At 52.4% G+C, this 95904-nt stretch carries 80 protein-coding genes and 1 tRNA gene; 45 read left to right on the forward strand and 36 right to left on the reverse strand.

The window, feature by feature from the left end; translation table 11 throughout:
• Positions 1-130: 130 nt before the first annotated feature.
• The 5 genes from LQZ21_RS03520 to lon all read left to right on the forward strand — a co-directional run bounded on the left by LQZ21_RS03520 (position 131) and on the right by lon (position 6266).
• Positions 131-211, forward strand: a tRNA-Leu gene (locus LQZ21_RS03520).
• Positions 212-484: 273 nt separating this feature from the next.
• Positions 485-1852: a trigger factor gene (gene tig / locus LQZ21_RS03525; protein ID WP_411042783.1), complete on the forward strand. Its 1368-nt coding sequence runs from the start codon at positions 485-487 to the stop codon at positions 1850-1852.
• A gap of 10 nt (positions 1853-1862) precedes the next feature.
• A complete protein-coding gene (clpP, locus tag LQZ21_RS03530; RefSeq protein ID WP_411042863.1) occupies positions 1863-2477 on the forward strand; it encodes an ATP-dependent Clp endopeptidase proteolytic subunit ClpP in 615 nt (204 codons plus the stop codon).
• Positions 2461-3714: an ATP-dependent Clp protease ATP-binding subunit ClpX gene (gene clpX, locus LQZ21_RS03535; protein WP_411042784.1), complete on the forward strand. Its 1254-nt coding sequence runs from the start codon at positions 2461-2463 to the stop codon at positions 3712-3714. The genes clpP and clpX overlap by 17 nt, the downstream gene beginning before the upstream one ends.
• The gene (lon, locus tag LQZ21_RS03540) at positions 3711-6266 is read left to right on the forward strand and encodes an endopeptidase La (RefSeq protein ID WP_411042785.1); all 2556 of its coding nucleotides are present in this window, start codon (positions 3711-3713) and stop codon (positions 6264-6266) included. The genes clpX and lon overlap by 4 nt, the downstream gene beginning before the upstream one ends.
• Here the strand turns inward: lon and LQZ21_RS03545 are convergent.
• Positions 6260-7396 carry a glycosyltransferase family 4 protein gene (locus LQZ21_RS03545; RefSeq protein WP_411042786.1) on the reverse strand — a complete coding sequence of 379 codons (1137 nt, stop codon included), beginning with the start codon at positions 7394-7396 and terminating at the stop codon, positions 6260-6262. The two genes, lon and LQZ21_RS03545, sit on opposite strands and share 7 nt — an antisense overlap.
• 349 nt (positions 7397-7745) lie before the next feature.
• Between LQZ21_RS03545 and nrdR the strand changes: the two genes are divergently transcribed.
• The 5 genes from nrdR to mutL all read left to right on the forward strand — a co-directional run bounded on the left by nrdR (position 7746) and on the right by mutL (position 13005).
• Positions 7746-8207: a transcriptional regulator NrdR gene (nrdR, locus tag LQZ21_RS03550; RefSeq protein WP_411042787.1), complete on the forward strand. Its 462-nt coding sequence runs from the start codon at positions 7746-7748 to the stop codon at positions 8205-8207.
• A gap of 2 nt (positions 8208-8209) precedes the next feature.
• Positions 8210-10291 (forward strand): ribonucleoside triphosphate reductase, encoded by a 2082-nt coding sequence (locus LQZ21_RS03555; RefSeq protein WP_411042788.1) that lies wholly within the window; start codon positions 8210-8212, stop codon positions 10289-10291.
• An 89-nt stretch (positions 10292-10380) separates the two neighbouring features.
• Positions 10381-10935 (forward strand): glutaredoxin family protein, encoded by a 555-nt coding sequence (locus tag LQZ21_RS03560; RefSeq protein WP_411042789.1) that lies wholly within the window; start codon positions 10381-10383, stop codon positions 10933-10935.
• 25 nt (positions 10936-10960) lie between these two features.
• Positions 10961-11197: an exodeoxyribonuclease VII small subunit gene (gene xseB, locus LQZ21_RS03565; RefSeq protein WP_411042790.1), complete on the forward strand. Its 237-nt coding sequence runs from the start codon at positions 10961-10963 to the stop codon at positions 11195-11197.
• A 2-nt stretch (positions 11198-11199) separates the two neighbouring features.
• Positions 11200-13005: a DNA mismatch repair endonuclease MutL gene (mutL, locus tag LQZ21_RS03570; protein ID WP_411042791.1), complete on the forward strand. Its 1806-nt coding sequence runs from the start codon at positions 11200-11202 to the stop codon at positions 13003-13005.
• Positions 13006-13042: 37 nt separating this feature from the next.
• On the opposite strand, the gene LQZ21_RS03575 is transcribed toward mutL, so the two are convergent.
• From LQZ21_RS03575 to LQZ21_RS03615, 9 genes are all read right to left on the reverse strand, one after another.
• Positions 13043-13735 (reverse strand): energy-coupling factor ABC transporter ATP-binding protein, encoded by a 693-nt coding sequence (locus LQZ21_RS03575; RefSeq protein WP_411042792.1) that lies wholly within the window; start codon positions 13733-13735, stop codon positions 13043-13045.
• 38 nt (positions 13736-13773) lie between these two features.
• The gene (gene cbiQ, locus LQZ21_RS03580; protein WP_411042793.1) at positions 13774-14580 is read right to left on the reverse strand and encodes a cobalt ECF transporter T component CbiQ; all 807 of its coding nucleotides are present in this window, start codon (positions 14578-14580) and stop codon (positions 13774-13776) included.
• On the reverse strand, positions 14570-15580 hold the full coding sequence (locus LQZ21_RS03585) for an energy-coupling factor ABC transporter permease (protein ID WP_411042794.1): 1011 nt from the start codon (positions 15578-15580) through the stop codon (positions 14570-14572). The genes cbiQ and LQZ21_RS03585 overlap by 11 nt, the downstream gene beginning before the upstream one ends.
• Before the next feature lie 308 nt (positions 15581-15888).
• The gene (locus LQZ21_RS03590; RefSeq protein WP_411042795.1) at positions 15889-17439 is read right to left on the reverse strand and encodes a response regulator; all 1551 of its coding nucleotides are present in this window, start codon (positions 17437-17439) and stop codon (positions 15889-15891) included.
• The gene (locus LQZ21_RS03595; protein ID WP_411042796.1) at positions 17417-18901 is read right to left on the reverse strand and encodes a sensor histidine kinase; all 1485 of its coding nucleotides are present in this window, start codon (positions 18899-18901) and stop codon (positions 17417-17419) included. Before LQZ21_RS03595 ends, LQZ21_RS03590 begins: the two co-directional genes overlap by 23 nt.
• 48 nt (positions 18902-18949) lie before the next feature.
• Positions 18950-19978 (reverse strand): uroporphyrinogen decarboxylase family protein, encoded by a 1029-nt coding sequence (locus LQZ21_RS03600; RefSeq protein WP_411042797.1) that lies wholly within the window; start codon positions 19976-19978, stop codon positions 18950-18952.
• A 111-nt stretch (positions 19979-20089) separates the two neighbouring features.
• The gene (locus tag LQZ21_RS03605) at positions 20090-21079 is read right to left on the reverse strand and encodes a substrate-binding domain-containing protein (protein WP_411042798.1); all 990 of its coding nucleotides are present in this window, start codon (positions 21077-21079) and stop codon (positions 20090-20092) included.
• A gap of 97 nt (positions 21080-21176) precedes the next feature.
• Entirely contained in the window at positions 21177-22712 is a 1536-nt protein-coding gene (locus LQZ21_RS03610) for a sugar ABC transporter ATP-binding protein (protein WP_411042799.1), read from the reverse strand.
• Positions 22713-22722: 10 nt separating this feature from the next.
• Positions 22723-23685, reverse strand: a complete 963-nt coding sequence (locus tag LQZ21_RS03615; RefSeq protein WP_411042800.1) for an ABC transporter permease — start codon at positions 23683-23685, stop codon at positions 22723-22725.
• A gap of 418 nt (positions 23686-24103) precedes the next feature.
• Here LQZ21_RS03615 and LQZ21_RS03620 point away from each other — a divergent pair, with 418 nt between their 5' ends.
• The 8 genes from LQZ21_RS03620 (at position 24104) to LQZ21_RS03655 (ending at position 33588) form a co-directional block, all read left to right on the forward strand.
• Positions 24104-25075, forward strand: a complete 972-nt coding sequence (locus LQZ21_RS03620; protein WP_411042801.1) for an ABC transporter permease — start codon at positions 24104-24106, stop codon at positions 25073-25075.
• A gap of 31 nt (positions 25076-25106) precedes the next feature.
• Positions 25107-26627: a sugar ABC transporter ATP-binding protein gene (locus tag LQZ21_RS03625; RefSeq protein WP_411042802.1), complete on the forward strand. Its 1521-nt coding sequence runs from the start codon at positions 25107-25109 to the stop codon at positions 26625-26627.
• Positions 26628-26691: 64 nt separating this feature from the next.
• On the forward strand, positions 26692-27690 hold the full coding sequence (locus tag LQZ21_RS03630) for a substrate-binding domain-containing protein (protein WP_411042803.1): 999 nt from the start codon (positions 26692-26694) through the stop codon (positions 27688-27690).
• A gap of 138 nt (positions 27691-27828) precedes the next feature.
• Positions 27829-29103 (forward strand): Gfo/Idh/MocA family protein, encoded by a 1275-nt coding sequence (locus tag LQZ21_RS03635; protein ID WP_411042804.1) that lies wholly within the window; start codon positions 27829-27831, stop codon positions 29101-29103.
• A gap of 45 nt (positions 29104-29148) precedes the next feature.
• Complete coding sequence (locus LQZ21_RS03640; protein WP_411042805.1) at positions 29149-30138, forward strand: sugar ABC transporter substrate-binding protein; 990 nt, start codon at positions 29149-29151, stop codon at positions 30136-30138.
• Positions 30139-30265: 127 nt separating this feature from the next.
• On the forward strand, positions 30266-31753 hold the full coding sequence (locus LQZ21_RS03645; RefSeq protein ID WP_411042864.1) for a sugar ABC transporter ATP-binding protein: 1488 nt from the start codon (positions 30266-30268) through the stop codon (positions 31751-31753).
• Between the two features lie 63 nt (positions 31754-31816).
• On the forward strand, positions 31817-32737 hold the full coding sequence (locus LQZ21_RS03650; protein WP_411042806.1) for an ABC transporter permease: 921 nt from the start codon (positions 31817-31819) through the stop codon (positions 32735-32737).
• Positions 32738-33075: 338 nt separating this feature from the next.
• On the forward strand, positions 33076-33588 hold the full coding sequence (locus LQZ21_RS03655) for an ROK family protein (protein ID WP_411042807.1): 513 nt from the start codon (positions 33076-33078) through the stop codon (positions 33586-33588).
• Between the two features lie 141 nt (positions 33589-33729).
• Here LQZ21_RS03655 and LQZ21_RS03660 read toward each other — a convergent pair whose 3' ends face one another.
• Positions 33730-34473, reverse strand: coding sequence for a hypothetical protein (locus LQZ21_RS03660; protein WP_411042808.1), 744 nt, complete (start codon positions 34471-34473; stop codon positions 33730-33732).
• A gap of 259 nt (positions 34474-34732) precedes the next feature.
• Here LQZ21_RS03660 and LQZ21_RS03665 point away from each other — a divergent pair, with 259 nt between their 5' ends.
• Positions 34733-34936, forward strand: coding sequence for a hypothetical protein (locus tag LQZ21_RS03665; protein ID WP_411042809.1), 204 nt, complete (start codon positions 34733-34735; stop codon positions 34934-34936).
• A 245-nt stretch (positions 34937-35181) separates the two neighbouring features.
• Here LQZ21_RS03665 and aat read toward each other — a convergent pair whose 3' ends face one another.
• The 7 genes from aat to dnaE all read right to left on the reverse strand — a co-directional run bounded on the left by aat (position 35182) and on the right by dnaE (position 46431).
• On the reverse strand, positions 35182-35979 hold the full coding sequence (aat, locus tag LQZ21_RS03670; protein ID WP_411042810.1) for a leucyl/phenylalanyl-tRNA--protein transferase: 798 nt from the start codon (positions 35977-35979) through the stop codon (positions 35182-35184).
• Between the two features lie 22 nt (positions 35980-36001).
• The gene (clpA, locus tag LQZ21_RS03675) at positions 36002-38494 is read right to left on the reverse strand and encodes an ATP-dependent Clp protease ATP-binding subunit ClpA (RefSeq protein WP_411042811.1); all 2493 of its coding nucleotides are present in this window, start codon (positions 38492-38494) and stop codon (positions 36002-36004) included.
• 55 nt (positions 38495-38549) lie between these two features.
• Positions 38550-38861 carry an ATP-dependent Clp protease adaptor ClpS gene (locus tag LQZ21_RS03680; protein WP_411042812.1) on the reverse strand — a complete coding sequence of 104 codons (312 nt, stop codon included), beginning with the start codon at positions 38859-38861 and terminating at the stop codon, positions 38550-38552.
• Positions 38862-39115: 254 nt separating this feature from the next.
• On the reverse strand, positions 39116-39835 hold the full coding sequence (locus LQZ21_RS03685; protein ID WP_411042813.1) for a methionine ABC transporter ATP-binding protein: 720 nt from the start codon (positions 39833-39835) through the stop codon (positions 39116-39118).
• Between the two features lie 262 nt (positions 39836-40097).
• Positions 40098-42242, reverse strand: coding sequence for an ATP-dependent DNA helicase RecG (recG, locus tag LQZ21_RS03690; RefSeq protein ID WP_411042814.1), 2145 nt, complete (start codon positions 42240-42242; stop codon positions 40098-40100).
• 9 nt (positions 42243-42251) lie between these two features.
• Complete coding sequence (locus LQZ21_RS03695) at positions 42252-42851, reverse strand: YggT family protein (protein ID WP_411042815.1); 600 nt, start codon at positions 42849-42851, stop codon at positions 42252-42254.
• Between the two features lie 67 nt (positions 42852-42918).
• On the reverse strand, positions 42919-46431 hold the full coding sequence (dnaE, locus tag LQZ21_RS03700; RefSeq protein WP_411042816.1) for a DNA polymerase III subunit alpha: 3513 nt from the start codon (positions 46429-46431) through the stop codon (positions 42919-42921).
• Positions 46432-46586: 155 nt separating this feature from the next.
• Between dnaE and LQZ21_RS03705 the strand changes: the two genes are divergently transcribed.
• From LQZ21_RS03705 to LQZ21_RS03735, 7 genes are all read left to right on the forward strand, one after another.
• A complete protein-coding gene (locus LQZ21_RS03705) occupies positions 46587-47123 on the forward strand; it encodes a V4R domain-containing protein (RefSeq protein WP_411042817.1) in 537 nt (178 codons plus the stop codon).
• A gap of 11 nt (positions 47124-47134) precedes the next feature.
• Complete coding sequence (locus LQZ21_RS03710; protein WP_411042818.1) at positions 47135-48133, forward strand: GGDEF domain-containing protein; 999 nt, start codon at positions 47135-47137, stop codon at positions 48131-48133.
• A gap of 50 nt (positions 48134-48183) precedes the next feature.
• Positions 48184-48552, forward strand: a complete 369-nt coding sequence (locus LQZ21_RS03715; RefSeq protein WP_411042819.1) for a response regulator — start codon at positions 48184-48186, stop codon at positions 48550-48552.
• A gap of 101 nt (positions 48553-48653) precedes the next feature.
• Positions 48654-49130, forward strand: a complete 477-nt coding sequence (locus tag LQZ21_RS03720; RefSeq protein WP_411042820.1) for a chemotaxis protein CheX — start codon at positions 48654-48656, stop codon at positions 49128-49130.
• A 3-nt stretch (positions 49131-49133) separates the two neighbouring features.
• Complete coding sequence (locus tag LQZ21_RS03725) at positions 49134-51128, forward strand: ATP-binding protein (RefSeq protein ID WP_411042821.1); 1995 nt, start codon at positions 49134-49136, stop codon at positions 51126-51128.
• Between the two features lie 39 nt (positions 51129-51167).
• Positions 51168-51878 carry a hypothetical protein gene (locus tag LQZ21_RS03730; protein WP_411042822.1) on the forward strand — a complete coding sequence of 237 codons (711 nt, stop codon included), beginning with the start codon at positions 51168-51170 and terminating at the stop codon, positions 51876-51878.
• Between the two features lie 86 nt (positions 51879-51964).
• Positions 51965-52351 carry a DUF6941 family protein gene (locus LQZ21_RS03735; protein WP_411042823.1) on the forward strand — a complete coding sequence of 129 codons (387 nt, stop codon included), beginning with the start codon at positions 51965-51967 and terminating at the stop codon, positions 52349-52351.
• Positions 52352-52360: 9 nt separating this feature from the next.
• Here LQZ21_RS03735 and aroC read toward each other — a convergent pair whose 3' ends face one another.
• Positions 52361-53479, reverse strand: a complete 1119-nt coding sequence (aroC, locus tag LQZ21_RS03740) for a chorismate synthase (protein ID WP_411042824.1) — start codon at positions 53477-53479, stop codon at positions 52361-52363.
• An 8-nt stretch (positions 53480-53487) separates the two neighbouring features.
• Positions 53488-54447: a carbohydrate kinase family protein gene (locus tag LQZ21_RS03745; protein WP_411042825.1), complete on the reverse strand. Its 960-nt coding sequence runs from the start codon at positions 54445-54447 to the stop codon at positions 53488-53490.
• A gap of 121 nt (positions 54448-54568) precedes the next feature.
• On the opposite strand from LQZ21_RS03745, the gene LQZ21_RS03750 reads away from it, so the two are divergent.
• Positions 54569-54991 (forward strand): DUF3842 family protein, encoded by a 423-nt coding sequence (locus tag LQZ21_RS03750; protein WP_411042826.1) that lies wholly within the window; start codon positions 54569-54571, stop codon positions 54989-54991.
• 33 nt (positions 54992-55024) lie between these two features.
• On the opposite strand, the gene LQZ21_RS03755 is transcribed toward LQZ21_RS03750, so the two are convergent.
• Positions 55025-55834: a ZIP family metal transporter gene (locus LQZ21_RS03755; RefSeq protein ID WP_411042827.1), complete on the reverse strand. Its 810-nt coding sequence runs from the start codon at positions 55832-55834 to the stop codon at positions 55025-55027.
• A 96-nt stretch (positions 55835-55930) separates the two neighbouring features.
• On the opposite strand from LQZ21_RS03755, the gene LQZ21_RS03760 reads away from it, so the two are divergent.
• The 3 genes from LQZ21_RS03760 to LQZ21_RS03770 all read left to right on the forward strand — a co-directional run bounded on the left by LQZ21_RS03760 (position 55931) and on the right by LQZ21_RS03770 (position 59078).
• Complete coding sequence (locus LQZ21_RS03760) at positions 55931-56926, forward strand: C-terminal binding protein (RefSeq protein ID WP_411042829.1); 996 nt, start codon at positions 55931-55933, stop codon at positions 56924-56926.
• Positions 56927-56990: 64 nt separating this feature from the next.
• Complete coding sequence (gene corA, locus LQZ21_RS03765) at positions 56991-58046, forward strand: magnesium/cobalt transporter CorA (protein ID WP_411042830.1); 1056 nt, start codon at positions 56991-56993, stop codon at positions 58044-58046.
• A 9-nt stretch (positions 58047-58055) separates the two neighbouring features.
• Positions 58056-59078: an L-threonylcarbamoyladenylate synthase gene (locus tag LQZ21_RS03770; RefSeq protein WP_411042831.1), complete on the forward strand. Its 1023-nt coding sequence runs from the start codon at positions 58056-58058 to the stop codon at positions 59076-59078.
• A 78-nt stretch (positions 59079-59156) separates the two neighbouring features.
• On the opposite strand, the gene LQZ21_RS03775 is transcribed toward LQZ21_RS03770, so the two are convergent.
• Positions 59157-59978, reverse strand: coding sequence for an HAD-IIA family hydrolase (locus LQZ21_RS03775; RefSeq protein ID WP_411042832.1), 822 nt, complete (start codon positions 59976-59978; stop codon positions 59157-59159).
• Positions 59979-60072: 94 nt separating this feature from the next.
• Between LQZ21_RS03775 and LQZ21_RS03780 the strand changes: the two genes are divergently transcribed.
• From LQZ21_RS03780 to asnS, 7 genes are all read left to right on the forward strand, one after another.
• Entirely contained in the window at positions 60073-60510 is a 438-nt protein-coding gene (locus LQZ21_RS03780) for a bacteriohemerythrin (RefSeq protein WP_411042833.1), read from the forward strand.
• A gap of 62 nt (positions 60511-60572) precedes the next feature.
• Positions 60573-62534 (forward strand): 3-deoxy-7-phosphoheptulonate synthase, encoded by a 1962-nt coding sequence (aroF, locus tag LQZ21_RS03785; protein ID WP_411042834.1) that lies wholly within the window; start codon positions 60573-60575, stop codon positions 62532-62534.
• A 52-nt stretch (positions 62535-62586) separates the two neighbouring features.
• Positions 62587-63828 carry a Zn-dependent hydrolase gene (locus tag LQZ21_RS03790; protein WP_411042835.1) on the forward strand — a complete coding sequence of 414 codons (1242 nt, stop codon included), beginning with the start codon at positions 62587-62589 and terminating at the stop codon, positions 63826-63828.
• A gap of 231 nt (positions 63829-64059) precedes the next feature.
• Positions 64060-65721: an amidohydrolase gene (locus LQZ21_RS03795; protein WP_411042836.1), complete on the forward strand. Its 1662-nt coding sequence runs from the start codon at positions 64060-64062 to the stop codon at positions 65719-65721.
• Positions 65722-65825: 104 nt separating this feature from the next.
• The gene (locus LQZ21_RS03800) at positions 65826-66062 is read left to right on the forward strand and encodes a DUF3311 domain-containing protein (protein ID WP_411042837.1); all 237 of its coding nucleotides are present in this window, start codon (positions 65826-65828) and stop codon (positions 66060-66062) included.
• A gap of 9 nt (positions 66063-66071) precedes the next feature.
• Positions 66072-67553 (forward strand): sodium:solute symporter family protein, encoded by a 1482-nt coding sequence (locus LQZ21_RS03805; protein WP_411042838.1) that lies wholly within the window; start codon positions 66072-66074, stop codon positions 67551-67553.
• Positions 67554-67687: 134 nt separating this feature from the next.
• A complete protein-coding gene (asnS, locus tag LQZ21_RS03810) occupies positions 67688-69085 on the forward strand; it encodes an asparagine--tRNA ligase (RefSeq protein ID WP_411042839.1) in 1398 nt (465 codons plus the stop codon).
• A gap of 78 nt (positions 69086-69163) precedes the next feature.
• Here asnS and cysK read toward each other — a convergent pair whose 3' ends face one another.
• The 7 genes from cysK to LQZ21_RS03845 all read right to left on the reverse strand — a co-directional run bounded on the left by cysK (position 69164) and on the right by LQZ21_RS03845 (position 77727).
• The gene (gene cysK, locus LQZ21_RS03815; RefSeq protein WP_411042840.1) at positions 69164-70084 is read right to left on the reverse strand and encodes a cysteine synthase A; all 921 of its coding nucleotides are present in this window, start codon (positions 70082-70084) and stop codon (positions 69164-69166) included.
• Between the two features lie 181 nt (positions 70085-70265).
• On the reverse strand, positions 70266-71972 hold the full coding sequence (locus tag LQZ21_RS03820) for an AMP-dependent synthetase/ligase (RefSeq protein WP_411042841.1): 1707 nt from the start codon (positions 71970-71972) through the stop codon (positions 70266-70268).
• Positions 71973-72053: 81 nt separating this feature from the next.
• A complete protein-coding gene (locus LQZ21_RS03825) occupies positions 72054-73376 on the reverse strand; it encodes an alpha-L-fucosidase (protein ID WP_411042842.1) in 1323 nt (440 codons plus the stop codon).
• Between the two features lie 18 nt (positions 73377-73394).
• Positions 73395-74303 (reverse strand): carbohydrate ABC transporter permease, encoded by a 909-nt coding sequence (locus LQZ21_RS03830; protein ID WP_411042843.1) that lies wholly within the window; start codon positions 74301-74303, stop codon positions 73395-73397.
• A gap of 10 nt (positions 74304-74313) precedes the next feature.
• Entirely contained in the window at positions 74314-75234 is a 921-nt protein-coding gene (locus LQZ21_RS03835) for an ABC transporter permease (RefSeq protein ID WP_411042844.1), read from the reverse strand.
• 2 nt (positions 75235-75236) lie between these two features.
• A complete protein-coding gene (locus tag LQZ21_RS03840) occupies positions 75237-76916 on the reverse strand; it encodes an extracellular solute-binding protein (protein ID WP_411042845.1) in 1680 nt (559 codons plus the stop codon).
• 184 nt (positions 76917-77100) lie between these two features.
• Positions 77101-77727, reverse strand: coding sequence for a PH domain-containing protein (locus LQZ21_RS03845; protein WP_411042846.1), 627 nt, complete (start codon positions 77725-77727; stop codon positions 77101-77103).
• A gap of 423 nt (positions 77728-78150) precedes the next feature.
• Between LQZ21_RS03845 and LQZ21_RS03850 the strand changes: the two genes are divergently transcribed.
• The 6 genes from LQZ21_RS03850 to LQZ21_RS03875 all read left to right on the forward strand — a co-directional run bounded on the left by LQZ21_RS03850 (position 78151) and on the right by LQZ21_RS03875 (position 84144).
• Positions 78151-78876, forward strand: coding sequence for a hypothetical protein (locus tag LQZ21_RS03850; RefSeq protein ID WP_411042847.1), 726 nt, complete (start codon positions 78151-78153; stop codon positions 78874-78876).
• A 194-nt stretch (positions 78877-79070) separates the two neighbouring features.
• Positions 79071-79583 (forward strand): NADH-quinone oxidoreductase subunit NuoE family protein, encoded by a 513-nt coding sequence (locus tag LQZ21_RS03855; RefSeq protein ID WP_411042848.1) that lies wholly within the window; start codon positions 79071-79073, stop codon positions 79581-79583.
• 51 nt (positions 79584-79634) lie between these two features.
• Positions 79635-80195: an ATP-binding protein gene (locus LQZ21_RS03860; protein ID WP_411042849.1), complete on the forward strand. Its 561-nt coding sequence runs from the start codon at positions 79635-79637 to the stop codon at positions 80193-80195.
• A gap of 4 nt (positions 80196-80199) precedes the next feature.
• Entirely contained in the window at positions 80200-80589 is a 390-nt protein-coding gene (locus LQZ21_RS03865; protein WP_411042850.1) for a (2Fe-2S) ferredoxin domain-containing protein, read from the forward strand.
• 11 nt (positions 80590-80600) lie between these two features.
• Positions 80601-82385: an NADH-ubiquinone oxidoreductase-F iron-sulfur binding region domain-containing protein gene (locus LQZ21_RS03870; protein WP_411042851.1), complete on the forward strand. Its 1785-nt coding sequence runs from the start codon at positions 80601-80603 to the stop codon at positions 82383-82385.
• Between the two features lie 10 nt (positions 82386-82395).
• A complete protein-coding gene (locus LQZ21_RS03875; protein WP_411042852.1) occupies positions 82396-84144 on the forward strand; it encodes an NADH-dependent [FeFe] hydrogenase, group A6 in 1749 nt (582 codons plus the stop codon).
• A gap of 108 nt (positions 84145-84252) precedes the next feature.
• On the opposite strand, the gene LQZ21_RS03880 is transcribed toward LQZ21_RS03875, so the two are convergent.
• A complete protein-coding gene (locus LQZ21_RS03880; RefSeq protein WP_411042853.1) occupies positions 84253-84861 on the reverse strand; it encodes a DUF4398 domain-containing protein in 609 nt (202 codons plus the stop codon).
• A gap of 174 nt (positions 84862-85035) precedes the next feature.
• Here LQZ21_RS03880 and LQZ21_RS03885 point away from each other — a divergent pair, with 174 nt between their 5' ends.
• Positions 85036-87297, forward strand: a complete 2262-nt coding sequence (locus LQZ21_RS03885; RefSeq protein WP_411042854.1) for a hypothetical protein — start codon at positions 85036-85038, stop codon at positions 87295-87297.
• Between the two features lie 27 nt (positions 87298-87324).
• On the opposite strand, the gene LQZ21_RS03890 is transcribed toward LQZ21_RS03885, so the two are convergent.
• The gene (locus LQZ21_RS03890; protein WP_411042855.1) at positions 87325-87696 is read right to left on the reverse strand and encodes a hypothetical protein; all 372 of its coding nucleotides are present in this window, start codon (positions 87694-87696) and stop codon (positions 87325-87327) included.
• 406 nt (positions 87697-88102) lie between these two features.
• A complete protein-coding gene (locus LQZ21_RS03895; RefSeq protein WP_411042856.1) occupies positions 88103-89863 on the reverse strand; it encodes an ABC transporter ATP-binding protein in 1761 nt (586 codons plus the stop codon).
• Positions 89864-90002: 139 nt separating this feature from the next.
• Here LQZ21_RS03895 and LQZ21_RS03900 point away from each other — a divergent pair, with 139 nt between their 5' ends.
• Positions 90003-90476: a flavodoxin family protein gene (locus LQZ21_RS03900; protein WP_411042857.1), complete on the forward strand. Its 474-nt coding sequence runs from the start codon at positions 90003-90005 to the stop codon at positions 90474-90476.
• Here LQZ21_RS03900 and LQZ21_RS03905 read toward each other — a convergent pair.
• The 4 genes from LQZ21_RS03905 to LQZ21_RS03920 form a co-directional block, all read right to left on the reverse strand.
• On the reverse strand, positions 90463-92412 hold the full coding sequence (locus tag LQZ21_RS03905; RefSeq protein WP_411042858.1) for a glutaminase domain-containing protein: 1950 nt from the start codon (positions 92410-92412) through the stop codon (positions 90463-90465). The two genes, LQZ21_RS03900 and LQZ21_RS03905, sit on opposite strands and share 14 nt — an antisense overlap.
• A gap of 112 nt (positions 92413-92524) precedes the next feature.
• Positions 92525-93358, reverse strand: coding sequence for a carbohydrate ABC transporter permease (locus LQZ21_RS03910; RefSeq protein WP_411042859.1), 834 nt, complete (start codon positions 93356-93358; stop codon positions 92525-92527).
• Positions 93359-93360: 2 nt separating this feature from the next.
• Positions 93361-94254 (reverse strand): carbohydrate ABC transporter permease, encoded by an 894-nt coding sequence (locus LQZ21_RS03915; RefSeq protein WP_411042860.1) that lies wholly within the window; start codon positions 94252-94254, stop codon positions 93361-93363.
• Between the two features lie 62 nt (positions 94255-94316).
• Positions 94317-95660, reverse strand: coding sequence for a type 2 periplasmic-binding domain-containing protein (locus tag LQZ21_RS03920; protein WP_411042861.1), 1344 nt, complete (start codon positions 95658-95660; stop codon positions 94317-94319).
• Between the last annotated feature and the right edge of the window lie 244 nt (positions 95661-95904).

A 95904-nucleotide genomic window follows, 5' to 3' on the forward strand; every position in this document is an offset into this window, starting at 1 on the left:
TCCCTTTCCCCCTGAACCTTGACAGAGCTATTTTAATTACATAAACTCGTAATAATAGTGGGTCTGCTCTTATCTTAGGACGGTTGGTTAAATTTGTCCTTTGACGGGGGCCAAGGGGGCTTATAAAAGCGCGAGAGTGGTGAAACTGGTAGACACGCCAGACTTAGGATCTGGTGCCTTCGGCATAAGGGTTCAAGTCCCTTCTCTCGCAGGGGCTTTACTATCGCCGGGAGCCTGCGGAGGCCAAATCCCTTCTCTGGTAAGGGGCGTAAAAAAGTAATAAACATCCCCGCCTTCAGGCGGGATATCTTGTAAACGCCTGTGCGAGGTTCGTTTGCAAGTAATTTGCTTATCTATGAAGGCTTTTCCGAAACCAACCGGATTTTTGAAAGGCTTTGGTTTAAAGAAATGGCGTTTTTAGGCCGGTTTAAATTAGGATTATTTTCCAAAGATTAGTATATTTTAAAGGAACAAGAGGAAAATCGTGGCCGTAACTAAAGAAGTAACCCCCCTGGAACATTCCAGTCTTAAACTAACCGTCACCGTTGATAAGGAAGATGTCCGTTCCCAATACGATGCGTTGGTATCCGATTACCGCAAATCCTTACGCATTCCGGGCTTTCGCCCGGGAAAGGCCCCGCGGGACGTATTGGAGCGGAAATTGGGGGATGCCCTGAAGGGGGAAGCCCTGGGCCGAATCATAGAAAAATCCATCGCTGATATTTTTGAGGACGAGGATTTCCCCAAAGAAAACCGGCCCCTCCCCTACTCCTCTCCCCTATTATCGGATGAACCTTCCCTGAATTTGGACACGGATTTGGTTTTTTCCATAACCTATGATGTTTTTCCTAAAATAACCCTAGGGACCTGGAAGGGTCTGGAGCTTGAAATTCCCCAGGTCAGCCTCACCGAGGAGGATCTTAACCGGGAATTAGACGTCATCCGGGAACGGAATGCCATTGTTTTTGATAAAGATGATGATGCCCCGGCGCTAAAGAACGATGTGGTCACGGTCAATTATTCGGAACTTTCCGATACCGGGGAACCCCTGCCGGAAACAGCCCGGGAAGACTTTGTTTTTACCCTGGGTTCGGGATATAATCTCTTTAAGTTTGACGATGAGATTTTGGGGATGAAAAAAGGTGAAACCAGGGACATTGAGAAAACCTATCCCGATGATTTTGACAATGATGAATTGGCGGGAAAACACAAAAAAATCCGGGTAACCCTTACGGCCCTTAAAGAGAAAAAACTCCCCGATTTGGACGACGATCTTGCCCAGGATGTGGATGAAAAATTCGAGACCCTGGAGGACCTTAAAACCAATGTCAGGGAGCGGTTGACCTGGAATATGGAAAAATGGCTCCGGGGAATTAAAGTAAACAAACTCCTGGAAAAGATCATGGAAACCACCCCCGTGGATCTGCCCGAATCCATGATCCGTCTTGAGCTTGATTCTCGATGGCGGAATTTAGCCCGCCGTTACAATATCCCCCCGGAGGAACTGGAAAAAAGGATGGCCCGTTCCGGCCAGAGTAACGAAACCATCCGGGATGGATGGCGGCCCGAGGTCGTAAAGGCCCTCCACAGCAGACTTATTGTGGATACCTTGGGAGAGAATCTGGGTATTACGGTTTCCGATGAAGAAGTAGAAAAGGAATATGAAACCATCGCCGCGGAAACGAATGCTTCGATGGAAGATATAAAAAAGTATTATACCCAGGAAAATATGCTGGAGTATTTAAAGGAAGAGATTAAAGATCAGAAGCTCTACGATTACCTTTTTAAGGAAAATAAATTTACCCCCGGCCCCGAGAAACATTATCTGGACCTGGTGAGTAATAATGGTTAATATGGGTATCATGAAAGAAAATATGAATAACCTTGTTCCGATAGTGGTTGAACAAACCGGAATGGGGGAACGGTCCTATGATATTTACTCCCGGCTTCTCAAGGATAGAATCGTTTTTTTGGATGGAGAAATCAACGATATCACCGCGGATCTGGTGGTGGCCCAGCTCCTTTTTCTGGATGGACAGGATACGGAAAAGGATATCAACCTCTATATTAATTCCCCGGGGGGCTCCGTTACGGCCGGGCTGGCGATATACGATACCATGCAATACGTAAAGTCCGATGTGCAAACCATATGCCTGGGACAAGCGGCCAGTATGGGGGCCTTGATCCTGACCGCGGGGGCCGCGGGAAAACGGCTGGTCCTGCCCTCATCCCGGGTACTCATCCACCAGCCCTGGGGGGGAGCCCAGGGGCAGGCAAGGGATATCGGTATCCAGGCCCAGGAAATTTTAAGGCTCAAAAAGCTTACGATTGAATATTTTGCAAAACATACGGGTAAAGAAATAACCCAAATTGCCGTAGATATGGAAAGAGACTTTTATATGGCCGCGGTGGATGCGGTGGCTTACGGTGTGGCAGATCGGGTATTAACGAGGGAAAAATATGGCACGACTTCGTAATGGTTCCGGAGGATATGAGCGATCCTGCTCTTTTTGCGGGAAAAGCGCCGATATGGCCAGGCGTCTTATTGCCGGGCCTAATGATGTGTTTATCTGTGATGAATGTGTGGAAGTATGCCGGAAGATCCTCTCCGAAGAGGATCATGATCTTTCCACCCAGTTTACCGGTGATATCCCCACCCCCAAGGAGATAAAAAACTACCTGGATCTTTTTATCATAGGCCAGGATAACGCCAAAAAAGCCCTTTCCGTGGCGGTGTATAACCACTATAAACGGATCGCAAACCCCGCCAAGGACCCCGATGATGTGGAAATAGAAAAATCCAATGTCCTTCTCATCGGCCCCACGGGCACGGGAAAAACCCTGCTGGCAAAAACCCTGGCAAAAAAGCTCAAGGTGCCCTTTGCCATTGTGGATGCCACCACCCTGACCGAAGCGGGATATGTGGGGGAAGACGTAGAGAACATCCTCCTCAAACTTATCCAAAATGCCGGGGGCAATATCGCCGCCGCGGAACGGGGCATCGTATATATCGATGAAATTGATAAGATAGCCCGGAAGGGGGAAAACGTTTCCATAACCCGGGATGTTTCCGGGGAGGGGGTCCAGCAGGCCCTCCTTAAGATCATAGAGGGGACCATCGCCTCGGTGCCCCCCCAGGGAGGACGTAAGCACCCAAATCAGGAGATGATCCGGATCGATACCACGGACATCCTCTTTATATGCGGCGGGGCCTTTGTGGGGCTGGATAAATTTATCGAACAACGGGTGGTCCAGCATCCCATGGGATTCGGAACGGATGTCAAAATAAAATCCGAACGGAACCTGAAGGAACTCTATGATTCCCTCCATCCCGACGATCTGATCCATTTTGGGATGATCCCCGAATTTATCGGCCGGCTCCCCATCACGGTGAGCCTGGAAGAGCTAAAAAGGGAAGACCTCCGGCGGATCATCACCGAACCCCGGAATGCCATTGTAAAACAATACCAGGCATCCCTAGCCATAGACGATGTAAAGCTGGAATTTACCGAAGGGGCCATCAACGCCATCGCCGATACGGCGATCAAACAAAAAACCGGCGCCCGGGGCTTACGGGCCATTGTTGAGCGGCTTATGACGGATATCATGTTTGAAATTCCCTCCATGGAAGGGGGAAAACGGGTAGTGATTACCCAGGATGTGGTAGAAAAGTCGGATCCGCCCGAGATTCATCCGCTTCAAAAAAGCGCATGAAGCTTCTTTCGGCTCTTAAAAATTCGAATCCGCCGGAAGAATTTCCCCTGCTCCCCCTGCGGGAATTGGTTTTATTTCCCCATACCATGCTCCCGGTGTTCATCACCTATAAAACGGGGATCGCCGCGGTGGAAGAAGCCCTGAAACGGGATCACCGGCTGTTTGCGGTATGCCTCAAGGGTTCCGCCGAGACCGGGGAAACCTACCCGGTCGGTACCGTGGTCAGGATAGTACAACACCTTAGACTCCCGGATAATACCTTCCGGGTGGTTCTGCAGGGGGAATACCGGGCGAATATAAGCTCGGTGCAAAAATTCAACGCCCATGGCATGGTACGGCTTGAACCGATAAGGTCCCTGTCTTCCGGAGAACTGCCTGATTCTGAAATGCTCGCTTTGATCCGGACGGTTCAGAAATCTTTTGTCCAATATGCGGAGCTCTCCAAAAAAATAAATACGGAAACCATCGCGGCGGTGGAAAAAATCGAAAATCCCGAACGCCTCGGAAATCTTGTCGCCCATGCGGTTGCCGTAAAGGTGGAACGGAAAATTGAGCTTTTACGCATCGCCGACACCACGGAACGCCTGGAAGCGATCCTGGACACCCTGGAATTAGAAAACGAGATCTTTGGAATTCAGAAAAATATCAATGGGAAAGTGAAAAGCCGCATGGAAAAAACCCAGCGGGAATATATACTCCACGAACAACTGAAAGAAATCAATAAAGAACTGGGAAAAAAGGACGAGGAAGAGGATGAATTCGCCGAGTTGGAACGTTCTATTGAAGAACGGCATCCCCCGGAAGAGGTACTGTTTAAGGCCAGAAAGGAAATCACCCGGCTTCGTAAGCTCCAGCCCCTATCCCCGGAAGCGGGGGTCCTTCGGGGGTATCTGGAATGGATATCGGATCTCCCCTGGGAAGCATCCAGCGTTGATTCCGGAAACCTTACGGAGGCGGAGCGGATCCTCAACGAGGATCACTTTGATATGCACAAAGCCAAAGAACGGATCCTGGAATATATCGCGGTCCGCTGCCTGATCGCTTCTTCCGGGGAGGGGGACCCCGGCAATTCCCAAATCCGGGGCCCTATTCTCTGTTTTGTCGGTCCCCCGGGAACGGGGAAAACCAGCCTGGGTAAATCCGTGGCCCGGGCATTGGGCCGATCCTTTGTCCGGATCTCCCTGGGGGGGGTACGGGACGAAGCGGAGATCCGGGGACACCGGAAAACCTATGTGGGATCCCTGCCGGGCAAGATCCTTCAGTCCATGCGGAAGGCGGGGACCATAAATCCGGTATTTTTGCTGGACGAGATCGACAAACTCTCCAGCGATTTCCGGGGAGATCCCGCTTCCGCCCTGCTGGAAGTCCTGGACCCGGAACAAAACAGGACCTTTACGGATCACTACTTGGAAGTTCCCTATGATCTCTCCAAGGTCTTGTTTATCACCACCGCCAACTCCCTCCACCAGATCCCCTACCCGCTGCTGGATAGAATGGAAATTATTGAAATCCCCGGTTATGGGGAACGGGAAAAACTCGCCATAGCCCAGCAATTTCTCGTCCCCAAGGAGTTGAAAGAAAACGGCTTGGAGCAGGCGTCGATTAGTTTTAAAGACGAGGCGGTCCTTGAAATAATCCGGCATTGGACCATGGAATCCGGGGTCCGAGGCCTGGAACGGGAAATTGCCCGCTGTGTCCGGCGTATTGCCCGGAAGGCGGTGGAGAAGGAGTACGGAAAAAAAAGCGAACGGCCCATACACTCATTTAAAAAAATCATCCGTCCTGAGGATTTGGAAAAACTCCTGGACCGGCGGAAATATAAAAAAGATGTGGTTTTTAAGGAAGCCCGGGTAGGGGTCTCCTACGGCCTTGCCTGGACCGAAACCGGCGGGACCATGCTGCCGGTGGAAACCGTCAAATTTGAGGGAACCGGGGAGCTTTTTATCACCGGAAACCTGGGGGACGTGATGAAGGAAAGCGCCCGGATAGCCCTTTCCTACCTGCGGAGCGCCCAGGACCGGTATAAATTTACCGTAGCCGACGTGGGAAAAACCGATTTTCATCTCCATGTTCCCGAGGGGGCCATCCCCAAAGACGGGCCCTCGGCGGGGATAACCCTGGCGGCTTCCCTGCTTTCCACCCTTTGCGGGATACCCCCCAAGCCGGGCATTGCCATGACCGGGGAGCTCACCCTGACCGGAAGGATCCTTCCCATCGGCGGGCTCAAGGAAAAACTCCTTGCGGCCAACCGGAACGGCATGGAACGGGTACTGCTCCCGGCGGATAACCGGGACGAATGGGCGGAACTGGACAAGGACCTGCGAACCTCGGTGGCGGTGGATTTTGTGGAAACCGCCGATGAAGCCCTGGAGTTGCTTTTTGAAGGGGGAATACGGCGGACGCCCCGGCCCAAATCCGCCGCCCCGAAACTTCCCAAAATCTCCAAGCCTAATCCGCAAAAAACAAGCGGATTACGGCCAAAACAGACCAAAAACGACCGGACCGGGGCGGCCCCGCAAAAACTTCCGCGGAAGATGCGAAGCCCCTACTGAGCCACGATCTCCTGGATTATGGCCAGGGTCCGTTCGGCACAACGATCCCAGGAAAAGGACTGCACCCGTTCAAGCCCCAGGGCACGACATTCCCGGTAAATTTCCCGGTTGGTGGAAAGGGTCACCATCCTATCCGCCATATCTTCCGCGCTTCGGGGATCAAAATAAAGGGCGGCGTGGTCCGCCGCTTCCGGCAGGGAGGCTGCCCGGGCGCAGGCCACCGGCACCCCCGAGGCCATGGCTTCCAATACCCCCATACCAAACCCCTCGTACATCGAGGGGAACACCACCATATCCGCCCCGGCGTAGAGCGCCGGCAGGTTCTGCACCGGGAAATAACCGGTAAAAAAGATATCTTTTTTATAGACAGAATTAGCCGCCGCTTCCTTTACCTTATCCGCCCCATGGCGGTCGGTGCCAGCCAGAACCAGACGGTGGGGATACCGGGTCCGCTCTTTAAAAATACCAAAGGCCTCGATCAGCCGGATATGATTTTTCACGGGATGGTCGATCCGGGAGACAAAAAGTATATAGGGGCGGCGGAAACTAAAGGGTTGAATCAGTACCACACTTTCCTCATTCCGGGGCCGGGGATAAAAGGCAGTGAGGTCTACCCCGTTGGGGATCACCTCTATCCGGGATTCCTTAACCCTGACCAGATCTATCAGTTCCTGCTTTACGAATTGGCTGACCGCGATGATACGATCCAGCTTCCGTAAGGAATTGGGCAGCACCACCCGGAGGATCGCCCCTAGATGTTTCCTGGTTTTCCGGGTTCCCCAATAGGCCTCCATATCGTGAACCGTTCCTATGGACGGAAAGGATGAACGGGAGGAAAGCTGCCGGTGGGCGGCGGGGAAAAAACACCCGTCATATCCCCGGGTTTCGGCGAATTTCTGATATTTAAACATGTGCCACAGGGAATTGGCGGTACTTCCATTGATAGAACACCGGGGGATAAATTCCATATCCGGGGCGACCTCACTGTAGGCGAAACGGTCAAAAGCCCACCCGAACAGTTCATACCTATCACCCGAGGGAGGTATCCTCTTTAATAACTGGGTCAAATAAACGCCCACCCCGGATTTACCACCGTTACAGGCGAAGGTATCAATACCTATCTTCATCATGAACCTCCGGCAGAATTTGACCCCCTTATAAGACGAACAACATATCAGGAGGAGAAACCCCAAACAAGTAGGTGGTTACGACCCGATCCTGGGGAGGAAGTTCCCCGTAAAAAATATCCCAAGGCTGTTTCAAAACTTCAATTTTGAAACGCGGGGTTATTATACCATATTATTCGGTATTATTATACCGTATCCTTTCGATTAAAATCTCCGGTTTTTTGTTTTTTTTTAAATTTTTCTCTTTTTTTACCCTTATCCCTCTTGAGACACAAGGTATAGCGTGATATAATGCGTATACTAAAATAAAGCACTATATCTGGTGTCTGTTTTTTTATAATTGAGGAGACCCGTGCGCTGCCCCCATTGTGGTAATTATGATGATAAGGTTATTGAGTCCCGGACCCTGGCAAACGGTGAGGCCATCCGCCGCCGCCGGGAGTGTAACGGCTGCGGGTATCGTTTTACCAGTTACGAACGGATCGAAGATAAACAATTTATGGTAGTCAAACGGGACGGCCGGCGGGAGCCCTTTGACCGGAAAAAGATCGAACGGGGGGTGGAACGGGCCCTGGAAAAACGGCCGGTTTCCCAAATGAATATCGAAAGCCTGGTCAATGAAATTGAAGATTCCGCAGCTATCCTGGGGAAGGGAAGCCGTGAAATTGATGCCTCGGTCATAGGAAATTTGGTTCTGGAAAAGTTGAGTACCCTGGATAAGGTGGCGTATATCCGGTTTGCTTCGGTTTACCGGCATTTTACTGATCTGGACGAATTTGTTCGGGAAATACAAAAAATGGGAGGGGGATCCTGATTATGTTGAAAAACGTGGTGAAGCGTTCGGGGGAGTTGGAGGTTTATGATAAAAAGAAGATCCATAACGCCATAGCCAAGGCTTTTGCCGCGGTGGGCATAAAAAATGCCGAGGAGGCCGAAAAAACAGTGCAGGGCATCACCGCCCGGGTCGAAGAGCTGATCCAGGATATGATGACCACCAGGCACCCCCATTCTATTCCCGCCATAGAAGAGATCCAGGATCTGGTGGAAACCGCCCTGATCGAGGCCCGGGAAACCGCCGCGGCCAAGGCCTATATCCTGTACCGGGCCAGGCATGAGGCCCTGCGGGATGCGAAAAAACTCATGTTGGATATCGATTCCACCATGGACGGTTATTTAAAACAGGAGGATTGGCGGGTAAACGAGAACGCCAATGTCAATTATTCCCTGGGGGGCTTGATCCTCCACAATTCCGGGAGCATTACCGCTAATTATTGGCTCAAAAACATCTATCCCGAGGAGATTGCCCAGGCCCACCGGAACGGGGATTTTCATATCCACGATCTTTCCATGTTTTCCGGGTATTGCGCGGGCTGGTCCCTCCGGCAGCTTATCGCCGACGGCCTGGGGGGGGTGCCGGACAAGATCAGCTCCAAACCGGCGAAACACCTCTCCACCCTGATGCAGCAGGCGGTGAACTTCCTGGGTTGCCTCCAGAATGAGTGGGCCGGAGCCCAGGCCTTCAGTTCCTTTGATACCTATATAGCTCCCTTTGTCAAGGCGGACCATTTAAGCGATAAGGAGATCAAACAGTGCCTCCAAAGCTTTGTTTTTGGAGTGAATACCCCCAGCCGCTGGGGAAGTCAGGCCCCCTTTACCAATATAACCCTGGACTGGACCGTCCCCGCGGACCTCAAGGACAAAAAGGCCGTGGTGGGGGGGCGGGAAACCGACTTTACCTATGGGGACTGTAAGGATGAGATGGATAGGGTAAACCGGCTTTTTATCGAGCTCATGCTGGAAGGGGACGCCGAAGGCCGGGGGTTCCAGTACCCCATCCCCACCTATAATATCACCGCGGATTTTGACTGGGAAAGCGATAACGTCCGTTCCCTCTTTGAAATGACCGCCCGGTATGGGACCCCCTATTTTCAGAATTTCGTCAATTCCGACCTTGATCCCGGGGATGTCCGGTCCATGTGCTGCCGTTTGCAGCTTGACAAGCGGGAACTGCGGAAACGGGGGGGCGGCCTCTTTGGATCCGATGAACTTACCGGTTCCGTGGGGGTGGTTACCATTAACCTCCCCCGGATTGGCTACCTGGCCAAGGACAAAAAGGACCTTTACCGCCGCCTCCAGGACCTTATGATCCTGGCCAAGGACAGCCTCATCATCAAACGGAAGGTGGTGACCCGTCTCCTGAACAGCGGCCTTTTCCCCTATACCAAACGGTATCTTAACAATCTGGATAACCATTTTAACACCATCGGCCTGGTGGGGATGAACGAATGCATCCTTAATTTTTTGGGGAGTAACGTAACCATAGCCACCGAAAAGGGAAGGTCCTTTGCCCTGGAGGTTTTGACCTTTATGCGGGAAAAACTCGCGGATTTTCAGGAGGAAACCGGGGAACTTTTTAATCTGGAAGCCACCCCGGCGGAGTCTACCTCCTACCGCCTGGCAAAACACGATAGACAGCAATATCCCCGGATCATTACCGCCGGTTCGGCCGGGGGCGGGGAACCCTACTACACCAATTCGACCCAGCTCCCGGTAACCCAGACCGAGGATATCTTCGATGCCCTGGACCTCCAGGAAGCGCTTCAAACCGCCTATACCGGGGGAACCGTGTTCCACGCCTTTCTGGGAGAAGCCATTGAAGACTGGCGTACCTGTCGGGATCTGGTCAAGGCCATGGCCTATAATTACCGGATCCCCTATTTTACCATTTCCCCTACTTTTTCCGTATGTCCCATCCACGGGTACCTTCAGGGAGAGCATTTTCACTGTCCCCGGTGTAAGGAAGAACAAGAGGAGGAACTGAAAAAACAGATCATTGCATTGGAACAAGAACGGGCCTTAGTCGTAGCGGCCTTGGAAACCGCCGGGGTGGGGGCTTAGAATCGGGGAGATTTTTTTAAACCATGGCGGATCATCGGATTATGAAACCGCTTTGGGATAAACAAAATAGATTGGTTTAGGAGTAATACATGAGAAACCTTGAGGACATTGACAAGGATTTGGCCGCGGCGAGGGAGGCCCTTTCCCATACGGAGGGGACGACCGCGGAAGTGTACAGCCGTATTGTCGGTTATTACCGGTCGGTACGAAACTGGAACAAGGGGAAACGGGAAGAATACGGGGAACGGCGGCTTTACAAAGTAAGCCCCGGGGAAACGGTTCTTCCCGCCACCCGGACGGCAGGGGATCCCCCGGAGGTCAAGACCAACCGGTCTGCCCAGGGGGAAGTCCGGGCGGGAACCGAAGGGCGGGTGCTGCTCTTTGTGCGTCCCGCCTGCCCCGCTTGTCCTTCCGCCAAAGAGGCGGCCCGACGGCTGGGCATGCCGGTGGATTATATCAACGCCGATACCGAAGAGGGGCTTGCCGAAGCGGTAAGACGCCAGGTACAATCCACTCCAACGGCGATCCTGCTTTCCAAGGATGGGAAAGAGGTGAGCCGTGCCTGGGACCCGGGGGCTATCGCTTCTTTTAGTAAATTAGCCCTGCCGAACGAAGCGGCCTATCAAGAGGCGGCTTCCATGTAGGACTGGTTCCGGCACCGGAGGAAGGATGAAAAATTTTGAGGAACGGCTTGAAAAACTGGAATCGCTGGGTGAAAAGATCCGGAAGCCCGAAATCCCCCTAGACGATGCCCTTAAAGCCTTTGAGGAGGGGATAAAATTGGCCCGCTCCCTGGAAAAAGACCTGGAACGGGTGGAAAGCCGTATCGAGATCCTCATGAATAGCCCTGAAGCGCGGCCTGAGGAGAATCCCGAATTGGGTCTTTTTGATGACGAAGGTTCATGAGGATGGATACCCTTACGAAGTCCCGGATCCAGATCCTTCCTCCGGAGGAAGCCCGGAAGATAGCCGCCGGGGAAGTGGTGAACCGGCCGGCAGCCCTGGTCAGGGAATTTATCGATAATGCCCTGGACGCGGGAAGCACCCTGGTGGAGTTGGTTATCGACGAGGGGGGCATACGCCGAACCGAAGTAATCGACAACGGGGGGGGCATGACCCGGGAAGATCTGGAACTGTGTTGGTATACCCATGCCACCAGCAAAATCCGTTCCCTGGACGACCTGAATACTTCCGAAACTCTGGGTTTCCGGGGGGAAGCCTTGGCGGCGGCGGCGGCGGTGACCCGTTTGGAGATCCTCACCAGTATCGACGGCCGGGAGGCCTGGGAGCTTGTGGTGGGCCCGGGAAACACAACACCCCCCCGGATAACCCAGACCCGGCGGGCCCAGGGAACCAATGTCCGGACCCTGGGACTTTTTGATACCATTCCCGCCCGGAAACGCTTTTTAAAGCGGGCGGGGAGCGAAGCAAACCTCTGCCGCCAGGCTTTAATCGATAAAGCCCTGGCCTTTTATGGGGTTTCCTTTCGTTTTATCCAGGACGGAAAGCTCAAGCTGTTTCTTCCCGCTGTTACCAGCCGAAAGGAACGGTTTGCCCAGGCCCTTTTGACCGGTACCGAGGGACTTTTTCTGTATGAGATCCCCATTGGGGGATCTGGATTTTCCGTAACCGTGGTGGCGGGGGGGCCCGAATTATACCGGACCGACCGCCGGCAGCAATACGTCTTTGCCAACGGCCGGCGGATCCAGGATTATTCCCTGCTTCAGGCCCTGGAATACGGCCTTCAGGGATGGTTTCCCAATGGAACCCATCCCATAGGGGGAATATATGTGAGCATAGATCCGGCCCTGGCGGATTTTAACATCCATCCCGCCAAACAAGAGGTGCGGTTTGTCGATGCCGGGGCCATACACCACGCGATTACCCAGGCGCTGCGGGATTTCAGCCGTCACCGGAATATGGCGGGAACGGAAAAATTCTTCGATGGGGAAAATAAGCTCTGGGATGAGCTTGACGAAGGCAAAAAAACAGATTACCCCCCAGGGGAAGGAGACGCGTTTTCCCGGTCCTCGGCGCTGGCCCTGGAAGCCTTGTTGGAAACCCCCCGGTCCTTTGCGCCGCTCCCGGGCCGGAGCCCTCCGGAAGGGGAGCCGCCCCTCTTCACCGGGGAATACGCCCCTCCCTACGGGGAGCTTGGATCGGATGGGGAACCGGCCCCCCGGTTGTTGGGAAGGGCCTTCGGCCTCTTCCTGCTCGTAGAATGGAAGGACCGGCTTTTTATCATCGATCAACATGCCGCCCACGAGCGGCTCCTCTATAACCGCTTTATGGCCGAGGCCATACCAAAACAGGAACTTTTGGTGCCCCTCCCCTTTACGACCGAAAGTGAGGAGGATGACCGGTTCCTCTCCCGCCGGAGGGAAGATCTGGCTAAACTCGGTATAATCATTACCGGAGGGGAAGCCGGGCTCTGGTATATCGAAGCCCTGCCGGTTAACTGGCGTCTGGGGGATGCCGAAACCGTTAAGGAAATCTTAAAGCTTAAAACCGCGGGAGAAGATATGACCGAACGATGGGCGGCCACCCTTACCTGCCACGGGGCAATAAAAGACGGGGATTACCTGGACGACACCGCGGCCCTGGCCCTGGCGAAGGCCGTTTTAAAGCTCCCCCTGCCCCGCTGTCCCCACGGCAGACCCATCTGGACCGAACTGAGCCGGGAAGACCTCTTCCGGGCGGTCCGGCGTCTCTAGCAGCTTGTCGTACTTCGTTATTGATGAGATTGGGTTCCTACAAAAAAACTTCTTCTAAAAGCCCGCTATTTTTAAGTATATCCGCTGCCCTGCCCTGATCCAGGATCCTGCCTTCCCGGAGGAGGATCACCCGATCACAGGCTTCCGCCGCGAAACTGAGGTCATGGGTGGCCACCAGCTTGGTATGGGGAAGGGAGGCCATAACCCGGATCAGGTTCCGCCGGGCCTTGGGGTCGAGGAACACCGTGGGTTCGTCAAAGAGCATTACCGAGGGATTCATGGTCAATACCGAGGCGATGGCGGCTATGCGTTTTTCACCCCCCGAGAGTTTTAAGGGGGACCGTTCCTTAAGGCCGCTTATGCCCAGTTTTTCCAGGACCTCCTCTACCCGGCGGCGGACCTCGTCCTCACCCATGCCCATATTGCGGGGACCAAAGGCCAGATCCTCGTATATGGTGGGCATAAAAAGCTGATCCTCGGGGTTCTGGAACACCAGGGCCGCCCGGCAGCGCAGTTCATCCATGGGGGATAGCCGGTCTTTTTTGAAAGGCCGGGCCTTTTCCGCAAGACCGGCCTTTATAGTGATACCGTCCAGGGTAAATTCCCCGGACAAGAGGGGCAATACTCCCGCCAGGATCAAGAGCAGGCTTGTCTTGCCCGCGCCGTTGGCCCCCACCAGGGCGATCCTTTCCCCCGGGGCCGCCTCAAAACTCACGTCCCGGATCCCCACGGTACCGTCGGAGTAAGCCGCCGTTACCTGCCGTAAGCTTATAATGATACTAACCTGCCCAGGCAGGAGCCTAAAAAGAGGGGAATATCCACCATCCTGAAAAGAAGGGAACCGCCGCACACCAGGGCAAGGAAGATCCCATCCCCAAGGCAGAGGGGCCGGGGATGTTTTACGGAAAACCGGAGGGAATAACCCCGGCACTTCATGGCAGCATAAACCCGTTCCGCCCGGTCGGCGCTGCGGAGAAAAAGGAAACCCACAAAACTCCCCATATGGGACATCCGGATACCCCGGGCCCTGCCGCTCCGCATGGTATAGGCTAAAACCATGGAAGCCCCTTCAGAAAGAAGGACCGGAATATACCGGTAGAGAATTTCCAGGAGGGTGATAAAAACCGGGGCCACATAAAAAGACCGTAGTTGGCCCGAAAGCTGGGTAAAGGGGGTTACGGCCACCAGGATCAGCACGGCCATCACACAAAGACCGGTCCGCAGGATCAGGGTAAACAGGGAAATCAACCCGTAACTGAGGGGGATACCGGCGATCACCAGGGCGGTACTACCCTCAAAAAAAAGATTGGACAAACCCGCAAAAAGACAAAACGGCAGGGCTATGGCGCCGCGTTTTAAAACCAGCCCCAGGGGAATTCCCGCCAGGGCCAGGGTGATGCTGGGATAAAAGAGAAAAGGCAGCAGGCGGCCGAAACTGTACCGGTCAAAGGAGATGACCGTCACCAAAAAAAACATGGTGGCGATCATCTTGACCCCCGGATGCAACCGGTGGAGGAGGCTATTCCCCGAGGACAATTGTTCCAGGGAATAAAGCGCCCCTATGTTACGCAGCATTTCCCGAATGACGGAGTTTTAGGCGATAAATGATGAAACCCGCCGCCCCCGCAAGGAGGCAGGTTAGGACCGCCCCCACAATGCCCGCCACGGCGGTCCCCGCAACGGAACCATCCTCCTCGGCGCCGGGAAAATTGTAGTCCGGCATAAAAGCGGTGGCCTCCTGAATGGCCTCTGCCTGCCGGAAGACCGGGCCCTCCGCCTCCAGCTCCGCGGTACCGGCGGTTTTTTCCATGGCCCATTCAAGCCCGTCGGGGTAAGCGGAGGCAAAAATCGAGAGGATCCCCCCCACAAGAAGGGTGATAAGCCCCAGAAGCAGGACCACCTTTTTTACCGGCACGGTTTTTGCCAGGGGAATCCGCTGTTCACTGCTCTCCAGGATCTCCGGCCGCATCTTGTACACAAAATTGAGGACCAGGGCGGTCACTATTCCCTCCACCACGCCAATGGCCAGGTGGATGGGCAGCATAAGCAAAACAAAGGTGGAAAAGGGCAAAGCGGTGATCCCTGAAAAGAGGGTTTGCACCACCACCCCAAAGGCCCCAAGCTCAAGGCCCACCACCACCGAAACCAGGGCCGCACCGCCAATCCGGAACACGGAAAAACCCTTTCGCAGTATCGGCTTAAAGAGCAAGGGGTATACGACAAAACAGGGGATAACGCCCATATTAAAGATATTACAACCCAGGGCTAAAAGCCCTCCGTCGGCAAAAAACAAGGCCTGGATTATCAGGACCGCGGCAATGGTCAACAGGGCGGGAAAGGGCCCCAAAAGACCCGCCAACAGGATACCCCCGCCGATATGACCGCTGGAACCGGTGGCGGGAATGGTGAAATTGATCATCTGGGCGGCAAAAACAAAGGCCCCGGTCACCGCCATGACGGGTACTTTTTTCTCCCCCAACTCGTTTTTGATTTTTGCCGTAGAATACGCGATGGAACCCGCCGCAGCGGTCCACATGACTCCCCCAACCAGGGGCGAAATCAACGCATCAGCCATATGCATACCAATACCTCCAAAAAATAAAATACCAGCCTACTTGTATGCCGCTGTGGCAGCATTAAATACCTTCGTGGTATTCATTCTCGGAGTTACCATAACCGGGGCTTGACCCTAAACCAAAACCGTCTTCATGACAGCGTATTTAAAGTACCCATTATGGAACAGAGATAGTATAAATCTACCGGCGGATAATGTCAATGTAATAATTTAGCCGGGGTGTCAACAACCAATAGAAATGTCACCTAGGGGAGGTAACTCCCCGATTCTACCCGGCCCCTTGCATTACCGTCACCCTTACGTCCCCATTAAATAGAGGCATTACGGTACTCGCCGGGGGTTACCCCAACGTATTTCTTGAATATTTTTACGAAGTAGTTTTGGCTGTTAAATCCTACCTGAAAACAGGTTTCCTTGGAGCTGTAATTTTGAATAAGCAGCCGTTTTGCCGCCTCGATCCGTTCTTCCGCGATTAGTTCCGTACAGGTTTTGCCGGTATACTTGCGAAAAAGTTTGCTCAAATAGTAGGGAGAGACATTTATCTCATTGGCGATGCTTCCCAGGGAAATTTCCTTTTGGTAGTTGGTTTTAATGTACATCACGGCCCTGTCAACAAAGTAGTTTTTGTTTTGATCCCGCGTCTCGTGGATCAAACGGAAAAGCCGCTTTACATGGGAGAGCAGGCACATCTCCAGATGCCTGGGTTCATCGGCTTTGAGTATACCGGCGTCTTCGTCTGTCCGTAGTTCCGTTACCGGCAGGGCCTTCTTTAGTTCCTGCTCCAGAAGGATGATCAGTTTATAGGCTTCTTCCCGGGCAGCGTAAAATTCATTTCCCGACATTAACGCAAGGCATATTTCCCCGGCCAGTTTTTCCAGCTGATCTTCCCTGTTATCCAATATGTTCCGTACAAAGAGGCTTACCCATATCGCAAGCTTTCCTCCGCCGTTTGCGGGGTTTTCCGGAATTCCGTCGGAATAAAACATAACGGCCCTGTCGTACCTCTTTATGCGCTGCTGCTCTTCTTCCGCGTGCTGTAAGGCAATTCTTGCCTGCCTGTAGGCGGTGGACCAGTTGTTTCCCCCTGCCACAAGTTCACTGACGCCGATATAAAAATCCTTGTAGTTGTTTTCCAAATATGTCAGGGTAATCCGGCAAAGTTCTTCGAGGCTGTCATTCTCCGCCCCGCTTTCCATCAAAAAATAAATAATCGACTGGTTGTTAAAAAAACCGCTTAACGCCCTTTGGCCGGTATTTTCCAAAAAGCTTTTTATCGATACATGGGGATGATTTGCGCCAGTACGGAGGGAAATGACAAGACACACGCCGGAACTGTTTTCATACCCCAAAAAGGCAAGCAGCTTACGCTGGGCTTCACTCTGGCCGCCCGAAACCACCGAATATATAAAATCGCTTTCTATCAGGGGACGTATGCTTTCCATGCGGTTAAGTAGATTCGTTGCGGCGGTACTTGCCTCGTAACGGCTTTCCTTCCGGGAAACGCTTGAGGAAATTGCCGCCCTCAGCGATTCAAGGCGGATCGGTTTTAGCAGGTAATCCTCTACCCCAAGCTGTATGGCCCGCTGAGCAAATTCAAAGTTGTCATGGGAAGATATGATGATAAAGGTAGTTTCAGGCGAGAAGGACTGAATCTCAGCAATTACGTCCAGTCCGTTCTTGCCCGGTAGCCCAACATCGACCAGCACAAGATCGGGTTTTTTGGAATAGGCCTGGGAAACCGCCTCAAATCCGTTACCGGATTCCCCTGTTATGGACAATTCAGGAAAATTGCCGCGTAACATCATGACCAGGGCCTGGCGTTCGATATACTCGTCTTCAACAACCATTACTGTGTACATGAGAAGTACTGCCTCCCGGAAGCCTGGGTATTTCGTCACACGCTATGGAAATTGAAACAAGGGTACCTACGTCTTCGGTGCTTTCCACATGGAATGTCGCGGAACTGCCGTACAGCATTTCTATCCGCTTTTTTGCGTTGAGGATGCCTATGTGTATGCGGGAAGCGGAATTTTCCAAAGGATAGGAATCGCCGTTTAAGAGTTCCTCCAGTTTTTCGCCGGACATCCCCCTGCCGTTATCTTCTACGGCAAGGCAGAGCAGGTTGTTTTTTCTACTTGCCGATACGGCTACCACAGCGCCGTTCAGTATTTCGTTCACGCCGTGAAGTACCGCGTTTTCTATCAGGGGCTGCAGCATCATTCCCGGGAGCATCACATTCGGAAGGCCGTCATCGATTTTAAGTTCAAAACTGATACGATCCCCAAAACGCAGCCGCTGGATATGCAGGTAATTACGGACACATTCAAGCTCTTCGTAAAGGGTAGACATGCGGTTTGATTTGTCCATGCTGTAGCGCAGAAGATCCGTGGTTATATCCATTAATTCGGCCGCCTGATTCGCATGTTCCATCGCGGCGATTCGGGATATCATACCCAGGGTGTTGAACAAAAAATGGGGATTCATCTGATCCTGCAGTATCTTGAGTTCCGAGCCGATAAGCAGTTCGTTCATCCTAAGATTCTCATTTTCCGCTTCAAGAAGCTGCTGGCGCAGCTGGGCGTTGGTCTCGATATTCTGAATGTTTGCCCGTATCGAATCTGCCATATCATCAAAGGCTTCGCCCAAAATTGCGAATTCCGGACCCGAATCTTTTACTTCGCTCAGATCGTATTCACCTTCTTTTATCTTCCGGATATTGCTTACGATACAGTTAATCGGACGGGTTACCCAGCGGGAAGAGTTAACGGAAAAAACCAGGGCGGCAAGGAAAATACATGCTACAATAACCGAGACGACAAGGTTAAGGCGCCACCAGGAATTCCGCAGGATAAGCTGCCGGACCTTTGTATAGTTAACCAGATAACTGTAGTATTCCCGCTGGGTACCGTCGGTCAGCTCAAAAAGGTAGATAAGGTACTGATAATTTACGGTATTGCCAAGGCGGATATTGCTGCCACGTTTGATTTCCTCAAAACGTTCATTGCAGCTTTCCACCATGTTGTTGAGTATTTTGAAACGGAACCATAAATCGCCGTCGTCAACCAGTTTCATAATCGTATTGAGGCTTCCGGCGGCGGCGTTCATCGAAGAGTAATACCGGCTTAAATCCTCGACGGTCATGTTGTAAAAGTAATTCTGCGCGTTACTCCGGGATTCCCGCATCTGCGTATAGAACATGCTCAGTTCCCGGTAGAGGTCGGCCATCCTGTTGTACTCGCGGGAAAAACTGCCGCTGCTGAAATAACAGATACCGGCGATCATGCCTACCATGATGACCAGAATCACGGTGTAAAGCATCATTTTGGATCCGATACTTTTATTACCCAATTCCGGCCGCCCCCTCGTCTATTATAATGGATAGAGGCGGGCAGTTTCAACAAATGTCCGTATAAGTTCCTCGGGCGCCCCCTTGGGGATTGCACATCCGGCGCCCAGTACAATGCCCCGACCCCGGAAATAATCCAGTACCTCGCCGGTTTTTTTCCGCATCAATTCCGGCGTACCGAAATAGAACACCCCGGAAGGATCTATGGGACCGAACACAACGGATCTGTTTTTCATCACCCGCGCGGCGTTTTCAATGTTGGTTTTATAGTCTATCTCAACTCCCGCATAACCTATGGCGGCCACATCATCAATAATGCGATCAAGGTTTCCGCAGATATGGCAGATCGTACCGGCATTCATCTTTGCCAATTCCTGATGTAGTTTTTTATGGAAGGGCAGGGAGTATTTCAGAAACAATTCTGGACTTATCACATCGGGACCGCAGGAGGAATCCCCAAAACTGGTAATATCGGCCCCCGCTTCAAGCATCATGCGGTGGTATTCCAGATGTACATCGAGGGCCCTGTCGATGAGGAGGATTATTTTTTCTTCCAGTTCATCGTCCAGCAAATCGGCCAGAAAATTTTCCATGCCGTAACTCAGCATGGCAAGACTGAAGGCCATTTGATCGCAGTTTCCCCGGATAAACAATTCGCCTCCCGCCTCTTTCTTCATAATTGCAACCGCCTCAAGCTGTATCTTGATGCGGTCGTATGTATGCAGTTTTTCAGGGGTCACCATTTCCATGAGCCCGTCGATATTATCCGATGCGGGGCCTTTAACCCGGGGCGTACCATCCTCGGGAAAATCTATGGGAACTCCGACGGCCCCCGCTTCCATGCAGGTATCAACATCGAGGAGTATGCCGTCGAGGCCGTACTTCCGGGCGAATTTAAGGTGGGAATCGGCCATATTCCTGGCGCTGTTCCGGTACTCCGTCATGGTAAAACCCGCTTCGGCAGCGGCGGGCATAAAACTGTGAAGCATGAGCGGAACCTTATCCGCACAGCCTCCTTTGAGCGTTGTATTGATCCGTTCATATCCGGTCATAATATTCTCCATACCTCCGTCGACTTTCGTAAATCCTGTGCCGGTCGGAATAAATGCGGTTCAGACGAATCGGATCCGCCTGAACCGCAGCCCTGTTTGATCCGTTAGGTATTATAGATCTTTCTTCACCTTAAGAGCATCGGCATAATTGTTGACATTCTTATTGGTTACCAAAATGGTACCCGCGTCGTTTGATACCTGGGCGGGTTTCTTACCCTGGGTAATATGCTGATAGAGCCAGTAAGTCGCCTGATAACCATAATTCCAGAAAGAGGTAACGATGGTTCCGTCAAGATCGTTGTTGCGAAGAAGGTCCAGGGTTTCGTCAATATCATCAACGGCGTAAATCAGAACCTTGCGGCGGATTCCCTTTTCTCTCGCTACCGTCGCACAGGCGGGACCCGCTTCAGCCGCAAGATTGATCGCCACGTTGATCTCTGGATACGCGTTAAAGGTCCGTTCCCATTCGGTAACCGCCTGTATCTTTTCGGACTTGCTTTCGGAAATATTGACCTGCTTATAACCGCCGGGGTGCTTTTTAAATGCTTCTTCTATGTCGTTGATCTGACGATGGGCAACTTCATAGACCAGGTTTGATACCTGAAAGGAAACATTGAGCGGCGTATTGGGGCCCAGCCGTTCCAGAACATCCGTGTAAAGAGCCTGGGCCTGAACTTTGGTTTCTTTGCCGAAAAAGGCCAGGCGTTGAGCATCGGGAATATCGCTGTCCACTACCAGGACGGGAATGCCCGCCGCAATCGCATTTTGTACCGGTTCCGCGGGAACTATTCCCTGAGTGATAATGGCGTCTGCCTTCTGGGCAATCGCGGTGTCCACCAGTTTTGCCATTTCCTCCGGAGAAATACCCTGAGGTCCTACCCAATCGCCTTGGATGCCTAATTCCTGGCAGGCGGCGTCAAAGCCGTTCTTGGCGATAAGCCAAACCGGATGCGCGAGCAGGGGCGATACATACACGAAGTGCATCTTGTCCGATTTTTGGGCTTCCCCCTGGGCTCCTCCCCGGGCAAACGCGGATGTGACTATGCCGCACAGCATAACGAGGGCGAGAAGCACAACAAGAAGTTTTTTTACTTTTGTCATTTTTATCCTCCTACGATAACTATTATTATATGCGTCCGCATGGCCGCACAGTAAAGCCAAAGGGGGAAACATATGGCTAAGGGTTTAACCCTTCAGTCTATGTGTTGGACGCCGCACGAATAATGCTTACTTCGTCGGCCGTTTCCCTGTCCAGTTCCGCCTGAACCATGCCTTTGCCCAGCACCACAAAGCGGTCGCAGATGGCGGTTAATTCCGCGATTTCGCTGGATATTACCACCACGGAGACTCCGCTTTTTGCAAGCTGCAGGATGATCTTGTATATCTCCGACTTGGTACCTACATCAATTCCCCGGGTCGGCTCATCGAGGAAGATAACGTCAAGGCCGCACATGAGCCACTTGGCAAGAATTACTTTCTGTTGGTTACCCCCCGACAGATTGGTGATCTGCGTGGACAACCCCGGAGCCTTTACGCTGAGCCTGTCAAAATACTCTCCGGCGATGGCGTACTCTTTCTTTTTGTCCAGCAGCAATCCCCTTACCAGTTTATGCAGAATGGTAATGGTCATATTTTCGCAGACGTTCATCGTACCGATAAAGCCGTCTTTTTTCCGGTCCTCAGTCATGAGTCCTATGCCGTGCCGTTTGGCGTCTATGGGTTCCCTTATTTGAATCGGCTTTCCGTTTTTGATTATCCTGCCCTCCGTATGGGGGATGACGCCGAAGATAGCCCCCAAAAGTTCCGAGCGGCCAGACCCAACAAGGCCGCCGAGTCCCAGAATCTCCCCCTTCCGTAGGGTGAAACTTACATCAGAAATAATGTTTTTCCCGTTTGCGTACGGGTGGGGCACCCGGAAGTTTTCCACCCGCAGCACCTCTTCCCCAATCTCGTGGGTCATGTCAGGATACATCATATCCAGACGGCGGCCTATTATATCCTCGATGATCCGTTTACTGTCGTAACCCACGCCCCGTTCCCAAACGCTGATGTGCCTTCCGTCGCGCATCACCTCGATGCGATCACAGAGATCAAATACCTCGTCCAGTTTGTGCGAAATATAGAGGCAGGCTATGCCCTCGTCCCTGAGTCGGCGCAGAATGTCCAAAAGGTTTTTTGTTTCTCCCTCGGTAAGCATTGATGTCGGTTCGTCGAGGATCAGTATTTTCGGATTCCGTACCAGGGCCCGCGCTATACATACGATCTGCTGCATGGAAGGGGAAAGGCTGCGTACCGTCATGGTAACGTCGATGTTGGAATTAAGGCGCTTCATCACCTCCTCGGCAGAAATTTCCAGGGTCTTCCAGTCTATAAGGCCAAAGCGCGTTTTAGGAGTACAGCCTAGGAGTATATTCTCGGCTACCGAAAGATCAAGTTCCAGGTTAAGTTCCTGGTATATCATCCCGATGCCGTTGCGCTGGGAATCGAGCGGGGAGGCAAAGCGGCAGGCCGCTCCTTCCAGGACAACCTCTCCTTCGTATTCTGCTGCCGGATAGACACCGCTCAAAATTTTCATAAGGGTAGATTTTCCCGCGCCGTTTTCCCCCAATACGCCCATAATCTCGTTTGGGAAAAGGTCCAGGGATACTTCCCTCAGCGCCACGGTTCCCATGAATTTTTTCGTTACCCTGCGTATCGAAAGGATGGCGTTCTTTTCGGCCTGATTGGAATGCATCGTTACCGCCTCACCTACCAACATTCTTTAAAGCCTGGCGCATAATCAGGTTCCGTTTGTACTTGTCAAGGAGGACCGCCAGTATCAGCATCGTACCCACCACAAGGTTCTGCCAGTACACGGATATATGCATCAGCGTAAGGGAATTGGTCAGCATCTCCATGAAAAATGCGCCCAGGACGGAGCCGATAATGGTGCCTATTCCGCCGAAAGTCGAGGTGCCGCCGATGATAGCCGCGCAGATTACGGTAAGCTCATATCCGCTGCCCGCGGCGGCTTCCGCCGAACCGAGCCGCGCCGACATGAAGATCCCCGCAGTAGCCGCCAGGGTAGAAGTAACGATGTATACCCACAGTTCTGTCTTCTTAGTACGGATGCCGGATATACGGGCTGCTTCTCTGTTTCCGCCAAGCGCGTAAATACTGCGGCCAAATTCCGTATTGGAGAGAACGATGTGCCCTATCACGGCGGCGAAGAGGGCAAAAATAACAACCATAGGAATTCCCAAGGGCCGGATTTTTTCAATCGCGGTAATATTTGCCGGGAGAGGATAGATGGGTACGCCCTTGGTAAGGACCTGCACCAGCCCTTTCGCGGCGTATTGCATACCCAGTGTTACTATCAGGGGCGGTATGCCGGTTTTGACAACGATAGAACCGTTTATAAGACCGATAAGCATACCCATGGCCATACCCAAAAGAACCGCCAGGAAAGAGGGAAGTCCGGCGCGACAGGCCATTCCAGTAATAACGCCGCCAAGGGCCAGGACTGAACCCACGGAAAGATCCAGGCCGCCAGTGATAAGGATAAAAGTCATTCCTACTACGGTGATAAGGGGAAACCCCGCTGAACGCAGGATGTTAAACTGGTTTGCACCTGAAATAAAGGTTGGATTAATGATGGATACAAAGCTCATGTACAGGACAAGCATGATAATGATGCTGCTTTCCTGACGTTGAATAAAACGTCCCATGGTAATAATATGCCGTTTCCTGACGGGTTGACTATTCATAGTGATCTTATAGTAAATGGAGACAGGGAAATAACGCAACCGAAATGTTTATAAAAATATTGCAAATAATAGTAAAATTTTGCCACCCTTCGTATTATCAAGTTGCCGATGGAACGATTTTGTCATTCAGAACAAAATTGTTCCCGTTTGATAGCATTACATAAAAAAGAACTGTTAAAAAAAGCTTGACAAGTAAAAAAAACGGGGGTATCATCAAACCGAATTCTTACGGAAAGTGTAAGAAGTATTTGCGACAGAAGACGAACTGTAGTAGTTTCGATGAATTCCGGGGTCAGATCGGTCAAAGGGCAAGATATCGATGCGGGGAACATAAACAGGGGAAAAATATTCCGGCATAAAGCAGTTAAAAGGTGGTGGCATGAAAGGAATTGGGAAATTTATAAAACGTTTCTTTATCATGCAGGAGAGCGGCGTTCTTATTCTGACGGTACTGTTTATAATCATTGTCGCAACACGGAACAAGGTATTCCTCTCTCAGGCGAATATTCTTAATGTTCTTAGGGCATCGGGTTTTACATTAATAACAACCATCGGTATGACCTTGGTACTCATTGCCGGAGGGCTGGACCTTTCAGTCGGATCGGTATTATGTCTTGGAGGTGTTACCTGTGCAATGGCTTTAGAGGCAGGTCTACCCGTATTTCTCTGTATCCTTATCGGTATTGTAACCGGCGCATTGGTTGGAATTTTTAATGCGATTGTGGTTGTTAAAATCGGTATCCCCCCCTTAATGGTCACCCTCGGGACCCAGTATGTCGCACGCGGTTTTTGTATCGGGCTTACCAAGGGTGTCCCGATTTTCCCATTGCCCCAGGCATTCCAGAACATTGAACAGCAGAATATGATCTGGAAGATACCAAATATCGTAATCATTGCTCTGGTTCTTTCGGTAATTGCCTTTGTCGCGATGAAATATACCAGTTTTGGCCGTAATGTTTACGCGGTAGGAGGCAATGCTGAAGCAGCCCGTATTTCGGGGGTTAATATCAACAAAGTGTACTATTCTGTCTACATAATTATCGGAGCGCTGGCGGGACTGACCGGGGTACTGATGGCTTCGCGGCTTGGTTCGGGACAGGCCACTGCAGGGACAGGCTACGAATTGACCGTAATTGCTGCCGCCGTAATAGGAGGCACAAGTACTTTCGGCGGCATTGGTTCCGTTGCGGGGTCTGTCCTCGGAGCCTTGTTTATGCAGATTATGGGGAATTCCCTGACGGTTATGAAAATAGATGTGTACTGGCAAAACGTTGCCATCGGGATGATCCTCCTCCTGGCCGTAATAATGGACCAGTACAGGAGAACGACGCTGCTACGAAGCGGCGTATAGATCGGCGTAGTTTGTTTTTCCAGGAAATCCAATGGAAAGTTATAATCTTGGCATAAGGAATGTCACAAAAAAATTTCCCGGCACTGTGGCTTTGGACGGCATAAGTTTTAATCTTCGCCGTCAGGAAATCCTTGCCGTGCTTGGGGAGAACGGCGCGGGAAAAAGTACGCTGATGAAGATTCTCAGCGGCAGTTATCCCCATGGCTCATACACGGGTGAAATCGTGACATCGGAAGGCGAACCGCTGATATTCCAAAACAATGGTGACGCCGAAAAGGCCGGGATCGGAATGATCTATCAGGAAAAAAACCTTATGCTTGATCTGAGCATAGCGGAAAATATCCTTATAGGTCATATGCCCAAAAACAGCGCACGGGTTATCGATTGGAAAAAGGCGCGTAAAATTGCGGTATCAGAACTAGAAAGGCTGGGAATGACTGGCATTGATGTTACCATGCATGTCCGGTATCTAAACGCAAGTATGCAACAATTAATCTGTATCGCAAGGGCCCTTGTTAAAAAACCAAGGATTTTGATTCTTGATGAACCCACATCATGTCTGACGGAACAGGAAACAGCTTCCTTAATATCAATTATCAGAGGCTTAAAGGAACGCGGCATTTCCTGCCTCTATATTTCCCACAAACTGGATGAAATATTTGAACTATGCGATCGCGCCGTCATTTTACGGGACGGCAAATTCATTTCCGAATACGAGCGGGATGCTTTTAATCCCGGGAAAATTATTGAAGACATTGTCGGCAGACGCATTAAAATCGCCTATCCAAAAATTCCAAAACAAATCGGCGATGAAGTGTTGAGGGTAGAACACATTAAGGTCGAACACCCCTTTGCATACGGCAAGAACATTATAGAGGATGTAAGTTTTAGCCTGCGGAGAGGCGAAGTTCTGGGACTGGCGGGACTGGTCGGATCGGGGAGAAGCGAACTCTTAATGGCCGTATTCGGGGGAAGGCCGATGTTGTCCGGAACTGTCTATGTTGACGGAAAAAAAACAAACATAAAAAGTCCTTCGGATGCAAAAAAACTTGGAATGGGTTTCCTGACGGAAGACAGAAAGACCGATGGCTATATCCCCTGTCTCAATATCCGCGAAAACATGGTACTGACTATACTCAATATGATCACCAAATGGTCGTTTGTCAAAGGGAAGACAGAAAAATTAAAATCCGGCAGTATGTTCAGCCAGCTCAGGATCAAGGCGTCGGGCATTAACACCGGAATCATGAGCCTTTCCGGCGGCAATCAACAGAAAGTCCTGATAGCCAAATGGCTGCTTACAAATATGAAAATACTGTTTCTTGACGAACCAACCCGGGGAATCGATGTCGGAACCAAAATGGAAATTTACAGGATGATCGGTGATTTGGCGACTCAGGGTATGGCCGTTGTGATGATTTCATCGGAACTTCCTGAATTGTTGGGTATTTGCGACAGGTTCATTGTGCTGAGCAAGGGGGTCGTTGCCAGGGAATTGAGCAGGGAAGAGGCGGATGAAAAGCAGATATTGCATTATGCGTCAAACCTGTAATCGCTCATTCATTGCATTTTTGTTGCGTATGCAATAAAAAATATTATTTTTAGGAGGTAATTGTATGAAAAGGATTTTTTGCTGCATTTTGGCGGGTGTTTTCTGCCTTGTACTGTTAATCGGCTGCCAGGGAAAAGGTGAAAAAGCGCAAGCAGCCGAGGCAGCTTCTTCCTCATCTTCAAAGCAGATCGAAATATGGTTTGTAACCCCGCTGATTGCTCACCCCGTATGGCTTGATGCAAAAACAGCATTTGAACAGGCATGCAGGGATTACGGCATTAACGGTTCTTGGGTTGGTCCGGTGGGTATCGATATTGACGAAATGATCAAACAGATAGACCTTGCCATCGCATCAGAGGTAGACGGTATAATTACCATGCCTTTAAACCCCGAGGCTATGCGGCCCGCACTTAAGCGGGCTACCGATGCGGGTATAGCAGTGGTACTGATGAACTCCGATGATCCCCAGGTTGAAAGGCTTGCATATCTGGGACTGGGCAACAAAAATTTCGGAGAAACCCAGGCCGTAACGGCGCTGAAGTACCTCAACGGACGCAAACCGGTTATCGCCGCCATGGTAGCCGATCTGACACAGGCTTCGGCCCGGGAAATGCTTCAGGCAGCGGAGGCGAAATTCAAAGAGGCTGGCGATTATGAGTGGGTACAAACCGTCGAAGGGGCAAGCGAGCTATCACAGGAACTGCAGAAATATCAGGATATTTTTACCACCTATCCTGAAACAAACGTCGTTCTAAATATAGTTGCCGATGGCGCTTCCGCGGCTGCAAAAGTTATGGAGGAAAGAGGCTTTCAGAGCGTCGCCATCATCGGCATCAGCGATATGGAAGACACCCTCGCCTATATCGAGAAAGGTACGGTGTACGCTACTCTAACCGAGAATTATCCCCGTATGGGTTACCAACCCGTAACCTGGCTCTACGAATACCTGACCGAGGGAAAAAGGCCCGCCAATATAGTAAATGATACCGGAACGGTTGTTGTTACCCAGGCCAACCTTAAAACTTACAAACAAGAACTGTCGGACAGGTCCCTCTGGAAGTAGAATTTGACAGGGTGTATAGCCGGGTCTATATACCCCTCTGCTTTTGTTTTACAAAAAAACTTGACAAGTACAAAAAACGGGGGTATTGTTAAATCGTTTTCTTACGGAGAGTGCAATAAGTTTTGAGGGAGGTTTGATATGTCTGCAATACGGGCCGTACTTTTTGGCGCGGGGGATCGGGGAACCACGGCATACGCGCCTTATGCGTTGGAATACCCCGATGAATTAAAATTTGTGGCGGTGGCGGAACACCGGCAAAGCCGGCGTGAAAATTTCGCAAGGCTTCATGGAATTCCTCCAAATCAATGTTATGAACGGGGGGAAGATTTTTGGGCTCAGCCGAAAATAGCGGATGCCGCCGTTATCTGCACATCGGATAAAGAACACTACCTGCCGGCCAAAACCGCGCTGGAGAATGGTTATCATGTACTTTTGGAAAAACCGCTTTCTACAAACGCGGCCCGGTGTATTGCCCTTAAAGAGATCGCGGAAAAGAACCATGTTACCCTGATGACCTGTTATGTGCTGCGGTATACGCCGTTTTACCAGCGGCTGTACGAACTGATAGAGCAGGGAAAAATCGGCAGGCTCCTTTCCATCCAGGAGCATGAGAATGTTGGGTTTGCCCATTTTTCCCACAGTTATGTCCGGGGCAACTGGCATAATACGGAAAGATCCTGTTCCATGATCCTTTCCAAGTCCTGTCACGATTTGGATATTTTTTATTGGTTCGCGGGAAGCCCCTGTAAATCCGTACAATCCTTCGGTAATCTGAACTACTTTACCCAGGCCAATGCCCCTCGGGGCGCAACGGAACGCTGTACCGACGGCTGTCCCGCACGGGAAGCATGCGTCTACTATGCCCCGGTTCTGTATGGCCGGGAAAATTCCGGATTTGCCTCGTCCATTGTGGCGGACGGCGCAGATCCCTCGGCCCGAATGGAAGCCCTTAAAACCGGTCCCTATGGAAAATGTGTGTTCCGCAATGACAACGATGCATGTGACAACCAGGTAGTAAATATACTTTTCGAAAACGGCATTACGGTGTCTTTTATTATTAACGGACTTACTTATGAATGTAACCGGAATATACGCTTATACGGAACAGAGGGCGAGGTCCGGGGCGATCTGTTAAGGAACACCATTGATGTTTACAGTTTCCGCGGCGGGGCTACCGAACACATAGAATTGCACGGTTACCAGGATCGTCACGGCGGCGGGGACCATGGCATTATTCATGACTTTGTAGAGGTACTGCGGGGTGGCGGAAAAAAGCTGACGACCGTACAGAATTCTCTGGAGAGTCATATTATCGCCTTTGCCGCCGAAGAATCCCGCCGGACCGGCAGAGTAGTGGAAATGAAAGAATATGCCGCTCAGTTAAAAAACACCGGGGATTTGAATTGCGAATAAATTCGGTTCTTGTGAGCCGGAATAAAACGTTTTGGAGGAAAAGTTATGAAAAAAGTCATTATCATCCTGTTTGCTGTAATGACAATCGGATTTCCGCTGTTTGCGGGCGGCGGAAAAGCCAGCGGTACGGCGGCAAAGCAGCCCGGCCAGTTAACCTTTGGGTATATTACCCAAAGCCTGGAATTTGACTGGTGCAAATCTTCGGCGGATGCGTTTGAGTATGCCTGCGCTCAGAAGGGGGTAAAATCTATAATTATGGACCCCCAGAATAATCTGGAAAAGGCCATGAGTCAATTCGAAGATCTGATCAATCAAAAGGTCGACGGTATATCGATTTATACCCTGACTCCTGAACTTGACAAGCAGATGGCGGATCGCGCAAAGAGTGCGGGAATTCCCGTGGTATTCGAAAATGGATTACCTTCACCGGATACTGATTATATAGCCTGCGTGGCTTGCCAGTATGCCGACATCGGATACGCGGCGATGGAATACATCAGCAAAAAATGGCCTGGCGCCAAAATTCTGTATGTACAGGGTGCTCCCGGCATGGGTGTTTTGGAAGAGTACATGATCGGCGTAGAGAAGGGTCTTAAAACCTTTACGAATATTTCCATCGTGGAGATGCAGCCCACCGATTGGGGCGCCGAGCTGTCATTAAACGTAACACAAAACGTGATCCAGTCCGGCAAGAGCTTCGATGTTGTGTTCGCCAATAATGAGCAGATGGCAACAGGTGTTGTGGTGGCCCTGAAAGACGCCCAATTAATGGGCAAGGTCAAAGTAGTAGCCACTGGCGGCAGCCCCCAGGGACTCGAGGCAATTCAGAAGGGAGAACTTGACGCGACCATGAGCGCCCCGGTCTGTATTCAGGGCATTACAACCTTCAAGAATCTCTGGATGGCGGTAAAAGGTCAGACTCCTCCGAAATTTACACCCGTACCGATTCTCCCCATCGACAAAGAAAATCTTGGGGATGCTATGTTATGGACAAGTTATGACAAAGCCTATTCCTATGTCGGCGGAATAGATTAACCGACAAGGTAGCGGGGAACTTCAAGGGACCGGCAATGGTTTTAAGAGGTTCCCTGTTTTAATGAAAAAGCTTATGCTTGTGCGATGGGAGCAGGACAGCGTGGACCAACAAAGCGAAACGATACTAATGAAACTCAACGGCATATCCAAGGCTTTTTACGGGAATTATGCCCTCAATAATGTTTCTCTTACGTTAAATGCAGGCAAGGTGCACTGTATTGCGGGAGAAAACGGAGCGGGAAAATCAACGCTTATCAAAATATTGACCGGTGCCTACCGGCCCGATAGTGGAGCTATCAGTTTTGGGAACAGGCAATACCGGCATCTTACCCCGCGGATATCTGCGGAAGCCGGCATTGTGGCGGTTTATCAGGAAAATGTTTTGGCCGAGCAGCTTACGGTAGCGGAGAATATATTCGCCGCCCGTGAACCTGCCGGCCCCCTGGGATTGGTATCTTTCCGCAAGATGGAACAGGATACGGCCGCACTCCTGGGAAAATATGGCATTGATTTACCTTCCACACGCCTGGTAAGCCAACTAACACTGGCCCAAAAACAATATGTCAAAATACTGAGGGCGATTTCGATGAAGCCCTGTATTCTGATTTTTGACGAACCAACAGCCATGTTAAACATCAAAGACGTTCAAAAGGTCCTTGAACTGGTCTCCCGCTTCAGGGCAGAAGGCGCTTCCATCGTTTATATCTCGCATCAATTAAGTGAAGTTCTTGAGATAGCAGATGAAATAACGGTACTTCGGGATGGGATTGTTGTATCAACCAGGAACAATAAAGATAAAGACATAACGCCCCAAATGCTTACCGCCGATATGGTTGGCCGCCCTATGGAATTGCTTTACAAACGCGGAAAAACTTTTAGTTCCCCGGAACCGGTACTCAGGGCGGAAAAAATAAAAATTGAAGGATATAATGAAGAAAACAGTTTTCAGATAAATAGGGGAGAGATTGTTGTCATTACCGGCATGGTTGGATCGGGACGGACCGAATTATTAGAAGGAATATTTGGCTGCAGGAAAAAGACCGGAGGATCCTTGTATTTTTACGAACAAGAGCATTTTGCCGATACTCCCGAAAGTTCTATCCGCAAGGGGATTGGATATATTACCGAAGATCGCCAGAAATCCGGATTGGCCCTTGTTTTGGATGTTGCGGAAAATATAACCTGTGTAGCGTTAAATCTGTTCCGGGGATTTACCATTTTTCCCCGGAAAGAGACGGAAACGGCCCGAAAAGCGGCGGAGAGCAACAGGGTGAAGTATGAGTCTGTCAGGCAGCCGGTACGGCAACTCAGCGGCGGGAACCAGCAAAAGGTGTTGTTAAGTCGGTGGATGTTGAGAGGATTCGATATGATTCTGCTTGATGAACCAACCAAGGGCGTTGATATTAACGCCAAGTATGAAATATATGCGCTGATAGAAGAATTGTCCTCCCGGGGAAAATCCTTTCTCATTGTTTCATCGGATATGTCTGAGGTAATATCAATCAGTGACCGGGTTCTTATAATGCGTAAAGGCAAAATCTGCGGTGAACTAAAGAGTGAAGAAATTAACGAAAAAAATATCATTCATCATGCTCTGGGAGTAACCGGAACATAAAAGCATTCTTTTGGTTGGAGGAAAATCCTGGTGAACAAGAGATACGTATTTTTCCAGACAAATATGCAGAAACTGGTACTGCTTGGAATAATCGCGGTTATTTGTATTACCGCCTCAATTATCAACCCTAATTTCTTTGCGGTAAGAAATTTCTTGGCAATTCTGCAACAGATAGCCGTTTTGGGAATAATTACAATAGCGATGCTCAGTCTCATGATCGCCAGGACTATTGATCTTTCCCTTGGCGCGATTATCGGTTTATGCGGAGGTATACTGTGCAAGATGATGATGGCCGGATACTCAATTTACCGGGCAGTGTCGTTTGTGTTTCTTTTGTCCGGATTTTGTGGTTTCCTAAACGGGCTAATAGTGACAAAATCAAAAAGCGAGCCGCTCATCATTACTCTAGGGATGAGTTTTTTTTACAATGGCCTTGCGCTGGTCATTACCGATGGGGGATTCCTCTCTTTGAAAGGGCATCTTTCATGGCTTGGAAGCGGTTCCTTACTGGGCATTCCCGTCCCGGTCCTGGTTCTGTTCATTCTGATGCTCCTAATGCATTTTATACTTAAATTTACAAAATACGGCCGCCGGCTTCATTTAATTGGCGCCAATGAGGAAATGGCCTATCTTTCCGGTATCGCAGTTGATCAATATAAAATTATCAATTATACTATAGGTGGATTTATTACCGGCATTGCCACATTGGTATTGGTTGCCCGGCTAGGCAATATTTTGGCGGGTTCGGGAAACGGTTATGAATTCAGGGCTTTATCCGCGGCCATTATTGGTGGGGTCACTTTTGAGGGCGCAATTGGAGATGTGCCGGGAGTGTTTTTGGGCGCCATATTATTGGGCGTTGTATCCAACGCGATGAATGTCCTGGGTGTTTCAGCTTTTTACCAGACGGCGGTAATGGGATTGATTATTGTTGCTGCGGTTACCATCAGTAATATTAATAAGAAAAAGCGAAACAAAACATAAGGGAATCCCTATACACCGCAAAGAAGGAAACACTGAACCGGATATGTTAAGAACAGGCGTAAACTTACAACAATTAAAGGAACGGAACAGCTTGTCGATTCTTCAAACCATTCGGGATAAAGGACCTGTTTCGCGTATCCAAATTGGGCAAATTCTGGGATTAAGCAATACTATCTGTATGGGTCTGACAAGAGAGCTTGCCGCCATAGGGCTTATCCGCGAAACCGGCCACGGCGATTCCAGTGGGGGGCGCAAATCCGTTTTACTGGGAATACGGCTATGTACTCGGCATGATACTGTCCCACGGGGGAATACTGTGCGGGGTATACAATTTACAATTGGACAGAAAAAAGGTTATTAATCATAACATCAGGCTTACCGGCGAAGATATAATTTCCAAAATACAATACACCAATGAAACAATCAAAAAGAGCGGACTGACGGATAAGCATATTGTCGGAATGACCATAGGCGTTGGCGGCATTGTGGACACGGAAAAAGCAAATATTATAGGTTCTACCCATTTTCAATCAAGGGAAATTATCCACATCCATGAACAATTGGACAGTATTTTCCCCTTCCCCCTGTATCTGGAAAATTACGGTAATTTGATGGTATTGGCAGAAAAGAAGATGTTTTATCCCCACTGCGAGTCTCTTGTTTTTATCCAAGTAGACGCCGGGATTGGCGGAGGCATTATTTCCAATAACAGAATCATACGGGGCGCCGGCGGCTATGCCGGTGAAATAGGGCATATGTCGATTGAAAGAAATGGACCCCTGTGGTTACCGGGCACGTCCGGGCTGTGGGGGCTCCGGGGAGGTAACTCCCCGGTTCTACCCGGCCTATAGGTGTATACTTAAGAATTCTACTCGCGAAGTCGAATAAGAAGGGAATATCTCATCGTTCCCTGATTTCGCTTTCCTTCTTCGCCTTATGCGCCTTCGTGGTAAATTTCTTAAATTCCATATGTAATAGTCATTTACATGGTACTAAGGCGTATTCCCGCTGATGGTTCCGCCGGTTTGGTTGAACACCGCGCCATACTGGGATACATACACTCCGCCTTTCTCGGCGCTGGTGTTGCCGCTGATGGTTCCCCCGGACATGGTAAATTCGCCGTAGGGCGCTACTTGCACCCCTCCCCCTTGCTGCTGTGAGGTATTGTTGAGGATATCCCCGCTAGTCATGGTGAACAGGCCCCTCCCGTTTATATATACGCCGCCGCCTGAGTCTGTTTTGACTCCGCCGTTTCCGCTGATAGTCCCTCCGGACAGGGTGAAGGTCGTATAGTCATTGACATAGACCCCTCCCCCGGCCCCCGAAGCATTGCTGTAATCGGTATTGACATTGTTTTGTATTATTCCCCCGGTCATGGTCATAGAGCCCTTATACACCATAACACCGCCGCCGTTCTGGGCAGTGTTACCGCTGATTTCTCCCCCGGCCATGACAAACTCCCCTTCGGAGGCTGAACCGGCGGTACCCACCAATACCCCGCCGCCCCACACGGTATACCCCCCGGTGAGGGTCAGGTTATCCCCCAGGGTTACCTTGTTGTTCGCCACATACAGAGCCCGGCCCTCGTTGGCAACGCTTCTGGCGGCGTTTAATACCCCCTTCTGAACGGGGTCACCCTTCAGGATAATAGGCGGGTAGTTACCGGCCCCGGAAACATCGACCATGGACTTGTTGGAACCAAAGGAACCGGAAGCGGTAATGGTCCCGCTGATCACAATAACGGCGCTTTCACCGGCCTTCCATTTTCCGCCGCGGTAGGCCGTTCTTATGTGATCCAGGGCCGTCTGTACCGAGGCAAGGGGCTTTGAAGGTTCCGTCCCGGTGTTGGCGTTATTTCCGCCTGCGGAAACATACCACGTCGTATTTTGGGAACCGGGAATTGGAGTTGGAGTTGGAGTTGGAGTTGGAGTTGGAGTTGGAGTTGGAGTTGGAGTTGGAGTTGGAGTTGGAGTTGGAGTTGGAGTTGGAGTTGGAGTGGAGTTGGAGTTGGAGTTGGAGTTGGAGTTGGAGTTGGAGTTGGAGTTGGAGTTGGAGTTGGAGTTGGAGTTGGAGTTGGAGTTGGAGTTGATGGAGTTGGAGTTGATGGAGTTGGAGTTGATGGGGTCGGGGTTGACGGAGCCGGATTCGAAGGAGTCGGAGTTGGGGAACTTTTCTCTTTATCCGAATCGTTGTCTCTAATCGCAACCAAGGGTTCTGCGCACCCTGCCATAAAAAATACCAAAGAAATCATTAAAAAAACAGCCAAGGAAAAAAACGGCAATTTAGGAAACAAGTGAAAAAACCTCTCTAGTTATCTATGACACGGTTCCAAAACAGGTGGTCCCGCGGGGGCATAATGCTAAAACCGTATCTTTTTTATAAAAGCAGCTTCAAACCTCATCTGAGTTTTGAACAGGCTCTATCTATAATATAGTTAGGCAGTTTTAAAATGTCAAATTTTGAAATGGAAACCCGTCGATGGAAAGTTCATTAACCCGGTACCGGTCTCCCCAGCTGCCCCGGCGGTCCATGGTATCGGGGGCCGCTTCCAGCCGGCGTTCGGCCAGGGTATCCTGGAGGAGCCGCAAAAAATCCCGGCGGCTCATCTCCTGTCCCCCCAGACTGAGAAGATGATCCGTGGGGACCTGACAGTCGATAAAGGCCACTCCGTCGGCAAAGAGGAGCCGTGCCAGGGTTAAAAAAGCCGCCTTGGAAGCGTTGGAAACCCGGGCGAACATGGATTCCCCAAAAAACACCCGTCCCAGCCGTATCCCGTAACACCCCCCGGCCAGTTTCCCCCCGGCATAGCTTTCCGCAGAATGGGCCCAACCCAGACGGTGCAGTTCCGTATAGGCCCGGATCATATCACCGGTGATCCAGCTTCCCCCCTGCCCGGGGCGTTCTATTCCGGCGCAGCCGCGGATCACGGCGGCAAAGTCCCGATCCAGGGCCACCTCAAATTTACCCTTTTTTAAAAGCCGTTGCATGGAGGCGGAAATATGGAGTTTTTCAGGAAAAATCACAAACCGGGGGTCCGGAGACTGCCAAAGGATGGGATCCCCCGGATTAAACCAGGGGAAGATCCCCTGTTCATAGGCGGAGAGGAGCATCCCTGGAGAAAGATTCCCCCCAATTGCCACAATACCGTCAATCGCCCCTTCCGGCGAAGGAAAGGAGAAGCGCATGTCTTCGGTAAGATAGGGAAATTCCGGATAAACCCCGGATTTTTTCCGGCCCTGCACCGGAACCTCCTGGGGGTTTCCCCTAAGAAAGCGCCTCGATCCGGTATTCCCCCTCCTGCCAGTCGGCCCGGGCGGAACCGCCGGAACTTAAAGAACCAAAGAGGACCTCATCCACAAAAAAGCCCTTGATCTTGTCTTCAATAAGGCGGCCCACATTCCGGGCGCCGAACTCCCGGCTGTACCCTTCCTCCGCCAAATGATCAATACAGGTTTCGGTCACTTCCAGCTTTACCTTTTTATCCGCCAACTGCACCTTAAACAGGTCCAGTTCCTTTTTGACGATAGACACCATCACTTCCCGGGAAAGGTGGTTGAACCGTACCACCCCATCCAGACGGTTACGGAATTCCGGAGTAAAGATCCGCTCCACCGCTCCGTCCACAGCGGTTTCGTCGATAAGCCGTTCCCCAAAACCGATAAGGCTTTTTCCAATATCCCGAGCCCCGGCATTACTGGTCATAATCAGGACCACGTTCCGAAAATCCGCCTTTCTGCCGTTATTGTCGGTCAAGGTGGCGTAATCCATGATCTGCAGGAGGATGTTGTAAATGTCCGGATGGGCCTTTTCAATTTCATCCAGCAGAACCACACTGTGGGGCTGCTTCCGCACCGCATCGGTGAGGAGCCCCCCGTCTTCGTATCCCACATAGCCCGGCGGCGAACCGATAAGCCGGGATACGGTATGCTTTTCCTGGTATTCGCTCATGTCAAAACGGTGCATGGATATCCCCAGGATATCCGCGAGGCTCCGGGCCAATTCGGTTTTACCCACTCCGGTGGGGCCCACAAAGAGAAAATTCGCCACCGGCTTGTTTTCGGCCCGGAATCCCGCCCGGGACTGCTTAACCGACTTTACCACCGCCCTTACCGCCGCATCCTGGCCGAATATCCGCTCCTGAAGCTTTTCTTCCAGCGCCTTGAGTTTATCCCGCTCGCTCCCCGCCACGGACCGTTCCGGTATCCGGGCTATCCGGGAAACCACCGATTCGATCAGGGGAAGCCCTATCTCGATAATTTCTACGGTTCCTTCCTGCAGGGTGGCAGGAATTTCCGTATGACCCGGCAGCTGGGATGTTTCAGACAGGGAAGAATGTTTCCGGGAAGTTATTTTCTCCCTAACGTCAAAGAGAAAATCCCTTTTTCCGGTATTTTCTGAAACAACGACTCCTTCGGTTTGGAGATCGTCTCCCTCCCCGCCGGGGGGAGTTTTAGATTGACTTCCCGCTTCTTTAAAAGCCACTATTCGGGCAAAGGCTCCGGCTTCGTCGATCACGTCTATGGCTTTATCCGGGAGCCGCCGCTCGGTGATATACTGGGCGGATAAACGAACCGCCCCCTCCACCGCTTCGTCGCTGTAATGGACATGGTGGTAATCCTCGTATTTAGACTTGAGTCCCCGGAGGATCGCCATGGCGTCCTCTTCGGAAGGCTCCGGAATATCGATTTTCTGGAAACGCCGGGAAAGGGCCCGGTCCTTATCAAAGAATTTGCCGTATTCCTCATGGGTGGTCGAGCCGATACACCGGATCTTTCCTGAGGTCAGGGCCGGTTTCAGGAGATTCGACGCATCCAGGGCGCCCCCGGATACGGAACCGGCCCCTACAAGGGTATGGATCTCGTCAATAAAGAGGATGGCCCGTTCTTTTTTAAGCATTTCCTCAACAACCCGCTTGACCCGTTCCTCAAAATCCCCCCGGTATTTGGTCCCCGCCACCAAGGCTCCCATGTCCAGGGAAAAGATGGAAAAATCCTTCAATGTAGGGGGAACCGTTCCCGCCACAATCCGCTGGGCCAGCCCTTCGGTGATGGCGGTTTTTCCCACCCCCGAATCCCCCACATGCACGGGATTATTTTTGAGCCGCCGGCAGAGCACCTGGATCGTCCGATCCAATTCCGCTTCCCGGCCGATAACCGGTTCCAGCCGGCCCTCCCGGGCCAAAGCGGTCAGCTCCGTCGCATACCGATCCAGGGCGCTTTTTTTTGTGGTTTTGGTTTTCTGGGTTTCCTCTTCCGCACTCTCTTCTTTGGAATCGTCCATACCGCTGAGGATATGATTATCCATTTTACGGAATCCAAAGGTCTGCTCATCCTCCCCCTCAAAACCATGGGAAAGAATTTCTAAAAGCTCCAGCCGTTTTATCCCAACCTTACGGAGATAATAGGCACAGTAATTCCGCTCTTCATCGTAAAGGGATACCAGGATATCCGCCACATCCAGGGTATCCTTTTGAGACGATTGGCTCTGCAATACCGCCCGCTCCAGAACACTTTGAAAGCCCACCGTATGGGTGGGTTCGGTATTGCTCATAACCGGTACCTTTTGTTCAAAGTAGTTTTCCATACCGAGTTTAAGCTGTTCCAGGTTGGCACCGCAGGCGGAAAGGATCCCCTGAACCTCGTCAAAGGCCAGGGCCGCATACAGGATATGTTCCGGGGTCAGGTACTCATGATTCCGTACCCGGGCCTCATTATATGCGGCATTTATGATAGCCTGCACATGGCGGCTGATTTTCATTCCATTGCTCCTCTTTTTAATATAGCACCTTTTTTAAAAGACCTCAATTATCCCCTCATACTTTTTCAATAATACACCTCAGGGGAAAATCGTGTTCCCGGGCCATGATATGGACCTGTTCCGTTTTGGTTGTAGCAATATCCCAGGAATATACCCCCACAATACCCCGGCCTTTCCGGTGTACGTCCATCATAATCTGATTCGCATCGATTTCGTTTTTATGGAAGATAAGAATCAGGATATCCACCACAAAATCCATGGTCGTATAATGATCATTCAGCAGGATCACCCGGAATTCTTCAGGTTCCTTTACTTTTTCTTCTTTTTTGGTACGTAATTCCGTCCCATTTTCCAGAAATACCGGCATAAATCCACCCTTTTACTTTAAGATAAATAAAAATTGGTCTTTAAACAAGGTCAGGGGCGTAATTCCGGGGATCGGGGCGGTAACCCCATGCCATGGAGGGCATCGATGAGCATTGACAAAACCTGATGGAATAAAGTATCGTTCACCCGGGTGGGCGGCCGGATCGGGCACCAAACAGCGCTTGAAGGGTTCTCAATTCCTTAGTGGATGTTTTTCGTTATCCGGGGCGGTGAAATTTTGTTTCCGGGCAGCCCCTAGGCGTAAACCAATTCCCGGGCAGCTTCGGTTTTTGGCGTGGTAAACAGGGTCTCTACCGGCCCCTGCTCCACAATACGGCCCTCATCCAGCACCGCCACCTCTTCGCAAATCTCCCGGATTACCTCCATCTGATGGGTGATCAGTACCACGGTAAGCCGCAGCCGATCATGGAGTTCCCGAATAAGGGTGAGGATCGACCGGGTGGTCTGGGGATCCAGGGAGCTTGTGGCCTCGTCGCAAAAGAGGACCTCGGGATTCACCGCCAGGGCCCGGGCAATGGCGACCCGCTGCTTTTGCCCTCCCGAAAGTTCCCGGAGCCGAGCCTTGCGTTTATCCGTAATAGCTACCATTTCCAAAAGCTCATCCACCCGTTTTTCGATCTGTTTTTTGTGGAACCCGGAGATCTCCAGGGGATAACTGATATTGCCGGTCACATTCCGGGAAGAAAGGAGGTTGAAATTCTGAAAGATCATACCCATTTTCCGCCGCCTTAACAGCAGATCCTTACCCGTCAGTATATCCACCCGTTCATCCCCATAATAAACCTCCCCCTCATCGGGAGGTTCCAGAAGGCTCATGATCCGCAGCAGGGTGGATTTTCCCGCCCCGCTTTTTCCGATAATCCCGTATAAGCCCCCTCCGGGGATCGTAAGATTCACCCTGTCCACTGCGGATACGGCGGCATAACGTTTTGATACTCCCTTAAGGGTAATCATGAATCGCTCCTTCATCATCCTCTCCATCAAACCTTACCGTAAAATGAACTTTTCTTTCAATTAGCAGAGGCTGTCTCAAACCGGACCGGCCCCCAAAAACCGAAACTCCGAAACCGGTCTACCGAATAAAACATATAAATTCTATCGGAATACCTGTATAATACTATAAACCGTAAATTCCGGCAAGTACCCAGTACCCTGATTAGGCTAAATCAAATATCCCGGCAAAACCGGGGAGGTTACCGATTTTAACCTCCCGATCCTACAGTACCACCGTGGAGAAGGGGGGCGCCCGGCTGAGGACCTGGGCAACCCGAAGGTGTTCCGGGAGGAGGAGGCCGGGGTCCTCTTCCAGCATGGCAAAGGCGTCGTTCCGGGCCCGCTCCAATTCCGCGGCGTCCCTGAGGGGATCGGCTATCCCCAGGGAGAGGTAACCCGACTGTTCGATCCCCGCGATCTGCCCCGGCCCCCGGAGCTTCAGATCCTCTTCGGCGATGATAAAACCGTCGGAATTTTCCAGCATTACCTTGAGCCGGGTCTTGCCGTCCTCGGTGAGTTCCTCGGAGTAGACCAGAAAGCAGTAGGCCTGATCCGGCCCCCGGCCGACCCGGCCCCGGAGCTGATGGAGGGCGGAAAGGCCGAAACGTTCGGCATGTTCTATGACCATACAGGTAGCGTTGGGGACATCCACCCCAACCTCCACCACACTGGTAGCCGTCAGGATCCGTATGCTCCCCCGGCGGAACTCATCCATGATCCGCCGTTTTTCCTCCTCATCAACCCGGGAATGTATGAGGGCTGTGGGGTATTGGGGAAAAATCTCTTTACCCAGCCGTTCCGCCATGGATACCGCGTCTTTAAGGTCCTTGGTTCCGTTGACCTCGATCAGGGGATACACAAAATAAGCCTGACGACCTGCGGCCAGTTCCTGCCGTACGAAATCATAGACCTTGTCCTCGTTGGATTCCCGGGCCAGGTGGGTCTTTACCGGTTTCCGCCCCGGAGGCAGGTCCCGGATGATCGATACCTCCAGGTCTCCAAAAACCGTTAGCGCCAGGGTCCGGGGGATGGGGGTGGCGCTCATCATGAGGAGGTCCGGAGTTCCCGGAGACGATAGGGAGGATTGTCCCTTGGCCATGATCAGGGATCGCTGGATCACCCCAAAGCGGTGCTGCTCGTCCACCGTGACCAGCCGGAGGTTTTTATAGATCACGTCCCGTGAAAAAAGGGCATGGGTACCGATAACCAGATCTATTTCCCCGGCTGCCAGGGCCTTGAGCAGGGAGGAACGGCCCGCTGCCTTGAGGTTTCCCGTGAGGAAGGCGGGTCTGACCCCCAGGGGCTCCAGGAGGGCTCCGGCATTTTCCGCGTGCTGCCGGGCCAAAAGCTCCGTGGGGGCCAAAAGGGCGGCCTGTCCCCCGGCTTCCACCGCCCCCAGGGCGGCGAGGAAGGATACCAGGGTTTTTCCGGACCCCACGTCCCCCTGGAGGAGCCGGGCCATGGGAAAGGGCCCGGTCATATCCCGGTTGATTTCGGCGATCGCCTCAGTTTGTCCGGGAGTAAGGGAAAAGGGCAGTCTTTCCAAAAGCTGCCGCTGGAGGGGAGAAAACTCCCCCTTATTCCCTGGTCCCAGACCCTCCCGTCTCACGCTCCCACCGGTACTACACCGTTCCAATGCCCGCTTGCCCACCAGTACTTCCAGGTAGAAAAATTCCTCGTAGATCAGGGTTTTCCGGGCCAGGTCCAGCTCCTTTTGGGAAGCGGGAAAATGGATGGCCCTGACGGCCTGAGCCTTAGCCGCCAGGCCGTCCCGCAGGATAATCCCCGGCGGTAGTTCGTCTTCCAGGGGCGCCGCATACTGGTCCAGGGCCTGCCGGACGAGGCGCCGGAGCATACCCTGGTTGAGTCCGGCGCTAAGGGGATAAATGGGGAGGATACGGCCAAAGTTACGGCTTTGAAAGCGGCCGGGTCCGTTTTCAGCCCCCGGGGAGGCGCCCTGATCCAGGGCCTCTATCTCAAAGGCCGTGGATTGGATATCCCCGTATTTATAGTAGAACCGGCCCCAAAGGCGGTAGTAGTTCCCGATGATAAGTTGTTTTTCCAGAAAGGGACGGTTAAAACAAACCAGAACCGCCCGGGCGGTATGATCCTCCACATGAACCTTGAGGGTCTTCATCCGGCCGAACCCAAACCAGTCGTGGGCCAAAACCTGGACTACGGTGCAAACCGAGGGGAAATTTTTATAATCCTTAAGGGGTATTTCCCGGCTTCGGTCCTCCCAATCCCGGGGATAATGGCAGAGGAGGTCCGCGACGCTGGTGATCCCTATCCGGGCAAGGGTGTGGATCGATTTGGGGCCCACCCCCCGGACATGATCGATCGTCGCGGTAAGTTCCCGGAGAAACATGGAAAACCGTCAAAGGGGAAGTGAAATCAGCAGGATCAACACCTGGTTAAGGACAAGCCCCAGGCCGATTCTGAGGATCACCAATACCCCCAGGGAGACCAGGAGCCCCGTAAGGTAATTCACCAGCCGGTTTCTAAAGATGATCCGATTTATCCGATACAGGACAGGCTGGGAAATAGTGTCGATGATCCGCCAAAAGACGCCGTATATGTTCCGGTTGGTAAGGTAGGCCACCAGCCGTAATACCAGGATAAGGATAAAAAAACCCAGGATAAAGGAAGCCGCGGACCAGAGGGCGGAAAGGGCCAGGGCCAGGATGAACCCCAGGGTGATCCGGCCGTAACGCCCCAGGGTGGTGAAAATATTGTTCACCAAGGAGAGGACCGCCAGGGCCGCAATGGGGGAGAGGTCGAAAACCCGGGTTTGCAGGAAAGGGAAGCGGCGGAACCAATTAAGGTAAGGATCGGTCACGGCACAGAGGATATCATAGGGCTTCCCGTATCGGGCTCCGCTGAACCAGGTCAGGAGGATCCTGATAAAAATGAGGAGGATGTATACTCCGGTTATCCCCCCCAGAATATTCATACCCATCCGGACTATATTTTGCATAACAGTCTCCTTCTATCTATATGCTAGCGAATTCCGGCCTGCCGCCCCAACCCGATTCCGGGGCGGTTCATTCCGGCCATACTTCAACAACCCCGGCGCAATGGGTCAGGGCGTTGAGGTGGGTCGTATCCGCGGCGGCGCTTATCTGGGTCGCGGTACGGATCACCGTTTCCCCGCCGGAGGCGGGGACATGGATAAACACCGAACAGGGGCCGGGGTTTTCAAAAAGATAATCCCGCAAGGGGTAGAGGGTTTCTTCCCCGGCCACCTCCCGGGGATTAAGCCGTATATGGACCTCCCGAAAGGCGCTTTCCGCGGACTTTTTCTCCCCGGAACTACCCGTTTCAGCCTGAGAAACCTCGTTTTTTTCCCCATTCCGCCGGGCGCTTTTTACCATTTTTTCCAAATCCGGCAGGCTGCTTACCAGGAAAGCCGGACGATCCCGTTTTTGTTCCCCTGATCGGTCAATCCGTCCCCGGACGGCGAGTTTGTCGTCGGAATGGATCTTATCCCGATGAGCCGCCCATTCCTTGGGGAAAAAGACCAGGTCAATCTCGCCGTTATAATCCATCAGGGTAACGAATCCCATTTCCACCCCCTTTTTGGTCATCTGGGGCCGTATGGTTTTGACTATGCCGATGAGGGTATACGTCCCGTCGGGGGAGTTCTCCGGATGGGCCAGATCCACCGTTACCTCCTGCCGCCAGACTTCCCGGTAATCATCCAGGGGATGGCCGGAGAAATAAAACCCGAGCAGTTCCTTTTCTATCGTCAGCTGCTGCATCCGGTCCCATTCGGGGAAGGGTTTATAGGCAAAATCAGGGTACTCCTTTTCGCCGGTGTCCTCAAAAAGGCTGGACTGACCGTATTTTTTATCTTCCTTTCTATTTTGGGCGTAATCCACGGCCTGCTCCAGATTCCCCACCAGGACCGCCCGGGACAAGCCGAAACCGTCAAAGGCCCCGGTTTTTATCAGGAGTTCCACCACCTTTTTACCCACGGTTTTGATATTCACCCGGTCCAGGAAGTCCATAAAGTCCCGGTAGGGCCCGTCCTTACGGCAGTTGACAATTTCCTCCGCCGAAGCGGCCCCCAGGCCTTTGATCCCCAAAAAGCCGTAAACGATCCGGCCGTCGGCCACAGTAAAATAGGGTCCCGACCGGTTGATATCCGGGGGATCCAGGACCAGGCCCATCCGCCGGGCCTCGTCGATATACTCCGGAAGCTTATCGACGCTGGCGATCTCGTTGGAAAAGTTCGCCGCCATAAACTCCGCGGGAAAGTTGGCTTTAAGGTAGGCGGTTTGATAGGCAAGGATGGCGTAAGCCGCGGAATGACTCTTGTTAAACCCGTACCCCGCAAAGGGAATAAGGATCTCGAAGATCCGGTCCGCGTCCTTTTCAAGAAATCCCCGGGCCTTGGCGCCGGCGATAAATTTGGCCTTTTCCTTCTTCATCTCCTCCAGTTTTTTCTTCCCCATGGCCCGGCGGAGGATGTCCGCCTGCCCCAGACTGTATCCGGCGATGGTTTGGGCCACCTGCATGACCTGTTCCTGGTAAACGATAACCCCATAGGTTTCTTTTAAGATGCCCTCCAGGGAAGGATCGGGATACACAATAGTCCGCCGCCCCCATTTGGAATCCACGAACTGGTCGATATTATCCATGGGGCCCGGCCGGTAGAGGGCGTTTAAGGCGATAAGATCCTCAATACTGGTGGGCCGGGCCTTTTTTAACACCTTTTGCATCCCCGCGGATTCAAACTGGAAAACACCGGCGCTTTTCCCTTCCCCCAGCATGACAAAGGCGGCTTGATCGTCTTCGGGGATTTGGGCGATATGGAAATCGGCATAATCCCCCCCCCGCAGCCGGATCAACTCCTCGCTATGCCGGATCAGGGTGAGGGTTTTAAGCCCCAAAAAGTCCATTTTCACGAGGCCGCAGGCTTCGATCTGGTCCATGGTGAACTGACTGGCCACCCCCTGGGTCTTGGGGTCCCAGTAAAGGGGTACATAGTCGGTGAGATCCGTTTTGCCGATAACGATCCCCGCAGCGTGGAGGCTGCTGTTCCGGTTTTTCCCCTCCAGTCTCCGGGCCATGGCAAAAAGCTCCCGGTAGCGGGAGTCCTGTTCCTTTTCCCGCAGCTTCGGCTCCACCTCAAAGGCCTTGTCCAGGGTTATTTTGGGATCCTTGGGGACAAGATTGGCGATCAGCTCCGATTCCCCCAGGGGTATATCCAGGGCCCGGGCCACATCTTTAATCGCCGCCCGGGCCTTGAGGGTCCCAAAGGTGATAATCTGGGCCACCCGGTTGCTGCCGTATTTTTTGGTTACATAATCAATCACCTCCCCCCGCCGCTCATAACAGAAGTCCACGTCAAAGTCCGGCATGGATATCCGTTCGGGGTTGAGGAAACGCTCAAAAAGCAGGTTGTATTTGAGGGGATCAATATCGGTAATTCTGAGGGAATAGGCCACGATGGACCCTGCCCCGGAACCCCGGCCGGGTCCCACGGGGATATCCTGTTCTTTGGCCCAGTTGATAAAGTCCCAGACAATAAGGAAATAACCGGTAAAGCCCATTTTGATGATCACATCCAGTTCGTACTCCGCCCGTTGCCGGATTTCCCGGGAAGCTCCGGGGTACCGCTGTTCCAGTCCCTTCATGGTCAGGGCCCGCAGGTACTCGTCGGCGGAGGCATACCCCGGGGGGATCTCAAAATCCGGCAAAAGCGGGCCCGGTTGGGGGATTTCGGCATTACACCGTTCCGCTATCTCCAGGGTGTTCCGGACGGCCTCAGGGTATTCCGGGAAAAGGGCTGCCATTTCCTCCCCGGTTTTAAAATAAAACTCATCGGTTTCAAACCGCATCCGTTTTTCTTCGTTCCGTTTTTTCTTGGTGGCTACACAGAGGAGCAGGTCCTGCACCGGGGCATCTTCCCGTTCCAGGTAGTGGATATCGTTGGTTGCGACCAGGGGTATGCCGGTACGCCGGGAAATTTCGGCGATCACCGGATTCACCTGTTTCTGCTCCGGCAGCCGGTGATCCTGGAGTTCCAGGAAAAAATTGTCCTCCCCCAGAATCTCCCGGAACCACCGGGCCCGTTTTTCCGCTTCGTCAACCCGGCGTTCCATGATAAGGCTGGGGATCTCCCCAGCCAGGCACGCCGAAAGCCCGATAAGCCCCCCAGGATACCGTTCCAACAGTTCCTTATCTATCCGGGGCTTGTAATAAAACCCCTCCGTAAAAGAATAGGAGGAGAGTTTTATTAAATTCCGGTATCCCTCCCCATTGGCGGCAAGGAGGACCAGGTGGTAATATTTGTTTTTATACTCGCTGCCCTTCCGTTCTGTCCGGCTTCCCGGGGCCATATAAAATTCACTGCCGATAATCGGGTGGATATTGTTTTTTTCGCAGGCCTTTTTGAATTTCAGTACCCCAAAAAGGTTCCCGTGGTCGGTTATCGCCAGGTGTTTCATTCCCAGGGAGGCGGCCTTAGCCGCCAAGCCTTCCACCGAGGCGGCGCCGTCCAGCAGGGAATAGTCCGAATGGACATGGAGATGAACAAAATCACTCATCATAACCTACTTTACCCATATATTTCTTCATATAATAGAAAAACCCCCTCCAAAATGCCGAAAATAAGGGGAGGGAATCCGCTTGGTTCGAACGGCTTTCCTTCCTAAGCATATATATGATAGTATCATATAAACAATATTATATGAAGGAGTAATATATGGCAGAAAATGACAATAGAAAATACAAATTTTCTTGGGAGAATACGGTAGGGGCTGATATGCAGGTGGCCCGTCCCCATCTTGGCCCTTCTACCAGGATCGAGACTTACCGCTTGTTTCAGTTTACCCTTCGGGATGTACTGGAACAGCATTATGGTACGGAAATGGCGGATAATATTTTCCGGGAAGCGGGGAGCATCGCGGGCCGCGCCTTTTTTGATAAATTTCTCAGCGATGCCAAAGATACGTCTTCCCTGGCCAGTCTGATCCAAAAATCATTTAACGACTTTGGAATCGGTATTTTCCGGGTAGAAACCGCTAATCCCGATAAGGGACACTTCATTTTTACCGTGGACGAGGACTTGGACTGTTCGGGCCTTCCGGATACTTCCGATGTTATCTGTGTATACGATGAGGGGTTCATTCAAGGGATATTGGAATCCTTTAGCGGAAAAGGTTTTGATGTCCGGGAGATTGACTGCTGGTGTACCGGCTCCCGAACCTGCCGCTTTGAAGCAAAGGGTAGGGCTTCTTAAAAGAAAATTTCATGGACGAAAAAGAATATCTTGCTCTGGAGCATATAAAAAAGCTCCTGAAGGATAATGTGATTCCACCCCTGGAGGGAGATTTGGCGGAATTACCCCTCTTGCAGGATATTCATAATGATCTTAAGGCTATTCGGGAAATTACTTATTCTTTTTCCATGGGAGACCTTTCACCCGCAATTAAAATCCGGGGAATTATTCCCGGTTGCTTAAAGACCCTTCAGGCCCACCTCAGACACCTGATTTGGCAGGTTCAGATGGTGGAACAGGGGGATTTTACCCAACAGGTTCAATTTTTGGGGGAATTCTCCGCCGCCTTTAACAGCATGGTCCGCCAATTTGACGCCACCCTCAAGACATTAAAACAGAAGGAGGAGGCCCTGACTGCCCTGGCGGACGGCCTCCGAAACGAAGTGACCAGCCGGGATTCCACGGTGGAAGCCCTTCGGGAAAGCGAATCCCAGTTTAAATACCTTGCCAGCCATGATCACCTAACCGGGGCCTTGAACCGCCGTTCCTTTATGGATCGGGCCATTATAGAACTGTCCGCCTCCATAAACCATAACACCCCCTGCAGTCTCGCGATGATGGACATCGATCACTTTAAAAAGTTTAACGATACCTATGGCCATCAGGCGGGAGATGATGTCCTGCGCCATGTGGTAGGGGTTATTTCATCCCTCCTGCGAAAAAATGATTTTTTAGGCCGGTATGGGGGGGAGGAATTTATCTTTTATTTTAGCCATGTGGATAAGAGTACCAGTATCGCCATAGCAGAACGGGTTCGGGAGGCCATTGCCACAACCCCGATCCGGCTTAAATCAGGTCCTGTTACCATAACCGCCAGTTTTGGGATCGCCACCTTTCAGGATAGTGACAATCCCGAGGAAAAAAATGATCTTGAAACCTGTATCCACTACGCGGATATTGCTTTATATCAGGCAAAAAAAGGGGGAAGAAATAAAGTCGTCTGTTTTTCCAAAGAAATGGCCGATGTTTGACACGCTGCTAACAATCGGAGAGATGTTTTGCTTAATAACTGGGAGGATATATGAAGACAGTATTGGTGGTAGATGATTCCCGTATCATGAGAAACATCGTAAAAAATACCTTTTCTCTTATGAAAATTCCCTGCCAATATGTGGAAGCGTCCAATGGACGGGAGGCTTTACAATTACTGGCAAGCCAAAAAATAGATCTAGTGCTGTTGGATTGGAATATGCCGCAGCTTTCGGGGATAGATTTTCTTAAAACAATCCGGGCCAAAGAGGAGTATAAAAACCTTCCGGTGATCATGGTGACCAGCGAAGCCGCCCGGTATAATGTAATTGAAGCGTTAAAAAACGGAGCCACCGATTATATCATTAAACCGGTAAACGAAAAAAATTTCAAGGAAAAATTGTCAAAAATAATTATATGATCCGGTTCCAGAATTCATTTTTTTTGAAACCGGCATGGAGGCAGGCGCTTATGCCCCAAATTAAGCCTATCCGCTTGTTCATTTATAGTTAAGGGGAAACCATGGAAAAGTATATCCAACCCTTTGTCGGGGTATGTAAAAACGTGTTTAAAGAATTTGTGGGCGATGAACCCTCGGCGGATCGTCCCTATTTCGCAGAGAAAGAAAACGTTACTGACTGGGATATTTCCGCGGTAATCGGACTTACCGGAGAAGCCCGGGGGGCGGTGGTTATTTCGATGAAAACATCCCTTGCCCTTATGATTACCGATATCCTCACCGGGTCCAAACATACCGAATTGGACGACGAAACGGTGGACGCCATTGGAGAAATTGTCAATATTATCGCGGGAAACGTAAAAAAGGAGCTGGAGGAATCATTCCGGCTTATCATATCCCTGCCAACCATTATACAGGGTAAGGAGCATGTAATAACCTGGCCGAGCGGTCATACCCGGATTATTTGCATCCCCTTCAACATATTTGAGAACCAAACCTTTATCCTTTCGGTGGCCATTGAATCATTAAAAGGTGACTAACCCATGATAGGTACTATAGTTTTAAAATTTCTTACCAGCAATAAATTTGAAAATCCCCAGGACGAATTGGTGATGGATGAAATAGTCCGCTACATCACCTTTAATATTGCCCTGGTGATAGGGTCGGTTTTCCTTATCTCCTTCGGGATTACCGTGGTATTTGAGGGTAATACAATCCGGGGCATCGCGGATCTGCTTATCGGCTTCATTTGTATTATTATCCTCTTTCTCCTCAGGACCAAGGTCCCCTTTACCGCATGCGGCCTCATCGTCCTCGTTCCCTTTGGAATACTCTGTCTGGGCTTGCTTTTAAGCGGCGGTGCCCGGGGATTTGCGGGCCTATGGATATTTACCTATCCCCCCATCGTTATTTTTATCCTGGGTTTATATATCGGTTCCGTTCTTTCGGGGCTCCTTTTCGTGGGGCTCATGACCATTACGATTATCCCCGGAATTGCGGAATTTAATTATTTTCTTCCTATCGCCTTCCGGTTCATCGCCGTCTATATCCTAGTAGTGGTCTTAACCATTACCTATGAACAGATCCGGATTCTTAAAGACCGTTGGCTGCGGCAGCTGACCGCCACTTTGAAGTCCGAACGGGACGAGGTGAGCGTGATGAAGGACAACCTCAAAGCCGGTGTTTTCCTCATGGACAAGGACTATACGATCCAGCCCGCCTATTCCAAAGCCCTGGAGGAGATTCTGGGCATGGACGAGCTTCAGGGGAAAAAGTTTACCGACCTTCTGTCCGCCTCTCTTAAGGCAAAGGAACGGGATACCCTGGAAGATTATTTTGAAATGGTAATAAAACGTTCCTTTGACCCGAAAATGCTGGAAGAGATCAACCCGATTGTGGAATTCTTCTATATAAATGAAATAACCGGGGAAGAAAAAATCCTCCGCACCACCTTTGCCGCCGTTGACCGGGGGTATGGTATCTTTTTTATCCTGGGGAGCCTGGAGGATATCACCACCGAAAAATCGCTCCAGAAGCAGCTTGAGGAAGAAGAGAGCAAGCGTAACGAAGAAATGCGGGCCCTCTTTCAGGTGATTCAGGTGGAACCCCGGGTCTTTAATGATTTTATCGAAGATATGGAGTATGATTTTGATCGGATCAACAACATCCTTAAAGACAAAAACCTTTCCGCCCGGCAGGCCATGGTGGACATTTATCAGTCTGTCCATGCCATCAAATCCAACGCCCTTATCCTGGGACTCGAAAATTTCAGCGGTAAACTCCATGAACTTGAATCAAAGATCAAGGAACTCCGGGACCAGGAGGATATCTCCTTTGATGAGGTGTTACACATCACCGTGGAACTGGAAAAACTTATGAAGGAAAAGGATAAATTCCGGGATATTATTGATAAGATCCAGTCCTTTAGGGTCAATATGGGGGAAAGCCGGAGACAGGACCGGTATGTGCTGGTGGAGACCCTGACCAAGGCCTGCGAAAAAGCATCGGCGGCGCTGAATAAAAAGGCCCAATTTGTGGTGGAAGACCTGGATGGGTTAGTGTTGGAATATGGTCCCCGCCGGATTATTAAGGAGGTCCTGACCCAGCTGGTTCGTAATGCGGTATACCACGGTCTTGAAAGCCCGGAGGAACGAAACGCCCTGGGTAAACCCCCCCAGGGGCTTATCCGGCTTTTTATCAAGTACCAGGATAACCAGATCCATATTAAACTTTCCGATGACGGTAGAGGGCTGGATTTTGAAAAGATCCGCGAAAAAGCGGAACGATTACATCTTTTTAAGCATCCGGAAGATGCGGCGGATAAAAACCAACTCCTCAAGGCTATTTTTTCCCCAGGGTTTAGCACTGTCGAAGAGGCGGATGTTCATGCCGGCCGCGGCATCGGGCTTAGTTTGGTGCGGGAACGGATTCGGGAACTCCGGGGGTCCATAAAACTGCAAAGCGAACCGGGAAAGGGTACGATCTTTAACATCTATATCCCCCTGGAAATAAAAAACTTTATTAAGAAAGCATCTTGAGGTCTTTAGAACGCTTACTATAAAAACCGGAGAAATACTATGGATATAGCCAATGAAGTGGAAGGCCGGCGGCAGCAGATCGCGACCTTTAAATTCAGGATAACCCTCTTTGTCGTCTTCTTTTTTATTGCCGTTTTTGGGGTGTTTGTTATTACCTCGGTACTGCAAATTTCCGCGGTAACCCGGTTTGTGTGCTCCCGCATCGGGCTGCCCATGGTGGAGAAGGTGGCCTCCATCATTGACGGGGATGCCTTTGAAGCCCTGAGCCGATCCTTGGATCCCGGGGACCCCTATTATGAAAAAACCCGGCTCAGAATGCTGGAGATAAAACAAACCGTTAATTGCCGTTATTTATATACCATGGCGCCGGTCAATACTTCCATATTCCGGTACATCATTGACGGCAGTTCCACCCCGGATGATGGGGAGAATTTTTCACCCTTGGGTGCGGAGGAAGATATCAGCGCCTATGATTCCGCCTTTTTTGTAACCCTCCGGACCAAGAAGATCCAGTTGGGCGGCATAGATATGAATGAAACCTGGGGTAACCTCATATCCGTTTATGCCCCTATCCTGAATTCCCGGGGGGATCTGGTAGGGATCATCGGCTGTGATCTGGAAGCGGATACCATCATCGCCTGGATAAGAACCCAGGTATTATGGCAGCTGGGGGTGGTTTTTATATTTGCCCTCCTGGCCCTAACCGTATATTTTTCATTGGTAAAACGGCTTAATCGGCTCCTTACGTAGCAATTTATCCGTAAAGTCGATTATTTTATAAATAAGTCATCCACTTGTTCGCTGTTTTGGTATATATTTGTTGGACGGAGTCTTAAATGAAAGCTGAGATTTTTACCTTTTGCGATTTTGCCCAGGAAAGCGGCGGTAAACTTACCATTATTGGGACCTTTGATACGATTGTTTCCAAGAATTTTCCCTGTATTCATCCACAATTATCGGTGGTCATCCGCCTGCGTTTTGATATTTGGGAATTTGTCAATCATACTTTTCGAATAGAAACCCGGGATCTCAATGGGGAATTAAACATGGAAACTATTTCGGGAAACGTGGATGTCAAGGGAGTGGGAAACGCTACCGCCGTTTCCCACCTGGTCTTTTCTATTTCCAATCTGCAATTCAAAAGCAGCGGAGTGGTCAATTTTGTGTTGTATATGGACGATAAGGAACTTACCTCAATACCCCTCTATATCAGGCGGGGCTGAATTTTCCGGTTAGACCCGGGCGCATCGGTTTAAAAGGACCAGATCCGCCAAAACCAGGGCGGTCATGGCTTCCACCACCGGTATTGCCCGGGGAACAATGCAGACATCGTGCCGCCCCCGGATAACCAGGTCCTGAGCCGCATTCCACCGGTCCAGGGTGTGCTGCTTTTTCGCTATGGAGGGAACCGGCTTAAAGACCACCCGGAATTCTAGGGGGGAACCGGTGGAAATCCCCCCCAGGACCCCCCCGGCATGGTTGGTCTTAAAGGTCAGGAACGGTACCCCGGGTGGAAGTCCGGGACAGGCCTGCCCGGCTTGGGCAGAGATGGGTTCGTCGTTGTGGACCGAGCCCAGACAGGAGGCGGCGGTAAAGCCCGTTCCCAATTCCACCCCTTTCACGGCCCCGATGGAAAGCATGGCGGCGGCGATCCGGGCGTCGAGCTTATCGAAAACCGGGTCCCCCAGTCCCGGCGGAAGTCCCGTGACCACACAGGTCACCACCCCACCGGCGCTATCCCCCTGTTTTTTTAATGCTTCTATCCTCTCCAGCATCTTTTCGGCGCTCTCCCGGCAAGGCACCCCCAGGGGATTTTTCTTGGTCTCCTCATAATCAAAGCCCTTTTCCTCCGGATCCGGCGCCCGGATCCCCGCGGCGGCGGAGGTCCAGGCCCGGATCAGAATGCCCGGCCCGGCCAGGAAGGCCTTGGCCACCGCCCCCGCCGCGACCCGTCCCACCGTTTCCCGACCGGAACTTCTTCCGCCCCCCCGGTGATCCCGGATGCCGTATTTGGCCTCCCAGGTCCAGTCCGCGTGGCCCGGCCGGTACAGGTCCCGGAGTTCATCGTAATCCCCGGAATGCTGATCTTTATTCCGTACCAGGATGGCGATGGGGGTTCCCAGGGTCTTTCCCTCAAAGATCCCGGAGAGGATCTCCGGCTCGTCCGCTTCGGCCCGGGCAGAGGCGGCCCTATTCCCTCCGGGGCGGCGACGGCGCAGTTCCCGGGCAATGTCCTCCGTTTCCAGGTTTACCCCCGCGGGACAACCGTCCACCAGGGATCCGCAGCCGGGACCGTGGGATTCACCAAAGGTGGTAACGGTAAAAAGGGTTCCAAAACGATTCCCGCCCATGACTATTCCTATGACTTTAGGGCGTCCACCTCCGCCCGGGAGGGGGGATCCGCCCCGTGCCGGGAACAGACCAGGGACGCCGCCTTATTGGCGAAAAACAGGGCCTCGTAGAGTTCCTTTTCCGTCAGGGAAAGAAGCCCTTCCCGGGACATCTTTCCCGCCCCCTCCAGCCAGGAGAGAAAGGCCCCGTGAAAGGTATCCCCGGCGCCTATGGTATCGGCCACCAGCAGATCCACCACCGGGGCGCTGACGTCCAGGATAGTCCCGTTGTCTTTCAGAAGCAGCGCCCGGGCTCCCTCGGCGCCCAGGGTGGTAAGGGCCATGCGGGGCCCCATGGCAAGGATCTTCTTCAGAGATTTTTCCAGGCCCAGGCCGGGGTAAATAAACTCAAAATCCGCCTTGGAGATTTTTGCGATGGTTGAGGCCCTTACCCAACCTTCAAAACGTTGGACATAGGCATCCCGATCCCGGATCATAAAGGGACGTATATTGGGGTCCAGGGAAATAACCGGCCCGTAGGGGGTGTTCTCCCGGAATATCAGGGTTTCGATGGCGGTCGCGATAGGTTCCATGGTCATGGCGATGGAACCAAAAAGGATACACCGGATTTCCGGGATCAGGCTGGGGGGGAGATCCCCGGGGCTCAGGGATGAATCGGCGCTTCCCTTGGTATAAAAAACATAGGCCGGCTCCTTTCCCGGTTCAAGTTTAACAAAGGCCAGGGTGGAATTCTCCCCGGAACGGATGATCCAATCGGTCCCCACGGCATTTTGGGAAAGCCGGCGGACCAGCATTTCCCCGAAAAAATCCGTGGAAAGCCGGCCCAAAAACCGTACCGGAGTACCAAGCCTGCCGATGGCTACCGCGGTATTGTAGGGGCTCCCCCCGGGACGGGGAATAAATCCATCCTCCCCCCCGGAAGGAGCGGGAATCATATCAATAAGGGCTTCGCCGCAGCATAGGATCATAAAAAACTCCTTTGGATTGGATCCGAATAACCTTATCACCAAAAATAAAAAAAATGAAGGCGGGATACGCCCTAGCCCGGACAAAATTGACAGATTTACCCCATCAGGGTATGGTAATACCATGAAGAAAACGGTGGTTATTATTGACGGTATGGGGGGCGGTATCGGCGCCCAGCTCATATCCAAAATTCGGGAAATAAACCATGAGGAACTGGAAATTATCGCCCTGGGTACCAATGCGGTGGCAACGGAACGGATGATCAAGGCCGGGGCCCACCGGGGCGCCGCCGGTGAAAACGCCATCAAGGTATCCGCTTCCCTGGGGGACTTTATCCTGGGCCCCATCGGTATTGTCATCGTCAACAGCCTCATGGGAGAAATAAGCCCGGCCATGGCCGAGGCGATCCTCGCCGCCCCGGGGGAGAAGATCCTCCTGCCCCTGCAGCAGGACCATTTCCGCCTGGTAGGCATGGAATCCCTACCCTTCACCAAAATAATCGATAAGGCGATAGACTGCCTCAAGGAACGGCTTTCAGTACGTTAACCCCGGCCGGCGGCTCCTCAGCCGCCGGATTTCCTAACCTAAGCCCACATCCAGGGCCATCATCAGGGCAAAACCCAGCAAAAGTCCCGCGGTGGCGATGTGCTCGTTTCCCTCTTTTTGGGATTCGGGGATCACCTCTTCGACCACCACAAAGATCATGGCCCCCGCGGCAAAAGCCAGGGCATAGGGCAAAATAGGCTTGATATAGAACACCGTGGCGGCCCCGAGGACCCCGGCAAAGGGTTCCACCAACCCCGAAAGCTGGCCGTACCAAAAAGCCCGGGGACGGCTCATCCCGTCCCGGCGCAGGGGGATGGAAACCGCGGCCCCTTCGGGAAAATTCTGGAGTCCGATCCCCAGGGCCAGGGCGATAGCTCCGGTGAATCCCGCCCCGGGGATCCCCGCCGCCGCCGCCCCAAATCCGACCCCTACGGCAAGACCTTCGGGGATATTGTGGATGGTGATGGCCAGGACCAGCAGCGCCGAACGGCCCCAGTTGGTTTTCGGCCCCTCGGCGTCCTGCAGGTTGTATTCGATATGCAGATGGGGAAGGATCCGGTCCACCAGGCGGAGGAAAAAGCCTCCTCCCAGAAAACCCACCGCCGCGGGCAGCCAGGGTACCCCTCCGGAGGCTTCCGCCATGAGGATCGCCGGTTCCAGCAGGGACCAAAAACTCGCCGCGATCATCACCCCGCCGGCAAACCCCAGCATACCGTCCAAAATTTTACGGTTGATACTTTTAAAGAAAAACACCGTCCCCGCCCCCAGGGCCGTCACCCCGTAGGTAAAGAGGGTAGCCAACAGAGCCTGGATAATTACGTTTCTGTGGATAAACCATTCCATATTATAATAATATTACAAAAAAGTGGATTTTTCAAAGACCCCCCCGGGATAAAAGCAAATACTTTTGCTCCGGGCCGGTTATGCCGAAAAGGGAGTATGAAGATTGTGATAACCGACGACCGGTTCGGATGGTCCGACGAAGAACGGTTTGTTTTAAAGGATTTAGAAGCGGAGGTAAGCATCGCCGGTGGTCATACCGAAGACGCGCTTATTGAAGCCTGCGCCGATGCCGATGGCATCCTCCTCAATCAGGCGTCTATGAACGCCCGGGTTATCGGCGCCTTAAAAAAATGCCAGGTTATTTCCCGTTATGGCATTGGATACGATAATGTGGACATCCTCGCCGCGGAAGAACAGGGGATCTGGGTAACCAATGTGCCCAATTATTGCACCGAGGAAGTGGCGGAACACGCCCTGGGGCTGCTCCTCGCCGGTGTCCGATGGATCCCCTTTAAGGACCGGGGGGTCCGGGCGGGGGGGTGGAACCTAAACCGGCCCATTCGGCGTCTGTCCGGGGCGGTTTTGGGTATTGTGGGCTTTGGCGCCACCGGACGGGCGTTTTGGGAAAAAGTTCAGGGCTTTGGTTTCAGCCGTATCCTCATCGCCGATCCCCATATCACGACAAAACTCCATCCGGGCATGGCGGGGGAAGCCGCGTCCTTTGATACGGTCATTACGGAATCGGATTTTATTTCCCTCCATGTGCCCCTGAACGAGGGTACCCGCCATTGTATCAATGCCCGGACCCTTGCCCGGATGAAGGACGGGGCCATCCTCATCAACGTCTCCCGGGGGCAGGTCATTGATGAGACCGCCCTGGTGGAGGCTTTACGCTCGGGCAAACTCGGCGCCGCGGGCCTGGACGTGTTTGAAAAGGAACCCCTCCCGCCGGATCACCCCCTCCTCTCCCTGGACAACCTGATCCTCACCGACCACAGCGCCTATTACAGCAGGGAATCGGTCTCGATCCTCAAAACCCGGGCGGCCATGAATGTTCGGGAAGTGCTGGAAGGGCGGATCCCTAAATTCGCCGTAAACCGGCCGGTGACACGGAAAACCGGCGCGGAACCGGGCATGGAATATACCGCTTAGGCCTGGGGGGGCCATGGAAGGCTTCCCCCTTGCAGGTAACTGCTCGGAATAGTATCGTCTTATTATGGATGAAAAAATCGAACGGCCCAATATCGGGGTAACGCCGGGTAGTCCCATTTATGTGGGGGAACGGAACCCCATGGAAACCGCCCTTTCCCTCATCGGATACGATCCTTCCCAGGCCTGGCTCAAGTCCGCAGATACGGTGGATGAATTATTGGCCTTTAAAAACCCCCAGGGGATTACCTGGATAAACATCAACGGCCTCAAGGATTCCGCCGCCATTACCCGGCTGGCGGAATATTACGGCATCCACCCCCTAACGGTGGAGGATATCCTGGATACGGGCCAGCGGCCCAAGGTGGAGGAATTCGACAATTACCTCTTTTTTATCCTCAAGGATCTGCATATCCGGGAAGAAAATGAGCTGGTCTTCGAGCAGATAAGCCTGGTATTGATGGAAAACACGGTGATCACCTTTCAGGAAGTGGCCGGGGACCCCTTCAGCGGCATCCGGCGGCGGATCTTGAACAATGGGGGCCGGGTGCGGAAGATGGGGGCGGATTATCTGGCCTATGGGCTGGTGGATTCGGTGGTGGACGCCTATTTTCTCGTGCTGGACGATTTGGGGGACAAAATCGAGAATTTTGAGGACCGGGCCATGGACGAAAAGGATGAAGCCTTTATGCCGGATATCCAGAAGATAAAACAGGAGCTCCTCAAAATCCGGCGCATCGTCTGGCCCCTCCGGGAAAGTCTTTCCCTGCTGCCCCGGCTTAGTCCCGCCTTTATCCATGAGGAGCTGGGGCCCTTTATCAAGGACCTCCACGACAACGTGATCCAGGTGGCGGAAACCGTGGAAACCTACCGGGAGCTTATCGCCGGAGTGATAGAGGTGAACCTCTCGGCGGTTTCAAACCGTATGAACCAGGTGATGAAGGTGCTGACCATCATTTCCACCCTCTTTATACCCCTGACCTTTATCGTCGGCGTGTATGGGATGAATTTCATCTATATGCCCGAGTTGCAGTACCCCTACGCCTATCCCCTGACCTGGGGGGGGATGATCCTCATTGCCCTGGGGATGCTGCTTTTCTTTAAGCACCGGCGCTGGTTTTAGGGGGCTTTGGTGCGGATCCTGACGGTCTCTGATTTTGATATCGCCCTGGCGGCGGAAGCCCTGAGATCCGGGCGCTTGGTCGCCTTTCCGACGGAAACCGTCTACGGTCTGGGGGCCGACGGGTTTAACCCCGCGGCCCTGGCACGGGTGTTTGAGGTTAAAAACCGGCCCCGCTTTGATCCCCTGATCATCCACATCGCCCGGGTGGAAGGGCTGGAACTGGCGGCGGACCTGGAACTTCTGGAGGGGGAGGCCCGGAGAAAAACCGACCTGCTCTGTGAAAAGCTCTGGCCCGGGCCTTTGACCCTGATCCTTCCCAAAAGGCGGGAAATTCCGGAACTTGCCACCGCGGGGCTTGCCACCGTGGCGGTCCGGCTGCCGGATCACCCGGCGGCCCAAAAACTCATCGCCCTATCCACCGGGGCGGTGGCCGCCCCCAGCGCCAACCCCTTCGGCCGTCTTAGTCCCACCAGGGCGGAACATGTCCGGGACCAGCTGGGGGACCGGGTAGACCTGATCCTGGACGGGGGCCGGACCAGGGTTGGGGTAGAGTCCACCGTCCTGGACATGACCGGCCCTTCCCCCCGGATCCTCCGCCCCGGGGGCGTCCCCCAAGAGCGGATCGAGGCCCTTATCGGGCCGGTAGCCCCCCCCCAAGAAACGGAAGGCCCGGTCAACGCTCCGGGGCAACTCAAAAGCCACTATGCCCCCCGTACCCCCCTCACCCTATATGAAAAGGATGCAATGATCGCCTTGGATTTTGATCCCCGGGGGGCCTGCCTTTTCTTTGACGGAGCCTCCCGGGACCGGTGGCTTCAGGGGCAGCGGGACCTTCCCGGATCCGGCCCGTTCCCCGGAATTCGGGTCCTTTCCGAGGAGGGGAATACCACGGAGGCCGCGGCCAATCTCTTTGATACCCTCCACGAGCTGGACCGGCTGGGCTTTTCCCGGATTAGGGCGGAGGAAGCCCCCCCCTCGGGGCTGGGACCGGCCATTAATGACCGCCTTTGCAAAGCCGCGGCCCGAGAATAGCCGGTACCGCGTAAGCAGCCCCGATAATCGGGATTTTTGCGGCATCAAGCGCAAAAAATCCACCAGTGCAACAGGCTGCTAGGTATGGGCCGCCGGGTCTTGAGAAGCATCCATGCCCGGGGGAATCTCGAAGACCCCCTCCAGAATATGCTTGGGCCGGTAGGGAAATCGGGGAATATCCGCCATCTTGGTGACCCCCGAAAGGACCAGGACCGTCTCGATTTCCGCTTCCACCCCGGCAACTATGTCCGTATCCATGCGGTCCCCGATAATAACCGTTTCTTCCCGCTTTGCGTTGAGCCTTCGCAGGCCGTGCCGCATCATCAGGGGATTGGGCTTCCCCACAAAATAGGCCTTGGTCTCGGTGGACAGTTCTATGGGGGCCACCAGGGAACCGCAGGCCGGAACTATCCCCCCTTCCACCGGCCCGGTTAGATCCGGGTTGGTACCGATCAATCGGGCTCCCCCAAAAACCAGTTTGACCGCCCGTTCCAGAGCCTCCAGACTGTACCCCCTACCCTCCCCCACTACCACATAATCGGGATTCACGTTATTCATGGTGAACCCCGCGTCGTATAGGGCCTGGATCAGCCCCGGTTCCCCGATGACGTAGACGGAACCACCCGGTTTTTGGGAGGCCAGGAACCCCGCCGTGGCCAGGGCGCTGGTATAAAAATGTTCCGGGTCCACGATGATCCCCAGCCGGGCAAGCTTCTGGGACAGTTCCAGGGGGGAGCGTTCACTGGAATTGGTCAAAAAGAGAAAGGCCTTGTTACTGTGGGTTAGCCACTCCACAAAATCCACCGCCCCGGGAAGAACCATATTTCCATGGTAGATCACCCCGTCCATGTCGATAATAAAGGCCCGTTTGGACCTGATATATTCCAGATCGTTTTCCATGCTTCAACTATAGCCTATTTTTTAAGGATTGTAACTATTGTTATATTTTTATATCTTATAGAAGAAGCTGCAAAGTCCTATGATGAGGCAGGGTATGAGTGATAATATTATTGTTGAATGGGATGATCGGTATTTAATCGGTATTCCCCTGATAGATGAGCAGCATAAAGAACTTATCCGGTTGACCAATAATCTTTACGAGAGCTGTCTCCAGGGAGACGAAGCGGCCCGGGAGAACTTTAGGATCGCGATCCAGGGAACAGTGGATTATGTAAAGTTCCATTTCGGCGCGGAAGAGCAGATTCTGAAAAATGTCAATTACCCTGAATTTACGGCCCATAAGAAGCAACACGAGGAATTTGTCAGACAGGTGCTGGAGGAGGTTAAAAATTTTGAGGAGGGTAAAAAATTCGTCCCCAATATTTTTGTCCGTTTCCTCCGGGATTGGATCCTGACCCATATTGCCATGGTGGATAAAAAATATGCCGAATATATTATAAATCTCAAAAAAAATGGCGGGTTGAAAATATAAGCTCATAGGCGGAGCGTACGGAGGGTAGTATACCCCCTATTCCAATAATACCGAGGTTTCTCATGATAGTGGTTTTGTCCCAGGGTGTTTCGGTTCATGATAAGGAAATGGTTCGGATATATTTAAAGGACCGGGGCTTTAGCCTCCGGGAACAGGCCCTGGGGGAAGATGAGATCATCGCTGCCTCGGGGAAGGGGGTGGTGGATATCCGGGAACTCAGCCTGCTGCCCGGAGTTGAACGGGTGGCGGCAACCTCCAAACCCTATGAATTGGCCTCCCGGGAAACCAAGGCCGAGGATACCATTGTGAGCGTGGGGGGAGCGGCGCAGTCCACCGGCCTGGTAAAAATCGGCGGCTCCCGGATTTCGGTGATCGCCGGTCCCTGCGCCGTGGAAAGCCGGGAGCAGATCATGGAAACCGCCGCCATGGTCCGGGAATCCGGGGCGGTGATCCTCCGGGGAGGGGCGTTTAAGCCCCGGACCAGCCCCTATGCCTTCCAGGGTCTGGGAATGAAGGGCCTGGAATACATGAAAGCCGCGGGAGAAGCCCAGGGTATGCCCATTGTGACCGAAGTGGTTTCCCCGGAACTGGCGGTCCAGATGAAGGATATCACCGATATGTTCCAGATTGGCGCCCGGAATATGCAAAACTATGAATTACTGAAAAAAGTCGGCTCCCTGGGGAAGCCGGTACTGCTTAAACGGGGCCCTTCGGCGACCATTGAGGAATGGCTCCTCTCCGCCGAATACCTTTTGGCTTCGGGTACCCAGGATGTGGTCCTCTGCGAACGGGGGATCCGGACCTTTGAAACCTATACCCGGAATACCCTGGATATTTCCGCCATCCCCGTGGTCAAGGCCCTTTCCCACCTGCCGGTAATCGTGGATCCCAGTCACGCGGTAGGTATCCGGGCCAAGGTAAGTTCCGCAGGGCTGGCCGCCATAGCCGCCGGGGCCGACGGTCTGACCATAGAGGTTCACCCCCGGCCGGACGAAGCCCTTTCCGACGGCCCCCAATCCCTCTACCCGGAACAATTTGAACGGCTCATGCGGGATATTGAAGCCCTGGCCCCAGTGGTGGGAAAGGAACTGCTTCGGACACCCCTGCCTTCCCATGGAGGAGGGGCCCATCATACCGAGATCCTGACAAAAGCGGGGGATAGCGAGGAGCGGGGGGATATTCCCGCGGCCTTCTCCGGGGAAAGCGGCGCCTTTGCCGAACAGGCCTTGATGAGGGTCTTCGGCGAAGAGGCTTCCCGGCTGCGATGTCCCTCCTTTCGGGCGGTTTTTGACGCGGTGCTGGATGGTTCCGCCATGGCCGGGATAGTGCCCGTGGAAAACAGCCTGGCCGGTTCGGTCCACGAGAATTACGACCTCTTTCTACGTTACCCGGATATCGCTATTGTGGGGGAATTAAAACTCAGGATAGTCCACTGCCTTATCGGGGATGAAAAAGCCGATCTTGATACCATAAAAATAGTCCGCAGCCACCCCCAGGGCTTTGCCCAATGCCGGGATTTTCTGGACAAATATCCCCACTGGCAGCTTGAGGCCTGTAACGATACCGCCACCGCGGTAGCTTCCATTGCCCGGGAAGGGGCAACCAAGGTAGCGGCTATCGCCGGGGAAGCCGCCGCCAAGATCCACGGCCTCAAGGTGCTCAGGATGGGGATCGAGACCAATCCCTTAAACTACACCCGGTTTGTTATTATTACCCGGAGAATAGGGGACAAGGTCTCCGTCCCCCCCAGTTTAGGTTCGGAACCCCCCAATAAGGCTTCCCTGGTTTTTTCAGTTCCCGATACCCCGGGCTCTCTTTTTGCCTGCCTCAAAATCATGAGCGAACGGGGGATCAATCTATCCAAGCTGGAATCCCGGCCCATCCAGGGACAACCCTGGCGTTATCTCTTCTATGTGGACGTGAACATCCCCGAGTCCGAGGGGACCTTTGATCCGGCCATTGAGGAATTAAAAACAAAAACCGAAGATTTCCGTTTTCTGGGGGTGTACCGGGGCTCACTGTAGGGGCCGGCCGCCTGAACACGGCGGAGTTCTGTTTTTTTTAAGGAGGAAGATTATGTTCACCTGTGATAAGGACCGGGTAAAGGATAAAATTGAAACCTTTGCCCAATTCGGAGCCACCAGCCGGGGGGGAATAACCCGGTTTTCCCTGTCCAAAGAGGCGGTTCAGGCCAGGAATGAGTTCGTTAAGCGGATGAAGGCCCTTAAAATTAAGGTTTTTACCGATGATCTGGCCAATATGTATGCCACGGTTCCGGGGTCTGATCCGGCGCTGCCCGGTATTGTTATGGCCTCCCACCTGGATTCGGTGAGGAACGGCGGCAACTATGACGGGGTCCTCGGGGTGATCGCCGCCATGGAGGTGGCGGAGACCATGGTACGGGATAAAATTCCCCATCGCCGCCCCTTTACCGCCATGGTCTGGACCAATGAGGAGGGCTCCCGCTATCCTCCGGCAATGATGAGTTCCGGTATCCTCTGTGGAAAATTTGAAAAGGAGACCATGCTCCTGTCCAAAAGCCCCGAGGGGAAAACCTTTGGGGAGGCCCTGGGGGATAGCGGTTTTGTGGGGGACCAGGCCAACCGGCTTAATTCCCGGGATTACACCATGATGCTGGAACTCCATATTGAGCAGGGGCCTATTCTGGAGGCTAAAAAAAAACAGATCGGTGTGGTGGAGGGGGTCTTGGGTATGGTAAACTACCGGATAAGTACCCATGGGCAGGCGGATCATGCGGGGACTACCCCCATGTCCTACCGGAAGGACGCCCTTCTGGCCGCTGCGGACACCATTAAATACCTCCATATCGAATTAGACAAACTGGATAAGCATCTCGTGTATACTACGGGAGAACTGGTGGTTCACCCTTGTGTTCATACGGTTATCCCCGATTATGTAGAGTTTTCCCTGGATGCCCGTCACCGGGATCCGGAGGTAATGAAACAGGTGGTCAAGGTGATCAAAGGCCTCCCCAAAAAGATGGATAAATGTACGGTAAGCTACCGGGAAGCCTGGGCCCGAAAAACGGTCTACTTTAACCGGAAACTGGTAACTATCGTCGAAAAAAATGCCAAGGATCTGGGGTATTCCGCCATGAAGATCTACAGCGGGGCGGGACACGATGCCCAGTACGTAGCGGAGCTGATCCCCACCACCATGATCTTTGTACCCAGTAAAGGCGGCCACAGCCACTGCGAGGAGGAGTTTACCTCGGTGGACGAGGCATGGCAAGGTATCAACGTGGCCCTGAATACGGTTCTGGAGGCGGACGCTAAATCCCCGGATTCTGCGGACTAAGCCCCCTAGAAGCAGCCGTAATGCAGATTTTGTATAAAAAATGTATAAAAATGTAATTTTCGCTTGATTTTTTATATTTCATGTATTATTATACTTTTGTAATTCTTTCCGGTGTTTAGTGGACCTTTTTAAAAATCCAGTTTGTTTTGGAAAGGGCGGCCAACCTTAAAATTAGGCCGGCCCGTTTTCTCTCTAGGTTAAGGCTACCTTCCCGAAGCCATAATTTGGGAAATGTCCTTGGACGGCGGAAATATCATTATCGTAAAGAAGGTTCCTGATATGTTCTACGCGGATACGATTTTTATTAACGGAAATATCTATACCCTGGATGACGATAATCCCCGGGCCCGGGCGCTGGCCCTGTGGAAGGGGGAATTTCTGGCGGCGGGAGATGAAGAGGGTTGTGAGGTTTTTAAAGGACCGGATACCAGGGTTATCGACCTTGAGGGAAGGACGGTCCTGCCTGGTTTTAACGATACCCATTGCCACCTCTTATCCCTCCGGGGACAGCAGTTGTTACAGTTGGACTGTTCTTCCGGTAAGGTAAAATCCATAGACGATATTCTGGAGCTCGTTAAAAAAGCAGTGGAAACCACCCCCAAAGGACAGTGGATCCTGGCCGGTTCCCTGGATCCGGCGAAGCTGGCGGAAAAACGCCCCCCTACCCGATTGGAGTTGGATAGGGTTGCCCCCCAGCATCCGGTCCATATCCGGGCCCAGTCCTGTCACATGGGCGTAGTCAACAGCCGGGGATTTTCCCTGGCGGGGATCACCGCTGATACCCCCAATCCCCCGGGTGGGGAATTTGAAAAGGACAGCCGGGGGGAGCTGACCGGTATTTGTAAAGAAGAGGCCCATTTCCTTTTTGTTACCGGTATGGGCGGCGGTACCAGCTTTGTGCCCTCCTACACCCCGGAACAGTACCTGAAAGCCCTGGAACTCGCCTGTAAGGAGTATAACCGTTACGGGATCACCAGTGTGGGGGATGCCCTGATCAATCCCCCGGAGATCCGGGCCTATACCCAGGCGTATAACACGGGAACTTTGACGGTTCGGGTGTATATGATCGTCCTGGATATTAACCTCCCCCTGATAAAACAACTGGGCCTTTCCAGCGGATTCGGCAACGAATGGGTCAGGATGGGGGGGATCAAGAGTTTTGTGGACGGCGCTATCGCGGGGCATACCGCCTGGGTCAGTGAGCCCTACCTTAACCGGCCGGATTATTACGGGATCCCTACCAAAACCCCGGAGGAAATAGAGGCCCTGGTCATGGATGCTCACGGGGCAGGGCTGCAGATGGAGATCCACGCCAATGGGGACCGGGCCATCGAGATGGTTTTGGATGCCTATGAAAAGGCCCAGGAACGGATCCCCCGGCGGGATCCCCGGCACCGGATCGCCCATTGTACGGTGGTGAACGATAAAATTTTGGAAAGAATTAAGCGCCTGGGGGTAGTGGTTTGCCCCTTTGTCTCCTATGTGTGGGAACACGGCGATAAGATGGGGCCCTATGGGAACCGCATCGAAAGGATGTTTGCCCATCGTTCCTTTCTGGACCGGAGAATTCCCGTGGGGGCAAGTTCGGATAACCCCTGTGGGACCCAGCACCCCTATCAGGCATTGCAGGCCATGGTAACCCGGGTCAGTAGTACCGGGGAAGCCCTGGGCTTAAGCCAGAAAATAAGCCTGGAAGAGGCCCTTAAAATCTATACCCAGGGAAGCGCCTATGCCACCTTTGAGGAAAACCGGAAGGGAAAGCTCAAAACCGGTATGCTCGCTGATTTTATCGTTGTCTCCCAGGATCCCTTTACCATCGATCCCTTTGGCTTACATGAATTACAGACCCTCCAGACCTATGTGGGCGGCAAGCTGGTTTATAATGCCCTGTAACAGGGGCTTAATAGAGAGGCGGCTTTAAATTAACCGGGTTTAAAGCCGCTTCCGGGCGTAAAAGTTTTCCTAGAAAGCTTAATTTGAATGTTGGAGGTTACGGAATGGAAAAAAGAGTTTATCCCGGCAGGATCTTGTTGTTTCTTTTAATTTTTATCGGTTTTTTGATAATGGAATTTCCCGGGGTTCTTTTCTTTAACAGAATAGATCCCATGATCTTCGGGCTGCCCTTCATCTATAGTTTTACCCTTATCATGTGGGTAGTTATGGTGGTTTTGATGTACATCGGCTACAAAACCAATTGGGGCAAGGGAAAAAATTTTACCGGAAAAGAAACTTAGGAGGACCCTATGCTGCAGAATGTTAGCGCGATAGTTATTTTAGGCTTGTTTATGTTCATCCCGTTGTGTATGGGGTTGGTAGCCAATAAAAAGCTTCTACCCACCACCGAAGACTTTTTTGTTCAGGGCCGGACCATGGGATCGGTGGCGGTGTTTTTTACCGTGGCTGCTACCTGGTGGAGTGCCTTTGCCTTTTTAGGTTCCAACGGATATTTTTATGCCCAGGGGCCGGTCTACTGGACCGCGATTGCCTGGAATATCCTTTTTGGTTTCCTCTATTATATTATCGGGAAACGGATATGGTTCTACGGCCATAAAAACAACTGTATTACCGCCAGTGATTTTTTCCGGAAACTCTACGGTTCCCCGGCACTGGCCAATTTGGTAGCCATCGTGATGCTGGTCTTTACTATTCCCTATCTCCAGATTCAGCTTACCGGCGGAGCTTATCTTATTGAGGTCGCTTCCGGCGGTCTTATCCCCTGGAAGATCGGTGGGCTCATCTTTTACGCGGTGATCATCGTGTATGTATGGGCCGGGGGACTGCGGGCGGTGGCGTGGACGGATATTTTTTACGGGGTCCTGTTATTTTTTGGTATGGTCTTTGCGGGGTTCTACCTGGCGGCCAAGGTTGGGGGTGCCACGGCGCTTTTCCAGACCCTCAAACAAACGGCTCCGGAATCCCTGACCCTGCCGGGTCCCAAGGGGACCTTTGGTCCTATGATGTGGGTCTCCATGTTCATCATTACCCCCCTGGGCTCCTTTATGGGACCCCAGCTTTGGACCCGGATGTACGCGGTGAAATCTTCCCGGCTCTTTAACATTATGCCCTTCCTCTTGAGTTTCGCGGCCATTGCGTACATCGGTTCCATGCTGGTGGGTAACACCGGGATCGTGCTGGAACCGGGAGTGCAGGTGGCGGATCAGATCCTCCCCGTGATGCTTTTCAAATACGCCCCCTTTGCCCTGGCTGCCCTGATCTGCGCCGGTGGGGCCGCGGCGGCCATGTCCACCGCCAATTCCCAGATCCACTCCATGTCGGCGGTTTATACCGTGGATATTTACCAGCGGTATATCAATACCAAGGCGGATCATAAAAAATTGATCTTCATCGGCAGGCTGGCTATCCTGGTATTTGCCCTGATCGCCTATTTTATGTCCGTTTTTATCCCCGGCTTCCTGGTAACCATAGGCCTGGTGGCCATGTCCGGTACCGCCCAGATCTTTGTACCCACCGTGGGTATCCTGTTCTGGAAACGTTCTACCTCGCCCGGGGCCATCGCAGGGCTTGTTGCGGGGGTGGCACTGATTTGCCTTTTCACCTTTGTTCCGGCGATTAAGGTCCCCTGGGGAATGCACTCGGGCCTGTTTTCGATTATCATCAACACCGTCGTATTTATGGTGGTGAGCCTGCTAACGCCCCTCCGTTCCGGAGAAATTATTAAAGCCCACGAAGAACAGGAAACCGAATACGAGGAGAATTATTCCTAGCATGGGATGGGAAGGCCGGGGTCCATACCCCGGCCAGTACCATCTATATAACGACAACAGATTTGAACTGACGCGGCACTGTAGGGGCCATGTGTCCCCTTGGCCTATGGATAGTAATCCGGTATACTAAAACCATGATACATCCACTTATCAGGGAGATCCGGGCCCTTCCGCCGGAATCCCAGGAACTTACTGTCCGTGGCTGGGTCAGAACCAAGCGGGAGTTAAAAAATCTTGTTTTTGTGGAAGTGAGCGACGGGTCCTGTTTCGGCGGTATCCAGTGTACCTTTGACCGGACCGGGAGATGGGGGGAGGAGACGGAAAAGGCCCTGTCCGCGATATCCACCGGGGTCTCGGTGGAAATAACCGGGAAGCTCGTCCCGTCCCCGGCCGCAGGACAGGAGGCGGAGTTGGCCGCCGCCGCCATCACAATCATCGGGGATGCCCCGGCGGATCAGTATCCCCTGCAGAAAAAACGGCATTCCCTGGAATTCCTGCGGGAAATTGCCCATCTGCGGGCCAGAACCAATACCTTCGGCGCCGTGGCCCGTGTTCGCAGCCGTCTTGCCTTCGCGGTCCATGAATTTTTTCAAAGCCGGGGCTTTCAGTATATCCATACCCCGATCATCACCGCCAGCGATGCCGAAGGGGCGGGGGCCATGTTCCAGGTGACCACACTGGATCTAGAGGCCCTGGCCAAATCCGGTAAACCGCCGGATTACGGAAAGGATTTTTTCGGGAAACGGAGCGGCCTCACCGTATCGGGACAGTTGGAGGCGGAAACCTATGCCCTGGCCCTTTCCCGGGTTTATACCTTTGGCCCCACCTTTCGGGCGGAAAATTCCAATACCACCCGGCATCTGGCGGAATTCTGGATGATAGAGCCTGAAATGGCCTTTGCCCGGCTGGAGGATAACATGGTCCTGGCGGAGGATTTTCTCAAATTCCTCCTCTCCACGGCCCTCAGGGACAATGCCGAAGATATCGCCTTTTTTAATGCCCATATCGAAAAGGACTTGTCCGGGGTACTCCGGTCCGTGGTGGATACGCCCTTTGTCCGTATGACCTATACCGACGCGGTGACGGAACTGGAAAAAAACGCCCAGTCCTTTGAGTTTAGGCCCTATTGGGGCTGCGATCTTCAAAGCGAACACGAAAAATTCCTTACCGAAAATGTAGCCCAGGGCCCGGTGATAGTGACCGACTATCCCCGGGAGATAAAAGCTTTTTATATGAAGATGAACGATGACCGTAAAACCGTCCGGGCCATGGATGTCCTGGTCCCCCGGCTAGGGGAAATAATCGGCGGTTCCGAACGGGAAGAAAACTTAAGCGCCCTGGAAGAGCGGATCCGCGCTCTTGGGATGAACCTTGAGGACTATTCCTGGTATTTGGATCTTCGCCGCTACGGCTCCGCCCCCCATGCGGGGTTTGGTTTGGGCTTTGAGCGGCTCATCCAATACGTTACCGGCATGGCCAATATCCGGGATGTTATTCCCTATCCCCGGGCTGTGGGGCAAGTGAATTTTTAAAGCCTCCCGGAATAGGGGATATGAAAAATTTAAGGCTGCTTCAAAACCAAACTTTTGAAACAGCCTTACTAGTTATTCCTATTCGTCCCAGAGCCAGGTGGAGAGGTACCGTTCCCCGGTATCGGGAAGTACCACCACAATGGTTTTCCCCTTGTTTTCGGGCCGTTTGGAAAGGGTCAGCGCCGCTTCCAAAGCCGCCCCGGAGGAAATACCCACCAGGATCCCCTCTTCTTTGGCTGCCCGGCGGGCGATATTTCCCGCCTTGATCTCATCGGTCTGATAGATTTCGTCCACCAGATCTTTATTGTAGACCTGGGGTACAAAACCCGCGCCGATTCCCTGGATCTTGTGGGGGCCGGGTTGTCCACCGGAAAGTACCGGAGACGCGGAAGGCTCCACGGCGATGATTTTAACCGAAGGTTTTTTCTCCTTAAGGTATTTTCCCGCTCCGGTTATGGTACCCCCCGTACCGACCCCGCCGATGAGGATATCCACCTCACCCTTGGTATCTATCCATATTTCCGGGCCGGTGGTGGACTCGTGGATCGCGGGATTGGCGGGATTGTTAAACTGTTGGGGAATAAAGGAATTGGGGGTTGCCGCCGCTAATTCTTCCGCCTTGGCAATAGCCCCCTTCATGCCCTTGGCCCCTTCGGTCAATTCCAATTCGGCCCCCAGGGCCTTGAGCAGTTTCCGCCGTTCAATGCTCATGGTCTCGGGCATGGTAAGGATGATCCGGTATCCCTTTACCGCGGCCACAAAGGCCAGGCCGATTCCCGTATTACCGCTGGTGGGTTCGATAATAACGGTCCCCTTTTTTATCCTGCCGTCTTTTTCCGCAGCTTCGATTAGGGCCAGGGCGATCCGGTCCTTAACGCTGGAAAAAGGATTAAAACTCTCCAGTTTCGCATATACTATCGCCCCCCCATCGTTGATCTTGTTGATCCTGACAATCGGCGTATTACCTATCAGATCCGTAATTTTTTCTACCCGTGCCATAAAAACCTCCTGAATTGCTATACCGGTCCAGCTAACAGCTATATTGCCTAGTAATTATATAGGTATTATATTATAATAAAATAAAAAAGTCAAGGGAAAAATTCAAAATAATTTCTTTTATCGCTTGTTATGGCGATCCGCGGCGCCTTAAATTTTCCATGAGCCTCCGCCGCATCCGGCTTTAGAGCGTGTCCCGCTTGATCTTCTTCGTGGTGGTCATCTCCATGGGCTCCTCCAGGATCGTGGTTTTCTCGATCCGCTGGTAGGGGAGGAGCCGCTGATTCACCTCGGAGATGATCCCCTCTATCCGGGCCTTGACGGCCTCTTTGGAAGGGGTCCCCCCTTCCTGCTGGTTGAAGAAGTCCGGGCTGGGATAGACCAGGGCTTCGATCCCCTCGGTCTTCAACTTCTTATCCAGGACAAAACCCCGGACCAGAATCTGCTCGATCTCCTCAAAGAGCTGAAATTCGTTTTCAATCTCCTCGGGGTAAACGTTTTTACCCCCGCCGGTGACGATCATATTTTTGGCCCGCCCCGTGAGGTAAAGGTAGTTTTCATCATCCAGGTAACCCAGGTCCCCGGTTTTAAGGTAACCGTCCGCGGTAAAGGCCGCGGCGGTTTCCTCGGGCAGTTCAAAATACCCTTGCATGACCATAGGGCCCTTGACGATAACCTCCCCTACCCCCCGCTCGTCGGGGTTGAGGATCTTCATGTCGCACTGGGGGATCACCTTGCCGACACTGGCTTCCTTGTAATGTTCTATGGGGTTGAGGTTGATGATGGGGGAGGTCTCGGTCAGGCCGTAACCCTGAACAAAGTCTATCCCCAGTTGGTTATATTTTTTAAAAATACTGGGGGCCAGGGGGCCGCCGCCGCAGATACAGATCCGGACCGTGGAGAGGCTGGCCTTATCCAGGATAAAACCGAACATCTTTTTCCCGGGATTGACCTTAAACACCTTTTTGATAAACCCCGAAAGGCCCATCAGGACCGAAATCAGCCCGTAGACGATGGGGCCCTTTTCTCTAAGCCCCCGGAGGATACCCGCCAAGACCTTGTTAAACAACATGGGTACCCCCAGGAACATGGTGATCTTCGCCTCCTTGAGGTCCTTGAGGATCGCCTTGGTCACCATCCGTTTACCAAAGACCACCTCGGCGCCGGTGGAAATGGCCTCGATGAACACCGCCAGCATGGTATAGGCGTGGTGGAGGGGGAGGAGGGCGTAGAAGACGTCGGTGTGGAGTACCGTGAGGGGAGCCCCCTGGGCCAGGTAACAGTCGGAAACCAGGTTTTGATGGGTCAACATCACCCCCTTAGGGGTACCCATAGTCCCGGAGGTAAAGAGGATCGCCGCCAAATCGGTTTCCGTTACCTGCTCTATCTCCGCCACGGGGCCATCCAGGTCGTACACATAGGTACCTATCCCTTTCTTTAACGAGATAAGCTCCTTGATCTGTCCGGAATTGTCCTGATACCGGCCGTATTTTTCTTCATCCACAAAGAGAAACCGGGCTTTGGAGGTTTTGATCAGAAGATCGGTTTCCTCGTTTTTAAGCTGATAATCAATGGGAATCACCACCCCCCCGGCAAAGAGGATCCCCAGGTAGGCCACGGTCCATTCAGGGGAATTTTTCCCTGTTACGGCCACCGCATCCCCCTTACGGACCCCATGGTGGTACAGCCAGCGGGCCACCGCTTCTATACGGCGGAGGGCTTCGGTATAGTTAAGACTAATCCGGTCCGGTTCGTAAATAGTGAAACAGGGCCGTTCCCCGTAACGGGTAACGGTAATTTTAAACATCTCCGGCAGGGTCGGCCAAAGACCTGAAAACGCTTTTCCCCGGAATTCATCCAAAAAAGCCCAGGGGGTATAGGGGTTACTCATAAATTCCCTCCTCTAGATTATTTGACCCCTCAAAAGGCAAAAGGTTGCGGCCTTTAAGAAGGGTTCGGAAAACGTGGGGTGTTACGGGTCCCGCTTCAGGGTTATCTCCACCACGGTATCCACCGGATCCGGCAGAGGATAGTTGTCGAAGCTCTGGGGGTTGAGGAAGAAAAAGGCGTGCTCCCGGTATTCCGCCAGATTCCAATAATCGGCGGGCAGGATCTCACTGCCGTCGGCCAGGAGCCGTATCTTTTCTATTTTTCCCGCCAGATGGGGCAGGCAGACCCCCCCAACCTGGGGTTCGTACAGATGGGCATAGAGGGTGTTTCCCCGCCGGGTAAAGCGGCCCCATTCGGGTTTGGCAAGATCGGCCATGCCGCAGCCGTAGATACTGCGGCCGTTATCTTCCATCCAGCGGCCTACCTCCTCCAGGATCTCCACCGAGGGACGGGGGATCCTGCCCTTGGCATCGGGACCCACATTGAGGAGCAGGTTGCCGTTTTTTGAGACACATTCCACCAGCATCCGGATCACCATATCCGCGGGCTTCCAGTGATGGTCCGCGGCGCAGTAGCCCCAGTGATTGTTCAGGGTGATACAGGCTTCCCAGGGGACGGGCTCCCCCGCATCGTTACGGATCCCCTGGGGGGGGATCATCTGTTCCGGGCAGGCAAAATCTCCGGCATAATCGCTGGGATTCGCCGTCAGAATGGTCCCGGAGTTTTCCCCGGAGCCCTCCAGACGGTTATCCACGATCAGGTGGGGCTGAAGGGAACGGACCATCTTCATCAGATCCGAGGCCCGCCATTTTTCCCCCGCCATATCGCCGTAGGAAAAATCAAACCACATGATATCCAACCTGCCGTAGTGGGTGAGAAGCTCCCGGATCTGGGCATGCATAAATTCAAGGTACCGGTTAAAATCCCGGTTTTCGTTGCCGTAATCCGGGTCGTCCCGGTGGGGATGTTGACGGTCCCCGTAGTGGGGAAAGTCGGGATGCCGCCAGTCGATGATGGAAAAATAGAGCCCCACCCGGATACCTTCCGCCCGGAAGGCATCCAGGTATTCCTGTACCAGATCCCGGCCCGCGGGGGTATTGGGGGCTTTAAAATCCGTCAGCTTGGTGTCCCAGAGGCAAAACCCGTCGTGGTGCTTGGCGGTCAAAACCGCGTACTTCATCCCCGCCTTTTTCGCGAGCCGCGCCCATTCCCGGGGCTGATAAGAAGCGGCGTCAAATTCATCAAAATAAGACCGATAATCTTCATGACTCATCCGCTCGGTACTGCGGACCCATTCCCCCCGGGCGGGGATGGCATATAAGCCCCAGTGGATAAACATCCCAAACCGCGCTTCGGTAAACCACCGGGTACGTTCTGTCCGTTCCGCTCTATTTTTGTTTTCCATATATCATATTATATCACATTAACCTTTTACGGCGCCAATCATGACGCCCTTTACAAAATATTTCTGCACAAAGGGATAGATCAACATAACCGGAACCGAACCGACCACGATTACCGAATATTTAAGCAGATCCATTAAACCCTGTTTCGCCGCGAGCTCCCGGGCATCGGCGATCATGGAAGGATCGATCTTACTCAACACCAGGATCTCCCGCAGGACAATCTGCAGGGGCGCCAATTCCGTCCGGTTAAGGTATATTAGGGCGTTAAAGTAGGTATTCCAGTGGGTTACCCCATAGTATAAGGCCAGTACCGCCAGAATGGGGGTACTCAAGGGGGCCACCATAAAAATCAAAAACCGCAGGGGCGAACAACCGTCCAGGGAAGCGGACTCGTAGAGGGCCTCGGGGATGACCGAGGCAATATAGGTACGGCAGAGGATCACATTCCACACGCTTAAGGCGGCGGGGATGATCATGGCCAACCGGGTGTCGACGAGCCCCAACTTTTTTACCACCATATAGAGGGGCACCATTCCGCCGGAGAAATACATGGTGAACACCATCAGGGCGGACAAGATATTCCGGGCGCCGAACTGTTTACGGGTCAGGGGATAGGCGCAGAGCAGGGTCATGATAAGGTTCACCAGGGTTCCCACAATCATATAGAAAAAGGAATTATAAAAACCGGTCATCAGTTTGGGATTTTTAAAGACCGCGTTGTATCCCCGCATGGTGGGCCGGACCGGCCAGAACCACACATCCCCCGCGATAACCGCCTGGGGATCGGAAAAAGAAGCGGCCACAATATACACCAGGGGGAGGAGGACCATTAACAATACTCCCCACAGGAGGAGATATATAACTATAACAAAGACCCTATCTCCCAGACTGTCCCGAATTATGGAACCTCTTTTACCGCTCGTCATTGGGAGCCTCCTACCACACGCTGGTATCGGTCAATTTTTTTGAAATCTGATTAACCGTTACCATCAAAATAAAACCGACAATGGAATTAAAAAGGCCCACCGCGGTAGAAAAACTATAATTACCGTTTTGCAGCCCCACCTTGTACACAAAGGTGGATATCACCTCTGCGGTAGCCATATTAATGGGGTTCTGCATGAGGTAGGCCTTTTCAAAACCAATACTCATAATGGAACCGCAGTTAAAGATCAGCAGGATAACAATGGTGGGACGGATCGCCGGCAGATCCACATGCCAGATCCGCTGCAGCCGGGAGGCGCCGTCCACCACCGCGGCCTCCTGAGTTTCCCTGCTGACCCCCGCCAGGGCGGCAATATAAATGATGGAAGAATACCCCATGGTCTGCCAAATACCGCTCCATACATAAAGATGGGGGAAAATTCGGGCCTCGCCGAAAAAATTAACCGGCTGCCCCCCCAGGATGGTGATGAGCCGGTTAAAAATACCGATCCGCAGATCCGTAAGCTGCATCAGCATCCCCACCATGACCACCACGGAGATAAAGTAGGGCGCATAGGTGATCATCTGGACCAGCTTTTTAAAGTACAGGGAACGGATCTCATTCAGCCCCACCGCCAGCAGGATAGGGATGGGAAACCCGACGATCAGGCTGTAAAAGCCTAAGCGCAGGGTGTTCATGATAATGGTTAGACCTGAAGGGGTGGTTAAAAATTGTTTGAACCACTTTAAGCCTACCCAGGGACTCTGCCAAATACCCTGGCGGGGACTGTAATCCTTAAAGGCCATCAGGATCCCCCCCATGGGGGCATAACAGAAGATGATGATATACGCCAGGGGCAGGGCCATGATAAGCCAAAATTGCCAGGCCCCCGTATAAAGGCGGACCCTATTCCGGATAGACTTACCCCCCATGGCTAGTTACCCTGCTGACGTTCCCAGGCGGTCTGCATGATCTTGAGGTATTGGGGCAGGCCGATCCGGTTAAAACCGCTTACATAGGCATCCCACTCGGTGTTCAGGTTTCTCCGGCCATTGATAAAGGCCACGGTATTTTCGTCGATGTATTTTTTCAGCTCCACCGCGATGGTCTGGACAGAGTCGGATTCCTTGGAGGTCAGCTTGAGCCGGTTCGGCAGCACGTCAAATTGGCCCTCCTTTTGGGCGTAGGGCTCGCAGACCGTCTCGGTTTCGATCACGAGGAGCTTTTCCAGCCCCGCTGCGGAGGTGATGTCGATATGGGGATCCGTGGCTTCCCCCAGGCGGATCTCCGCGGTGGCGTAGATGAGGCCGATGTCTTGCCAGTCGTGGTTCTGGGGTTCGGCAGTGTACTGGTTCAGTACCTTAAACAGGGCCGGTTTGTCGTTTAACCCCACTTCTCCCGGGGGATAGAGGATAAAGTCCTTACCATCCAGATTGGGACCATACTGGTACTGGAGGTAACCTTCCAGGGTATAGAAATGGTCCGCCCAGCGGAGTACCGCCTCGGGATATTTGCACCGGTCGGTGATAACCAGTTTGTTTTCCTGAAGGTTGTCGTATTTGAAGTAGGTATTGATCTGGGTTCCGTCGGGACCCTTCAGGGGAGGAATGGCCCGGTAGGCTCTATACAACCGGGGGTTCACATCGGCATCCACACTGTTGACAATGGCCCCGGAGGCCAAAAAGAGTACTGGCGCCCCGGGCTGGTTGACCAGGCTGCGGAACTGATCCGGGTTTTGGGTGAAACCGCCGTCATAAATGGCCCCCATCCGGTAGAGATCGTGCATGAACCGCAGGGCTTCCCGGTATTGGCTCTGGTTGGCAATGGTTACTACCTCGCCGGAGGGGGAGACCGCCAGCTTATCCCCCGCGGTCCGGTCACCGGGATTGGTGATAAAGGAACCGGTGAGGAAGCTGATGAACTGCTCCCCCCAGCCGGTGGTGGACCCCGTAAGCGCGATACCCTTGGGGTTAAGCTCCAAAAAACGTTTGCACACGGCCTTAAATTCTTCGGTGGTCGTGGGGATTCCCAGGCCAATCTTCTCGATCCAATCCATGTTTACCCACATTTTATTGTAGAAATTACAGTGATAACATTCGTTAAAAGAGGCGATCCCATAGATATGGCCGTCCGCCTGACGCTGCTGGGCCCAAAGTTCGGGATTCTCCTGCATAAATTTCCAATAATTAGGCATATACTGGGGGATCAGATCCTCTAGAGGGATGAGGATATGCTCTTTCATGCCATATTGGGCCACGTCGGGGGTTCTGAACATAAAAGCATCGGGGTATTCATTACTGATAAGGAGCAAATTGATCTTTTCTATCGCCGAATCGTTCGGTGCAGTAATAAAATTCCACTTAATATTGGTTTTTTCTTCCAGATAGCGGGTAAAATCATTGGTTTGCAGATCAATAACATTGGGGGCGCTCATAGCAAAGAGGCTCATCTCCAGGGGCTCTTTTACTATGGGGTATTCCCCCACCGGGGTGTAGCGGTCCCCGGTATCACCGGCTGCCCCGGTTTTTTTCCCGCCGCAGGCCGCCGACAAAATACAGACACTGGATAAAAGGAATATCCATCCTTTTATCTTCTTAATCCTTTCTTTTTTCACTTTCGCTTTCTCCTTATTTTAATATTGCGATAGGCGCCAGCATATTGCAATATAAATATTAAAATAGAAGGAGAAAGCCCATACATTCCCTGATTATGCTGAAATTTTGAGGGAAAACATGCTTTTTATGTACACTATATATAGCGTCCTGAACAATTACCCCCTTTGGAACTACCGGTTACTTTCATTTTTTTGCCGGATAGGAGGTAACAAAAATTCCGTAGTCGATAAGTTTGATTTGCTTGTCTTGGGTCTTTTCTATGATAAAATCAGGTTTAGGATTTTCTTCCCTTATTATCGTTATCTTTTTATTTTTTTCTATGATATTATAAATCTTTCTTCTTACGGTGTATGGCCTTCTTACCATTTTGAGATGCCAACGCATCCCCCCCACACCGGAAACAAGGATAGTACCATAATTAAATAATTTCCCCCATAAGCCTTGAGAACAAAAAAGGCCTTCGATTTTTTCTATAGGGATATCACTCAAAAGCGTAGACCATACTCCTTTTTTTAGTATCAGCCGCTTATTGGTGAGATAATATCTTGTCCTGATATATTTCAATACTTCAAAAAGAAAATATAGGACACATCCTATACCAATGATAAAAAATACTTTTCCGAAGATCATATTCAATAAACCGGCCAGAATAGATAAAGAAAGGTTTTGAAGAAAGATAGCCCACAGCAGAAGCAAGATAATATAAAAAACTATGCCTAAAAGCGGTTTTAATAATACACACCAATGTACTACGGGCTGATAAAGTACCACCTCCCCTTGTTCCAAGTTTTTCTTTTTTAGTAAGTTCATTCTGTCCTCCTTAAATAAAATTCGTTTATAATTACGGTGGTATCACAACCTGATGGCCCAACAGGACCCCAATTTTGAATCATAATTTTTATTTACGGAAAAACTAACTTAACAGATCGAGCCAGTTTCAAAACTCAGTTGGTTTTGAAAAAATCTTGATTAAGAATAATTTAACTCCCTAAAAATGTCAAGTTACTGAGTATAAGCTGTTAACGACCAATAGAAATGTCCTCCTCCCGCTTAGACGGCATGCGGGTCTGAGTGGCCGTTTTTAGGTATTGGTAGATCCTCAACGAGGAGGCTTTTAGGATACTCAGGCGGCGGGTTTGGTGTCCCGCCATACAAAAAACCTCGATTATCGGGGTTCCGGGGCGTATCCCTTTCCGGATTGGTTAAATTTCGATAATAAAGTATATTGGAAGCATGAAAATTAGATTTTTCCTACCCCTGATCTTTTTTCAGGTTTTTTTTATTTCCTGCGCCGCTACCATAAACGGCTCCCTGGCGCTCAACGGTTCCGGGGAACTAATGCTCCGGGCATCCCTGGAAAGCCGGACCTCCGCGTTGATCCGGTCTTTTTCCGCGGTTTCCCTGGGGCCCGAGGCTGCCCGGAGCAGGCCGGTTATTGACGGGCCGGCCATAGCCCGCTCCATGGCCGCCGCTCCGGGGATCGCCGAGGTTTCCTTCACCAATACCGGCCCTTCCGCCATTGAAGGCCCCATAGGGATCTCCCGGGTGGATGAATTTCTGGCTCTCCCGGGGAACCGGGGGGAAAGCCGGTTCATCGTTTATGAACAGACCCCCTCGGGAGGGCGGCTTGCCCTTTCCCTGGATCGCGATTCCGGGCCGCAACTGCTCGCCCGGATATCCCGGGAGGTGGCGGATTATCTTGCCGCCCTTATGGCCCCGGTTTCTACCGGGGAGTTCCTCTCCAAAGGGGAATATCTGGCTCTGGTTACTTCCATCTACGGCAGAGGTGTGGCGGATGAAATCGCCGGGGCCAAAATCCGGGCGTTTATCGATTTTCCGGGGCCCATCAACGCGGTCCGAGGGGGTACCTATACCGGAAGACAGGCTGTTTTTGAGGTACCCCTGCTGGACATTCTGGTTCTGGAAACCCCTTTGAATTACGAAATCCGCTGGAATTAGGACGCATCTTCAAAACTAGGGCCCGCCCGAACCCGGAATGAGGGCCCGGTCTTAAAGTAAGCCTTGTCTAACAATAAATAAATATTTATAGATAAAAAAGTTGATATTTGATGACTTGTCTAATTCCTTAAATAGCATTAAAATATAAGTAATTACAATATGATAAATTTTTATCTATATGAATGGAGGTGTCCATGGCGACAGCTGAGGCAACGTTAACTCGGGATGTGGATAGTCAGGGGGATATTGAATTTCCCCAGGAGTTATCGGCATTTATTGATGAATGGAAGGTCAAACCAGGCAGTCTGATCATGATTCTGCATAAGACCCAGGAAACTTTTGGTTATATTTCCCGGGCCGCGGCGGAAAAACTTTCAAAACTCACGGGGATTCCCCTGGCGCGGATCTATGGGGTTATCACCTTTTATCACTTTTTTAAGACCACTAAACCGGGGAAACATAGGATCTCCGTGTGTTTAGGAACCGCCTGCTACCTTAAAGGCGGCCAGGATCTTATCGAGGAGGCCCGGAGCATACTCGGTATCGGTGAAGGAGGGGTAACCGAAGACGGACTTTTTTCCATCGATCCGGTTCGTTGTGTTGGGTGCTGCGGTCTTGCCCCGGTTATAACCGTGGGGGGTGATACCTACGGGAAACTCAACAAGGAACAACTTCCGGAGATAATCGCTAAATACCAAAACAGTTAAGAAAATCTTTTTTACGGCGGTCTTTCACCAAAATCCGGAGGATTTTTTACGATGCATTTTACCCTAAGCGATCTTGTTATTGATATTACTCAAAATGCAGTTGAATCGGGGGCATCCTTGGTGGAATTGGAAATCCGGGAAACGGATAAAGAATTCCGGTTTATCCTTAAAGATAACGGCCGGGGGATGAACCAGCACGAGTTAGAACGGGCGGTTGATCCCTTTATAAGTGATGGAAAGAAACACCCCCACAGAAAAGTAGGATTAGGGATCCCCTTTCTTATTCAGACTTCGTTACAATCCGGGGGTGGATATGATTTACATTCGGAAAAAGACAGTGGAACCATGGTAACGGCCTGGTTTGACTTAACCCTGACTGATACGCCCCCAGTGGGGGATATCTCGGGGATGTTGAGGACGGTAATGTTATTTACTGGGCCTAAGGAAATAAATATCCGCCGATCCCGTTTAACCGGAGCGGGGGAAAAATCCTATAAAACCAGTAAATCGGAGCTTCAAGAAGTTCTGGGGGATCTGGAAGATGCGGCATCCTTGATTTTATTGGATCGGTATCTTAAATCAATGGAAGAAGACGAAGAGAGAGAGGAGTAAGATTATGGCAAAGTTGAACTTGGAACAGCTGCGTCAGCTGAGGGATTCCAAAAAAAATGATCTGAGAAGGCGGGAAAGCGTCGGTAAGGACATTCAGATTATTGTGGCCATGGGGACCTGCGGGATTGCCGCAGGGGCGAAAAACACCCTGGAGGCTTTTATTAAAGCCACGGATACGGAAAATCTGGTGGATACGGTATTAATCCGCCAGACCGGCTGCATGGGACTTTGCAGTTCGGAACCCACGGTGGAAGTGGTGGTTCCCGGGATGCCCACGGTTACCTATGGTACGGTGGACGCCAAACTCGCGGGAGAAATCGTAAAAAAACATATTATCGGCCGGGAGCTCTTGGATGATCACATTCTAAATCAAGCCCCGGCGGGTGTTCGGTAAAGGGGATATCCATGGCTTACAATCATTATATCCTTACCTGTGGCGGAACCGCCTGTGAGTCCAACAAGGGAATCGAAATATATGAACGGCTCATCGCCGAGGCGGAAAAGCAAGGGGTGGCGGATCAGGTACAAATAGTTAAGACCGGCTGTTTTGGGTTTTGTGAGAAAGGACCCATCGTTAAGGTCCTTCCGGAAGATTCCTTTTATGTGGAGGTCAAACCGGAAGACGCCCCGGAGATCATCGCGGAACAGATAGTCAAAGGCCGGGAAGTTCCCCGTCTCCTCTACAAAACAGAGAAAAAAAGCTCCAGCGCGGTGGAGGATATCGAATTTTACCAGAAACAGGTCCGGGTGGTCCTCAGAAACTGTGGGGCGATTAATCCGGAAAATATCGATGAATACATAGCCCGGGAAGGGTATATCGGCCTTGAAAAGGCCCTTTTTGACTTAAAACCCGAAGAGGTGATCGAGGAATTGAAAAAATCCGGACTCCGGGGCCGGGGCGGCGCGGGATTCCCCACCTGGCTTAAATGGGATCTGACCCGCAAGGTTCCGGGGGATATCAAATACGTGGTCTGCAACGCCGATGAAGGGGACCCCGGCGCCTATATGGACCGGTCTACCATCGAGGGAGATCCCCATTCGATCATCGAGGCCATGACCATCTGCGGTAAAACCATCGGTGCCCACCAGGGTTATGTGTATATCCGGGCGGAATACCCCCTGGCCATCAAGCGGCTTCAGATAGCCCTAAACCAAGCCAAAAACTATGGCCTTTTGGGCAAGGACATCCTAGGCTCCGGCTTTGATTTTGACATAGAGATCCGCCTGGGGGCCGGCGCCTTTGTCTGCGGAGAAGAAACGGCCCTGATCAAATCCCTGGAGGGGCAGCGGGGCATGCCCGTTCCCAAACCTCCCTTCCCGGCGGTCCAAGGCCTCTGGGCCAAGCCCACGGTGATCAACAATGTGGAGACCCTGGCCAATATCCCGGTGGTGATGACCCGGGGCGGTGCCTGGCTTGCGGCCATTGGTACGGAGAAGTCCAAGGGGACCAAGGTTTTCGCCCTGACCGGAAAGGTACAGAATTCGGGACTGGTGGAAGTTCCCATGGGGACCACCCTCCGGGAGATTATCTTTGAGATCGGCGGCGGCATCAAAAACCAGAAAAAATTCAAGGGAGTCCAGACCGGCGGTCCCTCCGGGGGGATCCTCACCGAAAAGGCCTTGGATACCCCCATCGACTATGAAAGCCTTACCGCCATGGGGTCCATGATGGGCTCCGGGGGTATGATTGTCATGGACGAGGACGACTGTGTGGTGGACGTTGCCCGGTTCTATATGGATTTTTGTGTGGATGAATCCTGCGGCAAATGTTCCCCCTGCCGGATCGGTACCACCCAGATCCTCAATATTCTGGAAAAAATCGCCCGGGGCAACGGTGAGGAGGAAGACCTGGATAAGCTTGAAAGTATAGGCAAGGCCATGACCAAGGCTTCCCTCTGTATGCTCGGAGGAACCGCAGCCAATCCCACCCTGTCCACGGTGAAGAATTTCCGGGAAGAGTATTTGGAACACATCCGGGATAAGAAGTGCCGGTCCGGTAAGTGTAAGCACCTCGTGATCTTTGAGATCAACCCGGAAAAGTGTATCGGATGCGGGCTCTGCGCCCGGCGTTGTCCCGTGAATTGTATCACCGGAGAAAAACGGCAGCCCCATACCATCGATCAGTCCAAGTGTATTAAATGCGGCGAATGTTTTAAGAACTGTAAATTCGGCGCGGTTAACAAGAAGTAAAGGAGTAACCATGATTAACCTGAAAATAAACGGTATTCCCCTGCAGGTGGAAGAAGGTACGACCATCCTCAACGCTGCTAAAAAGATCAATATTAAGATCCCTACCCTCTGTTATAACCCGGATCTTCCCCCTTGGGCATCCTGCGGTATCTGTATTGTCCGCATGGAAGGTTCCCCCAAAATGGTCCGGGCCTGTACTACCCCGGTAACGGAAAACATGAGTATCATTACCCATGATACGGAGATCATCGCGGTACGGCGGACCGTGGTGGAACTGATCCTGTCCAATCACCCCAATGACTGCCTGCAGTGTCCCCGGAATGGCAACTGCGAACTCCAGACCCTGGCAGCGGAATTCGGTATCCGGCAGGGTCCCTACCGGAAAATATCCAACAACCTGTCCATTGATGATTCCAATCCGGCCATCATACTTAACCCCGAAAAATGCATCCGCTGCGGCCGCTGTGTTAAGGTCTGTCAGGAGATGCAGAATGTCTGGGCCCTGGAATTCCTTGGCCGGGGTATCAAGGGCAGGATCGCCTCTGCGGCGGGTACCCCCCTGGGGGAGAGTCCCTGTATCAAATGCGGCCAATGCGCCGCCCACTGTCCGGTGGGGGCTATCTACGAACGGGACGATACCGTCAAGGTATGGGCCGCCCTGCAAAACGCCGATGTCCATCCGGTGGTCCAGATTGCCCCGGCGGTCCGGGTTGCCCTGGCCGAGGAATTCGGCCTGGAACCGGGCTCCCTGATAACCAAAAAGATCTACACCGCCCTCAGACGCCTTGGGTTCAAGACCATCTTTGACACCAACTTTTCCGCGGATCTCACCATCATGGAGGAGGGAACGGAGCTGGTGAAGCGGCTTACCCATGGGGGGAAGATTCCCCTCATCACCAGCTGCTGTCCCGCCTGGGTTGATTATATGGAAAAATACTATACCGATATGATACCGAATTTTTCCACCGCCAAATCCCCTCAGCAAATGATGGGCGCCATGATCAAGACCTATTGGGCGGGAAAAGCCGGGATAGACCCGGACAGGATCTTCTCCGTTTCGGTCATGCCCTGTACCGCTAAAAAATGGGAAACCAAACGGAACCAGGATATGCGGTCCGCCGGTCATGGGGATGATGTGGACATCTCCATTACCACCCGGGAATTGGCCCGGATGATCAAACAGGCGGGGATTGAAATCCTCAAACTTGATGATGAGGAAGCGGATAATCCCCTGGGCCCCTATACCGGGGCGGGTACCATCTTCGGTGTTACCGGGGGGGTTATGGAAGCCGCGGTGCGGAGCGCCTATTTCCTCGTGACAAAAAAAGAGTTGGGGGATGTCAATTTTCTCCCGGTCCGGGGTCTTGAGGGGGTAAAGGAAGCGGAGGTGGATTTCCAAAACGGTACCAAGATCCGCATCGCCGCGGCCCACCAAATGGGTAATATCGCCGAGGTTTTGGACCGGATCCGAGCCGCCCGGGATGAGGGGAAGGAACCTCCCTACCACTTTGTGGAGGTTATGGCCTGCCGGGGAGGCTGTATAGGCGGGGGCGGACAACCCTATGGTTGTACCGACGAGATCCGCTCTAAACGCAGCGCGGGGATCTACCGGGATGACGAGATATCGCCCTACCGCTGTTCCCACCAGAACCCTAATATCAAACTGGTATATGATGAATTCTTGGGGGAACCCACAGGTCATAAGGCCCATGAACTGCTCCACACCAAATACGAGGAACGGCCCCTGTATTTAAAATAAGCCGGCTCAACGGTGATCCGCTAAAAAGCCGCCCGGAAATACTATGACCCGTTGGTCAAGTTATTTCCGGGCGCTTTCTCATCCGGGGAAGGTCCGCAGCGGGAAGGGTTACTTTTTTCGGGATTTTTTCGTAACGGCCCTTGAAATTTCCGCGGTGATATCGCCAAGGGCTGCCCGCCCTTCCATACTTTTATTCTGGGATTCCTGGTAACGATTGGCGGCCAGGTTCTCTTCTGCTTCCCCGATAGTATTCCGGGCGGCTTCCAGTCTTTGGGTCAGGGCATTAAAATCGGCATCCACCTTATCAAGGTTTTTTGCCGTATTCAGGGTCTTTTCGGTAGCAGCCAGGGCATTTTGCGCTTCCGAGAGGAGCCGTATGGTTTCTTCCCGGGCCCGAGCCGCCCCGAAGCTGCCATCACTCCGGGCTTTTTCCGCGGCATCTATGGCTTCCTGGGCCAGGAGCTTGGCCTCGTCGTACCGCTTGGAATCCGCCGATGTCCGCATCCGGGAAAGGGCGTCCCTCGCCCGTAGCAGGGAACTTTCTCCATAGAGGACCGCATCGGGATCATTTTCCGCCTGGGTAACCGCTGCGGAAGCCTTTTCCATTTCTTCTGTTGGGGGCTTGGCACATCCCCAAAGTAGTACGGCGCCGATTATGGCGCCCCATAAAAAAAATAATCCCCGCTGTCCCATGGTTCCTCCTGATATTCCGGCCATGACTGGAATATGGAATCTTTTCAAAAATATGCTAGTTTGAAAAGACTTCATAAGGAAACCGCCGGAAACCACCGGGATTTCCAGAAATTCCCTTAATATAATATAATCTATAAATATGTTATTTTGGGATAGTGGTAATAGATAATGGCGGTTTATTTTACAAAAAATTCGAAGATGATGCGATTTTTTATTTCCCTGGGCGCCGCCGTCTTAGGTATTCTAGGGATGGCTCAGCTCCTTACGGGACCGCGGCTTGGTCCTCTTTATGATTTTCTTGGGGCGTGCCGTCTGTCCCCGCCGGTTTCCGGTGAAATAACCTTGATAGAAACGGATCCCCAAAAGGATTTTTTTACCCACTATTTTATTGAGCCTGAGACGGCGGCTTCGGTTTTAATATCCCTAACCGAAATTGATGCCTCGGCCTTGATCCTTCAGATTCCGGTTGCGGGTCTTTCTTTCGGGATAGCCGGAAACGCGGCGGAATTAAACTTCCGTTTTGATGAGGAATTCGGCCTCGTAAAGGGAAATATCCTGAACCTTTTTGAGGCTATCCGCCTCGGTTCCATCCCCCCCGGGAAGACGGCGTCCTATGTGGGGGAACTCTTAAACCTCACCGAGCAGGGAAAGGAGCGGCTCCTGTCTTCGCTGGTACCGCAAGAGGAAGCCGGGATTTTTAAAAAAGCCGCCGCCGCCTTTGGCCGGGTCTGGGAAACCGCTGAGGCCGGATATCCCGCCTTTACCCCTGATCCTGACGGGGTACTGCGGCGTATGGCCCCGGTCCTCTTGGGGGAAAAGGAAATTGAACACCCGGTGTATACCGCCCTCAAAGAGCGGTACGAACAGCCGGCCATAGAGCATACCGTAGACGGCCTTATCCTCCGCCTGGTAAAGCCCGGGGATGGGGGAGCCTTATCCCTCCCCCTGGACAGAAACGGGGCGATATTGATTGAAAAATCCGGGAAAGGGCAGGATTTTAAACGGGTTCCCCTGTCTTTGCTCGTGGATTACGAGGAAGCGGACAGGGAACTCTACCAGGTTCTCAGCGCCGCAGATTCCCTGGGGATCTATAGGGGGATAAGTCCGGAAAAACATCCGCCGATTCTTTATGAATATGCTTTTTCCCTCCGGGAAGAGCTCCTGCGGGAACCGGAAGAGGAAAAAAAACGCCGCTGGATAGAAAGCCGGGAACGGTATTTTATTGCGCTGGAAGATTTCTGTTACGGTCCCGGGGAAATGACCATGGTTTCAGCCTATGAAGAACGGATAGCCGTGGAAGCCCCGGAAGCTGATATCCAACAGCTGCGGGACCGGCGGGATGAGCTTATCAGGAGTTTTCGGGATATCAGGGAAAAATATAACGCCCTGGCGGAGAAGCGGGGGGTCCTAAAATTCCTGCTTTACGGTTCCTTTTGTATTTTGGGGCCCGGGGGCCCGGAAGCTCCTGGGGAGCCCACGGAGACCGAAGCATCCGCCATCCTCGCCAACAGCCTCCTCTCGGGCAATGTCATCCGGCCCGCGGCGCCCCGGCATATCCTGTTCTGGTCCCTGGTTTCCGTGGGCATCCTCTGTTTGTGTCTGGTCAAATTGGAACCCCTCCTCTCCCTGGGGGTAGGCTTTTTGCTCAGTGTCCTCATTGGGGTGGTCTTTTCCGGGAGTTTCGTCCTGAGCGCCTACTGGATAGACCCCTTTATCCCCTTCACGGCGGCGGTGGGGGCTACCCTTACATCGACCCTATTTGTTTTGGTCATGAACCATCGTTTTGCGGAGCAGGTCCGCCGGGCTTACGGAAGTTCCATAACCCCGGCCTATTTTAAGACCCTGCTCCGGGCCGGAGCCCCCCCGGCTTTGGAGGCGGTGACGGTTTCCGCCGCTGTCATCGCCGTAAGAAACGAGCCCCTGGTGGTCCGGGAAAGTCAGGGGGCTCCCCAGGAGGCCGCCCAGAACGGGGTCGCCTTTCGGGAGGAGCTTTCCCGCTGGTGCTTAAAGGCCGGGGGGATTATGGCGGGATGGGAGGGGGATACGGCGATTATTGCCTTTGGGTCTCCCCCGGAACGGACGGTCCTGAAGCTCCGGGGGGAACCCTCCTATGACGAGGGCGGCTTAAGCCCGGTAACCCAGGCGATGCAATTTCTCACCATGCTTTTGAAGGATTCCCCCATGGGGGGGGCCTGGTTCTTCGGTATTGATGTGGGGGAATGCGCCTTTATCCCCATCCCCGGTTCCGGGTACCAGGTCTACGGCCCTGCCGCGGCTTGTTCCCGGCTCCTCTCCCGACTGGCCCCCCGTTACAAGGTTCCCATACTGGTTACCCGGGCGGTCCAGGAAAAGGCCGGAACTATCCCGTCCCGGCCGGTCCGGATCTCTACCGGCCAAAAGGGTTCCCGAACTTTCTATACCCTATTGATCCGGGGAAAAAGCGGAAAGACCGGTCTTTGACCGGTCTTTCCAAACGTTTGTCCAAAATTAACCGTGTTTTGAAACAGGTCCAGCCAACAGAACCCCCGGAAGCTTTACGCATAGAGGTTTATCCTCTATGCGTAAAGCCGGTTGTTGTTCATCCGGGGAACCAACATGCCCCAGAGATAATCTCTGGGGGTGTTGATCTTTTTTTAAATAGATTTTTTTAAATATATGTGTAGCAGTCCGCCACATCTTATAAATATAAAAGGCCCGGAGTATGGTAGTAGGCATCTCCTTAAACAGTCCCTTGGGAATAAAACTGATCCTTCCCTTGAGGGTATTGTTTTCACTGAGAGTAAAGGTTATCTCGATACCGTTAATCCAATTCTTGCAGCGCATATTTTCTTTACTCACGATCCATGAACCAACTACCATTTGTTCCGCTCCTTCAGGCCTTCCTCAAAAAACTTCAGTTTTTGGGAAGGTACCTTGAATTTTGAGGAAAAAACGACCCGTTGCCGCCTTTTCCATACCCAATCCCAACCTAACCGGGGTTCGGGATTGGTTCCCTGGTGAGCCGGTTTCAAAGCCCGGTTGGGTTTGAAATCGGTCTGGAGAAAAGCGGGCTTTAGCCCGCTTTTCCGCTTAAAGCTAAGGCTGCCTGATAAGCAATGCTTATCTTCCAAAATCTAATTTTGAAATAACCTCCTCGTTTAAACTTATTTTGAGTATGGACCGAATTCTTTTTGTGGTATTGTAGTTTTTTTAGGAAAAAAGTATTAATTATTTGGAAAATTCGTTTTTTGCAGGAATTTTGCGGTCCGGATTTAATCGTGTCGGACTAGGCGGAATCCTTATCATGGGTGAATTGGGCGGTGTACAGTTCCGCATAAAGCCCGCCCTGGGTCATAAGGTCCCCATGGCTGCCCTGCTGCCGGATCCCCACATCGTCGATCACCACAATACGGTCCGCGCTGCGGATGGTGGAAAGCCGGTGGGCGATGACCAGGGTGGTACGTCCCCGGGAGAGTTCCTCCAGGGCGTGTTGTATCTTGAGTTCCGTGGCAGAATCCAGAGCGGAAGTCGCCTCGTCCAGGATGAGGATGGGAGGATTTTTAAGGAAGATCCGGGCGATACTTATCCGCTGCTTCTGGCCGCCTGAGAGTTTAACCCCCCGTTCCCCGACGATGCTGTCATAACCCTCGGGCATTTTTATGATATCGTCGTGGATTTCCGCCCGTTTGGCCGCTTGGATGATTTCCTCCCGATCCGCGTCAAGGCGTCCGTAGCGTATATTATCCTCTATGGTACCGGCAAAGAGGAATACGTCCTGCTGTACAATACCGATATTTTTCCGCAGTGATTCCAGGGTAATATCCCGGATATCCCTGCCGTCAATGGTGATACTCCCCTCCCGGATCTCGTAAAACCGGGGCAGAAGGTGGCAAAGGGTTGTTTTTCCACCCCCCGAAGGGCCGACCAGGGCCAGGGTCGTTCCCTCCGGGATCGAAAGATTGATATGCTCCAGTACCCGTATATTGTGATTATATGAAAAGGTCACGTCCCGGTATTCGATGCGCCCCTTGATTCCTTCCATATTTATGGCGCCGGGTTTATCCTGTATGTCAGGCTCAATGCGCATGATGTCCACAAAACGGCTGAACCCGGCTATGCCGGTGGTGTACTGTTCCACAAAATTGGCCAGCCGCCTGATGGGCTGGAGGAAAGCGGTCACAAAGAGCGTACAGGTGATGAGTTCCGGCAGGGTCATCTTGTGCCGCATGATCAGGAAGCCGCCGGTGGCGATCACCGCTACGTTGAGGAGGTGCATCAAAAATTCAAGCTTGCTGTTAAAATGGGCCATGGATTTGTAGTAGGTCTGCTTGGCGGACTTAAAATGTTCGTTTCCCCGAGTAAATTTTTCCGTTTCATGGGCTTCATTGGTAAAAGCCTTGGCGACCCGGGCGCCGGAGATGCTTGATTCCAGGGAAGCGTTTATCTCGGCGGTCCGTTCCTTTACCTTTTTGGAGGCCCGGAGCATATTGACCCGGGATACCATCGTATGGATCGTCATAAGCGGGATCATGCTAAAAAGGACCACCGCCATCTCCCACCGTATGGAAAGGATCAGAAAAAACGCGCCCAAGAGGGTAAGGAGGGAGATAAAAAGATCCTCTGGGCCATGGTGGGCCAGTTCGGTTACTTCAAAAAGATCGTTGGTTACCCGGGACATAATATGGCCGGTCCGGTGGTTATCATAAAAAGAAAAGGGCAGCTTCTGAAGATGCTTAAAAAGATCCCGCCGCATATCCGCTTCGATATACGCCCCCACCGTATGACCCCAGTAGGTAACAAAGTAAGAAAATCCGGTCCGTAATATATAAAGCAAAATCATGAGGCTGATCATGATAAAAAAGAAACGGTAGCGTTCGGTGGGCAAAAAGCGCTCAATGGTCAATTTGGTCATCATGGGAAATACCAGATCTACCCCGGCAATCAGGGAAGCGCAGAACATATCCGCGGCAAAGAGCTTCCAATGGGGCCGGTAATAGGCGGCAAATAGGGATAGATAGGACTTGTTTAGGAAATCTTTCGTAGCCATAGGCCCAATATACTCCATTTTATGCTGCATAGGCCAGTATTCGGGTGGGGTAAAAGTATTTGCCCTTACCCCAAACCGGTATTTGACATTTAGAAGCCGCCTTATTATTATACAAGGACCCTATTAAAGGAGTTGGTCTATGAAAACAGCGGTTATTTATTATTCTTATGAAGGTAATTGCGCTTTAATCGCGGGGCTGATAAAAGATGCCCTGGGCTCGGATCTTATTGAACTACAGACGACGGAGGATAAAAAACCACAAGGCTTTTCAAAATACCTCTGGGGCGGCAGCCAGGTATTAATGAAGAAAACTCCCTCCCTTAAGCCCTATACGATCGATCCTGAAGCCTATGATCTTATCATCATCGGTACCCCGGTATGGGCGGCAAGCCCGTCGCCGGCCTTGAATACCTTTTTGGGGGAACAGCGGATCCGCAACAAAAAGATCGCTCTTTTTTGCTGCCATGCCGGCGGAAGGGGGAAGGTTTTTGACAAAATAAAAGCCAAACTTCCGGACAATACCTTTGTGGGGGAGATAGATTTTATTAACCCCAAAAAGCAGCAGCGGCAGGGGGTAATTGATAAACTCAACGAATGGATCAAGGGGCTGTAGCCCAGGCATCGGCTAACAGTACCATAAAGAGCCCCCCCTGGACCGTGCGGTTCTGAAAGTAATAGTGTTTGGCGTTCAGGGTATCGTACCAGTCGGAAAAGGGAACCCGGTCCGGGGTGTCCCGTAAAAAGGCCGCCACCGGCTTTATCAGGGCCTCCCGATCCGGCTTATGGTCGGTAAAGGCGGCCACCCAAAGGATCCAGTCCGATTTGGTATACTCCCGGCGGCTGTCCAGGGGTACCCCGTAGGGATTCTGTTTTTTCAGGTACCAGCGAATCTCGGTTTCGTAGATCGCCGGATCAAATAAACCGCTTCCAAAGAGCTTATCCCAGATCAGGTTGTATTTAAGGCTCCAGCCATCCTCCCGGTCAAATACCAGGGCGGTATGATCCCCCCGGCGGGTATTCTTAATCCAGGCGGCGGCCAGGGCTTGGGCCTTGGCATGGTACTCCCCGGCCTCGGTCCGGTCCCCCGCCATATCAAGGAGGATGGCGTAGGCCTCGATCCCCATGATCGCCTTGGCGGCAAGGTTGCAGTTATGGGCCAGGTGGCCGGCAAAATCATCGGTACAGAGCTGTTCCCCGGGATCTTCCCCATATTCGATAAGGTAGCGGACCCATTTTTTTGCCAGATCAAAATGGGGCCTGGAAAAATCGACATTCCCCTCGGCCTTGGCAACAGCGGCCATCATGATAAGCATGTTGCCGCATTCCTCCACCGGCATCTGGGAACGGAGATCGTAGAGGGCCGAATTGGCGGGAAAGGCATAGAAGGGGGGATACACCTCGGTGTTACCTATGGAATGTTGCCGGAGCCCGTATACTTGACCGGTCACATAGGGGTAACGGCCCGCGTCATGGGGGGCAAAGTCGTAGGTCCAGACCGGCTGCCGGGCAAAGCGGAGAATGGGCCTGAGCATTCCCTTGACCAGTTCGGGGTTGTACAAGAGATAGAGGGGGACCGAAGGATAGCTCACATCCACCGTGGCGGCGCAGCCGTTGGAAAAACATTCCTTGGAGATAAAGACCAGCTCCCCATGCTCGTCGGTGATAAGCTTGTGGGCCGCAATGGTTTGCCGGTATGCCAGGCTAAGAATCCGTTGATAATCCGTCCCGCCCGAAGCCAGGGCCTTTTCGTTTAATTCCGCGTCAAACCGAGTACAGCGGTCTCTAAGGGGTTCATAATCCGCCACCGCTTCCTCTAGCAGGGTAAGGAAAGATTTCCCTTCCCGGGCCCAATAGGCCCGGCGGGTTTCCCCAAAATAGTTGATCGATGCCAGATCATCGTAGGCCGCCGCCACCAGCCCTTCTCCGCCGGACAGATCCGGAAATTCCAACCGGGCGGACAATTCCTGTCCCGCGCCTGATATAAAAACCCTACCCTGCCCTTCCGGTACCGCCAGGTACAGATACCCCCAGTCGATGGTAACATCATCCCCACTGTGGCTTAAGGGGGCCTGTTTCCGTTGTCCCAGCCATCCGGCACGGCAGCCCTCCAGGGCATGGGTACCGCCGACCAGGGGGGCGGGATTATCGCCGTATTTGCAAAAACTACCGTCAAACGCAAAGGTTACCGCCACCCTATGATTCCCGGCCGCCACCTTTACCCCGATATAGGAAACAGGACGGGACAGAAGGTCCAGGTCATCAAGCAGGAGGGGGGAGAGGAAACTTATCTCCAGGGTTATCCCCGCCCCTTCAAAACAATACCGGGAAGAGGTGGCCCTGAGCTCCAGGGCGGTCTGGGTAAGGACCGGCTCAGAGCCCAAGCCCATAAACCGGTAGACGGTATCATCCACCGACACCAGACCGGAGATCCGCTGGACCCGGCCGGTCCAATGGACGGTGTCGCGGTCATAGAGCCGGTCCGCGGGGGACCAAACCGAAAAATAGGGATCGCAGGTGATGAGGGGCACACTGGGAAAACGGGTGTCCATGGGGACTCCTTGTTGCGGAGGCGGTCCTACGCTGAGGCAGGCACCAAGTATAATGGGCAGCCCAAGAAAAAGGGATGCCCTTGATAATGCCAATATTAAAAAACGATTCACTTTACTCTTTGATTCCCGTCATGGCAATACCCTGGGTGATCTGCTGTTCAAAGATGAGGAATATGATGATCGCCGGGATGGATGCCGCCATATTACTGGTGATAGGGATCACCCGATCCGTAGCATAGGTATTTTCGAAGGTGGGCAGTCCCACGGGCAGGGTAAACATCCGTTCGCTCATGGCACAGAGGAGGGGCCATAGATAATTGTTCCAAGAGGCGATAAAGGACAGGATGCAGTTGGTAACCAGCACCGTCCGGGAAAGGGGGATAACGATCCGGGAAAAAATAACCGGATGTTTTGCCCCGTCAATCTGGGCCACTTCGATGAGTTCCTTGGGGATGCTTTTAAAAAAACTTACCATGATAATCAGCCCCATGGAACCGGCGATTCCCGGCAGTATCATCCCCGCATAGGTGTCGATCATATAAAGGCCGTTGACGGTGATAAAAAGGGGCACAATGGTGGCCTCCCCCGGAACCATAAGGCCCATAAGAAAATAGAAAAAGATACTCCGCTTGCCCCAAAATTCCATCTTTGCCAGGGGGTATGCCGCCAGGGCGGAAACCGACAAGCCCAGACCGGTACTAATGACGGCGATGAGGAAGCTGTTAAAGGTCCATATGGGCACACTGCTTTTCCCGAGGATATATACATAATTCGCCAGGGTATAGGGGGGCTTAAACCAGTCAATGAAATGCCTAGCGGAGGCACTTTCGGGTCTTAGGGACGCGAAAAGGCCGAATATCAAGGGAAAAAGAAAGATCACCGCAATGGTTAGGGAAAGGAGGGTCAGGATAATATTTCCGGCACTGTATTTACGGTATATTCTCATAACTATTCCTCCTTCTTCCGCTGAATGCGCAGTTGTATATAGGAAAGGACCACCAGAATGAGAAACAGGGCATAGGACATGGCCGCGCCATAGCCCATATCACTCTGCCGGAAAGCGACGTCATATACATAGTGAATCAGAGGCCGGGTCGCCGTACCGGGACCGCCCCCGGTGATTAGCTGGATCTGACCGAAAATTTTAAAGGAAGCAATGGTCTGAAGCAGCAGGATAAGATAGGTTACGGGTTTGAGCAGGGGCAGGGTTATGCCGAAGAGCTGCCGGGCTTTCCCAGCGCCGTCCAGTTCCGCCGCCTCATAAAGCTGTTCGGGAATATCCTGGAGGGCGGAAATAACCAGCATCATGCTGAACCCTATGGTCCACCAGACCGTAATCAGGGTAACCACCGTCCAGATGAGCCCTATATTTTGAAGCCACATAATTTCCTCCCCCTGGGCCAGGATCCCCAAATCGTGGAGCAGAAAACTCAATACCCCCCAATAGGGTTCAAAAAACCACCGGACGATCCGGGAGATCACCGCCACCGAAAGCACCGTCGGTACATAATAGGCGATCCGCAGGAATTTTTTGATCCTAAGTCCGCGGTTTGCCAGGATCCCCAGACAGAGGGGAACCGCCACCAGCAGGGGAACCGAGATAATGACAAACCAGGTGGTATGCCAGAGGGCTTCCCAGAAATATTTGTCCTGGAGAAAACGGGTATAATTTCCCAATCCCAAAAAACGGATCTTGCCCATGAGGCCCCATTTGTGGAGACTCACATACACTCCCTGGATCACCGGCCAAATGATAAATGTGGTATACAATACAAAAAAAGGAAATAAAAACAAAAATGCCGTCAGGGTTTTTGAAAAGAGCGGTTTATTCTTTTTTTCCATCCCATCTGTTCCCCATAAAAAAATAAGGGAAACGGGAATTTGTTCCCGTTTCCCGGGTAAAACTAGCGCTTAATAATCGCGTTCATCTCGGAAATAATATTTTGAATCGCCGCGGTTGAAGTCGTCTGGTTGGCCCAGAAGGTATTCAGATTCTGAATGATGGAATCTTTGATCGCCCCGAAGTTAACATTCTTTGAAGGAAGTACCGCGGTGGAGGCGGCCCGGGAATAACCCGACCGGTACGGAAGGGCGGTAAAAGCCGGGCTGGACTGCACCGGGATGTGGGAGGGGATCTGGCCGGACTGCGCCCAGGTAGCTCCGCCCTTGGAGGCGGCCCAGAAGCTAAAGTCCACCGCCGCCTGGGTATTCGCCGCGTTCCGGGCCTGCTTGGTGGGAATCACAAAAACGTGGGCGTCCGCCCAGCAGGCGTCATTGGTTCCAAAGAGCCGGGGATAGGGCTGACCAACGAAATTGAGTCCCTTGGTTTCGCCAAAAACCCCGGTTGCCCAGGTACCGCAATAGGACAGGGCGGCGTGTCCATCCTGAAAGAAACGCTGATGATCCTCTATACCGGGCAGGATATAACCGTCGGTCCAGAGACTCTTGATATAATCCGCTGCCCGAATGGCGATGGCCTGATCCAGGGTAACCTGGGTGCCCGCGGCGTTAACCAGGGGGGTTCCGCCCATCTGGAAATAGGTGGCCCACCATACCCGGTAAGGATCGTCCCCCTGCTGGCTAAGGGCAATAACGGTTTCACCGGACTGGAGCGTGGATTTGAGTTTTTCCAGGATAGCCTTAAATTCCGCGGCATTGGCGATGGAAAGCTGGTTATTGGTCAGGGGTATCCCGGCGGCTTTGATCTTATCCAGGTTGGCGTACATAATCTCCGCATGGGTATCCAGGGGTATGGCATATTTCTTGCCGTTAAAGGTGATCCCCTCTACCATGGCAGGGGCAAAATCATTCCAGCTAACCCCCGCTTTTGCGGCATAATCGTCAACAGCAATAACCATGCCCTGTTCCACCAGTTCCGGCAGCCGGGAAATATGGGAAACCCCGATATCCGGGCCCCGGCGGGCGGCTACCGCGGTACCGAATTTGGTATAATAATCCGCCCATACCAACATGACCGACTGTACCTGCCGGGTGGGACCGGTGGCGTTATAATCTGCGATGATCCGGTCCATCCAGGCGCCGTCACCCCCGGCGAACAGGGACCAGAAGACCAACTTGTTGGGGTCCACCACCACATCTTCCGGGTTGTTGACCGTACCGTCTTCGTTGACGCTTACCGCCGGGGTACTGCCCCCGCTCGGCTGCGTCCCACCCTGCTGCTGTCCGCCGGCAAAAATCAGCGCGGTCATGGACAGGAGCATCATTCCGGTTAAAAGAAACCTTTTCATAGATTATCCTCCAAAAAATTTATATTTACAGACTTAACGCTGTAATTCTCCTGAGAAAAAAAATCGCCTGGTATTGAAAAAACGTAGACAGGGATAGCAAAAAGCAATACCCTTCCTGAGAATGGTGATTTTGTGGCGGCTGAAAATTCCCGGTAGTCCTAGCGGGGGGGGGGGGGGGGAAAAATGCCGTTTTTCCCCGGGCAAAAACCCCGGCTTACCGTCGGGGTCCCCCAAACAGAGGAGA

The organism is Treponema sp. TIM-1, from assembly GCF_046533115.1.
GTDB lineage: Bacteria > Spirochaetota > Spirochaetia > Treponematales > Breznakiellaceae > JAIRMO01.

Bases quoted from the DNA above. Each gene is read 5' to 3' on its own strand.
- LQZ21_RS03735 (WP_411042823.1), top strand. From the start codon at position 51,965: ATGAAAGCTGAGATTTTTACCTTTTGCGATTTTGCCCAGGAAAGCGGC.
- LQZ21_RS03750 (WP_411042826.1), top strand. From the start codon at position 54,569: ATGAAGAAAACGGTGGTTATTATTGACGGTATGGGGGGCGGTATCGGC.
- LQZ21_RS03850 (WP_411042847.1), top strand. From the start codon at position 78,151: ATGAAAATTAGATTTTTCCTACCCCTGATCTTTTTTCAGGTTTTTTTT.
- LQZ21_RS03615 (WP_411042800.1), bottom strand. From the start codon at position 23,685: ATGGGACGTTTTATTCAACGTCAGGAAAGCAGCATCATTATCATGCTT.
- xseB (WP_411042790.1), top strand. From the start codon at position 10,961: ATGAAAAATTTTGAGGAACGGCTTGAAAAACTGGAATCGCTGGGTGAA.
- LQZ21_RS03710 (WP_411042818.1), top strand. From the start codon at position 47,135: ATGGACGAAAAAGAATATCTTGCTCTGGAGCATATAAAAAAGCTCCTG.
- LQZ21_RS03805 (WP_411042838.1), top strand. From the start codon at position 66,072: ATGCTGCAGAATGTTAGCGCGATAGTTATTTTAGGCTTGTTTATGTTC.
- LQZ21_RS03895 (WP_411042856.1), bottom strand. From the start codon at position 89,863: ATGGCTACGAAAGATTTCCTAAACAAGTCCTATCTATCCCTATTTGCC.
- LQZ21_RS03625 (WP_411042802.1), top strand. From the start codon at position 25,107: ATGGAAAGTTATAATCTTGGCATAAGGAATGTCACAAAAAAATTTCCC.
- LQZ21_RS03795 (WP_411042836.1), top strand. From the start codon at position 64,060: ATGTCCTTGGACGGCGGAAATATCATTATCGTAAAGAAGGTTCCTGAT.
- LQZ21_RS03745 (WP_411042825.1), bottom strand. From the start codon at position 54,447: ATGATCCTATGCTGCGGCGAAGCCCTTATTGATATGATTCCCGCTCCT.
- LQZ21_RS03595 (WP_411042796.1), bottom strand. From the start codon at position 18,901: ATGATGCTTTACACCGTGATTCTGGTCATCATGGTAGGCATGATCGCC.
- LQZ21_RS03630 (WP_411042803.1), top strand. From the start codon at position 26,692: ATGAAAAGGATTTTTTGCTGCATTTTGGCGGGTGTTTTCTGCCTTGTA.
- mutL (WP_411042791.1), top strand. From the start codon at position 11,200: ATGGATACCCTTACGAAGTCCCGGATCCAGATCCTTCCTCCGGAGGAA.
- cysK (WP_411042840.1), bottom strand. From the start codon at position 70,084: ATGGCACGGGTAGAAAAAATTACGGATCTGATAGGTAATACGCCGATT.
- cbiQ (WP_411042793.1), bottom strand. From the start codon at position 14,580: ATGCTGCGTAACATAGGGGCGCTTTATTCCCTGGAACAATTGTCCTCG.
- LQZ21_RS03585 (WP_411042794.1), bottom strand. From the start codon at position 15,580: ATGGCTGATGCGTTGATTTCGCCCCTGGTTGGGGGAGTCATGTGGACC.
- LQZ21_RS03705 (WP_411042817.1), top strand. From the start codon at position 46,587: ATGGCAGAAAATGACAATAGAAAATACAAATTTTCTTGGGAGAATACG.
- LQZ21_RS03555 (WP_411042788.1), top strand. From the start codon at position 8,210: ATGTTGAAAAACGTGGTGAAGCGTTCGGGGGAGTTGGAGGTTTATGAT.
- LQZ21_RS03620 (WP_411042801.1), top strand. From the start codon at position 24,104: ATGAAAGGAATTGGGAAATTTATAAAACGTTTCTTTATCATGCAGGAG.
- LQZ21_RS03910 (WP_411042859.1), bottom strand. From the start codon at position 93,358: ATGAGAATATACCGTAAATACAGTGCCGGAAATATTATCCTGACCCTC.
- LQZ21_RS03715 (WP_411042819.1), top strand. From the start codon at position 48,184: ATGAAGACAGTATTGGTGGTAGATGATTCCCGTATCATGAGAAACATC.
- LQZ21_RS03830 (WP_411042843.1), bottom strand. From the start codon at position 74,303: ATGACGAGCGGTAAAAGAGGTTCCATAATTCGGGACAGTCTGGGAGAT.
- LQZ21_RS03725 (WP_411042821.1), top strand. From the start codon at position 49,134: ATGATAGGTACTATAGTTTTAAAATTTCTTACCAGCAATAAATTTGAA.
- LQZ21_RS03845 (WP_411042846.1), bottom strand. From the start codon at position 77,727: ATGAACTTACTAAAAAAGAAAAACTTGGAACAAGGGGAGGTGGTACTT.
- LQZ21_RS03900 (WP_411042857.1), top strand. From the start codon at position 90,003: ATGAAAACAGCGGTTATTTATTATTCTTATGAAGGTAATTGCGCTTTA.
- LQZ21_RS03915 (WP_411042860.1), bottom strand. From the start codon at position 94,254: ATGGAAAAAAAGAATAAACCGCTCTTTTCAAAAACCCTGACGGCATTT.
- clpA (WP_411042811.1), bottom strand. From the start codon at position 38,494: ATGAAAATCAGCCGCCATGTGCAGGCTATCATAAATGCCGCATATAAT.
- LQZ21_RS03635 (WP_411042804.1), top strand. From the start codon at position 27,829: ATGTCTGCAATACGGGCCGTACTTTTTGGCGCGGGGGATCGGGGAACC.
- LQZ21_RS03545 (WP_411042786.1), bottom strand. From the start codon at position 7,396: ATGATGAAGATAGGTATTGATACCTTCGCCTGTAACGGTGGTAAATCC.
- LQZ21_RS03855 (WP_411042848.1), top strand. From the start codon at position 79,071: ATGGCGACAGCTGAGGCAACGTTAACTCGGGATGTGGATAGTCAGGGG.
- recG (WP_411042814.1), bottom strand. From the start codon at position 42,242: ATGTTTCTCCGGGAACTTACCGCGACGATCGATCATGTCCGGGGGGTG.
- LQZ21_RS03695 (WP_411042815.1), bottom strand. From the start codon at position 42,851: ATGCAAAATATAGTCCGGATGGGTATGAATATTCTGGGGGGGATAACC.
- corA (WP_411042830.1), top strand. From the start codon at position 56,991: ATGGATGAAAAAATCGAACGGCCCAATATCGGGGTAACGCCGGGTAGT.
- LQZ21_RS03905 (WP_411042858.1), bottom strand. From the start codon at position 92,412: ATGGACACCCGTTTTCCCAGTGTGCCCCTCATCACCTGCGATCCCTAT.
- LQZ21_RS03825 (WP_411042842.1), bottom strand. From the start codon at position 73,376: ATGGAAAACAAAAATAGAGCGGAACGGACAGAACGTACCCGGTGGTTT.
- LQZ21_RS03730 (WP_411042822.1), top strand. From the start codon at position 51,168: ATGGATATAGCCAATGAAGTGGAAGGCCGGCGGCAGCAGATCGCGACC.
- LQZ21_RS03860 (WP_411042849.1), top strand. From the start codon at position 79,635: ATGCATTTTACCCTAAGCGATCTTGTTATTGATATTACTCAAAATGCA.
- LQZ21_RS03755 (WP_411042827.1), bottom strand. From the start codon at position 55,834: ATGGAATGGTTTATCCACAGAAACGTAATTATCCAGGCTCTGTTGGCT.
- LQZ21_RS03875 (WP_411042852.1), top strand. From the start codon at position 82,396: ATGATTAACCTGAAAATAAACGGTATTCCCCTGCAGGTGGAAGAAGGT.
- LQZ21_RS03920 (WP_411042861.1), bottom strand. From the start codon at position 95,660: ATGAAAAGGTTTCTTTTAACCGGAATGATGCTCCTGTCCATGACCGCG.
- LQZ21_RS03560 (WP_411042789.1), top strand. From the start codon at position 10,381: ATGAGAAACCTTGAGGACATTGACAAGGATTTGGCCGCGGCGAGGGAG.
- LQZ21_RS03820 (WP_411042841.1), bottom strand. From the start codon at position 71,972: ATGAGTAACCCCTATACCCCCTGGGCTTTTTTGGATGAATTCCGGGGA.
- LQZ21_RS03890 (WP_411042855.1), bottom strand. From the start codon at position 87,696: ATGGTAGTTGGTTCATGGATCGTGAGTAAAGAAAATATGCGCTGCAAG.
- LQZ21_RS03885 (WP_411042854.1), top strand. From the start codon at position 85,036: ATGATGCGATTTTTTATTTCCCTGGGCGCCGCCGTCTTAGGTATTCTA.
- LQZ21_RS03760 (WP_411042829.1), top strand. From the start codon at position 55,931: ATGAAGATTGTGATAACCGACGACCGGTTCGGATGGTCCGACGAAGAA.
- clpP (WP_411042863.1), top strand. From the start codon at position 1,863: ATGAAAGAAAATATGAATAACCTTGTTCCGATAGTGGTTGAACAAACC.
- LQZ21_RS03870 (WP_411042851.1), top strand. From the start codon at position 80,601: ATGGCTTACAATCATTATATCCTTACCTGTGGCGGAACCGCCTGTGAG.
- LQZ21_RS03640 (WP_411042805.1), top strand. From the start codon at position 29,149: ATGAAAAAAGTCATTATCATCCTGTTTGCTGTAATGACAATCGGATTT.
- LQZ21_RS03775 (WP_411042832.1), bottom strand. From the start codon at position 59,978: ATGGAAAACGATCTGGAATATATCAGGTCCAAACGGGCCTTTATTATC.
- LQZ21_RS03780 (WP_411042833.1), top strand. From the start codon at position 60,073: ATGAGTGATAATATTATTGTTGAATGGGATGATCGGTATTTAATCGGT.
- LQZ21_RS03650 (WP_411042806.1), top strand. From the start codon at position 31,817: ATGCAGAAACTGGTACTGCTTGGAATAATCGCGGTTATTTGTATTACC.
- asnS (WP_411042839.1), top strand. From the start codon at position 67,688: ATGATACATCCACTTATCAGGGAGATCCGGGCCCTTCCGCCGGAATCC.
- LQZ21_RS03590 (WP_411042795.1), bottom strand. From the start codon at position 17,439: ATGTACACAGTAATGGTTGTTGAAGACGAGTATATCGAACGCCAGGCC.
- LQZ21_RS03680 (WP_411042812.1), bottom strand. From the start codon at position 38,861: ATGCCGGTATTTCTGGAAAATGGGACGGAATTACGTACCAAAAAAGAA.
- lon (WP_411042785.1), top strand. From the start codon at position 3,711: ATGAAGCTTCTTTCGGCTCTTAAAAATTCGAATCCGCCGGAAGAATTT.
- LQZ21_RS03800 (WP_411042837.1), top strand. From the start codon at position 65,826: ATGGAAAAAAGAGTTTATCCCGGCAGGATCTTGTTGTTTCTTTTAATT.
- LQZ21_RS03880 (WP_411042853.1), bottom strand. From the start codon at position 84,861: ATGGCCGGAATATCAGGAGGAACCATGGGACAGCGGGGATTATTTTTT.
- LQZ21_RS03685 (WP_411042813.1), bottom strand. From the start codon at position 39,835: ATGATTACCCTTAAGGGAGTATCAAAACGTTATGCCGCCGTATCCGCA.
- LQZ21_RS03600 (WP_411042797.1), bottom strand. From the start codon at position 19,978: ATGACCGGATATGAACGGATCAATACAACGCTCAAAGGAGGCTGTGCG.
- LQZ21_RS03865 (WP_411042850.1), top strand. From the start codon at position 80,200: ATGGCAAAGTTGAACTTGGAACAGCTGCGTCAGCTGAGGGATTCCAAA.
- LQZ21_RS03835 (WP_411042844.1), bottom strand. From the start codon at position 75,234: ATGGGGGGTAAGTCTATCCGGAATAGGGTCCGCCTTTATACGGGGGCC.
- LQZ21_RS03605 (WP_411042798.1), bottom strand. From the start codon at position 21,079: ATGACAAAAGTAAAAAAACTTCTTGTTGTGCTTCTCGCCCTCGTTATG.
- LQZ21_RS03790 (WP_411042835.1), top strand. From the start codon at position 62,587: ATGTTCACCTGTGATAAGGACCGGGTAAAGGATAAAATTGAAACCTTT.
- LQZ21_RS03645 (WP_411042864.1), top strand. From the start codon at position 30,266: ATGAAACTCAACGGCATATCCAAGGCTTTTTACGGGAATTATGCCCTC.
- LQZ21_RS03610 (WP_411042799.1), bottom strand. From the start codon at position 22,712: ATGCATTCCAATCAGGCCGAAAAGAACGCCATCCTTTCGATACGCAGG.
- aroF (WP_411042834.1), top strand. From the start codon at position 60,573: ATGATAGTGGTTTTGTCCCAGGGTGTTTCGGTTCATGATAAGGAAATG.
- LQZ21_RS03720 (WP_411042820.1), top strand. From the start codon at position 48,654: ATGGAAAAGTATATCCAACCCTTTGTCGGGGTATGTAAAAACGTGTTT.
- dnaE (WP_411042816.1), bottom strand. From the start codon at position 46,431: ATGATGAGTGATTTTGTTCATCTCCATGTCCATTCGGACTATTCCCTG.
- aroC (WP_411042824.1), bottom strand. From the start codon at position 53,479: ATGGGCGGGAATCGTTTTGGAACCCTTTTTACCGTTACCACCTTTGGT.
- clpX (WP_411042784.1), top strand. From the start codon at position 2,461: ATGGCACGACTTCGTAATGGTTCCGGAGGATATGAGCGATCCTGCTCT.